The 111,431-nt window shown below is 63.2% G+C and carries 114 protein-coding genes, 2 tRNA genes, 1 pseudogene and 1 riboswitch (1 of these 118 cut by a window edge); of the genes and pseudogenes, 34 read left to right on the top strand and 83 right to left on the bottom strand.

Going from position 1 to position 111,431, the window contains the following annotated elements:
- Nucleotides 1-3: 3 nt before the first annotated feature.
- Together LU688_RS02750 and LU688_RS02745 are read right to left on the bottom strand one after the other, a co-directional pair.
- Entirely contained in the window at nucleotides 4-720 is a 717-nt protein-coding gene (locus tag LU688_RS02750; protein WP_023631659.1) for an LrgB family protein, read from the bottom strand.
- Entirely contained in the window at nucleotides 717-1,079 is a 363-nt protein-coding gene (locus LU688_RS02745) for a CidA/LrgA family protein (RefSeq protein WP_023631660.1), read from the bottom strand. The genes LU688_RS02750 and LU688_RS02745 overlap by 4 nt, the downstream gene beginning before the upstream one ends.
- Nucleotides 1,080-1,230: 151 nt before the next feature.
- On the opposite strand from LU688_RS02745, the gene LU688_RS02740 reads away from it, so the two are divergent.
- The 3 genes from LU688_RS02740 (at nucleotide 1,231) to LU688_RS02730 (ending at nucleotide 4,198) form a co-directional block, all read left to right on the top strand.
- Nucleotides 1,231-1,686: a MaoC family dehydratase gene (locus LU688_RS02740; protein WP_023631661.1), complete on the top strand. Its 456-nt coding sequence runs from the start codon at nucleotides 1,231-1,233 to the stop codon at nucleotides 1,684-1,686.
- A gap of 106 nt (nucleotides 1,687-1,792) precedes the next feature.
- Entirely contained in the window at nucleotides 1,793-3,526 is a 1,734-nt protein-coding gene (locus LU688_RS02735) for a C13 family peptidase (RefSeq protein ID WP_094012293.1), read from the top strand.
- A gap of 27 nt (nucleotides 3,527-3,553) precedes the next feature.
- Nucleotides 3,554-4,198, top strand: coding sequence for an oxidoreductase (locus LU688_RS02730; protein ID WP_023631663.1), 645 nt, complete (start codon nucleotides 3,554-3,556; stop codon nucleotides 4,196-4,198).
- 102 nt (nucleotides 4,199-4,300) lie between these two features.
- Here the strand turns inward: LU688_RS02730 and LU688_RS02725 are convergent, their stop codons facing one another.
- The 4 genes from LU688_RS02725 to LU688_RS02710 form a co-directional block, all read right to left on the bottom strand.
- Nucleotides 4,301-4,588: a YceK/YidQ family lipoprotein gene (locus LU688_RS02725; protein ID WP_038707275.1), complete on the bottom strand. Its 288-nt coding sequence runs from the start codon at nucleotides 4,586-4,588 to the stop codon at nucleotides 4,301-4,303.
- A complete protein-coding gene (gene ubiX / locus LU688_RS02720) occupies nucleotides 4,585-5,214 on the bottom strand; it encodes a flavin prenyltransferase UbiX (protein ID WP_011532009.1) in 630 nt (209 codons plus the stop codon). The genes LU688_RS02725 and ubiX overlap by 4 nt, the downstream gene beginning before the upstream one ends.
- A complete protein-coding gene (mpl, locus tag LU688_RS02715; RefSeq protein ID WP_038707274.1) occupies nucleotides 5,211-6,560 on the bottom strand; it encodes a UDP-N-acetylmuramate:L-alanyl-gamma-D-glutamyl-meso-diaminopimelate ligase in 1,350 nt (449 codons plus the stop codon). The genes ubiX and mpl overlap by 4 nt, the downstream gene beginning before the upstream one ends.
- A gap of 66 nt (nucleotides 6,561-6,626) precedes the next feature.
- Nucleotides 6,627-8,546 (bottom strand): sigma-54-dependent Fis family transcriptional regulator, encoded by a 1,920-nt coding sequence (locus LU688_RS02710; RefSeq protein ID WP_094012294.1) that lies wholly within the window; start codon nucleotides 8,544-8,546, stop codon nucleotides 6,627-6,629.
- A 267-nt stretch (nucleotides 8,547-8,813) separates the two neighbouring features.
- Between LU688_RS02710 and exaC the strand changes: the two genes are divergently transcribed.
- The 9 genes from exaC (at nucleotide 8,814) to LU688_RS02665 (ending at nucleotide 18,077) form a co-directional block, all read left to right on the top strand.
- Complete coding sequence (exaC, locus tag LU688_RS02705; RefSeq protein WP_023631530.1) at nucleotides 8,814-10,334, top strand: acetaldehyde dehydrogenase ExaC; 1,521 nt, start codon at nucleotides 8,814-8,816, stop codon at nucleotides 10,332-10,334.
- A gap of 175 nt (nucleotides 10,335-10,509) precedes the next feature.
- Complete coding sequence (eat, locus tag LU688_RS02700; protein ID WP_023631529.1) at nucleotides 10,510-11,958, top strand: ethanolamine permease; 1,449 nt, start codon at nucleotides 10,510-10,512, stop codon at nucleotides 11,956-11,958.
- Nucleotides 11,959-12,007: 49 nt separating this feature from the next.
- The gene (locus LU688_RS02695; RefSeq protein WP_038707272.1) at nucleotides 12,008-13,402 is read left to right on the top strand and encodes an ethanolamine ammonia-lyase subunit EutB; all 1,395 of its coding nucleotides are present in this window, start codon (nucleotides 12,008-12,010) and stop codon (nucleotides 13,400-13,402) included.
- A gap of 8 nt (nucleotides 13,403-13,410) precedes the next feature.
- Nucleotides 13,411-14,229, top strand: a complete 819-nt coding sequence (gene eutC / locus LU688_RS02690) for an ethanolamine ammonia-lyase subunit EutC (protein ID WP_094012295.1) — start codon at nucleotides 13,411-13,413, stop codon at nucleotides 14,227-14,229.
- Nucleotides 14,230-14,336: 107 nt separating this feature from the next.
- Nucleotides 14,337-14,795 (top strand): GNAT family N-acetyltransferase, encoded by a 459-nt coding sequence (locus LU688_RS02685; protein ID WP_023629652.1) that lies wholly within the window; start codon nucleotides 14,337-14,339, stop codon nucleotides 14,793-14,795.
- A 309-nt stretch (nucleotides 14,796-15,104) separates the two neighbouring features.
- Complete coding sequence (locus LU688_RS02680; protein ID WP_094012296.1) at nucleotides 15,105-15,752, top strand: DedA family protein; 648 nt, start codon at nucleotides 15,105-15,107, stop codon at nucleotides 15,750-15,752.
- Nucleotides 15,753-15,759: 7 nt separating this feature from the next.
- Entirely contained in the window at nucleotides 15,760-16,575 is an 816-nt protein-coding gene (locus tag LU688_RS02675; RefSeq protein WP_094012297.1) for a M90 family metallopeptidase, read from the top strand.
- A 91-nt stretch (nucleotides 16,576-16,666) separates the two neighbouring features.
- A complete protein-coding gene (ppa, locus tag LU688_RS02670; RefSeq protein ID WP_003255365.1) occupies nucleotides 16,667-17,194 on the top strand; it encodes an inorganic diphosphatase in 528 nt (175 codons plus the stop codon).
- Between the two features lie 184 nt (nucleotides 17,195-17,378).
- Nucleotides 17,379-18,077: a LexA family transcriptional regulator gene (locus tag LU688_RS02665; RefSeq protein ID WP_023629649.1), complete on the top strand. Its 699-nt coding sequence runs from the start codon at nucleotides 17,379-17,381 to the stop codon at nucleotides 18,075-18,077.
- 253 nt (nucleotides 18,078-18,330) lie between these two features.
- Here the strand turns inward: LU688_RS02665 and LU688_RS02660 are convergent, their stop codons facing one another.
- On the bottom strand, nucleotides 18,331-21,270 hold the full coding sequence (locus LU688_RS02660; RefSeq protein WP_094012298.1) for a TonB-dependent receptor: 2,940 nt from the start codon (nucleotides 21,268-21,270) through the stop codon (nucleotides 18,331-18,333).
- Between the two features lie 170 nt (nucleotides 21,271-21,440).
- On the opposite strand from LU688_RS02660, the gene LU688_RS02655 reads away from it, so the two are divergent.
- Nucleotides 21,441-21,980 carry a sigma-70 family RNA polymerase sigma factor gene (locus tag LU688_RS02655; protein ID WP_023629462.1) on the top strand — a complete coding sequence of 180 codons (540 nt, stop codon included), beginning with the start codon at nucleotides 21,441-21,443 and terminating at the stop codon, nucleotides 21,978-21,980.
- Nucleotides 21,973-22,902: a FecR domain-containing protein gene (locus tag LU688_RS02650; protein WP_094012299.1), complete on the top strand. Its 930-nt coding sequence runs from the start codon at nucleotides 21,973-21,975 to the stop codon at nucleotides 22,900-22,902. Before LU688_RS02655 ends, LU688_RS02650 begins: the two co-directional genes overlap by 8 nt.
- A 321-nt stretch (nucleotides 22,903-23,223) precedes the next feature.
- Here LU688_RS02650 and LU688_RS02645 read toward each other — a convergent pair whose 3' ends face one another.
- The 3 genes and pseudogenes from LU688_RS02645 to LU688_RS02635 all read right to left on the bottom strand — a co-directional run.
- Nucleotides 23,224-24,678: a hypothetical protein gene (locus tag LU688_RS02645; RefSeq protein ID WP_094012300.1), complete on the bottom strand. Its 1,455-nt coding sequence runs from the start codon at nucleotides 24,676-24,678 to the stop codon at nucleotides 23,224-23,226.
- A gap of 216 nt (nucleotides 24,679-24,894) precedes the next feature.
- Nucleotides 24,895-26,100, bottom strand: coding sequence for an RtcB family protein (locus LU688_RS02640; protein WP_038707268.1), 1,206 nt, complete (start codon nucleotides 26,098-26,100; stop codon nucleotides 24,895-24,897).
- 39 nt (nucleotides 26,101-26,139) lie between these two features.
- Nucleotides 26,140-27,048, bottom strand: a pseudogene (locus LU688_RS02635) (slipin family protein); the annotation flags it as partial.
- 1,225 nt (nucleotides 27,049-28,273) lie between these two features.
- On the opposite strand from LU688_RS02635, the gene rtcR reads away from it, so the two are divergent.
- Both rtcR and ribB read left to right on the top strand, forming a co-directional pair.
- Nucleotides 28,274-29,857: an RNA repair transcriptional activator RtcR gene (gene rtcR, locus LU688_RS02630; RefSeq protein ID WP_094012301.1), complete on the top strand. Its 1,584-nt coding sequence runs from the start codon at nucleotides 28,274-28,276 to the stop codon at nucleotides 29,855-29,857.
- 36 nt (nucleotides 29,858-29,893) lie between these two features.
- Nucleotides 29,894-30,035, top strand: a riboswitch (FMN riboswitch).
- Nucleotides 30,036-30,115: 80 nt separating this feature from the next.
- Nucleotides 30,116-30,766 (top strand): 3,4-dihydroxy-2-butanone-4-phosphate synthase, encoded by a 651-nt coding sequence (ribB, locus tag LU688_RS02625; RefSeq protein WP_094012302.1) that lies wholly within the window; start codon nucleotides 30,116-30,118, stop codon nucleotides 30,764-30,766.
- A gap of 88 nt (nucleotides 30,767-30,854) precedes the next feature.
- Here ribB and LU688_RS02620 read toward each other — a convergent pair whose 3' ends face one another.
- The 3 genes from LU688_RS02620 to LU688_RS02610 are packed head-to-tail and all read right to left on the bottom strand — an operon-like array spanning nucleotide 30,855 to nucleotide 34,615.
- Nucleotides 30,855-32,048 (bottom strand): SGNH/GDSL hydrolase family protein, encoded by a 1,194-nt coding sequence (locus LU688_RS02620; RefSeq protein ID WP_094012303.1) that lies wholly within the window; start codon nucleotides 32,046-32,048, stop codon nucleotides 30,855-30,857.
- Nucleotide 32,049: 1 nt separating this feature from the next.
- Complete coding sequence (locus LU688_RS02615; protein ID WP_232888215.1) at nucleotides 32,050-33,213, bottom strand: SGNH/GDSL hydrolase family protein; 1,164 nt, start codon at nucleotides 33,211-33,213, stop codon at nucleotides 32,050-32,052.
- Nucleotides 33,200-34,615: an MBOAT family O-acyltransferase gene (locus tag LU688_RS02610; RefSeq protein WP_232888214.1), complete on the bottom strand. Its 1,416-nt coding sequence runs from the start codon at nucleotides 34,613-34,615 to the stop codon at nucleotides 33,200-33,202. The genes LU688_RS02615 and LU688_RS02610 overlap by 14 nt, the downstream gene beginning before the upstream one ends.
- A gap of 216 nt (nucleotides 34,616-34,831) precedes the next feature.
- Here LU688_RS02610 and LU688_RS02605 point away from each other — a divergent pair, with 216 nt between their 5' ends.
- The 4 genes from LU688_RS02605 (at nucleotide 34,832) to LU688_RS02590 (ending at nucleotide 39,956) form a co-directional block, all read left to right on the top strand.
- Nucleotides 34,832-35,074: an exodeoxyribonuclease VII small subunit gene (locus tag LU688_RS02605; RefSeq protein WP_011531978.1), complete on the top strand. Its 243-nt coding sequence runs from the start codon at nucleotides 34,832-34,834 to the stop codon at nucleotides 35,072-35,074.
- The gene (gene ispA / locus LU688_RS02600; RefSeq protein ID WP_094012304.1) at nucleotides 35,071-35,958 is read left to right on the top strand and encodes a (2E,6E)-farnesyl diphosphate synthase; all 888 of its coding nucleotides are present in this window, start codon (nucleotides 35,071-35,073) and stop codon (nucleotides 35,956-35,958) included. The genes LU688_RS02605 and ispA overlap by 4 nt, the downstream gene beginning before the upstream one ends.
- A gap of 134 nt (nucleotides 35,959-36,092) precedes the next feature.
- The gene (gene dxs / locus LU688_RS02595) at nucleotides 36,093-37,988 is read left to right on the top strand and encodes a 1-deoxy-D-xylulose-5-phosphate synthase (RefSeq protein WP_094012305.1); all 1,896 of its coding nucleotides are present in this window, start codon (nucleotides 36,093-36,095) and stop codon (nucleotides 37,986-37,988) included.
- 117 nt (nucleotides 37,989-38,105) lie between these two features.
- Nucleotides 38,106-39,956 (top strand): TonB-dependent receptor domain-containing protein, encoded by a 1,851-nt coding sequence (locus tag LU688_RS02590; RefSeq protein ID WP_094012306.1) that lies wholly within the window; start codon nucleotides 38,106-38,108, stop codon nucleotides 39,954-39,956.
- On the opposite strand, the gene LU688_RS02585 is transcribed toward LU688_RS02590, so the two are convergent.
- The 12 genes from LU688_RS02585 to nrdR all read right to left on the bottom strand — a co-directional run bounded on the left by LU688_RS02585 (nucleotide 39,934) and on the right by nrdR (nucleotide 48,644).
- Nucleotides 39,934-40,746, bottom strand: a complete 813-nt coding sequence (locus LU688_RS02585; protein WP_094012307.1) for a cobalamin-binding protein — start codon at nucleotides 40,744-40,746, stop codon at nucleotides 39,934-39,936. The two genes, LU688_RS02590 and LU688_RS02585, sit on opposite strands and share 23 nt — an antisense overlap.
- Nucleotides 40,746-41,165 carry a hypothetical protein gene (locus LU688_RS02580; RefSeq protein WP_023631164.1) on the bottom strand — a complete coding sequence of 140 codons (420 nt, stop codon included), beginning with the start codon at nucleotides 41,163-41,165 and terminating at the stop codon, nucleotides 40,746-40,748. The genes LU688_RS02585 and LU688_RS02580 overlap by 1 nt, the downstream gene beginning before the upstream one ends.
- Nucleotides 41,162-41,779, bottom strand: coding sequence for a GTP cyclohydrolase II (gene ribA, locus LU688_RS02575; protein ID WP_023631163.1), 618 nt, complete (start codon nucleotides 41,777-41,779; stop codon nucleotides 41,162-41,164). Before ribA ends, LU688_RS02580 begins: the two co-directional genes overlap by 4 nt.
- Nucleotides 41,780-41,928: 149 nt before the next feature.
- The gene (locus tag LU688_RS02570; protein WP_371041539.1) at nucleotides 41,929-42,645 is read right to left on the bottom strand and encodes a substrate-binding periplasmic protein; all 717 of its coding nucleotides are present in this window, start codon (nucleotides 42,643-42,645) and stop codon (nucleotides 41,929-41,931) included.
- A 46-nt stretch (nucleotides 42,646-42,691) separates the two neighbouring features.
- On the bottom strand, nucleotides 42,692-43,195 hold the full coding sequence (locus LU688_RS02565) for a phosphatidylglycerophosphatase A family protein (protein ID WP_023632630.1): 504 nt from the start codon (nucleotides 43,193-43,195) through the stop codon (nucleotides 42,692-42,694).
- Nucleotides 43,192-44,148: a thiamine-phosphate kinase gene (gene thiL / locus LU688_RS02560; protein WP_094012309.1), complete on the bottom strand. Its 957-nt coding sequence runs from the start codon at nucleotides 44,146-44,148 to the stop codon at nucleotides 43,192-43,194. The genes LU688_RS02565 and thiL overlap by 4 nt, the downstream gene beginning before the upstream one ends.
- 18 nt (nucleotides 44,149-44,166) lie before the next feature.
- Nucleotides 44,167-44,667, bottom strand: a complete 501-nt coding sequence (gene nusB, locus LU688_RS02555) for a transcription antitermination factor NusB (protein WP_023631200.1) — start codon at nucleotides 44,665-44,667, stop codon at nucleotides 44,167-44,169.
- Nucleotides 44,664-45,140, bottom strand: coding sequence for a 6,7-dimethyl-8-ribityllumazine synthase (gene ribH, locus LU688_RS02550; RefSeq protein ID WP_023631199.1), 477 nt, complete (start codon nucleotides 45,138-45,140; stop codon nucleotides 44,664-44,666). The genes nusB and ribH overlap by 4 nt, the downstream gene beginning before the upstream one ends.
- 91 nt (nucleotides 45,141-45,231) lie before the next feature.
- Nucleotides 45,232-46,323 (bottom strand): bifunctional 3,4-dihydroxy-2-butanone-4-phosphate synthase/GTP cyclohydrolase II, encoded by a 1,092-nt coding sequence (ribBA, locus tag LU688_RS02545; RefSeq protein ID WP_038707258.1) that lies wholly within the window; start codon nucleotides 46,321-46,323, stop codon nucleotides 45,232-45,234.
- Between the two features lie 18 nt (nucleotides 46,324-46,341).
- A complete protein-coding gene (locus tag LU688_RS02540; protein ID WP_023632720.1) occupies nucleotides 46,342-47,007 on the bottom strand; it encodes a riboflavin synthase in 666 nt (221 codons plus the stop codon).
- A gap of 42 nt (nucleotides 47,008-47,049) precedes the next feature.
- Complete coding sequence (gene ribD, locus LU688_RS02535) at nucleotides 47,050-48,177, bottom strand: bifunctional diaminohydroxyphosphoribosylaminopyrimidine deaminase/5-amino-6-(5-phosphoribosylamino)uracil reductase RibD (RefSeq protein ID WP_094012310.1); 1,128 nt, start codon at nucleotides 48,175-48,177, stop codon at nucleotides 47,050-47,052.
- A 2-nt stretch (nucleotides 48,178-48,179) separates the two neighbouring features.
- Nucleotides 48,180-48,644 carry a transcriptional regulator NrdR gene (gene nrdR / locus LU688_RS02530; RefSeq protein WP_009685710.1) on the bottom strand — a complete coding sequence of 155 codons (465 nt, stop codon included), beginning with the start codon at nucleotides 48,642-48,644 and terminating at the stop codon, nucleotides 48,180-48,182.
- A 105-nt stretch (nucleotides 48,645-48,749) separates the two neighbouring features.
- Between nrdR and LU688_RS02525 the strand changes: the two genes are divergently transcribed.
- Genes LU688_RS02525 through trxA form a run of 3 tightly spaced genes read left to right on the top strand, consistent with a single transcriptional unit; the run spans nucleotide 48,750 to nucleotide 50,766 of the window.
- Complete coding sequence (locus LU688_RS02525) at nucleotides 48,750-49,202, top strand: YbaY family lipoprotein (RefSeq protein ID WP_094012311.1); 453 nt, start codon at nucleotides 48,750-48,752, stop codon at nucleotides 49,200-49,202.
- Nucleotides 49,203-49,862 (top strand): class I SAM-dependent methyltransferase, encoded by a 660-nt coding sequence (locus tag LU688_RS02520; protein ID WP_094012312.1) that lies wholly within the window; start codon nucleotides 49,203-49,205, stop codon nucleotides 49,860-49,862.
- Nucleotides 49,863-49,893: 31 nt separating this feature from the next.
- Nucleotides 49,894-50,766, top strand: coding sequence for a thioredoxin (gene trxA / locus LU688_RS02515; RefSeq protein WP_038707255.1), 873 nt, complete (start codon nucleotides 49,894-49,896; stop codon nucleotides 50,764-50,766).
- 26 nt (nucleotides 50,767-50,792) lie between these two features.
- Here trxA and LU688_RS02510 read toward each other — a convergent pair whose 3' ends face one another.
- Nucleotides 50,793-51,137 (bottom strand): hypothetical protein, encoded by a 345-nt coding sequence (locus LU688_RS02510; RefSeq protein WP_023632921.1) that lies wholly within the window; start codon nucleotides 51,135-51,137, stop codon nucleotides 50,793-50,795.
- Nucleotides 51,138-51,271: 134 nt separating this feature from the next.
- On the opposite strand from LU688_RS02510, the gene LU688_RS02505 reads away from it, so the two are divergent.
- The 5 genes from LU688_RS02505 (at nucleotide 51,272) to LU688_RS02485 (ending at nucleotide 55,168) form a co-directional block, all read left to right on the top strand.
- A complete protein-coding gene (locus tag LU688_RS02505) occupies nucleotides 51,272-51,835 on the top strand; it encodes a DUF2796 domain-containing protein (protein WP_023632922.1) in 564 nt (187 codons plus the stop codon).
- The gene (locus LU688_RS02500) at nucleotides 51,836-52,546 is read left to right on the top strand and encodes an ABC transporter ATP-binding protein (protein ID WP_046857325.1); all 711 of its coding nucleotides are present in this window, start codon (nucleotides 51,836-51,838) and stop codon (nucleotides 52,544-52,546) included.
- On the top strand, nucleotides 52,546-53,811 hold the full coding sequence (locus LU688_RS02495) for an ABC transporter permease (protein ID WP_160291307.1): 1,266 nt from the start codon (nucleotides 52,546-52,548) through the stop codon (nucleotides 53,809-53,811). The genes LU688_RS02500 and LU688_RS02495 overlap by 1 nt, the downstream gene beginning before the upstream one ends.
- Nucleotides 53,812-53,819: 8 nt before the next feature.
- Nucleotides 53,820-54,374, top strand: coding sequence for a DUF3299 domain-containing protein (locus LU688_RS02490; protein ID WP_371041537.1), 555 nt, complete (start codon nucleotides 53,820-53,822; stop codon nucleotides 54,372-54,374).
- A gap of 110 nt (nucleotides 54,375-54,484) precedes the next feature.
- Nucleotides 54,485-55,168 (top strand): OmpW/AlkL family protein, encoded by a 684-nt coding sequence (locus LU688_RS02485; protein WP_023631912.1) that lies wholly within the window; start codon nucleotides 54,485-54,487, stop codon nucleotides 55,166-55,168.
- On the opposite strand, the gene LU688_RS02480 is transcribed toward LU688_RS02485, so the two are convergent.
- A complete protein-coding gene (locus tag LU688_RS02480) occupies nucleotides 55,156-56,379 on the bottom strand; it encodes an MFS transporter (RefSeq protein ID WP_104445314.1) in 1,224 nt (407 codons plus the stop codon). The genes LU688_RS02485 and LU688_RS02480 overlap by 13 nt on opposite strands.
- 98 nt (nucleotides 56,380-56,477) lie before the next feature.
- On the opposite strand from LU688_RS02480, the gene LU688_RS02475 reads away from it, so the two are divergent.
- A complete protein-coding gene (locus LU688_RS02475) occupies nucleotides 56,478-56,918 on the top strand; it encodes a winged helix-turn-helix transcriptional regulator (protein WP_094012316.1) in 441 nt (146 codons plus the stop codon).
- 30 nt (nucleotides 56,919-56,948) lie between these two features.
- Here the strand turns inward: LU688_RS02475 and LU688_RS02470 are convergent, their stop codons facing one another.
- Nucleotides 56,949-57,881 (bottom strand): NAD-dependent epimerase/dehydratase family protein, encoded by a 933-nt coding sequence (locus LU688_RS02470; RefSeq protein WP_094012317.1) that lies wholly within the window; start codon nucleotides 57,879-57,881, stop codon nucleotides 56,949-56,951.
- The gene (locus LU688_RS02465) at nucleotides 57,874-58,758 is read right to left on the bottom strand and encodes a sugar nucleotide-binding protein (protein WP_038707252.1); all 885 of its coding nucleotides are present in this window, start codon (nucleotides 58,756-58,758) and stop codon (nucleotides 57,874-57,876) included. The genes LU688_RS02470 and LU688_RS02465 overlap by 8 nt, the downstream gene beginning before the upstream one ends.
- Before the next feature lie 181 nt (nucleotides 58,759-58,939).
- Here LU688_RS02465 and LU688_RS02460 point away from each other — a divergent pair, with 181 nt between their 5' ends.
- Entirely contained in the window at nucleotides 58,940-59,779 is an 840-nt protein-coding gene (locus LU688_RS02460) for an alpha/beta hydrolase (RefSeq protein ID WP_094012318.1), read from the top strand.
- Between the two features lie 41 nt (nucleotides 59,780-59,820).
- Here the strand turns inward: LU688_RS02460 and LU688_RS02455 are convergent, their stop codons facing one another.
- Nucleotides 59,821-60,633: a helix-turn-helix domain-containing protein gene (locus tag LU688_RS02455; protein WP_023632678.1), complete on the bottom strand. Its 813-nt coding sequence runs from the start codon at nucleotides 60,631-60,633 to the stop codon at nucleotides 59,821-59,823.
- 181 nt (nucleotides 60,634-60,814) lie between these two features.
- On the opposite strand from LU688_RS02455, the gene LU688_RS02450 reads away from it, so the two are divergent.
- Both LU688_RS02450 and LU688_RS02445 read left to right on the top strand, forming a co-directional pair.
- Nucleotides 60,815-62,257, top strand: a complete 1,443-nt coding sequence (locus LU688_RS02450; RefSeq protein WP_094012319.1) for an alanine/glycine:cation symporter family protein — start codon at nucleotides 60,815-60,817, stop codon at nucleotides 62,255-62,257.
- Nucleotides 62,258-62,332: 75 nt separating this feature from the next.
- Nucleotides 62,333-63,322 carry an asparaginase gene (locus tag LU688_RS02445; protein WP_038707250.1) on the top strand — a complete coding sequence of 330 codons (990 nt, stop codon included), beginning with the start codon at nucleotides 62,333-62,335 and terminating at the stop codon, nucleotides 63,320-63,322.
- A gap of 95 nt (nucleotides 63,323-63,417) precedes the next feature.
- Here LU688_RS02445 and LU688_RS02440 read toward each other — a convergent pair.
- From LU688_RS02440 to fdnG, 7 genes are all read right to left on the bottom strand, one after another.
- Nucleotides 63,418-63,513: transfer RNA gene (locus tag LU688_RS02440), tRNA-Sec, on the bottom strand.
- A gap of 6 nt (nucleotides 63,514-63,519) precedes the next feature.
- Entirely contained in the window at nucleotides 63,520-65,442 is a 1,923-nt protein-coding gene (selB, locus tag LU688_RS02435) for a selenocysteine-specific translation elongation factor (RefSeq protein ID WP_232888213.1), read from the bottom strand.
- The gene (gene selA, locus LU688_RS02430) at nucleotides 65,439-66,866 is read right to left on the bottom strand and encodes an L-seryl-tRNA(Sec) selenium transferase (protein ID WP_104444566.1); all 1,428 of its coding nucleotides are present in this window, start codon (nucleotides 66,864-66,866) and stop codon (nucleotides 65,439-65,441) included. Before selA ends, selB begins: the two co-directional genes overlap by 4 nt.
- 153 nt (nucleotides 66,867-67,019) lie before the next feature.
- Nucleotides 67,020-67,946, bottom strand: coding sequence for a formate dehydrogenase accessory protein FdhE (gene fdhE, locus LU688_RS02425; RefSeq protein WP_038707247.1), 927 nt, complete (start codon nucleotides 67,944-67,946; stop codon nucleotides 67,020-67,022).
- A gap of 4 nt (nucleotides 67,947-67,950) precedes the next feature.
- Nucleotides 67,951-68,607, bottom strand: a complete 657-nt coding sequence (locus LU688_RS02420; RefSeq protein ID WP_094012322.1) for a formate dehydrogenase subunit gamma — start codon at nucleotides 68,605-68,607, stop codon at nucleotides 67,951-67,953.
- Nucleotides 68,604-69,554, bottom strand: a complete 951-nt coding sequence (gene fdxH, locus LU688_RS02415; RefSeq protein ID WP_038707246.1) for a formate dehydrogenase subunit beta — start codon at nucleotides 69,552-69,554, stop codon at nucleotides 68,604-68,606. The genes LU688_RS02420 and fdxH overlap by 4 nt, the downstream gene beginning before the upstream one ends.
- On the bottom strand, nucleotides 69,554-72,622 hold the full coding sequence (gene fdnG / locus LU688_RS02410) for a formate dehydrogenase-N subunit alpha (RefSeq protein ID WP_143067575.1): 3,069 nt from the start codon (nucleotides 72,620-72,622) through the stop codon (nucleotides 69,554-69,556). The genes fdxH and fdnG overlap by 1 nt, the downstream gene beginning before the upstream one ends.
- Nucleotides 72,623-72,857: 235 nt before the next feature.
- Here fdnG and LU688_RS02405 point away from each other — a divergent pair, with 235 nt between their 5' ends.
- Nucleotides 72,858-73,352 carry a GlcG/HbpS family heme-binding protein gene (locus LU688_RS02405; protein WP_232888212.1) on the top strand — a complete coding sequence of 165 codons (495 nt, stop codon included), beginning with the start codon at nucleotides 72,858-72,860 and terminating at the stop codon, nucleotides 73,350-73,352.
- A gap of 88 nt (nucleotides 73,353-73,440) precedes the next feature.
- Here LU688_RS02405 and LU688_RS02400 read toward each other — a convergent pair whose 3' ends face one another.
- Nucleotides 73,441-73,989, bottom strand: a complete 549-nt coding sequence (locus tag LU688_RS02400; RefSeq protein ID WP_023629920.1) for a single-stranded DNA-binding protein — start codon at nucleotides 73,987-73,989, stop codon at nucleotides 73,441-73,443.
- A 9-nt stretch (nucleotides 73,990-73,998) separates the two neighbouring features.
- A complete protein-coding gene (locus LU688_RS02395) occupies nucleotides 73,999-75,393 on the bottom strand; it encodes an MFS transporter (RefSeq protein ID WP_023629919.1) in 1,395 nt (464 codons plus the stop codon).
- Between the two features lie 129 nt (nucleotides 75,394-75,522).
- On the opposite strand from LU688_RS02395, the gene uvrA reads away from it, so the two are divergent.
- Complete coding sequence (uvrA, locus tag LU688_RS02390; RefSeq protein ID WP_177182944.1) at nucleotides 75,523-78,357, top strand: excinuclease ABC subunit UvrA; 2,835 nt, start codon at nucleotides 75,523-75,525, stop codon at nucleotides 78,355-78,357.
- A 72-nt stretch (nucleotides 78,358-78,429) separates the two neighbouring features.
- Here uvrA and bfr read toward each other — a convergent pair whose 3' ends face one another.
- The 44 genes from bfr to tuf (LU688_RS02170) form a co-directional block, all read right to left on the bottom strand.
- Entirely contained in the window at nucleotides 78,430-78,894 is a 465-nt protein-coding gene (gene bfr, locus LU688_RS02385) for a bacterioferritin (RefSeq protein ID WP_028690240.1), read from the bottom strand.
- A gap of 163 nt (nucleotides 78,895-79,057) precedes the next feature.
- Nucleotides 79,058-80,497, bottom strand: coding sequence for a catalase (locus LU688_RS02380; protein WP_160291306.1), 1,440 nt, complete (start codon nucleotides 80,495-80,497; stop codon nucleotides 79,058-79,060).
- A 170-nt stretch (nucleotides 80,498-80,667) separates the two neighbouring features.
- Nucleotides 80,668-81,054 carry a 50S ribosomal protein L17 gene (gene rplQ, locus LU688_RS02375; protein ID WP_003255451.1) on the bottom strand — a complete coding sequence of 129 codons (387 nt, stop codon included), beginning with the start codon at nucleotides 81,052-81,054 and terminating at the stop codon, nucleotides 80,668-80,670.
- A 42-nt stretch (nucleotides 81,055-81,096) separates the two neighbouring features.
- Nucleotides 81,097-82,098 carry a DNA-directed RNA polymerase subunit alpha gene (locus tag LU688_RS02370; RefSeq protein WP_003255452.1) on the bottom strand — a complete coding sequence of 334 codons (1,002 nt, stop codon included), beginning with the start codon at nucleotides 82,096-82,098 and terminating at the stop codon, nucleotides 81,097-81,099.
- A gap of 22 nt (nucleotides 82,099-82,120) precedes the next feature.
- Nucleotides 82,121-82,741, bottom strand: a complete 621-nt coding sequence (gene rpsD, locus LU688_RS02365) for a 30S ribosomal protein S4 (protein ID WP_023629185.1) — start codon at nucleotides 82,739-82,741, stop codon at nucleotides 82,121-82,123.
- A 15-nt stretch (nucleotides 82,742-82,756) separates the two neighbouring features.
- Nucleotides 82,757-83,146 (bottom strand): 30S ribosomal protein S11, encoded by a 390-nt coding sequence (gene rpsK / locus LU688_RS02360; protein WP_012270237.1) that lies wholly within the window; start codon nucleotides 83,144-83,146, stop codon nucleotides 82,757-82,759.
- Nucleotides 83,147-83,164: 18 nt separating this feature from the next.
- Nucleotides 83,165-83,521 (bottom strand): 30S ribosomal protein S13, encoded by a 357-nt coding sequence (rpsM, locus tag LU688_RS02355; protein WP_003255457.1) that lies wholly within the window; start codon nucleotides 83,519-83,521, stop codon nucleotides 83,165-83,167.
- A 131-nt stretch (nucleotides 83,522-83,652) separates the two neighbouring features.
- Nucleotides 83,653-83,769 carry a 50S ribosomal protein L36 gene (gene rpmJ / locus LU688_RS02350; protein WP_002555468.1) on the bottom strand — a complete coding sequence of 39 codons (117 nt, stop codon included), beginning with the start codon at nucleotides 83,767-83,769 and terminating at the stop codon, nucleotides 83,653-83,655.
- A 30-nt stretch (nucleotides 83,770-83,799) separates the two neighbouring features.
- On the bottom strand, nucleotides 83,800-85,131 hold the full coding sequence (secY, locus tag LU688_RS02345; RefSeq protein ID WP_003257108.1) for a preprotein translocase subunit SecY: 1,332 nt from the start codon (nucleotides 85,129-85,131) through the stop codon (nucleotides 83,800-83,802).
- Entirely contained in the window at nucleotides 85,132-85,566 is a 435-nt protein-coding gene (rplO, locus tag LU688_RS02340) for a 50S ribosomal protein L15 (RefSeq protein WP_011531896.1), read from the bottom strand.
- 3 nt (nucleotides 85,567-85,569) lie between these two features.
- The gene (gene rpmD, locus LU688_RS02335; RefSeq protein ID WP_011531895.1) at nucleotides 85,570-85,746 is read right to left on the bottom strand and encodes a 50S ribosomal protein L30; all 177 of its coding nucleotides are present in this window, start codon (nucleotides 85,744-85,746) and stop codon (nucleotides 85,570-85,572) included.
- A 2-nt stretch (nucleotides 85,747-85,748) separates the two neighbouring features.
- Complete coding sequence (gene rpsE, locus LU688_RS02330) at nucleotides 85,749-86,249, bottom strand: 30S ribosomal protein S5 (protein WP_023629184.1); 501 nt, start codon at nucleotides 86,247-86,249, stop codon at nucleotides 85,749-85,751.
- A 3-nt stretch (nucleotides 86,250-86,252) separates the two neighbouring features.
- The gene (gene rplR, locus LU688_RS02325) at nucleotides 86,253-86,603 is read right to left on the bottom strand and encodes a 50S ribosomal protein L18 (RefSeq protein WP_023629183.1); all 351 of its coding nucleotides are present in this window, start codon (nucleotides 86,601-86,603) and stop codon (nucleotides 86,253-86,255) included.
- Nucleotides 86,604-86,613: 10 nt separating this feature from the next.
- Nucleotides 86,614-87,147: a 50S ribosomal protein L6 gene (rplF, locus tag LU688_RS02320; protein ID WP_038707244.1), complete on the bottom strand. Its 534-nt coding sequence runs from the start codon at nucleotides 87,145-87,147 to the stop codon at nucleotides 86,614-86,616.
- A 12-nt stretch (nucleotides 87,148-87,159) separates the two neighbouring features.
- The gene (gene rpsH / locus LU688_RS02315) at nucleotides 87,160-87,552 is read right to left on the bottom strand and encodes a 30S ribosomal protein S8 (RefSeq protein ID WP_023629182.1); all 393 of its coding nucleotides are present in this window, start codon (nucleotides 87,550-87,552) and stop codon (nucleotides 87,160-87,162) included.
- 210 nt (nucleotides 87,553-87,762) lie between these two features.
- Nucleotides 87,763-88,068 (bottom strand): 30S ribosomal protein S14, encoded by a 306-nt coding sequence (gene rpsN, locus LU688_RS02310; protein ID WP_023629181.1) that lies wholly within the window; start codon nucleotides 88,066-88,068, stop codon nucleotides 87,763-87,765.
- 13 nt (nucleotides 88,069-88,081) lie between these two features.
- Nucleotides 88,082-88,621, bottom strand: a complete 540-nt coding sequence (rplE, locus tag LU688_RS02305) for a 50S ribosomal protein L5 (protein ID WP_003255474.1) — start codon at nucleotides 88,619-88,621, stop codon at nucleotides 88,082-88,084.
- Between the two features lie 20 nt (nucleotides 88,622-88,641).
- Entirely contained in the window at nucleotides 88,642-88,956 is a 315-nt protein-coding gene (rplX, locus tag LU688_RS02300) for a 50S ribosomal protein L24 (RefSeq protein ID WP_023629180.1), read from the bottom strand.
- An 11-nt stretch (nucleotides 88,957-88,967) separates the two neighbouring features.
- Nucleotides 88,968-89,336: a 50S ribosomal protein L14 gene (gene rplN, locus LU688_RS02295; RefSeq protein WP_008089810.1), complete on the bottom strand. Its 369-nt coding sequence runs from the start codon at nucleotides 89,334-89,336 to the stop codon at nucleotides 88,968-88,970.
- Nucleotides 89,337-89,359: 23 nt separating this feature from the next.
- Nucleotides 89,360-89,626, bottom strand: a complete 267-nt coding sequence (gene rpsQ, locus LU688_RS02290; RefSeq protein WP_003255478.1) for a 30S ribosomal protein S17 — start codon at nucleotides 89,624-89,626, stop codon at nucleotides 89,360-89,362.
- 2 nt (nucleotides 89,627-89,628) lie between these two features.
- Complete coding sequence (rpmC, locus tag LU688_RS02285; protein WP_002555481.1) at nucleotides 89,629-89,820, bottom strand: 50S ribosomal protein L29; 192 nt, start codon at nucleotides 89,818-89,820, stop codon at nucleotides 89,629-89,631.
- Complete coding sequence (gene rplP, locus LU688_RS02280) at nucleotides 89,820-90,233, bottom strand: 50S ribosomal protein L16 (RefSeq protein ID WP_009397508.1); 414 nt, start codon at nucleotides 90,231-90,233, stop codon at nucleotides 89,820-89,822. The genes rpmC and rplP overlap by 1 nt, the downstream gene beginning before the upstream one ends.
- Before the next feature lie 12 nt (nucleotides 90,234-90,245).
- Entirely contained in the window at nucleotides 90,246-90,932 is a 687-nt protein-coding gene (gene rpsC / locus LU688_RS02275) for a 30S ribosomal protein S3 (RefSeq protein ID WP_011531889.1), read from the bottom strand.
- A 13-nt stretch (nucleotides 90,933-90,945) separates the two neighbouring features.
- Nucleotides 90,946-91,278: a 50S ribosomal protein L22 gene (gene rplV, locus LU688_RS02270; RefSeq protein WP_003103908.1), complete on the bottom strand. Its 333-nt coding sequence runs from the start codon at nucleotides 91,276-91,278 to the stop codon at nucleotides 90,946-90,948.
- An 11-nt stretch (nucleotides 91,279-91,289) separates the two neighbouring features.
- Nucleotides 91,290-91,565, bottom strand: coding sequence for a 30S ribosomal protein S19 (gene rpsS, locus LU688_RS02265; protein ID WP_003255482.1), 276 nt, complete (start codon nucleotides 91,563-91,565; stop codon nucleotides 91,290-91,292).
- A 16-nt stretch (nucleotides 91,566-91,581) separates the two neighbouring features.
- Nucleotides 91,582-92,406, bottom strand: a complete 825-nt coding sequence (gene rplB, locus LU688_RS02260) for a 50S ribosomal protein L2 (RefSeq protein ID WP_003255483.1) — start codon at nucleotides 92,404-92,406, stop codon at nucleotides 91,582-91,584.
- A gap of 14 nt (nucleotides 92,407-92,420) precedes the next feature.
- Entirely contained in the window at nucleotides 92,421-92,720 is a 300-nt protein-coding gene (gene rplW / locus LU688_RS02255) for a 50S ribosomal protein L23 (RefSeq protein WP_003255484.1), read from the bottom strand.
- Nucleotides 92,717-93,319 carry a 50S ribosomal protein L4 gene (gene rplD / locus LU688_RS02250; RefSeq protein ID WP_003255485.1) on the bottom strand — a complete coding sequence of 201 codons (603 nt, stop codon included), beginning with the start codon at nucleotides 93,317-93,319 and terminating at the stop codon, nucleotides 92,717-92,719. The genes rplW and rplD overlap by 4 nt, the downstream gene beginning before the upstream one ends.
- A gap of 12 nt (nucleotides 93,320-93,331) precedes the next feature.
- Complete coding sequence (gene rplC, locus LU688_RS02245) at nucleotides 93,332-93,967, bottom strand: 50S ribosomal protein L3 (RefSeq protein ID WP_011531887.1); 636 nt, start codon at nucleotides 93,965-93,967, stop codon at nucleotides 93,332-93,334.
- A gap of 80 nt (nucleotides 93,968-94,047) precedes the next feature.
- A complete protein-coding gene (gene rpsJ / locus LU688_RS02240; protein WP_003186070.1) occupies nucleotides 94,048-94,359 on the bottom strand; it encodes a 30S ribosomal protein S10 in 312 nt (103 codons plus the stop codon).
- Between the two features lie 141 nt (nucleotides 94,360-94,500).
- Nucleotides 94,501-95,694 (bottom strand): elongation factor Tu, encoded by a 1,194-nt coding sequence (gene tuf, locus LU688_RS02235; protein WP_038707241.1) that lies wholly within the window; start codon nucleotides 95,692-95,694, stop codon nucleotides 94,501-94,503.
- Nucleotides 95,695-95,721: 27 nt separating this feature from the next.
- Nucleotides 95,722-97,869 carry an elongation factor G gene (fusA, locus tag LU688_RS02230; RefSeq protein ID WP_023628751.1) on the bottom strand — a complete coding sequence of 716 codons (2,148 nt, stop codon included), beginning with the start codon at nucleotides 97,867-97,869 and terminating at the stop codon, nucleotides 95,722-95,724.
- A 30-nt stretch (nucleotides 97,870-97,899) separates the two neighbouring features.
- The gene (gene rpsG, locus LU688_RS02225; protein WP_023628750.1) at nucleotides 97,900-98,370 is read right to left on the bottom strand and encodes a 30S ribosomal protein S7; all 471 of its coding nucleotides are present in this window, start codon (nucleotides 98,368-98,370) and stop codon (nucleotides 97,900-97,902) included.
- Nucleotides 98,371-98,476: 106 nt separating this feature from the next.
- The gene (gene rpsL, locus LU688_RS02220; protein WP_003255492.1) at nucleotides 98,477-98,848 is read right to left on the bottom strand and encodes a 30S ribosomal protein S12; all 372 of its coding nucleotides are present in this window, start codon (nucleotides 98,846-98,848) and stop codon (nucleotides 98,477-98,479) included.
- 211 nt (nucleotides 98,849-99,059) lie between these two features.
- A complete protein-coding gene (gene rpoC / locus LU688_RS02215) occupies nucleotides 99,060-103,259 on the bottom strand; it encodes a DNA-directed RNA polymerase subunit beta' (protein ID WP_038707242.1) in 4,200 nt (1,399 codons plus the stop codon).
- 62 nt (nucleotides 103,260-103,321) lie between these two features.
- The gene (rpoB, locus tag LU688_RS02210) at nucleotides 103,322-107,395 is read right to left on the bottom strand and encodes a DNA-directed RNA polymerase subunit beta (protein WP_031314438.1); all 4,074 of its coding nucleotides are present in this window, start codon (nucleotides 107,393-107,395) and stop codon (nucleotides 103,322-103,324) included.
- Between the two features lie 220 nt (nucleotides 107,396-107,615).
- Entirely contained in the window at nucleotides 107,616-107,981 is a 366-nt protein-coding gene (gene rplL / locus LU688_RS02205; RefSeq protein ID WP_003255496.1) for a 50S ribosomal protein L7/L12, read from the bottom strand.
- 77 nt (nucleotides 107,982-108,058) lie between these two features.
- The gene (gene rplJ, locus LU688_RS02200) at nucleotides 108,059-108,559 is read right to left on the bottom strand and encodes a 50S ribosomal protein L10 (RefSeq protein WP_023628748.1); all 501 of its coding nucleotides are present in this window, start codon (nucleotides 108,557-108,559) and stop codon (nucleotides 108,059-108,061) included.
- Between the two features lie 198 nt (nucleotides 108,560-108,757).
- Complete coding sequence (rplA, locus tag LU688_RS02195) at nucleotides 108,758-109,453, bottom strand: 50S ribosomal protein L1 (protein ID WP_023628747.1); 696 nt, start codon at nucleotides 109,451-109,453, stop codon at nucleotides 108,758-108,760.
- Nucleotides 109,453-109,884, bottom strand: coding sequence for a 50S ribosomal protein L11 (gene rplK / locus LU688_RS02190; RefSeq protein ID WP_011531881.1), 432 nt, complete (start codon nucleotides 109,882-109,884; stop codon nucleotides 109,453-109,455). The genes rplA and rplK overlap by 1 nt, the downstream gene beginning before the upstream one ends.
- Before the next feature lie 119 nt (nucleotides 109,885-110,003).
- A complete protein-coding gene (nusG, locus tag LU688_RS02185) occupies nucleotides 110,004-110,537 on the bottom strand; it encodes a transcription termination/antitermination protein NusG (RefSeq protein ID WP_023628746.1) in 534 nt (177 codons plus the stop codon).
- A gap of 9 nt (nucleotides 110,538-110,546) precedes the next feature.
- Nucleotides 110,547-110,915, bottom strand: a complete 369-nt coding sequence (secE, locus tag LU688_RS02180) for a preprotein translocase subunit SecE (protein WP_023628745.1) — start codon at nucleotides 110,913-110,915, stop codon at nucleotides 110,547-110,549.
- A gap of 44 nt (nucleotides 110,916-110,959) precedes the next feature.
- Nucleotides 110,960-111,035, bottom strand: a tRNA-Trp gene (locus LU688_RS02175).
- Between the two features lie 54 nt (nucleotides 111,036-111,089).
- Nucleotides 111,090-111,431, bottom strand: the end of a protein-coding gene (gene tuf, locus LU688_RS02170; RefSeq protein WP_038707241.1) for an elongation factor Tu. 852 nt of this gene lie beyond the right edge of the window; 342 of the gene's 1,194 nt are visible here — the last part of the coding sequence; its start codon lies beyond the right edge, outside the window; its stop codon occupies nucleotides 111,090-111,092.

Here is a 111,431-nt window from a genome sequence, read left to right as displayed (position 1 = left end):
TCCTCAAGCCACCAGGCTGACCGCCAACGGCAGGAACACCGCCGTGGCCACCCCCATAAGGCTCATCGCCAGCGCGGCGAAGGCGCCGCATTCGTCACTTTCCTGCAAGGCCACCGACGTGCCCACCGCGTGAGCGGTGACGCCCAGCGCCATGCCCCGGGCCTCGGGGCTGAGTACGCCGAAGCGGCTCAGCAGCGCCGGGCCGAAGATCGCGCCGATCACCCCGGTGATCAGCACGAACACCGCAGCGAGGGCCGCCACACCACCAATCTGCTCGGCCACCAGCATGGCGATCGGCGAGGTGACCGACTTCGGCGCCATGGTCATCAGGATCATGTGCTCGGCGCCAAACCACCAGCCCAGCGCCAGGCATGCCACGGTGGCGAACAGGCCTCCGACTACCAGCGTAGTAAATGTCGGCCAGAACAGCTGACGGATCCGCCGCAGGTTCAGGTAGAGCGGCACCGCCAGGGCCACGGTGGCGGGGCCCAGGAGGATGTTCATGATCTCGGTGCTCTTGCGGTACTCGGCGTAGTCGATGCCGCAGACAAGCAGGATGCCGATCACCACCAGCATCGACACCAGCACCGGTTGCAGGAAGATCCAGCGGGTTTTTTCATACCCTGCCAGCACCAGCTGGTAGGCGGCCAGCGTGATGCCGATACCGAACAGGGGATGGTGGATGACCGCGTCGAGCGCGCCGTGCCAATCGAGGGTCATGGCTGCTCCTCTTGCTTGCCCTGGCGGTGGATCAGTCTCTGCATCAGCACCCCCACGAACACCAGGGTCGCCAGGCAAGAGATCAACAGCGCCCCGACGATCGCCCAGAAGTCGGCGGCGATGTCCCTGGCATAGACCATCACCCCCACCGCCGGCGGCACCAGCAGCAGCGGCAGGTAGCGCAGCAGGCTGCCGGCGGCCTCGTTGAGCGGCTGGCCGACTTCGCCACGAACCATCAGGAACACCAGCAGCAGCAACAGGCCGATGATGGGCCCGGGCAGGATGTGCAGGAACAAATGGTTGATCGCCGTTCCCAGCAACTGGAACAGCACCAGCCAGGTCAGACCACGCAACAGCATAGGGACCTCCGTCAGAACATGGCGGTCATTATAAGCACGCTAAGCAATTGCCTATAAGGCGATATTCGGCGAAAAGCGGGCAACTTGACTGAAACGGTGCTGCGTGCTGATCTTGAACATTCGTACCAAATGACAATCTGGAGATGTCGCGATGCCCTATGTACCCGTTACAGAGCTTTCGCAGTACGTTGGCAAGGAGCTGGGCCGTTCCCAATGGCTGAAGATCGACCAAGAACGCATCAACCTGTTCGCCGAAGCCACCGGCGATTTCCAGTTCATCCATGTCGATCCTGTGAAAGCGGCCAAGACCCCGTTCGGCAGCACTATCGCCCATGGTTTCCTTACCCTGTCGCTGATCCCCAAGTTGATGGAGGACATCCTCGTGCTGCCCGAGGGGTTGAAGATGGTGGTCAACTATGGCCTGGACAGCGTGCGCTTCATCCAGCCGGTGAAGGTCGACAGCCAGGTACGACTCAAGGTCGACTTGACCGACGCCACCGAGAAAAAGCCCGGGCAATGGCTGCTCAAGGCCACGGTAACCCTTGAAATCGAAGGCGAAGAGAAACCGGCCTACATAGCCGAACCACTGTCACTCTGCTTCGTCTGACCACCACGCCGCGCCTGGAGCAGACGCACGGGGCGCGCAGCGCCCCAATTCACGGCCTGGCGTATTCTGCGGCATACTCGGCGCATCGTTTTCCGCGGAAGCCGCCATGCGCCCCCTGCTCCCCCTGACCCTGATCCTGCTGCTCGCCGCCTGTGGCGAAGGCGAATCCCTGTCTCCGCCGGACGCGCGCCTGCCCGATGGCGGCCGCTACCGTGGCCAGGTGGTGAATGGCCTGCTACAGGGCGAGGGGCGCATCGACTATCCCAACGGCAGCTGGTACGCCGGCAGCTTCAAGGATGGCCAATGGCACGGCCAGGGTGAGTGGCATGGCAGCAACGGCGAGGTCTACCGTGGCCAGTTCAGTGAAGGCCTGTTCCAGGGCCTGGGTGACCTGACCACGCCCGGCAGCCACTACGCCGGCACCTTCAAGCATGGCCGCCGCGATGGCGAAGGCACCCTCAAGCAAAACGACCAGACCTACCGCGGCCAGTTCAAGGACGACCAGTACGATGGCGCGGGGCAACTGGAACTGGCTGACGGCAGCCGTTACCAGGGCCTGTTCGCCAAGGGCAAACCGAACGGTGCCGGGGTGCGCAGCGATGCCAGCGGCAACCAGTTCAGCGGGCACTTCATCGATGGCCAGCTACAGGGAGCCGGCACCTACGACAGCGCCGACGGCGAACAGTACATCGGCGAGTTCAAGGACAATCGCCTCGAGGGCCGTGGCCGCTACGAGAGCGCCGACGGCGACGTCTGGATCGGCGACTTCAAGGACGGATCGCTGGCCGGCCAGGGCGAACTGCTGGGTAGCGATGGCAGCCGCTACAAGGGCGGTTTCCGTGACTGGCGCTTCGCTGGCACCGGCACCTTGCAACTGGCTGACGGTAGCCAGTATATCGGCGGTTTCGCCGACGATGCCTACCACGGGCGTGGCAAGCTGACCCACCCGGACGGTCGCAGCGAAGCCGGTACCTGGGTCAACGGCGTGCGCGTGCGCGACGCCCAGGGCAAGCTTTTGCCCGACCCGCTCGACCTGGCCCTGCTCAACCAGGGCAAACTGCTGGCCGATGCGCTGGCCAAGGTGCCTGCGTCGGTCCCACCCGTGCAGTTGTACAGCCTTGTGGTGGCCGGCGACGGCCAGCAAAGTGTGTTCCTGCGTGAGGCCGACTATGTCAGCAATATGCTCAAGGTGCGTTTCGGCGCCCTCGGCCAGATCACCTTGGTCAACCATCGCGATCATCTGGCCGACCGGCCCATGGCCACCCGTGAGAGCATCACCCGCGCTGCCCGCACCTTGGCCGAGCGCAGCGGCCCCGAGGACCTGGTGTTCATCTACCTGACCAGCCATGGCAGCCACGACCACCAACTGGTGCTCGACCAACCACGCCTGCAACTGGCCGACCTCTCCGCCGACGAGCTGGCCAGCGCCCTCGCCCCGCTGAAGGACCGCGACAAGGTGATCGTCATCTCCGCCTGCTATTCCGGTGGCTACATCGCCCCGCTCAAGGACGACCGCACCCTGGTCATGACCGCCGCCCGGCCAGACCGGGTGTCATTCGGCTGTTCGGAAGAAGCCGACTTCACCTACTTCGGCGACGCCCTTTTCGCCCAAGCGTTGAACCAGACCGACGATCTGAAACAGGCGTTTGAACTGGCGCGGCAAAGCGTTGCCGAACGAGAACGAAGGGAAGGTTTCGAAGCCTCTGAGCCGCAGCTCTGGGCGCCGCCGGCGGTAATCAGCCATTGGCAGCGCCTGCGCCGCCAACAAGCCGAGCAAGCCTTGCGCAATGAAGCCCAGCCAGCTTCGGAGGAACAGGCAAAAACACCTGGCGCCCACTAAGCTGTGTAGTAACGAGGGAGAAACACCATGTACCTGACGCCTCAGCATGTCCTGCTTGCCGGTGCCACGGGTCTGACAGGAGAACACCTGCTCGACCGCCTGCTCAACGAGCCCACTATCAGCCGCGTGCTGGCGCCAACGCGCCGCCCGCTGGCCGAGCATCCGCACCTGGAAAACCCAGTGGGTGACCCGGCCATGTTTCTCCCGCAACTGGCTGGCCGTGTCGACATAGCGTTCTGCTGCCTGGGTACCACCCTCAAGCAGGCCGGATCTGAAACGGCCTTCCGCGCCGTGGACCTGGATATGGTCGTGGCCTTCAGCAAGCGCGCCAGGGAGATGGGCGCCCGCCATCTACTGGTGATCAGCGCGCTCGGCGCCGATCCGAAGTCTTCGATCTTCTACAACCGGGTCAAGGGCGAGATGGAGGAAGCGCTAAAGCAGCAGGATTGGCCGCAATTGACCATCGTGCGGCCTTCGCTATTGCTGGGCGAGCGGATCCAGCCACGGCTGGGTGAGCGCATGGCCGCACCCTTCGCCCGCCTGATACCGGGCAAGTACCGCGGCATCGAGGCCTGCACCCTGGCCCGGGCGCTGTGGCGGCTGGCGTTGGAGGAGGAGGATGGAATTCGCGTGGTCGAGTCGGACGAGCTGCGCAAGCTAGGCAAGAAGTAAGGCATCAAGCCCATCGCGGGGCAAGCCCGCTCCCACGCTACGGGCTATCGCTCAAGGACGTGGGAGCGGCGGTTCGCCGCTGCGACTTGCCCCGCGATGCTGTTACAACCCACCGGTAGCGTTGAACCCCACCCCCGCCGCCGTCAATAACGACAACGGCAGCAGCAGCGTATCGAGCAACGCGCTCCCAGGAAGGTCCAGCCCCGGATAGGCCGGCGCCTCGGCCCCGAACCGATCTTCTGGACAGCACCCACCATTGATCACGTACAGGTCAAGCCGTGTCCCGGCATACACCACCGGTGCCCCGGGCTTGTTGGCATCCAACGTGCGGACCGTGGCGCAGCCACCGAGCTGGGCCAACACCAGCAGCCCCAGCACAAACCGCCTCAATCATCGACCCCATGATGATGCTCGCCCCAGCGCGGCAGCATGTCCTGCGGGATATTCAGCAGGTTCAGGATGCGTGCCACGACGAAGTCGACCAGGTCGTCGATGGTCTGCGGCTGGTGGTAAAAGCCCGGTGCCGCCGGCAGGATCACCGCGCCCATCTGCGACAGCTTGAGCATGTTCTCCAGGTGGATGGTCGAGAATGGCGCCTCCCGCGGAACCAGGATCAACTGACGACGCTCCTTGAGGGTCACGTCGGCCGCCCGCTCGATCAGGTTGTTGCAGGCACCGGTGGCAATCGCCGACAGGGTGCCGGTGGAACACGGCACCACCACCATCGCCGCCGGCGCGCCGGAGCCCGAGGCCACCGGCGACATCCAGTCCTCCTTGCCATACACGCGGATCTGCCCGTCGGCCGCGCCGGTGTACTCGGTCAGGAACGCCTGCATGGCCTGGGGCTTGGCTGGCAACACCACGTCGGTCTCTGTAGCCATTACCAGTTGCGCGGCCTTGGAGATGAGGAAATGCACCTCGCGGTCTTCGCGCACCAGGCAATCGAGCAGGCGCAGGCCATACTGCGCCCCGGAGGCGCCGGTCATGGCCAGGGTGATGCGTTCCGGCCCGCTCACTTCAGCGCCTCGGCCAGCTTGCCGTGCAGGCCGCCGAAGCCGCCGTTGCTCATGATCACCACATGGGTACCCGGGCGGGCCTGGCCCTTGATCCGTTCGATGATCGCCTCGAGGCTGTCGGCGACCACACTCGGTACCTTGCACTGCGCGGCGGTGCCGGCCAGATCCCAGCCCAGGTTGGGCGGCGCGTACCAGATGACCTGGTCGGCGTCGTTGACGCTTTCCGGCAGGCCGTCGCGGTGCGCGCCCAGCTTCATGGAGTTGGAGCGCGGCTCGATCACCGCGATCACCGGCGCCTCGCCTACGCGCTTGCGCAGGCCATCGAGGGTAGTGGCGATGGCGGTCGGGTGGTGGGCGAAGTCGTCATAGATGGTCACGCCCTGAACCTCGGCAACCAGTTCCATGCGGCGTTTGACGCTCTTGAAGGCGCTCAGGCCTTCGATACCCATGGCCGGCGCCACGCCGACATGGCGGGCGGCAGCCAGGGTGGCCAGGGCATTGGCGACGTTGTGTTGGCCGGTCAGCGCCCAATCCACCACTCCTTGCGCCTGACCTTCGAACAGCACTTCGAAGCGCGAGCCATCGGCGCTGAGCAGGCGCGCCTGCCACTGGCCACCCTCGCCCGTGGTCTGCACCGGGGTCCAGCAGCCCATGCCGATGACGCGCTCCAGCGCCTGCTCGGTGGTCGGGTGAATGACCAGGCCCTCACTGGGAATGGTGCGAACCAAGTGGTGGAACTGCCGCTCGATGGACGCAAGGTCGGGGAAGATGTCCGCGTGATCGAACTCGAGATTGTTGAGGATCGCAGTACGCGGATGGTAGTGCACGAACTTGGAGCGCTTGTCGAAGAAAGCGCTGTCGTATTCGTCGGCTTCTACCACGAAGAACGGCGTATCGCCCAGGCGCGCCGACACCGAGAAGTTCTGCGGCACGCCGCCGATCAGGAAGCCCGGGCTCATGCCGGCGTGTTCCAGCACCCAGGCCAGCATGCTGCTGGTAGTGGTCTTGCCATGGGTACCGGCCACGGCCAGTACCCAGCGGCCCTGCAGCACATGGTCGGCCAGCCACTGCGGGCCCGATACGTACGCCAGGCCCTTGTTCAGCACATACTCCACCGCCGGGTTGCCCCGCGACATGGCGTTGCCGATCACCACCAGATCCGGTGCCGGCTCCAGCTGGGCCGGGTCGTAGCCTTGGGTCAGCTCGATGCCCTGGGCTTCGAGCTGGGTGCTCATCGGCGGATACACGTTGGCGTCGGAGCCGGTGACACGGTGGCCAAGGTCCTTGGCCAGCACCGCCAGCGAACCCATGAAAGTGCCGCAAATACCGAGAATATGAATGTGCATGATCGACCTCGCAAAACGTCGAGGCAGGGTAGCCCAGGGCGAGGGAAATCGCACCCGCTGTTTCGCTCAGCAGGCCCTGGCTATGCCATGTTTGCGCAGTTTTCGATACAAGGTATTGCGGCTGATGCTCAGGTGCTCGGCGACGCGGGTCATGTGCCAGTGGTTTGCCTCCAGGGCGCTGAGCAAGGCCTGGCGCTCGGCATCGCCAAGACACACACGACCATCGTGGGAGCGAGCCTGCCCCGCGATGGCGTTGGCAGGACCCACTCCCACATTGCGCACCATTTGCGGGAGGTCCGGATACTCGATCCGCCCCTCCTCGCACAACGCCACCAACGTGCGCAGCACATTGCGCAACTGCCGCACGTTCCCTGGCCAGGCAAAGTCCAGCAACGCTTGTCGTGCTTTCGGTTCGATTTCGATGACCTGTCCTTCGGCCTCCTGCGCCAGCAGGAAGTCCAGCAGCGGCGCCTTGTCGCTGCGTTCGCGCAACGCCGGCAGGGCCACCTCCAGGCCATTGAGGCGGTAATAGAGGTCTTCACGGAACCCGCCGTGCGCCACCCGCTCCAGCAGGTCACGGTGGGTGGCGCTGATGATCCGCACATCCACCGCCTGCGGCTCACCACCGATCGGCACCACCTGGCGCTCTTCCAGTACCCGCAGCAAGCGAGTCTGCAGCGCCAACGGCATGTCGCCGATCTCGTCCAGCAGCAAGGTGCCGCCATCGGCCTGCAGCAGCTTGCCGCGCATGCCTTCCTTGCGCGCACCGGTGAAGCTGCCACCGCGATAGCCGAACAGCTCGCTCTCGATCAGGCTCTCCGGGATCGATGCGCAGTTGATCGCCACGAACGGCTTGTCACGGCGTGCGCTGGCTTGGTGCACCGCCTGGGCAAAAGCCTCCTTGCCGCAACCGGTTTCGCCGCGCAACAGCAGCGGCACGTCACGCTCGAACACCCGCACGGCGCGACGGAAGTCCTCGCGCAAGGCCGGATCGAGCAGGCAGATGCCCGGCGCAGCGGTCTGGGGCAAGGCCACCGGCACCGACCACACCGGCGCCCGTGCCTGGCCGCGCAGGCTGGCGAATACCTGGCGACCGTCGCGGGTGTGCAGCGGCCAGGCAGTACTGCCCTGGAGAGTGGCGCGGCTGAACATTTCATCGTGGCTGCAGGCGAAGAACCTGTCCAATGGCTTGCCCAGCACTCCGCCGCGGATGGTCCCCAACAGGTTCAAAGCACTCTGGTTGGCGGCGCAGATCCGCCCGTCGCCATCGAAGGCCAGCAGGCCCTCGCTGAACAACCCGACCGACTCGGCCTGCAAGTGAAAACGCAGTAGCCATTGCTGCTCGAAGTGGCGCAGGAAGTAGCAGCTCTCGATCATCTTCGCCGACAGGTTGACCAGCGCCATGGTGTGGAACTGGCTCTGGCGCGAGACATCGGGCCGCGCCGACGACACATCGAGTACCGCCAGCAACTCGCCGTGTGGGTCGAATACCGGGCTGGCCGAGCAGGTCAGCCCGGTATGGCGACCACGGAAGTGCTCGTCCTGGTGAATGGTCAGGGCTTGGCGCTCGACCAGGCAGGTACCGATACCGTTGGTGCCCTCGCGGGCCTCGCTCCAGTCGGCGCCGAGCCACAGCCCGGCACGCTCGAAGATGCGCCGCTCGCTGGGCGCGGTGACGCAGTTGAGGATCACCCCGCGAGCATCGGTCAGCAGCACCGCGTGCCCGGCACCGGACAACTGCTGGTGCAGGCTGTTCATCTCGTTGTCGGCGATCTGCAGCACCTGGCGCAGGCGCTCGCGGCTCTCCAGCAGGCGGCCGTGTTCGAGCACCACCGGTGCCTGGACCCGCGCGGGGTCGAGGTGGTAGTCCTCCAGGCAACGCAGCCAGGAGCGGGCGATGGACGGGTCGCTGCCCGGCCCGCTGGTCTGGCCCTGGGCGACCGTGAGCACTTGCTGGGCATGGCGGCTGAACGGATTGCTCTGCATTTCTTGTTGTTCTCCGCAGATAGAGCGTGCCGTCAGCATCCTCCAGACGTGAACGCTTTGCAACGTTGCACCGACCCTGCGGTCACGGCCTGTGTCGCAACGGGTACAAAATGTCACCCTGGCCGTGCCGAGGCTGGCACAGGTCATTTCAATCGCGGCGCCGCACTTGACCCAAGTCATTGATAAACAAGGGCCTCCAGGCGCTGGCCCGACCTTTGCTCTACGCTTGGTAACTCCGCAACAATCACAACGACCAGGAGACACATCATGCGTTATGCACATCCCGGCACCGAAGGCGCGAAGGTCAACTTCAAGAGCCGCTACGGCAACTACATCGGTGGTGAGTTCGTGGCGCCGGTGAAGGGGCAGTATTTCGAGAACACCTCCCCGGTCAACGGCAAGCTGATCGCCGAGTTCCCCCGCTCCACCGCCGAAGACATTGAAAAGGCCCTCGACGCGGCCCACGCGGCCGCCGATGCCTGGGGCCGCACTTCGGTGCAGGACCGATCCAACGTCCTGCTGCGCATCGCCGACCGCATCGAGCAGAACCTCGAGCTGCTGGCCATCACCGAAACCTGGGACAACGGCAAGCCGATCCGCGAAACCCTCAACGCCGACATCCCGCTGGCGGTCGATCACTTCCGCTACTTCGCCGGCTGCATCCGGGCCCAGGAAGGCGGCGCCGCCGAGATCAACGAAACCACCGTGGCCTACCACATCCACGAGCCGCTGGGCGTGGTCGGGCAGATCATCCCGTGGAACTTCCCACTGCTGATGGCCGCCTGGAAGCTCGCCCCGGCCCTGGCCGCCGGCAACTGCGTGGTACTCAAGCCCGCCGAACAGACTCCACTGGGCATCACCGTGCTGATGGAACTGATCGGCGACCTGCTGCCCAAGGGCGTGCTCAACGTGGTGCAAGGCTACGGCCGTGAAGCGGGCGAGGCCCTGGCCACCAGCAAGCGCATTGCCAAGATCGCCTTTACCGGCTCTACGCCGGTCGGCGCGCACATCATGAAATGCGCCGCCGAGAACATCATCCCCTCCACCGTCGAACTGGGCGGCAAGTCGCCGAACGTGTACTTCGAGGACATCATGCAGGCCGAGCCGAGCTTCATCGACAAGGCGGCCGAAGGCATGGTGCTGGCCTTCTTCAACCAGGGCGAAGTGTGCACCTGCCCGTCGCGTGCCCTGGTGCAGGAATCGATCTACCCGCAGTTCATGGAAGTGGTGATGAAGAAGGTGCTGCAGATCAAGCGCGGCGATCCACTGGACACCGACACCATGGTCGGCGCCCAGGCCTCGCAGCAGCAGTTCGAGAAGATCCAGTCCTACCTCAAGATCGCCCAGGAAGAGGGCGCCGAGTTGCTTACCGGCGGCAAGGTGGAGCAGCTCGAAGGCGCGCTGGCCAGCGGTTACTACATCCAGCCGACCCTGCTCAAGGGCAACAACAAGATGCGCGTGTTCCAGGAGGAGATCTTCGGCCCGGTGGTCAGCGTCACCACCTTCAAGGACGAAGCCGAGGCCCTGGCGATTGCCAACGACACCGAATTCGGCCTGGGCGCCGGCGTGTGGACCCGCGACATCAACCGCGCCTATCGCATGGGCCGCGGAATCAAGGCCGGCCGCGTGTGGACCAACTGCTACCACCTGTACCCGGCGCATGCCGCGTTCGGTGGCTACAAGAAGTCCGGCGTCGGCCGTGAAACCCACAAGATGATGCTCGACCACTACCAGCAGACCAAGAACCTGCTGGTGAGCTACGACATCAACCCGCTGGGCTTCTTCTAAGCACGAATCATCGCGGGGCAAGCCCGCTCCCACGTGGGAGCGGGCTTGCCCCGCGATGAGGCCGATCAACCAAGCGCGGTTGCCGTGCAGCAACCGCTCTGGCTCGCTTCCTGCAGTACCTATCACCATCGGCCCGGAACCCTTCCGGCCACCAAGAAGAAAAACAGGTGAATCCATGCCAAGCGATCATTCCGCCGGCGCGCCGGCAAGCTCCTCCGTCGACTTCGAAAAGGTCAATTCCGAGTATTTCCAGCAACGTGAACTGAAAAAAGGTGCCGCCGGCTGGGTGCTGCTGGTGGGCCTGGGCGTGGCCTACGTGATCTCCGGCGACTACGCCGGCTGGAACTTCGGCCTGGCCCAGGGCGGCTGGGGCGGCATGTTCCTCGCCACCCTGCTGATGGCCACCATGTACCTGTGCATGTGCTTCTCCCTGGCGGAACTGTCGTCGATGATCCCCACGGCCGGCGGCGGCTACGGCTTCGCCCGCAGCGCCTTCGGCCCCTGGGGCGGCTTCCTCACCGGCACGGCGATCCTCATCGAGTACGCCATCGCGCCCGCAGCCATCGCCGTGTTCATCGGTGCCTACTGCCAGTCGCTGTTCGGCATCGGCGGCTGGATGATCTACCTGGCCTTCTACATCGTGTTCATCGGCATCCACATCTTCGGCGTCGGCGAGGCGCTGAAGCTGATGTTCATCATCACCGCGGTTGCCGCCATCGCCCTGGCCGTGTTCCTGATCGGCATGGTGCCGCATTTCGATGCAGCGAACCTGTTCGACATCGCCAAGACCGACGCCGTCGGCGCCAGCAGCTTCCTGCCTTTCGGCTATGTCGGTGTCTGGGCGGCGATCCCCTACGCGATCTGGTTCTTCCTCGCGGTCGAAGGCGTACCACTGGCCGCCGAAGAGACCAAGAACCCGAAGCGTGACCTGCCCCGTGGCCTGATCGGCGCGATGTTGGTGCTGCTGGCCTTCGCCTTGTTGATCCTGGTGGTCGGCCCCGGTGGCGCCGGTTCCGAAGCCCTCAAGGCCTCAGGCAACCCGCTGGTCGAGGCGCTGTCGAAGGCCTACGGCGGTTCGACCTGGATGGGCGGCTTCGTCAACCTGGTGGGCCTGGCCGGCCTGATCGCCAGCTTCTTCTCGATCATCTATGCCTATTCGCGGCAGATCTTCGCGCTTTCCCGCGCCGGCTACCTGCCACGCAAACTGTCCGAGACCAACAAGAGCAAGGCCCCGGTACTGGCCCTGGTGATCCCCGGGATCATCGGCTTCGCCCTGTCGCTGACCGGCCAGGGCGACCTGCTGATCCTGGTGGCGGTGTTCGGCGCCACGCTGTCCTACGTGCTGATGATGGCCGCGCACATCACCCTGCGTATCCGCCGCCCGAAAATGGAGCGTCCGTACCGCACCCCCGGCGGCATCTTTACCTCGAGCGTGGCCCTGGTACTGGCCTGTATCGCCGTGGTCGCCGGCTTCCTGGTCGATCCGCGGGTGGTGATTGGCGCCGCGGTGATCTATGCAGTATTAATTGCCTACTTTGCGTTCTACAGCCGCCACCACCTGGTGGCCGGTACACCGGAAGAGGAATTCGCCGCGATCCAGAAGGCCGAAGAGGCCCTGCACTGATTGCCGACTTGCGCCGCAGGCCAGCCCTGCGGCGCCCTGGAGATTCTGTATGGCAAGTTTCACGCATACCGTGGGCCACCAGGTCTACCGCTTCGACAGCCTCAAGGAGGTGATGGCCAAGGCCAGCCCGGCACGCTCGGGGGACTACCTGGCCGGCGTCGCCGCCAGCAACGACGGCGAGCGGGTGGCCGCGCAGATGGCCTTGGCCAACATCCCGCTCAAGCACTTTCTCAGCGAAGCGCTGATCCCCTACGAACAGGACGAAGTCACCCGCCTGATCATCGACACCCACGATGCCGCGGCCTTCGCCGCGGTCAGCCACCTGACCGTCGGCGGCTTGCGCGACTGGCTGCTCAGCGACCAGGCCGACGAACACAGCCTCAGGGCCCTGGCCCCCGGCTTGACGCCGGAAATGGCCGCCGCAGTGTCGAAGATCATGCGCGTGCAGGATCTGGTGCTGGTGGCGCAGAAGATCCGCGTGGTCACCGCGTTCCGCGGCACCATGGGGCTGCGCGGGCGGCTATCGACGCGCCTGCAGCCCAACCACCCCACCGACGAGCCGGCCGGTATCGCCGCGAGCATTCTCGACGGCCTGCTGTACGGCAACGGTGATGCGATGATCGGCATCAACCCGGCCACCGACAGCATCGCCTCGATCTGCGCGCTGCTGGAAATGCTCGATGCGATCATCCAGCGTTACGACATCCCCACCCAGTCCTGCGTGCTGACCCACGTCACCACCTCGATCGAGGCGATCAACCGCGGCGTGCCGCTGGACCTGGTGTTCCAGTCCATTGCCGGCACCGAAGCGGCCAACGCCGGCTTCGGCATCAACCTTAACGTGTTGCAGGAGGGCTACGAGGCCGGCCTGTCACTCAAGCGCGGCACGGTCGGGCAGAACCTGATGTACTTCGAGACCGGCCAGGGCAGCGCCCTGTCGGCCAACGCCCACCACGGCGTCGACCAGCAGACCTGCGAAACCCGCGCCTATGCGGTGGCCCGGCACTTCAAGCCGTTCCTGGTCAACACCGTGGTCGGTTTCATCGGCCCGGAGTACCTGTACAACGGCAAGCAGATCATCCGCGCCGGCCTCGAGGACCACTTCTGCGGCAAGCTGCTGGGCGTGCCGATGGGCTGCGACATCTGCTACACCAACCACGCCGAAGCCGACCAGGACGACATGGACACCCTGCTGACCCTGCTGGGCGTGGCCGGGATCAACTTCATCATGGGCATCCCCGGCTCCGACGACATCATGCTCAACTACCAGACCACCTCGTTCCACGACGCGCTCTATGCCCGCCAGACCCTGGGCCTCAAGCCCGGGCCGGAATTCGAGGCGTGGCTGGAACGTACCGGTATCTTCACCCAGGCCGATGGCCGTATCCGCTTCGGCGACAACCTGCCGGCGGCCTTCCGCCAGGCCCTGGCACAGCTGGCCTAGAGGTGAGCATGGAACGACACACCCCCACCCCCGACAACCCCTGGCTGGCCCTGCGCAACCTGACGCCGGCACGCATCGCCCTGGGCCGCACCGGCATCAGCCTGCCGACCGGCGCCCAACTGGACTTCCAGTTCGCCCATGCCCAGGCCCGCGACGCCGTGCACCTGCCCTTCGACCACGTCGGCCTGCGCCAGCAACTCAGCGAGCGCGGGCGCGACAGCATGCTGCTGCACAGCGCCGCCAGCGACCGCCACCAGTATCTGCAACGCCCGGACCTGGGCCGACGCCTGCACGAGGGCTCGGCCCAGTGTCTGCGCGAGCACGCCCAGGCCAACCCTGGCGGCGTCGACCTGGCCATCGTTGTTGCCGATGGCCTGTCGGCGCTGGCCGTGCACCGCCACACCCTGCCCTTCCTGAGCCGCTTCGAGGAACAGGCCGCCGCCGATGGCTGGAGCAGCGCCCCGGTAATCCTGGTGGAGCAAGGCCGGGTCGCGGTGGCCGACGAAGTGGGTGAGCTGCTCGGCGCACGCATGACGGTGATGCTGATCGGCGAACGCCCAGGCCTGAGTTCACCCGACAGCCTGGGCCTGTACTTCACCTACGCGCCGAAGGTCGGCCTGACCGACGCCTACCGCAACTGCATCTCCAATGTGCGCCTCGAAGGCCTGAGCTACGGCATGGCCGCTCATCGCCTGCTGTACCTGATGCGCGAGGCCTGCAGGCGCCAGCTGTCGGGGGTGAATCTGAAGGACGAAGCCGAGGTCCCTAGTATCGACAGCGAAGATTCTGCCGGGAAAAACGGAAACTTCCTGCTCGGTGAAGGGTAAAAAACATGTCACCGAAGGCGGATTGCGCTTCTAGCCTGCTTTAGGCAGCATGCCAGTGGACGCTGCTGGCAATCCGCCGTATTCCCAATGGACTCAGAGGCCCGCCCATGCGCATCATCCAGGCAACCTTGGAACACCTTGACCTGCTCACCCCATTGTTCGTGAAATACCGCGAGTTCTATGGGCAACTGCCTTACCCGGACAGTTCGCGGGCCTTTCTCGAAAAACGCCTCAAGCGCAAGGAATCGATCATCTACCTGGCCCTGCCGGATGATGGCGATGACCGCCTGATGGGCTTCTGCCAGCTCTACCCGAGCTTCTCATCGCTGTCGCTCAAGCGCGTGTGGATCCTCAACGATATCTATGTGGCCGAAGACTCGCGGCGCATGCTGGTGGCCGACAACCTGATGCGCGAGGCCAAGAAGATGGCCAAGAAATCCAACGCCGTGCGCATGCGCGTGTCCACCAGCAGCGACAACGAGGTGGCGCGCAAGACCTATGAATCCATGGGCTTTCGCAAGGACACCGAGTTCGAGAACTACATCCTGCCGATCAGCCAGGATTGAAGTCCGTACGGAAAATTTCGCACAGAGCCTGATCGATACGTCGGCATATCGTGCAGTGTGGGAGCGGGTTTGCCCCGCGATTGCCAGGACGCCCCTATCGCAGGGCAAGCCCGCTCCCACGAAACCGTATGCCCCCATATTGTCGTAACCCCCCGCTACAAACTCTCCGGGCACAATCCGGACTTCGCCGTATAATCCCCCTCCTGTCATGTGCGAAAAGTTACCGGCACAACCGGTAAACCTCCCCAACCATGGCACTGTCCGTCATCGCGTGCCCGTAGAAGCGGGTCAAGAACACAGGTGCTGTACATGGATTTCAACCCGCTGGACCTCATCCTGCATCTCGATGCCTACCTCGATCTGCTGGTCAACAACTACGGTCCCTGGATCTACGCCATACTCTTCGCCGTGATCTTCTGCGAGACCGGCCTGGTGATCATGCCGTTCCTGCCGGGTGACTCGCTGCTGTTCATCGCCGGCGCCGTGGCCGCCGGTGGCGGGATGGACCCGGTACTGCTGGCCGGCCTGCTGATGGCCGCGGCAATCCTCGGCGACAGCACCAACTACGTGATCGGGCGCACGGCGGGCGAACGCCTGTTCCGCAACCCCAACTCGAAGATCTTCCGCAAGGACTACCTGCAGCGCACCCACGAGTTCTACGAGCGCCATGGCGGCAAGACCGTCACCCTGGCGCGCTTCCTGCCGATCCTGCGTACCTTCGCGCCGTTCGTCGCCGGTATCGCCCACATGCACTACCCGCGCTTCCTGGCCTTCAGCGTAGCCGGCTCGCTGCTGTGGGTGGGCGGCCTGGTGACCCTGGGCTACTTCTTCGGCAACGTGCCGTTCATCAAGCAGCACCTGTCGCTGATGGTGGTGGCGATCATCCTGCTGTCGCTGATACCGATGATCCTTGGACTGCTGCGCGGCCGTTTCGGTCGCACGGCCAAGGCCCACTGACCTGGGCATGTGGTCGTTCAGCGCCTGGCGGCGCCGGCGCACCCTGGCCCGCTATCCGGTCGATCCACAGCTGTGGCAGGTGATCCGTGATCGCCTGCCGCTGCTCGACGGCATCAGCGACGAAGAAGACCGCTGGTTGCGTGACGCCTGCGTGCTGTTCCTGCACGACAAGCACCTGACCACCCTGCCCGGCGTCGAGCTGGACGACGAGCAGCGCCTGTTCCTCGCCGCCCAGGCCCAGTTGCCGCTGCTGCACCTGGGCGAGCTGAACTGGTACCAGGGCTTCCACGAGATCATCCTCTACCCCGACGACTTCAAGAGCCCTCAGCGCCACCGCGACAGCAGCGGGGTCGAGCATGCCTGGGACGCCGAGCACAGCGGCGAAGCCTGGCAGCAGGGACCGGTGATCCTCGCCTGGCCCGGCGTCCTGAGCAGCGGCGGCTGGGAAGCCTACAACCTGGTCATCCACGAACTGGCGCACAAGCTGGACATGCTCAACGGCGATGCCAACGGCCTGCCGCCCTTGCACAGCGGCATGCGCGTGGAGGACTGGGCCCAGGCCATGCAGCAGGCCTACGACGACCTGAACCGCCAGCTCGACGCCAACCCCGACGCCGAGACGGCCATCGACCCCTATGCCGCGGAAAACCCGGCCGAGTTCTTCGCCGTCACCAGCGAATACTTCTTCAGCGCACCCGACCTGCTGCATGAGGCCTACCCGAAGGTCTACCAGCAGCTGTCGCTGTTCTACCGCCAGGATCCGCTGGGCCGCCTGGCACGTCTGCAGGCCGAGCACCCGGACTACCGCGCCAGCCACGGCTGAAAGCCGCACATCAGGCCGGGCGTGGCACCCACTGTGGGAATGTGCCTATAATCGCCGCCACTTTTTTGATCAAACACGGGGGCATTGCCCAATGAGCTACAGCAAGATTCCAGCCGGCAAAGACCTGCCGAACGACATCTACGTCGCCATCGAGATCCCGGCCAACCACGCGCCGATCAAATACGAGATCGACAAGGACAGCGACACCCTGTTCGTCGACCGTTTCATGGCCACCCCTATGTTCTACCCGGCCAACTACGGCTTCATCCCCAACACCCTGGCCGACGACGGTGATCCGCTGGACGTGCTGGTCGTGACCCCGTACCCGGTCGCCCCAGGCTCGGTGATCCGCGCCCGTCCCGTTGGCGTGCTGAACATGACCGACGACGGTGGCGGCGACGCCAAGGTCATCGCCGTTCCTCACGACAAGCTGTCGCAGCTGTATGTCGACGTGAAGGAATACACCGACCTGCCTGCCCTGCTGATCCAGCAGATCGAGCACTTCTTCGCGAACTACAAGGATCTCGAGAAGGGCAAGTGGGTCAAGATCGAAGGCTGGGAAGGCGCAGACGCCGCCCGCGCCGCGATCACCAAATCGGTCGCAGCCTACAAGGGCTGAACCTGACACGAAGAAAACCCTGCTCCGGCAGGGTTTTTTTTATGGACATTCGCCGCAGCCTGGCGGCCTATCGACTTATCCTACGCAATCCTAAGGCGCACCCTACAATTCAACACGTTTCCTACAGATCACTTCGACATCGGGTTGATTTCCACGCACTTCAAGGAACTATAGACTCGCTGTCATGAAAACATCCGGCGACCGTCTCAAAGCCCTCCTTTTGGAGTGCAACCTGACCCCTTCAGACTTTGCCGCCCAGCGCAAGATCACGCCGCAGCACGTCAACAACTGGTTCAAACGCGGCGTGCCCCAAGCCCGACTCGAGGAGATAGCCGATCTGTTCTGCGTCCGCATGCGCTGGCTGCGCAGTGGAGAAGGCCCGAAGCATCCGACCCCGCTTCGCCCCGTCCGATCCACCTGTTCTGCCAGTCCCTTGCCGCCGCCACTGCTGGCCTTGGACACGGACATGGCGCATTTGCCCCTGCATCACCTGGAGCAGGGCCGTCTGCAAGTTCTGCCCGGGCACTACCAGCCGGTCCCCCGCCGGGCCCTGGAGGCCCTGGAGGTCACAACGGCAAACGCCATCTGCCTCGGCATGCCATGCAACAGCATGGCCCCCCTGCTGCCCGAAGGCGCCCTGCTTGCTATCGACTGCGGCTTTACCCGGGTCGTGGAGGGCGAGTGCTATGCGCTGCTGCACAATGGCCGTCTGCGAGTGCAGCGTCTCTCCGTTGGCCACAACGGCACGCTGTGCCTGCACAGCCATGACCGCCTCAACCACCCCAGCGAACGCTACACAGCCTATCAACGTCGCGTGCAGAAGCTGGAAATCCTCGGCTGGGTGTTCTGGTGGTCATGCCTGCGCCCTGTGCGTCCGGGCTGAAACACCTCGCACCACTTTTTGCTGGGCAGGGACCCCGCACACGGGTATGCTACGCGGCACATCATGCCCCCTGATGGTGCAAGCCGCATTCCAGAGGGCCTGGCGACGCCTCACACAGCCGTCCGCCATCTTTTTCCGGCCATGTTGCCAACCGTTTAAGGCGGTTGCGGCTTATCAAAAATGAGCCAAGACCGTCCCCGAGAAGCCGGCCACAAGCCGGCTTTTTAATGCCTGTCGACAAGCAAGGCACCCCTCAGAATCGCGCCACCATCCCCACCCGCCAAGTCCGTCCAGGTGCCGGCATGAAGCTCTGCGCCAGCGGATCCAGGTAGTAGCGGTCCGTCAGGTTCTGCACCGACACGTTCAGTTCGGTGTGCTCCAGCACCTTGTACTTGAGGAACAGGTCGAACAGCGCCACCGAGCGATAGTCGATCTGCGGTGTGGTGGCGCCGGTCTGCCAGGGCTTGTCCATCTGCGCGGTGGGCCCCGAGGTATAGGTCATGCGCCCGCCCACGGTCAGCGCCTCGTCGAAGAAGCGCAAGCCGGTGAGCAGATTGGCCGAGAAGCGTGGCGGGTTCTGCGTGTTGGTGTATGAGCCCATGTAGCTGCCCGGCGTGCAGTCCGGGGTGTCGTGGGTACGTTGGTACTGATTGGCGCTGGCGCGCAGCTTGCCGGCAAAGGCCGCGTCGCAGGTCTCGGTCATCAGGTAGTAGGTGGCCGACAGGTCGGCGAACACCCGTCCGGCATCGTAGTGCGACTGCAACTCCAGGCCGCGGGTGTGGAAGCTGTCGGTGTTGCTGAAGGTCATTTGCCCCCACAGCCCCGGGCTTGGGTCATAGTAGCGGGTGATGTAGTTCTTGATGTCGTTGTCGAACCAGGCCAGCTTGGCCGACGCCTCGTCACCCGCGGTCAGCAGGTCGCTGCGCAAGGCACTCACGCCCACTTCCCAGCTGCGTGAGCGCTCGGGCTTGAGGTGCTTGCCCGGGGAGACCTGCTGGGTACCCTGGCTGGTCTCGAACAGCGAAGGCAGGCGCAGGCCCTGGGTGTAGGACGCGTACACGAAAGTGTCGGGGAGGAACTCGACATTGATGCCGAAGGCCGGCGAGAAACCACCGCCGCTGCTCTTGCCCTGTGGGGTGTAGTCATAGCCGGTGACCACTCGGTTTACACCTTCAGGATGGACAACCACATTGGTCGCGCCGGACTCATTGAACGGCACGCCATTGAACGGCTCGTTGCTGTTTTCGAAGACAATGCCGTTGTTCAGGCGCGGGTCGGTGGCGTCGGTGTACTGGCCGTTCTGGTCCGGGAACCATATCATGCTGCCCCAGTGCCCCGGGCTGCTGGCGGTGATCCAGCGCATTTCGCGCTCCTCGCGGCGCGCCTCGGCCAGCACCGTGTTGTCCTTGGTTCGGTAGTGGGCATAGCGGCCGCCGCCCCACAGCGTCACCGTCTCGACAGGCTTGTACTCCAGGTTGCCGTTGAAGCTGAACTCCTGACGCGAGGCATCGCGCAACATGCGGTTGGCGTTGATGTCGTGCTGGGTGGCCACGACGCTTTTCTGCGGCTGCAGGTCCTCGAGCTGGAAGGCACCGCCCAGGTCGAGCTTGAAATCGCCATGGGCGGTGGTGAAGCGCGACACGTTGCTCAGGTCGCCGCCGATGCGGCGGTTGTCCTGGCGCGACCAGGCGCGGTCGGTGCGGAACAGCTGCGACTTGGGAGCCATCCAGGCCGCGCTCAAGGTGCTGGTCTTCGAGTCGGTCATCCACAGGTTGCTGGTGAGGTCCACCCACGGATTGCCCTCGGGCAGGTAGTGATAGCGCGCGGTGTACGTGTCGATCTCGATTTCGCTGGTGGGGTACTGGTAGATGCCGGCGGTGCCGTAGCGGAAGATGTCCGACGGCATGATCTCGCCCATGTGCCCGTCGAAGCGCCGGTAGCCGAGGTCCAGGGTGTGGTCGTCGGCCAGCCGCCAGGTGGTCTTGAGCAGGTAGGAGTCGGTCTCGAACGACGAGTTGAGCACTTCCTCGCCGGCATTGTAGGTGTTGGCGACACTGGCCTGCTCCTCGCCCCAGCGATCATAGAGGCGGTAGCGGTCCTGGCCCTTCTTGCCGGAGAAGTAGTTGCCCTGGTTGCGGTGCGCATAGGCCGCCACCAGGTCGAAGCGCTCGTGGGAATAGGCGAAGGCGGCGCTGCCGGACTCGGCCTTGGAGCCGAACAGGCTGCCGCGCTCATCACGCGGCGCCGCACTCAGGTCCTCGTCGCGGGAATGGCGGTTGCGGTGCTCGGGTTCGACGCCGTTGTTCCACAGGTTGCCGGTCAGGCGCACGCCGACGTCCTTGCCATCGACCAGGATGTCATCCACGCCGATGGTCTTCATCTCCACCGAGCCGCCAATAGCCCCCGATCGGGTACTGGGGCCCTTGTTCACGGTGACGCTGCTGATCAGGTCGGGGTCGATGTAGCTGCGCTGCTGGGTGCCGCCGTAGCCCCGGTAGACATCCACCGCCTGCTCCGAGCCATCGACCCTGACCGCCACCCGGCTCTGCCCCTGGATGCCGCGAATGTTGACGTCCAGCGCGCCGCCGTTGCGGCTGTCGCCCACCTGCACGCCGGCCACGCCCTTGAGCATGTCGCCCACCGACACGGTGCTGAAGCGGTCGAGGTCTTCACGCGACAGGTGCACCGTCGAACGCGGCGCGCGGTAGGTGTCACGCTGCGGGTCGACCATTTCGCTGGAGGCGACCACGGTCGGTGTCAGCTCGGTTGCCGTCGCCGATGCCTGGGCCTGGGCCTGGGCCTGCGGGATGAGGATGTATGCCCCCCGTGAGGTGGGCAGCAGTTGCAGGCCGGTATTGGCCAGCAGGCGGCGGGCGCCCTCCTGCACGGTGTAGCGGCCCTTGAGCGCTGGCGCGGCGCGGCCGCGGGTCAGGTCGGGATCGTAGGACAGCAACAGCCCCGATTGCTTGGCGAACACGCCCAGCGAAGTGCCCAGCGGCCCCTGGGCGATATCGTAGTCGCGGCGCGTGGCGTCGTCGGGTCGGCTGTTCTCGGTTGCCGCCGGGGCGGCCTGGGCCAGGCTTGCGCCAGAGCCCAGCAAACAGCCGAGCACCGCGCAGCGCACGGCGAAGCTGATCGGGGACAAGCGTTGCGATGGGCGCGAAACAGGGGGAAGCCGATAGCTGGCGGGCATGTTTTTCTCGCTCGTGAGGTCAGTGCCCGGCACTCGATGCGGGCTTGCACCTCTTCTGTCGCACGACAGCGAAAAAGGTATATGCGTGCGATTCGCATTTTCACTTGATCTTGTGATTTAGCCAAATCTAGTGATAATTGTTTGCATTTACGCCCTTGACCCCGCTGCCCATGACCCTCTTCAAGAACCCACCACGGCACATCCAGCACTGCGCCGTGACCGCGCTGTACGTCGAGCACCACGCCTGGTTGCGCGGCTGGCTGGCGTATCGCTTGCGCTCCTGGGGGCGTGGCGTGGCCGATGACCTGGCCCAGGACATTTTCGTGCGCGTGCTGGCCAGCCGGGACACCACCCAGCCCGATACCCTGCGCCAGCCACGTGCCTACCTGGCCCGTATCGCCAATTGCGTCCTGGTCAGCTGGCGTCGGCGGCATTCCCTTGAGCAGGCCTGGCTCGAGGCCCTGGCGTTGGTGCCCGAAGTCGAACATCCGGCGCCCGAGCAGCAGAGCGTGATTCTCGAGACCCTGCACGAGATCGATGCCGTGCTCGACAGCCTGCGGCCACGGGTCAGGCAAGCCTTCCTGATGGCAACACTGGACGGCATGAAGCAGAAAGACATCGCCCAGGCACTGAACATCGCCTTGCCGACGGTGAAGAAATATATTCACGAGGGCTACGTCGCCTGCCTGAGCCAGATGCCCGATGAGTGACCAGCCCCCCATCGCCCAGGCCATTCTCGCCCAGGCCGCCGCCTGGCTGCTGTTGATGCAGGAAGGGCCGCTGACGCCGGCACAACAGCTCGAACTGGAGCACTGGCGATACCGCGACGCCGAGCACGAACGTGCCTGGAACCGGGCACAGCGCCTGCTCACCCGCCTCGGCACCCTGCCTCCCACCCTGGCCCGACAGACGCTGGTGCGCCCCGACAGCAGCCGGCGCACCGTGCTGCGCAGCCTGCTGGTGTTGCTGGGCGCGGCACCACTGGGCTGGTGGGCATGGCGGCGCAATGAAGGTGGCACCGAGTACTTGACCGCCTTGGGCGAACGCCGGGATGTGCTGCTGGCCGACGGCACCCAGGTTTCCCTCAACAGCCACAGCGAGCTGAGGGTGCGCTTCACGGCCGAGCAGCGCCTGCTGCACTTGCGCCGGGGCGAGATATACATCGTCACTGCGGCGGACCCGTCGCGGCCTTTGCGGGTGCGGACCGGGCAAGGCCTCATGCAGGCGTTGGGCACCCGCTTCAGCGTGCGCCAGTTTCCCCAGGAGACCCTGCTCGCGGTGTACGAAGGCGCCGTACAGGTCCAGCCCGAAGCCGCCGGCGGTGTCATCGTCCAGGCAGGCTCGCAGCTGCGCTTCAGCCGTGATCGATTCGATCCACTGGAGGATGCACGCGACGCCCAGCTGGCCTGGCGCAATGGCCTGCTGATAATCGACGAGATGCCGTTGTTGCAATGGACCCAGGAACTGATGCGCTACAGCGACCAGCGCCTGGTCTGCGACCCGGCGTTGGCCAAGTTGCGGGTTTCGGGCAGTTTCCCGATCGATGACCTGCCCCTGGCCCTGGCCATGTTGGCCCAGAGCCATAAGCTGCGTACCCGCAGCGAGGCCGGCGGGATATTCATCAGCCGCTGACATCCCGCAAGCCCCCCAGCAGATACCGTGTAACGCGAAGAAATGCCAGCACCTGGCTATTGCCCCGGCACCGCCGCCAATCGGAGTGTTCGTATTGCAATGAATTCTCATCAAGGCAATCCCATGCCCCCAAGCTTTTCCTCACCGGCCGACGATAGTGGCAGAGCCTCGCCGGCACACTGGCGCAGGCTCGCTATGAACGCTTCCCGAGGCTGGGACACGGCCCGATGCTGGCAGCCTCGCTGCATAGGGTGGTGGAAGGGATGTACAGCAAGGGCCGCCCGCAGGCGCCGGCCAATCACTTGGCCCGCGCCTCACGCATCAGGCCTGGCGAGCGGGCTCGGACGCTGGCCGGACCGGCGTCTCGATGAGGCTTCTCCAATGCTCGATGATGGTTTCCGGCACACCCAACGACTTGCGCAGCGCCTCTACACGCTCCACCGGGTAATTCGCGAAACGCTCGTTCATGAAGTCGAGGTTGGGATTCTTGCCACTCTTGTCACCATCGCAGACGCGGTACAGCGTAACCTTGGTTTTCCGGGTGCACGGCAGCAGCACGTTACGCTCGAGTTCATCGTCGAGCCACCCATAGCGGTGGCAGCTGGTACCCCCGGTATCCCCCGGGGCGCACATATCGCGCACATCATGGCTGATCTTCGCTTCACGGTCCTTGATGATCCGCTGCCACAGCTCGGCGGCGAAATCGGCGTACATCTTCGCGGCCCTGGCAACTGTGCCGGTCCCAGGCTGGCCATAACTGGACTGCAGCGGGCTGCGTAGCGTGCCATCGCGTCCCAGGCCCTTCGGATCGACAAAAGCCATCTCCTGGAACAACGCAAGTTGTACACCGGCAGCAATCAGGAACACGCCGAAACCGAGCTTGGCGTACTTCTCGTTCATCAGCGTGCCCAGCATTCCCCCCGGGCCCGAGAGGTAAGTGGTCTCGTACTTCTGCAAAAGCGCGTACAATTGCTGGCGATCTTCCGGCAGCGTGAGATCGAGTGATTCCTTGGCCGGCAGGTATTCGGTCTCCAGGTGCTGCTGGATGCTCTTGATCGAGCCGTCGATGCTATCGATCAGGCTTTGCTGCAATTCACCACCGACAATCCTTTTGAGCTCAACATAGACCTGGTCGAAGTAGCTCGGCACGCCTGGCGGAAAGGCCTGTTCGAACAGTGCCTTGCCAATTGCACCACCAACAGCGGAGGCCAGTGACGAGGCAAGCTTGCCACCGAGCTCACCGAATGCCGCTGCAACGACATCCGTCGAGCTCAGTTCCAGATCCGCTGCTGGAGAGTTCACCTGGCCAACTGCCTCGATGAACAGCAGCTGGCCATCCTGCCCCACCACCACATCCTTGAACAGGTACACCAGCTGCCCGTAGTTGGTAGTGCGCAACAGTGCCACCGAACGGACACGACAGCCGTTGTACGGTTTGCCGAGAAACGCAAAGCTCTCCTCCTGCAAGGTTTCGCCTTCCAGCAATGGCGTTTGACGCTCCACAGCCTGGCGGATACAGGCAGTACGCGCGGCATGCTGCCTGAGCACCGAATCGCGCAACGTCGGCAAGGTATCGGCCGAGGTGAGCGGGATAGCGGACATCAGCCTGGTCATCTGCTGCAGACGCTCTTCATCCACGTCCTGCTCGCCATACTGTGCGAGGTAACGCAGCAGGTGTTGACGGGCATAGTCCGGGGGCGCCTCGGCCTGCACTTTGGCAATGCCAAAGAGGAAACTCACGTTGGTGACCTGATCGAGCTCTTTCGCTGCCTGCATGACGACTCCTGTGTCACTTCAATCAACCGGGTGGGTGCGGAAAATCGTGAACTGCTGGGGTTCGAGTGGCACGGTCGGGCCGTGAACGGCTGACCGGAAAGCAAATAGATATCAAAGCGCCATCATGAATACCGCAATCCGTTTGAGTCGGCAATACGCCTGTGACACTCGGTCGAGCACTCGAACAGCTGCTCCAGAGCAGCCCAGTCGCCCGCTTCAACCTTTCACACACACCACCTGCCGCAGGGTGTGCACCACTTCGACCAACTCACGCTGGGCCTGCATCACTGCATCGATATCCTTGTAGGCCATCGGGATCTCGTCGATCACATCCTTGTCCTTGCGGCACTCCACGTGGGCAGTGGCGCGCTGCTGGTCTTCGACCGTAAAACGGCTCTTGGCCTTGGTGCGGCTCATCACCCGCCCCGCACCATGGCTGCACGAGCAGAACGATTCCTCGTTGCCCAACCCACGCACAATGAAACTCTTCGCGCCCATGGAGCCAGGGATGATGCCCAGCTGGCCCTTCTGCGCCGACACCGCGCCCTTGCGGGTCACCAGTACCTCGCGGCCGAAGTGCTGCTCTTTCTGCACATAGTTGTGGTGGCAGTTGACCGCCTCGAGGCTGGCCTCGAACGCTTTGCCCAGCACCTTGCGGGTGGCGGCGACCACCGCCTGCATCATCAGTTCGCGGTTGTGCCGGGCGAAGTCCTGCGCCCACTCCACCGCCTCGACATAGTCGGCGAAGTGCCGGCTGCCTTCCTCGAAATACGCCAGGTCACGGTCCGGCAGGTTGACCATGTGCTGACGCATGTCGGCCTGCGCCAGTTCGATGAACAGGTTGCCGATTGCGTTGCCGACGCCACGCGAGCCGCTGTGCAGCATGAACCAGACGCGGTCGGCCTCGTCCAGGCAGACCTCGATGAAGTGGTTGCCGCCGCCCAGTGTCCCCAGGTGTTGGCGGTTGTTGGTCTTCTCCAGGCGCGGATGCTTGTCGGTGATTGCCTTGAAGCGCCCGGCCAGGCCGCTCCAGACCTGGTCGGCCTGGTTCGGCACGTTGTCCCAGGCCCCCTGGTCGCGACGGCCGAAGGTCTTGCCATGGGGCACGGCCTTCTCGATGGCTGTACGAAGGCCATGCAAGTTGTCCGGCAGGTCACGGGCATGCAGCGAGGTACGCGCGGCGATCATGCCGCAGCCGATGTCCACGCCCACCGCCGCCGGGATGATCGCGCCCACGGTGGGGATCACGCTGCCGATGGTCGAGCCCTTGCCCAGGTGCACGTCCGGCATCACCGCCAGGTGCTTGAAGATGAACGGCATCTTCGCCGTGTTCATCAGTTGCTTGCGGGCGTCGTCCTCGACCGGCACACCGTCGGTCCACAGCTTGATCGGCTTGCCGCCCGCCACTTCGAGTATGTTCATTACCTTGTTCCTTGTTGCGTTACGTCGTGTCGCACAGGGTCAACCCGCCTTGAGGCTGACCATGCCATTCAATACCTGATCCAGGCCACCGAACACCGAAATCCGGTCGATGCGCTCGGCCACCCGCTCCAGGGTTTCCAGCTCTTTCAGGCGCAGGGCCGTCGGGTTGCCTTCCATCACCTTGGCAGTGTTGAGCAGCGAGCGGGTCGCCTGGGTTTCCTCACGCCGCCGGATCACGTTGGCCTGGGCTGCCTTCTCTGCCTCCACCACCTGCGCCAGCAGGGTTTTCATTTCGCCCGGCAGGATGATGTCGCGCAGCCCGAGGCTACCTACTTCCAAGCCACTGCCCGGCAACTGCGCCTGCAGGTGCTCGGTAACGCTGTCGTCGATCAGTTGTTTGTTCTCCAACAGCTCATCGAGGGTCCGGGTGCCCACCGCCGCACGCAGGCCGAACTGCAGCTCGCGGTACAGGTGCTCAACCGGCTTGCTCATCTGCCCATGGGCACCGAGCACGTCGGTATAACGCCAGTTGGCCACCAGACTCAGGCGCAGGTTGACCTTGTCGCGGGTGAGAATCTCCTGGCCGCTCACCTCCAGTGCCTGCAGGCGGGTGTCGACCTTCTCCACCGCTACCTGGCTGCCGCAACGCCAGTAGCCATGCTGTCCGGGCTCGAGCACCCCGGCCACCACGCCGTCGATCTTCAGCACGCCGACATGGAAGGCCGGCACCAGCGCCAGCAGCACATGGTCCATGCCGGCGATACCCGGGCGATTCAGGCGGGTCACCAACTCGGCGTCCAGGCACTGGCCATGGGTCAGGTCGAGACGTTGCAGCTCGTGCCTGGCCTGGTCTTTCCAGTAGGCACGGCGGCTGTCCGGCGGCAGCACTTCGACCAGCTTGCCGTCCTCGAAGCGCAGCCCGACCTCATGCTCGCTCAGGTCCATGCACACCAGGTGCTGGTCCATGCCACGGGCGAGCAACTCCCGGACGTTGACGTCCGAAACAGGGCGACGCGTATCCACCGTGTCCACCACTACCTGGGCGCCGCAGCGCCAGAATCCATGCTGCCCGGCCAGCAGCAGGTCGACCACGACACCATCGATGCGCAGCACACCGACGCTGAAGGTCGGCACCGTCACCAGCAGCACGTTGTCCATGCCGGCGATTCCCGGCTTGTTCAGGCGTGCCAGCAGCTCGGCGTCCAGGCGCCGCCCCTGGGCCAGATCGATCCGCGTCAGGCTCTGCCGGGTCTGACCTTTCCATTGCAGGCGGCGGCTGTCAGTTGCCAACAGTTCCTTCAACTGACCATCCTCGAAACGCAGGCCCACTTCGTTTTCGGCCATGTCCAGGGTAAGGAAATACTGCTCGACCAACGCCGGCTCATGTTGGCGCAGATAGCGCTCGAGGGGATAGTCGTGCAGCGGGGAATCCTGGGGGCAGGTCTTCAGCGTCAGCCGCCCCTGCCAATCGAAACGCTTGTACTGGCCCGGCTCGAGGATCGCCTCGAAATCGCCATCGTTCAGCAACAGGCCGTGTTCGTTCTTCTTCACTACAAAGCGCTTCAACATGTTCATCTTGCTCATCCTTTGTTCAATGTCCTTGGTTGCCGGGGTCGCCAACCCATCGGGCGTCGCGAGCGAAGCCTGGCGGAGTCCGGGGCCGGGAGCATTGCTCCAGCGGCCACCATCGTTGCGCCAGGCCCGGCCGGCGAGCCGGGTGGGCCAGCGGCGGGCCAGGCGTCCTTCGCAGTGACGGGCCGTCCTGGCCCTGCTTGCGTTGCCTGTGCCCACCCGGCGGGTGTTGCGGTTACAGCTACCTTAGGAGGGTAGTGCCGGGGCTTTGCCCGGCGAGCGTCTGCGCCGGCCTTTCCAGGGGCCCAGCGCAGCAATGACCGGTCGTTGCGGCGGCGGCATGCACGACACCGACACCTGAAGGTGGGTACGTGCACCGGCGGGGGGTTCCCCTGTCCCGAGGGCCTGCCTGGCGATGCGGTCGAGAGGGATATAGCGAGCGGCGTGCCAGGTTTTCATTCGTTCTTGAAAAATCTTTTAATTATCTGATTTATAAGCATTTATTTTTTATTGCGCGTTAAGCTGCACATTGCAACGTGTCATACCTATTTCACTTTTCGTATATCCTGAGATACATATTTATCTTTTTGGATAATCACGGATGACCAAGCCCCTCGTTGCCATCGGTTTTCTCGGCACCACCCTCGACCGCAACGGCAAGGGTGCGGCGCGCTGGAACAGGTGGCGGCCAACCATCGGCCTGTGCCAGCAATCCGACCTGCCCCTGGACCGCCTGGAACTTATCCACGGCCCCGACGCACGCGACCTCGGCCTGGCCGAGCGCATCCGCGCCGACATCCAGCAGGTCTCGCCCGGCACCGAGGTGCGCCTGCACCCGCTGGCGCTGCGCAACCCGTGGGATTTCGAGGAGGTCTACGGCGCCCTGCACGACTTCGCCAGCGGCTACAGCTTCGACACCGAGCACGAGGACTACCTGGTGCATATCACCACCGGTACCCACGTCGCGCAGATTTGCTGGTTCCTGCTCACCGAGGCGCGCTACCTGCCGGCGCGCCTGGTGCAGACCTCGCCCTCGCGCAAGCACGACGAAAACAGCGACCCGGCCGGCATCGCCACGCTGATCGACCTCGACCTGTCGCGCTACGACCCGATCGCCTCGCGCTTTCGCCGCGAACAGGTCGAGGGGCAGTCGCTGCTCAAGTCAGGCATCGCCACGCGCAACCCGGATTTCAACCGCACCATCGAGCAGATCGAACGGGTCGCCCTGCGCTCGAAGGCGCCGATGCTGCTGGTCGGCCCGACCGGCGCCGGCAAGTCGTTCCTGGCCCGGCGCGTCCATGAGCTCAAGCGCGGTCGTCACCAGTTGGGCGGTCGCTTCATCGAGGTGAACTGCGCCACCCTGCGCGGTGACGGCGCCATGTCGACCCTGTTCGGCCACGCCAAAGGCGCCTTCACCGGCGCGCAGAACGCCCGCGACGGCCTGCTGCGCGCCGCCGACGGCGGCATGCTGTTCCTCGACGAAATAGGTGAGCTGGGCGCCGACGAACAGGCCATGCTGCTCAAGGCCATCGAAGAAAAGCGCTTCTTCCCGCTGGGCGCCGACCGTGAGGTGGAAAGCGACTTCCAACTGATCGCCGGCACCCACCGCGACCTGCGCGCCAAGGTCGCCGACGGCTCGTTCCGCGAAGATCTGTTCGCCCGCATCAACCTGTGGACCTTCGCCCTGCCGGGCCTGGCCCAGCGGCGCGAAGACATCGAGCCGAACCTGGATTTCGAGCTGCAGCGCCACGCCCGTGAGCAAGGCCGCCAGGTGCGCTTCAACCTCGAAGCCAAGCGCCGCTACCTGGCCTTTGCCCACGCCAGCGAAGCACGCTGGGCCGGCAACTTCCGCGAGCTGTCGGCATCGATCACGCGCATGGCGACCCTGGCCGACAGCGGGCGCATCGACGAGGCACTGGTCGAGGAAGAGATCGAACGGCTGCGCTATGCCTGGGGCCTGGAATCGGCAACCGAGCCGCTGCTGGACGGCCGCGAACTGGACCTGTTCGACCAGGTGCAACTGCAGGCGGTGATCGATGTGTGCCGCCGCACCCCTAGCCTGTCCGAGGCCGGGCGCCAGCTGTTCGCGGTGTCGCGGCAGGAGAAGGCCAACCCCAACGACGCCGACCGCCTGCGCAAGTACCTGGCGCGGTTCGGACTCGACTGGCAGCAACTAAAGTCGTAGGGCTTGCCAGCAGTCCGCCACCGTGGGGTATGCTTGCCCGGTCTTCAGGGCGGGGTGAAAGTCCCCACCGGCGGTAAATCGAAAGATGAGCCCGCGAGCGCCCCGGCCATGCCGGGGGTCAGCAGATCTGGTGAGATTCCAGGGCCGACGGTCATAGTCCGGATGAAAGAAGGCGTTTGGCAGGGGCCGCCCAGGCGCCCTTGCGCGCGCATTTTGTTCGCCCCGAGACGTTCATCGATCATTCACGAGGAGCGTTTCATGTCCACCCCGCTTAACAAGCAATTCCCCAACGTCAGTGCCGCCATCGCCGCCTTCCAGGCCGGGCGCCCGGTGCTGCTGCTCGACGACGACGACCGCGAGGACGAAGCCGACATCGTCGCTGCCGCCGAGAACCTGTCGCTGCAGACCATGGCCATGATGATCCGCGATTGCAGCGGCATCGTCTGCCTGTGCCTGGACGAAGCCACCGTCGACGCCCTGCAGCTGGCGCCGATGGTGCAGAACAACCAGGCCCGCCACGGCACCGGCTTCACCGTCACCATCGAAGCCGCCGAGGGCGTCAGCACCGGCGTGTCGGCGCAGGACCGCATCACCACGATCGAAGCCGCGCTGCGCTCCACCGCGCAACAGCGCCACATCGTCAGCCCCGGCCATGTATTCCCGCTGCGCGCCCGTGACGGCGGCGTGCTGATCCGTCGCGGCCACACCGAAGGCTCGGTGGACCTGGCCCGCCTGGCCGGCCTGCGCCCGGCGGCGGTGCTGTGCGAGTTGATGAACCCCGATGGCAGCATGGCCCGCGGCGAACAGGTGGCGGTGTATGCGCGGCAGTACAACCTGCCGGTGCTAACCATCGAGGAGCTGGCGCGCTATCGCGAGGCGATGGTTGAGCTGGAGGCCGAGCCGGCCTGATCCAAAGGCATCGCGGGGCAAGCCCGCTCCCACGCCAAGTACCAAGGTGCTTCGTGGGAGCGGGCTTGCCCCGCGATCAGGCCAGGCCTCAACGCAACCCCAACGGTCCCTTCAGAAACTCATACAAGCCCGCCGCACTCTTGCGATAGCCATCGGCTGTCAGATGGACAAGATCAGGCCGCGCCAGCCCCTGCGCCTGCCAGCCGGCGATCGAGCACGGCCCGCCCATGAACCCCTGCCAATCCCAGAACAGCGCCTTGTGCTTGCGCGCCATCTGCTTCTGGATACGGATCACCGAGGCCAGCGGTTGCGGCTGGCGCGCCGCGCAACTGCGCGCCTTGCGCTGCTTGATCGAGTCCGGTGGGCCGACCAGCAGGATCGCCGTCTGCGGCAGGTCCTTGCGCAAGCCCGTGAGGGTCGCCTCCAACTGCGTCTGGTACAGCGCCAGGTCGAGCTTGTCGTCGAACGCCTCATTGGTGCCGTAGGCCAGGATCACCAGGTCCGGCCGCACGGCCTTGAGGCTGTCGCGCCAACCCGCCTGCCACTTGTCCACCACCTCCAGGCGCGCGCCGTTGATGCCCAGCGTCGAATAGGTCACACCGGCATTCTTCTGCCCCTGCAGGTACCAGCCACCCAAGGCGACGCCACGGCCACCCTCCATCGTCAGGTGCACCGGCAGGCCGACATTGGCGAACGCCGGGCTGAAGCGCCACTGGCCATTGCTGGCCGGCAGCACCCGACGCTGGCCGCCATTGACCAGCAGGCTGGCAGTCCCGCTGGACTGGTACAGCGCCGAGACCTTGTAGCGCTGGCGGTCCTCGTCACGCGCCTGCAGCATCACGCTGGAGCGGTTGGCCTGCGGCAGCGACAGGTAGCCACCCAGGGGAAACTGCTGGCTCTGCTGGTTGCGCGCCGACACCAGCTCCCACTGGCGCTTCTCGCTCTTGATGATCACCCGGTCGTTGCGAATCCCCGGCACCGGCGAGGCTGGCACCAGGCCGATGCCGCCATCGCCGTAGCGCGCCTGTAACAGCTTGCGCAGTTCGCCGCTAAACAGGTCGGCGGCGGTATGCGAGTCACCCAGCTGGACGATGCCGACCGGGGCACGCCTGGCATTGCGCAGCTTGCTCGCGAGCAGGGCGACGTTGCCGTCCTGGCGAGTGACGGGCGTGGCGGTGGGCCGCGCCGCGGGCTGGGCGCTCACGCTGTTGGCGCCGGTGCTGCAACCCGGCGCGGCGCTGATCAGCAGGGCCAGGCCCAGCAGGTGATGCCATTGGCGCATCTCAATGTCCTGTTACGGTCAGGCCAGGGAAGCTGATCAGCGACAGTACCTGTTCGGCGATCATCTTCTGGCCTGTGATGGTGAAATGAATGCCGTCGTCGACCCGCACCTTCACCCGCTTGCCCTGCGCGGTCTGCACCGTGTACGAGAAGCTGGCGTCGGCGTAGCCGAGGATCGGGTTGGCCGACACGTAGTGCTGGCCGTACAGCGCGGTCTGCTCCTGATAGAGCCCGCTGAGGTAGCCCATGGCGGTGGACAGCCGCGCCTTCTCCATGTTCGGCGGCCCGACCCAGATAACCTGCACGTTATGCGAGCGGGCCTGTTCGAGGATCGAATCGATCCGCGCGCGATAGGCCACCTCCCATTCCGGCGACTTGAAGCGCAGGAACGGCTTGCCCTTGCCCTGAGGCATGTCCCACGGGTCGTTGGGGCCGAGGAACACCACCATCAGGCGCACGTTCGGTTCGTGGTCGAGGGTCTCGGCCACGGTCTTCGGCCAGTTGAAGAAGCCCGGGTAGGCAAGGCCGGTGCTCTGCTTGCTGAGGTTGACGGTGCGGATCTGGTAGCGCTTGCGCAAGCTGTTGGCCAGGTGCGGGGCAACGCCCTGCATCAGCGAATCGCCGACCAGGAACACCTCGTCACCGGCGGCCAGGGAGGCCACGGTGCCGGGTTGCAGCAATGCCGGCGCCGGGACTGGTGCCGGAGTTGCCGCTGGCATTGGCGCTGACGCCGGCACTGCCGCGACGGGCTGGGCGACAGCGACGGGCGCGGGCACAGTAGCCGGCGCCGGCGTGTGTGCCGCACCGTGCGGCAGCGGCTTGGCCAGTGCCGCCGGGGTCTGCAGGTCGACCGTGACCACCGGTATCGGTGCGGGCAGCACCTCGGGCAGCGGCGCTTCGACCACCTGCGGCGCTGGCTGCAGGCGCTCGAGCAGGTCGTCGCGGCGCGCCTCGAGCAGTGCCGTCAGTTGCGCGCCCGTGCGCCAGGCCGGCATCTGGCCCAGCAGCGGGATTTCGCAGCTCTGGTGGTACTTCTGCTGGCAGTAGAGCTTGATCGAATCCTGGTTCAGCCAGAACAACAGCGCGGTTGTGACCACGATCGCGTACAGGCCACGGGCGGCGCCCATCTGCACCTGGAACAGCTGTTTGCTATCAGAAGCTTGCATAGATGAACCCCGGCACGCCCGACTGCGAAGCGAAAATCACCAGCGACACGCCGACCCCGAGCGGGATCGGGTACAGCTGCCACGGCAGGCGCTGGAAGGCCGCGCCGCTCTGGCGCAGCAGCACCAGCCATTGTGGATAACTGGCCACGAACAGCACGCAGGCCAGCAGTATCAGGCCCGTGGCACTGTTCAGGCCCGCCAGGCTCAGTTGGGCGATGTCACCGAGCATCTCCAGCGCGCCCTCCAGCGTCGGGCTGCGGAAGAAGATCCAGGCGAACGCCACGTAGTGGAAGGTCATCAACCGCGCCAGCAAGCCCGATCCCGGCAGGCGGGCAAACCCCGGGCACCACTGGCTGAACAGCTTGGAGATGGCCAGGCCCACGCCGTGCAGCGCGCCCCAGATGATGAAATTCACGCTCGCCCCGTGCCACAGCCCGGACACCAGCATCGCCAGCAGCATGTTCAGGTTGCCGCGCCATACCCCCTGGCGGTTACCGCCCAGCGGGATATAGACGTAGTCGCGGATGAAGCGTGACAGGCTGATATGCCAGCGCCCCCAGAATTCCTTGAGGTTGTGCGCGGCATATGGCGCGTCGAAGTTGTCCGGCAGACGGAACCCCAGCAACAGGGCGATGCCGGTGACCAGGTTGGTGTAGCCGCTGAAGTTGAAGTAGATCAGCAGGCTGTAGCCGTACACGCTCAGCAGCACCTGCTCGGGGGTGGCGCTGCCCGGGGTGTCGAACACCGGGTCCACCCACTCGCTGCCCAGCCAGGCACTGAGGAAGAACAGCTTGACCACCGCCATCGCGATCAACCCCAGTGCCCGCTGCGGCTCCAGCACCTGGCGCATGGCTGGCGGGCGGATCTGCGGCAGCATGTGCAGGGCGCGGTTGACCGGCCCGGCCACCAGGCTGGGGAAGAACGCCAGGTATAAGGCCAGGTCCAGCGGCGCCGACGGCGCCAGCTCGCGCCGGTTGATCGACACCAGGTAGCTGACCGAATGGAAGGTATAGAACGACAGCCCGATCGGCACCAGCACTTCCAGCAGCGGCAGCGCCACGTCGAACCCGGCGGTGGCCAGCGCGGCCTGCGCGCCTTCGACGAAGAACGCCTGGTACTTGAACAGGTAGAAACAGCCCAGCACCAGCGTCAACAGCAGCACGCGGCTGAACCAGCGCCCGGGGTAGCGCCCCGCCAGCAGGCCGAGCAAGTACACCAACACGCTGTAGCCCAGCAGGATGTAGAGCGACTGCAGACTGAAACTGGCTACCAGGCCATAGCTGGCCGTCAGCAGCAGCAGGTTCTGCAGCCGGACACTCCAGCACAGGCTCCAATAAAGCAGGAAGAACAGCGTGAAACAGAGGCCGAATTCGATCGAGAGGAAGCTCACAACGTAGTCCATTACATGACGTCGGGGAGGGAAGCCGCTGGCCCGCGGGCCAGAGCGCGCGGATTATGGCAGAGGGCCGCCACCCCCACAATTCGATTGCTCCGCAGATTGCAAGACGGGCCGCTGGGGACAAGTGCAACAAAATGCGACGAACTCCCCCTGCAATTTGCTCCCCCTGCCCCGCTCTGCTAGTGTCGCGCCGTTCTGGACACCACCGAGACTGTCGCCATGGCCCGCAAAAAAGCCTCCATCGATTTCGAACAATCCCTCGCCGACCTGCAAGCCCTGGTCGAGCGCTTGGAGAACGGCGAACTGTCGCTGGAAGAGTCGCTGGCCGCCTTCGAGCAAGGCATTGCCCTGACCCGCGATTGCCAGGGCGCCCTGGCCCAGGCCGAGCAGAAGGTGCAGATCCTCCTGGAGCGTGACGGCGAGCTGGCCGCGCAGCCGTTCGACGCGGAGCCCGAGGCATGATCGCCCAGTACCAGGCAAGTGCCCAGGCTCGGGTCGACGCGGCCCTGGAACCCTTGTTCCAAGCCCCCTCCAAGGAGCTCGAGCGCCTCTACGCGGCCATGCGCTACAGCGTGATGAACGGCGGCAAGCGCGTGCGCCCGCTGCTGGCCTACGCCGCCTGCGAGGCCTTCGGCGTGCCGGCGGAGCAGGCCAACGGCGCTGCCTGCGCAGTGGAGCTGATCCACGCCTACTCGCTGGTACACGACGACCTGCCGGCCATGGACGACGACGACCTGCGCCGCGGCCAGCCCACCACTCACAAGGCCTTCGACGAAGCCTGCGCAATCCTCGCCGGCGACGGTTTGCAAAGCCTGGCCTTCAACGCCTTGCTCGACCCGCGCCTGAGCCCGCAGCCAGACGCCATCCGCCTGCAGATGGTCCAGGCCCTGGCCAAGGCGGCCGGCCCCGCGGGCATGGTCGGCGGCCAGGCCATCGACCTCGGCTCGGTGGGCCTGAAGCTCGACCAAAAAGCCCTGGAGTACATGCACCGGCACAAGACCGGCGCGCTGATCGAAGCCAGCGTGCGCCTCGGCGCCCTGGCCAGCGCCCGCGCCGGGCAGGTCCAACTCGATTTGCTGCAGACTTATGCACAGGCCATTGGTCTGGCGTTCCAGGTGCAGGACGATATCCTCGACGTGGAGAGCGACACCGCCACCCTGGGCAAGCGCCAGGGGGCCGATATCGCCCGCGACAAGCCAACCTACCCAGCGCTGCTCGGGATGGAGGCGGCCAAAGCCTATGCCTTGGAGCTGCGCGACCAGGCGCTGGCCGCGCTGGCAGGCTTTGGCGACAATGCCGAGCCACTGCGGGCGCTGGCTCGCTACATCGTCGAGCGCCGCCACTGAGGCACCCGTGGGAGCATTGGCGCACCGCCGCTCCCACGTTGATCAACGACACCTTCACCACACCCGACTGAATGGGCAGCTTTTCCTACAATGGGGTAAACTGCCGCGTCTTCACACCTATAACGACTCGCCTGATGCCCACGACGTTTCAAGAGATCCCCCGCGAACGCCCGGTCACGCCGTTGCTGGACCGCGCCGACACGCCCGCCGGCCTGCGCCGGCTGGCCGAAGCCGACCTGGAGACCCTGGCCGACGAGCTGCGCCAGGACCTGCTCTATACCGTTGGGCAGACCGGTGGGCATTTTGGTGCGGGCCTGGGCGTCATCGAGCTGACGATCGCCCTGCACTACGTCTTCGACACCCCGGATGACCGGCTGGTGTGGGACGTCGGCCACCAGGCCTACCCGCACAAGATCCTCACCGGCCGGCGCGAGCGAATGCTCAGCCTGCGCCAGAAAGACGGCATCGCCGCCTTCCCGCGCCGCAGCGAGAGCGAGTACGACACCTTCGGCGTCGGCCACTCCAGCACCTCGATCAGCGCCGCGCTGGGCATGGCCATCGCCGCCCGCCTGCAGAACGACCCGCGCAAGTCGATCGCGGTGATCGGCGACGGCGCGCTGACCGCCGGCATGGCCTTCGAGGCGCTGAACCACGCCCAGGAAGTCAACGCCGACATGCTGGTGATCCTCAACGACAACGACATGTCGATTTCGCGCAATGTCGGCGGCCTGTCCAACTACCTGGCCAAGATCCTTTCCAGCCGCACCTACGCGAGCATGCGCGAAGGCAGCAAGAAAGTGCTGTCGCGCCTGCCCGGTGCCTGGGAAATCGCCCGCCGCACCGAAGAGTACGCCAAGGGCATGCTGGTGCCGGGCACGCTGTTCGAGGAGCTGGGCTGGAACTACATCGGCCCGATCGACGGCCACGACCTGCCGACCCTGATCGCCACCCTGCGCAACATGCGCGACCTCAAGGGCCCGCAGTTCCTTCACGTGGTGACCAAGAAGGGCAAGGGCTTCGCCCCGGCCGAGGTCGACCCGATCGGCTACCACGCCATCACCAAGCTGGAGCCGGCCGACAAGCCGGTCGCGCCGAAGAAGGCCAGCGGCCCGAAATACGCCTCGGTGTTCGGCCAGTGGCTGTGCGACATGGCCGCCGCCGACAATCGCCTGGTGGGCATCACCCCGGCGATGAAGGAAGGCTCGGACCTGATCGACTTCAGCGAACGCTACCCGGAGCGCTACTTCGACGTCGCCATCGCCGAGCAGCACGCGGTCACCCTGGCCGCGGGCATGGCCTGCGAGGGTGCCAAGCCGGTGGTGGCGATCTACTCGACCTTCCTGCAGCGCGCCTATGACCAGCTGATCCATGACGTGGCGGTGCAGGACCTCGATGTGCTGTTTGCCATCGACCGCGCCGGCCTGGTCGGCGAGGACGGCCCGACCCACGCCGGTGCCTACGACCTGTCCTATCTGCGCTGCATCCCCGGCATGCTGGTGATGACCCCTAGCGACGAGAACGAGCTGCGCAAGATGCTCAGCACCGGCCACCACTACAAGGGCCCGGCCGCCGTGCGTTATCCACGCGGCACCGGCCCCAACGCGCCGATCAGCGGCGACCTGGAGCCACTGGAGATCGGCAAGGGCGTGGTCCGCCGCCAGGGTGGCAAGGTCGCCCTGCTGGTGTTCGGCGTACAGCTGGCCGAAGCCCTGCAGGTAGCCGAGCAGATCGATGCCACCGTGGTCGACATGCGTTTCGTCAAGCCTCTGGACGAGGCGCTGGTGCTGGAAATGGCCGCCAACCATGAGTTGCTGGTGACCATCGAAGAGAATGCCATCATGGGTGGCGCCGGCGCAGCGGTGGGCGAGTTCCTCGCCCGCGAAGCGGTGGTCAAGCCGCTGCTGCACCTGGGCCTGCCGGATATCTATGTCGAGCATGCCAAGCCTGCGCAGATGCTGGCCGAGTGCGGGCTCGATGTGGCAGGGATCGAAGCCTCCGTCAAAGCCCGAATGGCCAAGCTCGGCCTGTAATCCCTGGGACCGCTTTGCGGCCCATCGCCGCGGTTCGTCGCCACGACAAGCCGGCTCCCACAGGGATCGCAGTCCCTTGTGGGAGCCGGCTTGCCGGCGATTGCGCTGGAACTAGCCATGAAACTCCCAAGCCTCACCACCCTGCTCTGCCTGCCCCTCCCGCTAATGGCCGCTGAACGCGACAACGCCCTGAAGCTTCCCGACGTGCTGATCAGCGCCAATCGCCAGGTCGAGTCGCGTACCGCCACCAGTGCGGCCAATACGGTGTTCACCCGTGCCGACATCGACCGCCTGCAACCCAGCAGCGTCACCGATCTGCTCGCCCGCGTGCCCGGCGTGCAGGTCGCGCCCACCGGCGGTCGCGGCAGTCTGCCGGGCATCTTCGTGCGCGGCACCAAGGCCGCCCAGACCCTGGTGCTGGTTGATGGCGTGCGCATCGCCAACGCCACATCCGGCGACAGCGGCCTGCAGTTTCTCGGCATCGACCAGATCGAACGGGTGGAAGTGCTGCGCGGTTCGCGCTCGGCGATTTACGGCAGCGACGCCATCGGCGGGGTGATCCAGATCTTCACCCGGCGTGGCGAGGGCCAGGGCCTGCAACCGCGCCTGCGCCTGGCGGCCGGCAGCAACCAGACCTGGCAGCGCAGCCTGGGCCTGTCCGGTGGCGATGGCGCGACCCGCTTCAACCTCGGCGCCAGCCTGGACGAGACGGCCGGCATCGATTCGACCGGGCCGTCGTATGCCAGCGATGGCGACCATGACGCCTATCGCAACCGCTCGCTGAACCTGAGCTTGAGCCACAGCTTCAACGAGCGCTTCGAAGCGGGCCTGAACCTGCTCGACAGCCGTGGGCGTCGTGAGTTCGACGAACCTCGTGGTAGCAGCCCGCAAGTGCCCTACTCGAACTTCGCCGTCAGCAGCCTGGGCAGTTACTTCGATGCCCAACTTACCGATCTGTGGCATTCCCGACTGGAGATGGCCCACAGCGAGAACCGCGACGACAGCCGCGACAAGCTCACGCACCAAAGCTCGCCATTCAACACCTACCGCGACCAAGTCACCTGGCAGAACGATCTGACCATCGATGACGACAACAGCGTGCTACTGGGTGGCGAGTGGTACGAGGACCGGGTGCATTCGAGTACCGATTTCAATGAGGACAGCCGCTGGAACCGCGCAGTGTTCGCCCAGCATCGCTTCCACAACGAGCACTTCTCGACCGAACTGGGCGTACGCCACGACGAGAACCAGCAGTTCGGCGGCCAGACCACCTGGAGCGGCAGCCTGACCCTGCCATTGAACGCCCGTAATGACTTGCTGTTTTCCTACAGCGAGGGGTTCCGCGCCCCCACGTTCAACGACCTGTACTACCCCGGCTTCAGCAACCCCGATCTCAAGCCGGAACACTCGAAATCCTATGAGGTGCAATGGCGCAGTCAACTGACCGACAGCAGCCGCCTGGAGACCTCGCTCTATCGCACCGACTTGCGAGACGCCATCAGCTACGACGCAGATGCCAATACCATGGGCAACGTTGCCCAGGCCCGTATCAACGGCTTCGAGATGGCGCTGGACCAGCAATGGGGGGCCTGGACATCGACGTTGGGCCTGGCATTGATCGACCCGCGTGACCGGAAGAGTGGCCACACGTTGTCCCGGCGCGCGCGGCGTACGCTGAGCCTGGATATCGACCGTCAATACGACCGCTTCAATGTTGGCGCCAGCTGGCAGGCCGTGAGCAGCAGCTACAACGACGAAACCAACAACGCCCCCATCGGCGGCTACGGGCTGCTGGGCGTTCGCGGTGGCTGGGCTGCCACTCGCGAGCTGAGGCTCGACTTGAAGCTCGACAACCTGCTGGACAAGCGTTACAGCCGCAACCTCTACAACTACCAGGGCAATGACTACGGCTACCGCGAAGAAGGACGCACCTGGCTGTTGAGCCTTACCTGGACACCGGCGCTTTAGCATCGAGCAACGCGCACAGCCGAGCAGTCGCCTCGATCATCTGCCCGCTGGGCCGCTCCAGGCCTTTGTCCGGCACCACCAGTAAGCGCTCGCCCTTCACCGCGCTCAGCCGCGGCCAGTTGCGCCAACTCGCCAGTTGCGCCTCATCGCCCGCCAGGATCACCTCGGGGTCGCGCAGCAGCACCGACTCCACGCTGACCTGCGGGGCGGGCTGGGCCAGGTCGTCGAACACATTGCGTGCCCCACACACACGCAAGGCGTCGCTGACCACCTGGCGGCCACCCAAGGTGTACAGCGGCTTGTCCCAGACCTGGTAAAACACCCGTAGCGGCGCCTCCCGCCGGTAGCGGTCACGCAGCCCCTGCAACCGCTCACGCAGGCTGGCGGCATAGGCGCGGCCTTGCTGGTCACGGCCAATACGTTGGGCGATGGCTTCGATCTGGTCGATCAACTGGTCGAGGTTGCCGGGCTCGCCGCTGAACGTGGCGATGCCCAGGCGCCTGAGCTGGTCGCGCTGGGCCGGAGGCACGCTGCCGGGCCACAGCAGCAAGAGGTCGGGCTCGAGGCTTAACAGACGCTCCATGTCGAGCTGGCCATGACGGCCGACGGAAGGCAACCGGGCCAGCGCCGGCGGACGCTCGCCGCCATCGAGCACACCGACCAGCAACTCGCCGGCGTCCAGTTCCAGAACGATCTCGGTCATCGATGGCGCCAGGCTGACTACCCGCGGCGCAGCCTCGGCCAAAGCACCGAGGCACAACAGCGAAAAACCGGCGAGCAGCGCCCGCATCAACCGAGCTGGCGCGGGATGCGATAGAGGTACAGCAGCACCACGGTGGACAGGGCGAGGAGAATCTGCGGCACTGCCTCCAGCCCGACCAGCACCGACAGCGCGGCAACCCAGGCCGGGAAGCAGGCGAACAGCATGGCCAGGCGGCGCACCCGCGCCAGCTCGATCCAGGCGGCCGGCTCTTCGGCGCTGCCCAGCGCCTTGTCGGTGGCGATCAACGCCCGCTTGTACGCGCTGAAGCGCGGCAGGCTGAGGAACATGCTGGCGGCACCGGCGATGAACAGCGGCATGGCCAACACCGGGATCAGCGCCTCGCCGCCACCGAAGGCCCAGGCCATCACCGGCAGCGGCAGCAATCCCACGGCCAGGTACTGCCACCAGGCCAGCGCCAGCCGCCGCTTCACCTCTGTGCGCGTCACGCCTGGGGCACCTCGCCCTGGTGCTTGTTGCCCATCATGTGGCCGAGCTTGTCGGCCTTGGTGGCCAGGTACAGGCGGTTGTGCGGGTTGTGGCCAGTGTGCAGCGGCACGCGCTCGGCGACCTTGATGCTCATGTCGGTCAGGGCCTTTACCTTGCGCGGGTTGTTGGTCATCAGACGCAGCGACTTCACGCCCAGGTGCTCGAGCATCGGCAGGCACATGGCGTAGTCACGCTGATCAGCGGCGAAGCCCAGGCGCTCGTTGGCCTCGACGGTATCGGCACCGCCGTCCTGCAGCTCGTAGGCGCGGATCTTGTTCAGCAGGCCGATGCCACGGCCTTCCTGGCGCAGGTACAGCAGTACGCCACGGCCTTCACGGGCGATGGCCTGCAATGCAGCCTCCAGCTGCGAGCCGCAGTCGCAACGCTGGCTGAACAGCGCATCGCCGGTCAGGCATTCGGAGTGCAGACGCCCCAGCACCGGCTCGCCGTCGGCGATATCACCCAGGCTGAGCACCACGTGCTCGCGGCCAGTGGCTTCGTCGAGGAAGCCATGCATGGTGAAGGTCGCAAAGGGAGTCGGGAGTTTCGAGGCGGCAACAAAGACGACGGGCACGTTGTGCTCCTGGGCAGTAGGTTTTTTCAGATCGGCCGATTGTATCAGCAGCCCGGCGCAGGTGCGCAGGAGGAATATCGTGGCTTAAGATCGAAAAGTTAGATGCATATGGCCCCACACCGGCCCCTGCGGGAGCAGACTGCGGGTACTTACTGATGAGGCAGGTGATCAACCGTAAACGGGTAAGGCTGCTTCCAGCGCTCGAAGATCGGCTTCAGCTCGCCGCTGCGCACCAGTTGCTCCATGCGCCGGTCGAACAGGTCGCGCAGGACCTTGCCCTGTTCACTGTGGGTGAAGGCCAGGTACAACGGCAGCTCGGCGACGTGGGTGCGGCGAAAGCGCGTGGCATCGGGCGCCTGGCCAAGCACATAGTCGACCTCGGCGAGCGCATCGATGTAGAAGTCGACCCGGTCATGCTCGAGCATCGGCAGGATGCCCTCGCGACGCTGGATCTCGCGGAAGTTGTGGACCTCGGGCAGATAGCTGGCATAGTCGTACCCGCGCACCCAGGCCAGCCGGTACTGGCCGATGGTCTCGAGCGTTGGCACCGGCTTGTCGACCAGGCCCAGGGCATAGATATGGTCCTGGTCGAAGTACCACTGCGGATACAGGTTGTCGGCGTTCTCTTCCTTGTAGGAGCCGACCCAGGCATCCGCCTCGCCGCGCTTCACCAGCCCGACGGCGCGGCTGTAGGGCGCGCTCTTGACCACGACCTTGACCCCGGCCGGCTCGAACACCTTGCGCAACACGTCCCAGGCCAGCCCGGTGCCATCGGCATTGGTGTAGTCGACCCACGCCTCGCTGACCAGACGCACCTGCGCCGGCGCCTCCTGGGCCATCGCACCCGGCCCCGTGACCAACAGCATCGATGCCAGCACCACAGCCTTCAGGCCCATCGCAACGCTCCCTGTATCAGGCCACCGCCCACACCAGAACCTGCATGCCCAGCCAGGCGAACACGCCGGCCAGGATATCGTCGAGCATTATCCCGAACCCCCCATGCACATGGCGGTCGACCCAGCGGATCGGCCACGGCTTGAGGATGTCGAAGAAGCGGAACATCAGGAACCCCGCCAGCAGCCACTGCCAACCTTCCGGCACCAGCCACAGGGTGATCCACATGCCGACGATCTCGTCCCAGACAATGCCCTCATGGTCGTGCACGCGCAAGTCGTTGGCCACCTTGCCGCACAACCACACGCCGAACAGCATGCTGATGCCCAGCAACAGCCAATAGCCCCAGTCGGGCAGCATCTGCCACAGCGGGATGAACGGCAGCGCCACCAGCGAACCCCAGGTCCCCGGTGCCTTGGGCAGGGTGCCCGAGCCGAAGCCGAAGGCGATGAAGTGCCACGGGTTGCGCCAGACCGAAGGCGGAACGAACTCCGCAGGCACCTGGTTGGGGTGGTCGGTCACGGTGTCTCCCTGAAATGTTGATAGCCCCGTTGCACGGGGGTGATGTCCTGGCCTTGCGGGTCACGCAAGGTCACGCCCTGGCCTTCCAATACACGACCGATGACGTGCACCTCGCGGGCCAGGGTCGTCAGTGCACTTTCCGGCACGGTGAACGCCAGCACGTAGTCGTCACCACCAGTGAGCGCTGCATGCAAGGCCGCTTCTCGACCGAGGAAAGCCTGTAAAGGAGCAGACACGGGGACCTGCGCCAGGTTCACCTGCAGCGCCACGCCGGACGCCTTGGCGATATGCCCGCAGTCCGCCAGCAGGCCATCGGAAATATCCAGCGCCGCCGTGGCCAGGCCGCGCAAGCGCTCGCCCAGTTGCAGTTGCGGCACGGGCGACCAGTAATGCTCGAGCAATGGCCCGGCCACATCGGCTGCCGCCTCGCGTTCGCCCAGCACCAACGGCAAGGCCCCTGCCGCATTACCAAGGAAACCACCAACACACAGCAGGTCGCCCGGCTGCGCGCCGCTACGGCGCAGCGCCTGGCCGGTCGGCACCCGGCCGAACACGGTCACGGTAATGCTCAACGGGCCGCGTGTAGTATCGCCACCAATCAGGCTGATAGCGCAGCGCGCGGCCATGCGGCCGAGCCCGTCGGCAAAGCCGGCAAGCCATTGCGCGCCGACCTGGGGCAAGGTGAGGGCAAGGGTGAAGCCGATGGCCGTGGCGCCCATGGCCGCCAGGTCACTGACCGCCACGGCCAGCGCGCGCTGGCCGAGCAGCAACGGGTCGCAGACTGCGGGGAAATGCACACCGGCCACGAGCGTGTCGGTGGAGATCGCCAGCTGCTCGCCGGCAGGCAGGTCCAGCAGGGCACAGTCGTCGCCGATCCCCAGGGCCACACCCACGCCGCCCTGCGCACAGGGCGCGGCGGCGAAGTAGTGACGGATCAGCTCGAACTCACCCATGGCTGGTCAGCGCCGCGATCAGCGCTTGTTCGCCTTGACTTCCGCCTCACGCAGACGCGGAGCCAGCTTGTCGAGCACGCCGTTGACGAACTTGTGCCCGTCGGTGGCACCGAAGACTTTCGCCAGTTCCACACCTTCGTTGATGACCACGCGGTACGGTACGTCGACGCGCATCATGAACTCCCAGGTGGACAGGCGCAGCACGGCCAGTTCGACCGGGTCGAGCTCTTCCAGTGGCGTGTCCAGGCAAGGCTTGAGCGCCTCGTCGATCTCGGCCTTCTTCGCTGGGACCCCGTGCAGGATCTCGCGGAAGTAGGCGCCGTCGATATCGGTGAAATCGTTGTCGACCCGGAACTGCGCTTCGACCTCGTTCAGCGAATGCTTGGCCATGTGCCACTGGTAGAGCGCTTGCGTGGCGAGCTTGCGGGCTTCGCGACGCTTGGCGCTCTTCGAGGGCTTGCCGGCATCCGCGGGTTTTGGATCGCGCGGGTTGAAACGATCGCTTTCGTCGCTAATCACTTGGCCTCCAACTGCGCCAGCAGGCTGACCATTTCCAGAGCGGACAGGGCAGCTTCGGCACCTTTGTTGCCGGCCTTGGTGCCGGAACGCTCGATGGCCTGTTCGATGGAGTCGACGGTCAGTACGCCGAAGGCCACCGGAACACCGAACTCCATGGACACCTGGGCCAGGCCCTTGGTGCACTCGCCCGCCACGTATTCGAAGTGCGGGGTACCGCCACGGATCACCGCGCCCAGGGCGACGATCGCGTCATAAGCGCCCTGCTGGGCGACTTTCTGTGCCACCAGCGGGATTTCGAACGCGCCCGGGGCACGGATGATGGTGATGTCGCTTTCGCTGACGCCGTGGCGTACCAGGGCATCGACTGCACCGCTTACCAGGCTTTCGACGACGAAGCTGTTGAAGCGGCCAACCACCAAAGCATAGCGACCTTTGGGGGCGATGAAGGTACCTTCGATGGTCTTCAGGGTCATTCCGGAGTTCTCATCTTCAAGAGCGAGGCCGCGCTGTGGCGGCCTCGGGAGGGTTTTGACTCGAGCTTAGGGGCGATCAGGCCGCCTCAAGTCACTCGGAGGGCACGTATTCTACAACTTCCAGATCGAATCCGGATATCGCATTGAACTTCATCGGCGAACTCATCAGGCGCATCTTGCGCACACCGAGGTCGCGCAGGATCTGCGAACCGGCACCGACGGTGCTGTAGGTGGTGGGTGCCTTGGGCTGCGCATCGCCCGCGCTTTCGCGGATGTGCGCCAGCAGCACGTCGCCGTCCAGCGGGTGGCCCAGCAGCAGGACCACGCCGCTGCCGGCCTCGGCCACCGCGGCCATGGCCGCGCGCAGGCTCCAGCGCCCCGGCTGCTTGACCAGCAGGAGGTCGCGCAGCGGGTCCATGTTGTGCACCCGCACCAGCGTCGGCTCTTCGGCGCAGATCTTGCCCAGTGTCAGGGCCATGTGCACGTCGCCTTCCACCGCGTCACGGTAGGTGACCAGGTTGAATTCGCCCAGCTCGCTCTCGATCGGCTGCTCGGAAACGCGCTGCACGGTGCGCTCGTGGATCATGCGGTAGTGGATCAGGTCGGCGATGGTGCCGATCTTCAAGCCATGCTCGGCAGCGAACACTTCCAGCTCGGCGCGGCGCGACATGGTGCCGTCGTCGTTCATCACCTCGCAGATCACTCCGCTCGGCTCGAAACCGGCCATGCGCGCCAGGTCGCAGGCGGCCTCGGTATGGCCGGCGCGGGCCAGTGTGCCGCCGGGCTGGGCCATCAGCGGGAAGATATGCCCAGGGCTGACGATGTCTTCGGCCTTGGCGTCCTTGGCCGCGGCGGCCTGCACGGTGCGGGCGCGGTCGGCGGCGGAGATGCCGGTGGTGACGCCTTCGGCGGCTTCGATCGACACGGTGAACTTGGTGCCGAAGCCCGAACCGTTGCGCGGCGCCATCAGCGGCAGCTTCAGGGTTTCGCAGCGCTCGCGGGTCATCGGCATGCAGATCAGGCCGCGGGCGTGCTTGGCCATGAAATTGATGTGCTCGGGCAGGCAGCACTCGGCCGCCATGATGATGTCGCCTTCGTTCTCGCGGTCTTCGTCATCCATGAGGATGACCATTTTGCCCTGGCGGATGTCTTCGACCAGTTCTTCGATGCTGTTGAGCGCCACGCGGCACCCCCTTCTCAATCAGGATTTCAAGAAGCCGTTGGCGGCCAGGAAGCTTTCGGTGATGCCACTGCCTTTGCTCGGCTCGGCGGCCTTGTCGCCCAGCAGCAGACGCTCCAGGTAACGGGCCAGCAGGTCGACCTCAAGGTTCACCCGACGCCCTGCGCGGTAGTCGGCCATGATGGTTTCAGACAGGGTGTGCGGGACGATGGTCAGCTCGAACTCGGCGCCATCGACTTCGTTGACCGTCAGGCTGGTGCCGTCGACGGTGATCGAGCCCTTGTGGGCGATGTACTTGGCCAGCTCCTTGGGCGCACGCACGCGGAACTGGATGGCGCGGGCGTTATCAGCGCGCGAAACGATTTCGCCGACACCGTCGACGTGGCCGCTGACCAGGTGTCCGCCCAGGCGAGTGGTCGGGGTCAGGGCCTTTTCCAGGTTGACCCGGCTGCCGCTCTTGAGGTCGACCATGGCGGTACGCTTGAGGGTCTCGACGCTGACGTCGGCCCAGAAGCCGTCGCCAGGCAGCTCGACGGCGGTCAGGCACACGCCGTTGACCGCGATGCTGTCGCCAAGCTTGACGTCGGCCAGGTCGAGCTTGCCGGTTTCAACGTAGACGCGCACATCACCGCCCTTGGGGGTGAGGCTGCGGATGGTGCCGATGGATTCGATGATGCCGGTGAACATACTGTTCTCCTCAAGTACGGGCTGCGCGAAGCAAGCCAGGCATTATACGCCGGGGGCCGGCAGGGGGATGGCAGTGACTCGCCAGTCATCGCCGACCGCGCGCATGTCGGTGATCTTCAGCCGCGGTGCCTCGCTCATTTTCGACAGCGGCCAGTCCAGCAGCGGACGGGCGTCGGAACCGAGGAAGGTGCCGGCGACGAACAACTGGTACTCGTCGACCAGGCCCTGGCGGGCGAAGGCGCCGACCAGACCGGCGCCGGCTTCCAGGAGAATTTCGTTGACGCCCCGCCCGGCCAGCACCCGCAGCAGGGCCGGCAAGTCGACGCGGCCGTCGCTGCCGGGCAGGTCAAGCAACTCATGGCCGGCGGCGGCATAACGAGGGTCCTCGCCGGTGGCGGTCACCACCAGCGCCGGGCCGGCCTGGAAGAACGGCGCGTCCAGTGGCAGGCGCAGGCGCCCGTCGATCAGCACGCGCAGCGGCGGGCGCGACACGGCCAGGGCGGTGAGCGCCTCATCCAGGCCAAGTTCCTCGCCACGCACGGTCATGCGGGCGTTGTCGAACAGCACGCTCTCGGCGCTGGTCAGCACCACGCTGGACCGGGCGCGCAAGCGCTGGACCGCGGCACGAGCGGCGGGGCCGGTGATCCACTGGCTCTCGCCGCTGGCCATGGCGGTGCGACCGTCCAGGCTCATCGCCAGCTTGGCGCGCACGAATGGCAGGCCGTGCTCCATACGCTTGAAGAAGCCTGTGTTGAGGGCGCGAGCCTCGGCTTCGAGCACCCCGCTGGCGACCTCGATGCCGGCCTCGCGCAGACGGCGCAGGCCATTGCCGGCCACTTGCGGGTTGGGGTCCTGCATGGCCGCGACCACCCGCGCCACCCCGGCGTTGACCAGGGCTTCGGCGCACGGCGGCGTGCGGCCATGGTGGCTGCAGGGTTCGAGGGTGACGTAGGCACAGGCGCCTCGGGCGCGCTCGCCGGCCTGGCGCAGGGCATGGACCTCGGCGTGCGGCTCGCCGGCACGCACATGCCAGCCCTCGCCGACCACCTCGCCATCGCGCACGATCACGCAGCCCACGCGGGGGTTTGGGTGGGTGCTGTACAGGCCCTTGCGGGCCAGTTCCACGGCCCGGGCCATGTAGTGGGCATCGAGAATGGCTTGGCTGGACATGCTTACTCTTTGGCTGGCTCGCGGGCCAGGCGGTCGATTTCTTCGCGGAATTCGTCGAGGTCTTGGAAACGTCGGTAGACCGAGGCGAATCGGATGTAGGCCACTTCGTCGAGCTTGCGCAGCTCGGCCATCACCATCTCGCCGACCACCAGCGATTTCACTTCGCGCTCGCCGGTGGCACGCAGGCGGCTCTTGATGTGCGCCAACGCCGCTTCCAGGCGCTCGACGCTGACCGGGCGCTTTTCCAGCGCGCGCTGCATGCCGGCGCGCAGCTTGTCTTCATCGAAGGGCTGGCGCGTGCCGTCCTGCTTGATCAGCCGCGGCAGCACCAGCTCGGCGGTTTCGAAGGTGGTGAAACGTTCGCCGCAGGCGACGCACTCGCGACGGCGACGCACCTGTTCGCCCTCGGCGACCAGGCGCGAGTCGATGACCTTGGTGTCGTTGGCCCCGCAAAACGGACAGTGCATGGTGACAGGCAACAAAAAAAGGGAGGGCCATGGTAGCGCATTGCACTGGCAAGACAAGCCAAAGGGGTTACCATCCATGCAAATCTGCCCGTGAAGGACGACCCCATGTACCCTCGAGCGCTCGTCGTGCTGTGTTGCGCCGCCCTGCTCGCCGCCTGCGGCAGCGACCGCCCAAATCCGGAGCAAGCCCCGGCCCCGGTGCCGGCCAAGGTGGCAAAGAAGACCGAACCCCTGGGCCCGCTGCCGGCCTACCAGCGCGAGCTGAGCGGTACCCTGATGGAAATCCCGGCAGGTGCCGATGTGGAGCTGGCCCTGCTGGTAATCGACGAGCGTGGCCGCCCGCAGCAACTGCTGGCCAGCAGCACCCTGAGCGGCACCGGCCAGGCCTTGCCCTACCGACTGCGCTTCAACCCCGAAGCCTTCCCGGCCGGCGCGCGGGTCGAACTGCGCGGCCGCGCCAGCCGCTCCGGCCAGTTGATCCTGCACCTGCCTCCGGTACCCATCGCCCAGGCCCAGACCCAGGCCACCGGCCCGCTGCGTTTCGAAAAGGCACCATAGATGGCCCCGCTGGCCCTGCAACAGGCCTTGAGCGGCCTGATCGGCGAAGCACGCCTGATCGTCAGTGAACTGCCCGAGTGCGACCTGAAACTCTGGTTGATCGACGACCAGAACATGGATCGCGCATTCAGCAGCGAGGAAACCCGGCGCATTCTCGAAGAGCCTCCCTACTGGAGCTTCTGCTGGGCCAGCGGCCTGGCCATGGCGCGCTACCTGGCCGAGCAACCGCACTGGGTGCGTGGCAAGCGCGTGCTGGACTTCGGCGCCGGCTCCGGCATCGCCGGGATCGCCGCCGCCCGGGCCGGCGCGCTGGAGGTGGTGGCCTGCGACCTCGACCCGCTGGCCCTGGACGCCTGCCGCGCCAACGCCGCACTGAACAACGTGACACTGGGCTACAGCAGCGACTTCTTCGCCGAGGCCGACCGCTTCGACCTGATCCTGGTCGCCGATGTGCTCTACGACCGCGCCAACCTGCCGTTGCTGGACGCATTCCTCGGCCGTGGCCGCCAGGCGCTGGTGGCCGACTCGCGGGTGCGCGATTTCAGCCACCCGCTGTACCGTCCGCTCGGCGTGCTGGAGGCGCTGACCCTGCCGGATCTGGCCGAGCCGCACGAATTCCGCCGGGTCAGCCTGTACCACGCCAGCCGCGAGCCCTTATAGTGGGGGCATTCACGGATTTGCGAGAGTCACGATGAGCCAGGAAACACCATTTATCTTCGATGCCACCGATGCCACCTTCCAGCAGTTGGTCATCGAGAACTCCTTCCACAAGCCGGTACTGGTCGACTTCTGGGCCGAATGGTGCGCGCCGTGCAAGGCGCTGATGCCGCTGTTGGCGAAGATCGCCGAGGGCTACCAGGGCGAGCTGCTGCTGGCCAAGATCAACTGCGACGTCGAGCAGCAGGTCGTCGCCCAGTTCGGCATCCGCAGCCTGCCGACCGTGGTGTTGTTCAAGGATGGCCAACCGGTCGACGGCTTTGCCGGCGCGCAGCCCGAGTCGGCCATCCGCGCCATGCTCGAACCCCATGTGCAGATGCCCGCGCCGCCCGCCGCCGCGCCGCTGGAGCAGGCCAAGGCGCTGTTCGCCGAAAGTCGCTTCAGCGAGGCCGAGGCCCTGCTGCAGGTGCTGCTGGGTGAAGACAACAGCAATGCCGAGGCGCTGATCCTCTACGCCCGCTGCCTGGCCGAGCGTGGCGAGCTGGGCGAGGCCCAGGTGGTGCTCGACGCGGTCAAGACCGACGAGCACAAGGCCGCACTGGCCGGCGCCAAGGCCCAGCTGACCTTCCTGCGCCAGGCCGCCAGCCTGCCGGAAGCCGCGGAGCTGAAGAGCCGCCTGGCGCAGAATCCGCAGGATGACGAAGCAACCTACCAGCTGTGCATCCAACAGTTGGCACGCCAGCAGTACGAGGCCGCAATGGATGGATTGCTGAAGCTGTTTCAGCGCAACCGCGCCTACGAGAACGGCCTGCCGCAGAAGGCGCTGCTACAGGTGTTCGAGCTGCTGGGCAACGAGCATCCGCTGGTCAGTGTGTACCGCCGCAAGCTGTCCTCAGCGTTGTTCTGAGGCTGCTGGGGCTGCTATGCAGCCCCTCATCCCACCCAGCGATACACCGGCGCATCCACGCCACTTTCCACCTTCACCTCACTGCTATGGCGCAACCGCACCAGCAGCCGCTTGCCTGCCGCCACGCTTCCGGCCAAACCTTCCAGACGCTCCAGCAGTTCCGGACCACCCATCTGCCCCGCCTGACGCAGCACTTCACGCGCCGCCACCCACTGTCCGTCATCCTGTCGGGGTACGGGGCTGGCGCTGACCGGCGCAGCTTCCACCGGGGCCTGGACATCCATCCTACGCCCCAGCTGCGCCCACTCATGCGGCTCCAGCTCGACAGTCAGGTCCACCGGCCACGCGCCGATCTGCCCACGAATTCTCACGATTATTTCCTTGTTTCCAGGCTCGATTACGCCATGCTCCCACGAACATGAAACCTGTGCCAGGCAGGCTGGCGGGGCAAATGCAAATTGTTATAACATCACAAATTCATCCTAAGCCGCCTGTGGAGCCGTCCATGCGTCGTCTGTTGCTCGCCCTGCCCTTTGCCCTGCTTCCCCTGGCCGTGGCCCATGCCCACGACGATCACGACCATGATCACGATCACGCCCATGGCACCCTCGGCGCCCATGAGCACGGCGTGGCCAAGCTCAACGCGGTACTCGACGGCAACGTCCTCGAGCTGGCGCTGGACAGCCCGGCAATGAACCTGGTGGGCTTCGAACACGCCGCCAGCAGCGACGCCGACAAAGCCAAGGTCGCCGCCGCCCGCCAGCAGCTCGAACAACCCCTGAAGTTGTTCGCCATCGCCCAGGCCGCCGGTTGCAAGGAGGAGGCCCAGGACCTGGAAAGCCCGCTGTTCGGTAATGCCCCCGAGGCTGGCGGCGACGCGCACCAGCACGCCGACATCAATGCCCGTTACCAACTGACCTGCGCCACCCCGGGCAAACTCACCCAGATCGACCTCGGCCGCCTGTTCAAAACCTTCCCGCAAACCCAGAAGATCAACGTGCAACTGATCGGCCCGAATGGCCAGAAAGGCGTGGAAGCCACCCCCGCCAAGGCCGTGGTCGAGTTCTGAATGAGCCAGCCGCTGATCGAACTGCATGACCTGGTGTTCGCCTGGCCTGGCCAGGCGCCGCTGCTGGAGATCCCGGCGTTTCGCCTGGAGCCCGGCGAGGCGTTGTTCCTCAAGGGCCCCAGCGGCAGTGGCAAGACCACCCTGCTCGGCCTGCTGGGCGGGGTCAACCGCCCAGGCCAGGGCAGCATCCGCCTGCTCGGCCAGGACTTGGCGACCTTGGGCCAGGGCGCGCGCGACCGCTTCCGGGTCGATCACACCGGCTACATCTTCCAGCAGTTCAACCTGCTGCCGTTCCTCTCGGTGCGCGAAAACGTCGAGCTGCCCTGCCGCTTCTCGAAAAGCCGTGCCGCTCGCGCCGCCCAGCGCCACGGCAGCATCGACCAGGCCGCTGCCCAGTTGCTCGCCCACCTGGGTCTGGACGACCCGGCCCTGCTCGCCCGCCGCGCCGACAGCCTGTCGATCGGGCAGCAGCAGCGAGTCGCCGCGGCCAGGGCGCTGATCGGCCAGCCCGAGCTGGTGATCGCCGACGAGCCGACCTCGGCCCTCGACGCCGACACCCGCGAGGCGTTCATCCGCCTGTTGTTCGACGAATGCCGCGACGCCGGCGCCAGCCTGCTGTTCGTCAGTCATGACCAGAGCCTGGCGCCGCTGTTCGACCGCCATCTGTCCCTGGCCGAGCTCAATCGCGCCGCCAAGCCCCGGGAGGCCTGATGTACCTGCTTCGCCTTGCCCTGGCCAGCCTGGCCAACCGCCGTTTCACCGCCCTGCTCACCGCGTTCGCCATCGCCCTGTCGGTGTGCTTGCTGCTGGCCGTCGAGCGGGTACGCACCGAAGCCCGCGCCAGTTTCGCCAGCACCATCAGCGGCACCGACCTGATCGTCGGCGCCCGTTCGGGGTCGGTGAATCTGCTGCTGTACTCGGTGTTCCGCATCGGCAATGCCACCAACAATATCCGCTGGGACAGCTACGAGCATTACGCCAAGGATCCACGGGTGAAGTGGGCGATCCCGATTTCCCTGGGCGATTCGCACCGCGGCTACCGGGTGATGGGCACCAGCGCCGACTACTTCAGCCATTACCAGTTCGGTCGCCGCCAGCACCTGGCACTCGACCAGGGCCGGGCGTTCGCCGACGATCCGTTCGAAGTGGTGCTGGGTGCCGAAGTCGCCGAGGCGCTGCACTACAAACTGGGTGACAAGCTGGTGCTGGCGCACGGCGTGGCCGCCATCAGCCTGGTCAAGCATGACGACAAGCCATTCACCGTGGTCGGCGTGCTCGAGCGCACCGGCACCCCGGTGGACCGCACCCTGCACATCAGCCTGGCAGGGATGGAGGCGATTCACATCGACTGGCACAACGGCGTCCCGGCCCGTGGCGCCGGACGCATCAGTGCCGAGCAGGCCCGCGCCATGGACCTGCAACCCACCGCCATCACCGCCTTCATGCTCGGGCTCAACAGCAAGATCGCCACTTTCAGCCTGCAGCGCGAGATCAACGAGTACCGTGCCGAGCCCCTGCTTGCGATCCTGCCCGGTGTGGCCCTGCAGGAGCTGTGGAGCCTGATGGGCACGGCCGAGCAGGCACTGTTCGTGGTGTCGTTGTTCGTCGTGCTCACCGGCCTGATCGGCATGCTCACCGCGATTTTCACCAGCCTCAACGAACGCCGCCGGGAAATGGCCATCCTGCGCTCGGTGGGGGCCCGTCCCTGGCACATCGCCGGGCTGCTGGTGCTCGAGGCACTGGCCCTGGCATTGTCGGGCATCGCCGCCGGGCTTGGCTTGCTGTATGCCTGCATAGCCCTGGCACAGGGCTATGTGCAGGCCAATTACGGGCTGTACCTGCCATTGGCCTGGCCAAGCGCCCATGAGTGGACGCTGCTGGCTATCATCCTTGGCGCGGCGCTGCTGATGGGCAGCGTGCCGGCCTGGCGCGCCTACCGACAGTCGCTGGCCGATGGCCTGTCGATTCATCTTTGAGAACCTTCATGAGCGCGACGTCCATGGACAAAAGGCAGGCTTCCACCGCTTGGCATTACCTGTTACTGGCAGTGGTGTTGCTGGCATCCACGGTGTGCGCCGCCGAACCTCGTGAACTGGACTGGCCCGCCCTGATCCCCGAAGGCGCGCCGATCATCCCGCCGCAACTGACGCCACTGCACGACCTGTCGCAGATCAGCGACGCGCTGGCCGCCGAGGCCGCCCCCGCCGCGCGCCAGCAGGCGCCCAACGCGCCGGTGGTGAAGGCACTGGACGGCCAGCCGGTGAAGATCCCCGGCTACATCGTGCCACTGGAGGTCAGCGACGAAGGCCGCACCACCGAATTCCTTCTGGTGCCCTACTACGGCGCCTGCATCCACGTGCCACCGCCACCCTCGAACCAGATCGTGCACATCTTCAGCGAGATGGGCGTGCGCATCGAAGACCTCTATCAACCCTACTGGATCGAAGGCACGATGCAGGTCAAGGCGTCCAGCAGCGAGCTGGCGGATGCGGGCTACCAGATGGAAGCCGAGAAAATCTACGCTTATGAGCTGAAGTGAGAACTGTGCACGCCCGTTTGAAGAGGCTTCGTTGAGCTGGGTCAAACTTTCTGTTTAGTCAGCTTCGTACCATTGGACTACTCGATTACTCACGTCCTCTGGGAGCTTCCATGAACAAGTCCTTGCTCAGTGCCTCGCTCGTCGCGTTGGCGCTCGCAGCCCCTGTTGCCCACGCCCACCAGGCGGGGGATTTCATCCTCCGTGCTGGCGCCATCACCACTGCGCCGAACGAAAGCAGCGGTGACATCAAGCTCGATGGCGCCAAGGTGTCGGGCACCAAGGCGACCCTGGACAGCGACACCCAGCTGGGCCTGGCCTTCGCCTACATGCTCACCGACCACATCGGCCTTGAGCTGCTGGCTGCCACGCCGTTCCAGCACACCGTCGGCGTCAAGGGCCTCGGCCCAGGCCTGGACGGCAAGCTGGCCGACATCAAGCAACTGCCACCGACCCTGTCGCTGCAGTACTACCCGATGGAGCCAAGCTCCAAATTCCAGCCCTACGCCGGCGTGGGCATCAACTACACGATGTTCTTCGATGAAGACCTGAAGAGCAATCGTAAGGCCCAGGGCTTCAGCAACATGAAGCTGAAGGACTCGGTGGGTATCGCCGGCCAGCTGGGCATGGACTACATGCTTACCGACAACCTGCTGCTCAACGCCGCGGTCTGGTACGTCGACATCGACACCAAGGCCAGCATCGATGGCCCGAGCGCCCTGGGCGTCGGCAAGACCAAGGTCGACGTGGACGTCGATCCATGGGTCTACATGGTCGGCATCGGCTACAAGTTCTGATCCGCAGGCAAGCCCGTTCCTTCTGGAGCGGGCTTGCCCCGCGCCGTCTCGCCCCACCACAGGTACCCCCAGTAGCCCCAGGCAGCAGCGCTTATCCCCGCCCCCAACCCGCACACCGCCACCCAGCCCCACTGCCCATACACCCAGGTCGCCACGACCGCTCCCACCCCGCTGCCCACCGAATAGCAGCACATGTAGGCACCGATCAGCCGGCTGGCCATCTCGCCGCGCCCCGCCAGCAACAAGCTCTGGTTGGTCACATGCACGGCCTGCACGGCCAGGTCCAGCATCAGCACCCCGATCACCAGCGCCAGCAATGACTGCTCCAGGTAGGCGCTGGGCAGCCATGACAGCGTCAACAGCCCGAGCGCCCAACCGCTCACCCGCCGGCCATGCCCCTGATCCGCCAGGCGCCCGGCACGCGATGCCGCCAGCGCGCCAGCCACGCCGGCCAGGCCGAACAACCCGACCTGGGTGTGATCGAGCGCCAGCGGCGGGGCGCTCAGGGGCAACACCATCGCGCTCCACAGCACGCTGAACGCCGCGAAGATCAGCACCGCAAACACACCGCGCTGACGTAGCAGACGGTCATGCCGGTACAAGCGCAGCACTGAAACCAGCAGTACCCGATAGCGCTGCCTCGGCCCCTGCGGTTTGACAGCAGGCAAGCGCCAGGCCAGCAACAACGCCATGGCCAACGCCAGCCCCGCAGCCACGACGTATACGCCGTGCCAGCCCAGCAGGTCAGCCAGTGCACCCGAGACCAAGCGCGCTGACAGGATGCCCAGCACCACGCCACTGGTGACAGTCCCCACCGCCTGCCCCTGCTGAGCTGGCGTGGCCAGTGTGGCGGCATGCGCGACCATCACCTGCACCACCACCGCAGCCAGGCCGACCATGGCCATCACCGCCAGCAACATGGCCCAGTCCACGGCAAACGCCACGGCCAACAACGCGCCGGCCGATGCCAGCAACTGACCAACGATCAGCCGGCGGCGATCGACCAGGTCGCCCAGCGGCACGATCAGCAACAGACCCAAGGCATAGCCGGCCTGGGTCATGCCCACCACCAGGCCGGCGTGCGCAGCGCTTACGCCGAGGCTTGCGGCCATGGCCTCCAGCAGCGGCTGGGCGAGGTACACCGTGGCCACGGCCAGGGCGCAGGCGGCAGCCAGCAACAGCGTCAATCCGCGGGTGAGCGGTGGCATCAGCAATCCCTCCAAATCTGGTTTCAATTTAAAACCATGAAACTGGATTTCTAGCAAACATGGTTTTATTCTGCAACTAGATCACCCCCAAGGAACGCCTCATGCTCGACGAGAACAACCAGCAATGCCCAGTGGCCCGCGCCCTGGAGGTGCTCGGCGACCGCTGGGCGCTGATGATTCTGCGCGATGCCTTCGATGGCCCGTGCCGTTTCAGCGAATTGCAGAAAAACCTCGGGCTGGCGAAGAACATCCTCGCTGCGCGCCTGAAACTGCTGGTGGAGGCCGGGCTACTGGCACAGCAGCCTGCATCCGATGGCAGTGCCTACAAGGAATATGTGCTGACGGAGAAGGGCCGTTCGGTGTTTCCGATCGTGATCGGCTTGCGCCAATGGGGGGAGCGGTACCTGTTCACGTCAGGAGAGTCACGCTCGCAGTTGGTCGATGATCGCGGCCAGGGGCTGGAGACGTTGCAGGTGCGGGCCCGGGACGGGCGAGTGCTGGGGCCGGAGGATTGCCGGCGACAGCTGATCCGGCATTCGTGACATCATCGCGGGGCAAGCCCCGCGAGAGGCTCAAGCTTTGCCGAGCAAGCGGGCGAGGCCTTCGACAAACGGCGTCGGCTCAGGGAAGTCGAAACGTGCCAGCAAACGCGAGTTGTCCGCTCGCGAATGGCGGATGTCCCCCGACCGTGCCTGGCCGTAGCTGATTGCAGGCAAACCGCCCACCACCTGTTCCAGCGCCTTGAGCAACTGGTTCAGCGAGGTCGCCTGGTTCAGGCCGATGTTGACCGCGCCCTCTTCCACCGCCTGCTGCTCGAGCGCCTGCACCATTACCTGGACCAGGTCACCGACAAACAGGAAGTCGCGGGTCTGCTCGCCATCACCGAACACCGTGATCGGTTTGCCACTGGTGGCGCGCTCGCAGAAGATGCTGATCACCCCGGAATACGGCGATGAAGGGTCCTGGCGTGGCCCGAAGATGTTGAAGAAGCGGAACACCACCGGCTCCAACCCGTGTTGGCGGCGGTAGAAGTCCAGGTACTGCTCGCTGGCCAGCTTGTCCACCGCGTAGGGGGTCAGCGGCGCCTTGGGGGTATCTTCGGCAATCGACTGGCCTTCGCCGTTGTTGCCGTACACCGCCGCGCTGGAGGCGAACAGCACGCGGCGGATGCCGTTCAGGCGCATCGCCTCGCACACGTTCAGCGTGCCGATGAAGTTGCTCTGGTGAGTCTTCACCGGGTCTTCCACCGAGGCCTGCACCGAGGCCACCGCTGCCAGGTGCACCACCGCCTGGCAGCCAGCGGCGGCACGGGCCACCAGCGCGGCATCGGCGACATCGCCCTCGAGCAGTTCCAGGCGCGGGTGGCCAAGCTGCAGGTTGTCGCGCTTGCCGGTCGACAGGTCGTCGAGGATACGCACCGCGTAGCCTTTCTCCAGCAACGCATCGCACAGGTGCGAGCCAATGAAGCCGGCACCGCCGGTGATCAGGATGGGGGCGTCAGCCATGTCGGTAGAATCGGTCCAGTAGGGGCGGCAAGCCGGCGCGCCAGGCGCGTGGCTTGATGCCGAAGGTATGAAGGATCTTCTTGCAGGCCAGGACCGCGTGCTGCGGCTCCTCGCTGGCATCCGGGCGGGCGGCGTGGGCCTGGGCGGTAGGCGCCTGCACGGCCAGCTTGCGCCACTGGGTGGCCTCGGTGAGGATCGCCTGGCCGAGCACCAACGGCGTGGTGGCCTCGTTGCCGGCGTAGTGGTAGGTACCCCACAGCGGCGCCTGGCAATCGAGTTGCTTGAGCACTGAGAGAATCACCCGCGCGGCGTCGTCCACCGGCGTCGGGTTGCCGCGGCGATCATCGGCCAGCAGCAGTTCCTGGGGCTGCTCGGCACGGGTCAGGAAACGCCCGAGCGCGCCATCGAGGCTTTCATCAAGCAGCCAGCCGAAACGCAGCAGCACATGCTGCGGGCAGGTGGCGCGCACACTCTGCTCGATGCGCCACAGCGCCTGGCCACGCAGGCCGAGCGGCACCGGCTCGTCCTTCTCGCTGTAGGCCGTGGCGCGCGAACCATCGAACACCCGATAGCTGGACGGCTGCACGAGGATCATCTCGTGGTGCTGGCACAGTTCGGCGAGCCGCTCCACCGCCCGCTCCTGCTGGGCCAGGCGTTGCTCGCTGACCGACTCGGCCTGGAACCAGTCGAAGTAGTAGGCCAGGTTGATCACGGTGTGCGGGCGCTGCTCGTCGAGCAGCAGGGTCAGGCTGGCCGGATCCCAGCCGTTTTCCGGAGGGCGAGGCGCCAGGAAAGCGATATCTTCCTCGGCCCCGAGACGAATCAGCGCTTGCCCGAGGGCATTGCCACCACCCAACAGCATCAGGCGCATACGCATAGAGTCAACAGGTCCGGTCTGGTCGATGGAGGAAAGGGTTCATTTTGCTGTTTCCGACAGGGGAAGTCCAACCCAGGCAAGGCCTGGCGCGCACCGCGTGCCGATTGGCGCCGATCGGACGGGTGTTCCGCCTTTGCCGACAGCTACTTATACTGCGCATGGCCTGTTCAAGGAGATCAACATGGATGCCGAGTCGAACACCGCGCTGCGCGCCAGATGGCAATACGACGAACCCGCTCCCGGCCCGGAACGCTTTATCGACGAGGCTTTCGACGGTTATCGGCAACAGGCCCGCCTGCTGCTCCCGGTACATGAGTGCGCCCCTACTGTCTTTGTGGTCGGCGGCGCCCGCTCCGATTTCACCCGCCTGAACCCTTTGCTCTATCGCCTGCAACAGCAGGGGATCGGCTCGCTGACCGGCAACCTCTCCGGCCACAGCCTGGCCAGCGAGCCTGGTGCAAAGGACGCGTCGTTGGCCAGCAACCTGGAGGAAGCCCTGCGCTTCCACCAGCATCTGGATGCGCGCAGCGACACCCTGGTCGGTCACAGCCTGGGCGCCGCCATCGCCCTCAAGCTGGCCGCCCAGCGCCCCAACGTGCGCAAGCTGGTGCTGATCTGCCCGGCGGTCTATCCCGATGCGGCCCATGTCGCCCCCTTCGGCCCAGCCTTCAGCGAAGCGATTCGCAAGCCTTATGCGTTCCTCGACTGCGACAGCTATGCCTTCCTGCGCCAGTTCCAGGGCCGGGTACTGTTGGTGATCGGCGAATATGACGGGCTCAACTCCAAGGTGCACGGCCAGGGCCCCGGGACCTCTGCCGGCACCCGGCGCCTGGCGGGTGTCGAGCGCTACAGCCCGATCCCCGAGGAAGTCACCCACGCCTTGTTGCGTTCGGTGCCGGCGCCCCATGTGGAATGCCTGATGCTCACCGACTGCGACCACGGCATCGCCGCGCACCTGCGTGACCGGCCACAGGTGGCGGATCAGGTGGCCGACGCGGTGGCGGCGTTCATTCTCGACTAGCTCTGCGGGCGCCCACGAGTCAATGCGCCATCAACGTTGATTCACTCGATCTCGAACAACCCGTTGCTGATCATCCCCGCACTGAGGCGGTCGCGGATATCGTCGTCGATGCGCGGATCGTCCGGGCGGTAAAGCTTGATCTGGCGGAAGGCGTTGATGCGGTTGATCTCCTCGCCCAGGTATTCCCACACCACGCGGGTGCAGGCCGGGTTGCGCCGGTCACCGCTGGAAACCCCGGTCTTGAGGCCGTTCAGGCGGCTGATACGGCTCTTGAAGCTGGGGATGAGCACGGTCTGGCTCATCTCGTTGAGGGTCAGCGACTCGTAGTCGATCAGGAACATCCGGTCCTGCAGCTGGAACGCCGCACCCAGGTAGCGGCAGCGCACCTCGGCATGCCGGTCGAGGCCGCTGCTGCGCTCCTGGCGTTCCTGGCGCTCGAACAGGAAACTGCCGCGCTCCTCCCACAGGTGCACCAGCGACACCAGGATCGAACCGGGCACCGACATGCAGTTGGAGTATTCGAAGTAGTAGCCGCAATAGCGCGAGAGGTTGCCGGCTTCTTTATGCAGTGGCTTGAACAGCTCGCTGATGGGGTCGTCCTGGGGGCCGACAGGCTGCTGCTGGTTGCGTGCGCCGATCAGGCGGGCGAACTGCTCGGGCGGCAGGCCCAGCTCGTAGTCCTCCACACCGAAGAAGTCGCCGATGCGCTTTAGGTTGTAGGCCGTCGGACGGCTCTGGCCGCTCAGGTACTTGTTGAACTGCGCCCGGTTGATCGACAGCTGCCGGCAAACCTCGGAGATAGAGCGGTAATGGCTGCAGGCCAATTTGAGGTTGATAGCGAAATGATCGCCCATGATACGCGGGTCCAGGTGATGCGAGTGGCGTCATTCTAGCATCAACTCGCACCAAAATGGAGCAACCCGCGAAATTGTAACCATAGTTGTCATGGCCAACCATGCGCCCCCAATGAATAGCGGTGCGCCTGCCGTCCGCTGGTCTTTCCACGCGAAGAATAAGAATCGAGGTCATTTTCCAATGCTCGAAGCACTCAACGATTTCCTTTCGGGGAAACTCCTCATCGTGCTGATCGTCGGACTCGGCGGTTACTTCACCATCCGCTCGCGGTTCGTCCAGTTCCGTCACTTCGGCCACATGTTCGGCGTCTTCAAGGAATCCCTTCGCGGCCAGGCAGGCCAACTGAGCTCGTTCCAGGCCCTGATGCTGAGCCTCGCCGGCCGCGTCGGCGCCGGTAACATCGCCGGTGTCGGTATCGCCGTGACCCTCGGCGGCCCAGGCGCCGTGTTCTGGATGTGGGTCACCGCACTGGTGGGCATGTCCAGCAGCTTCTTCGAATGCACCCTGGCCCAGGTCTACAAGCGCGCCGACGGCGACGGCCTGTACCGCGGCGGCCCGGCGTACTACATCCAGCACGGCCTGAAGCTGAAAAGCATGGCCATCGTGTTCTCGATCCTGCTGCTGGTCACCTACGGCTTCGCCTTCATCGGCCTGCAGTCGTACACCGTGACCCACTCGCTGCAGAACGCCTTCGCCTTCGATCCCAAGCAGACCGGCATCGTCCTCGCCGTGCTGCTGGCCATCACCTTCATCGGCGGCATCAAGCGCATCGCCGCAGTGTCCGACCTGCTGGTACCGGTCAAGACCCTGGCCTACATCGGCGTGACCCTGTACGTGATCGGCACCCAGATCGAACACGTGCCAGCCATGCTGGAAACCATCTTCAAGAGCGCCTTCGGCCTCGACCCGGCGTTCGGCGGCCTGCTCGGCAGCGCCATCGTCATGGGCGTGAAGCGTGGCGTGTTCGCCAACGAAGCGGGCCTGGGCAGCGCACCGAACGTGGCCGCCGTGGCTGCCGTGAAGCACCCGGGCGCCCAGGGCGTGGTCCAGGCCTTCAGCGTGTTCCTCGACACCTTCGTGATCTGCACCTGCACCGCGCTGCTGATCCTGCTGTCGGGCTTCTACACCCCGGGCTTCGAAGGTGACGGCATCGTCCTGACCCAGAACTCGCTGGCCGCCGTGGTCGGTGACTGGGGCCGCATCTTCGTCAGCGTCGCGCTGTCGCTGTTCGTCTTCACCTGCATTCTCTACAACTACTACCTGGGCGAGAACAGCCTGCAGTTCCTCAGCCGCAACCGTGCCGTGCTGATGACCTTCCGTGGCCTGGTGCTGGCGCTGGTGGTGTGGGGTTCGACCCAGGACCTGTCGACCGTGTTCGCCTTCGCCGACATCACCATGACCTGCCTGGCCTTCGTCAACCTGATCGCCCTGGCCATGCTGTTCAAGGTCGGCCTGCGCGTGATGCGCGACTACGACGCACAACGCAAGGCGGGCATCAAGCAGCCGGTGTTCGACTCCAGCAAGTTCGCCGACCTGGACCTGGACCGCGCCGCCTGGCCGGCCAACCCGCAGGCTGAAACAGCCGCTGACAAAGCCGCCGCCCCGGCGTCAGCGCAGCACTGATACCCTGCCCTGCCACAACCGCCCCGCCCGGGGCGGTTGTCTCTTTCTTTCGCTACATCGCTACGGAATACTTCCATGCGTGCAGTCAAGAATCTGCTTGTCCTATACACCGGTGGCACCATCGGCATGCTGCAGACCGCCGAAGGCCTCGCGCCGGCCGGTGGCTTCGAAGCGCGCATGCGCGAACACTTTGCCGCCTGCGGCGATGCGCCCAAGGTGCAATGGGCGCTGCGTGAACTCAATCCGCTGATCGACAGCGCCAACATGCAACAGGCCAACTGGCTGGCGATGCGCGATGCCATCGTCGAGGCGGTCGAACGCGACGGGCATGACGGCGTGCTGGTGCTGCATGGCACCGACACCCTGGCGTACAGCGCCGCTGCCCTGTCGTTCCTGCTGCTGGGCCTGCCGGTGCCGGTGCTGCTTACCGGCTCGATGCTGCCGGCCGGCGCGCCGGACAGCGATGCCTGGGCCAACCTGGTCGGCGCGCTCAATCTGTTCGAAAACGGGCTGGAAGACGGCGTGCAGCTGTATTTCCATGGCCAGTTGCTGCACGGCTGCCGCGCCTCGAAACTGCGCAGCGAGGCGTTCGACGCCTTCACCGTGCTGCCGCGCCATCGTGATGGCGAGCGTGCCGCGGAACTGCCAACCCGCCTGGACTACCGCCAGCCACGCCAGCCGGTCAAGCTGGCGGTCATGCCGGTGTTCCCGGGCCTTGCGGCCGAACACCTGCGCGGCCTGTTCGACAGCGGCATCCAGGGCCTGGTGCTGGAGTGCTACGGCAGCGGCACCGGCCCGTCGGATGACCAGGCGCTGCTCGACGCGCTGCACGACGCCCGCCAGGGTGGCGTGATGATCGTTGCCATCAGCCAGTGCCCGGAAGGCTCGGTGGTGTTCGACACCTACGCCGCCGGCAGCCGCCTGCGCGACACCGGGCTGGTCAGTGGCGGCGGCATGACCCGCGAGGCGGCGCTGGGCAAGCTGTTCGCGTTGCTGGGCTCGGGGCTGGATGTACAGGCGGCGGAGCACTGGTTCGCGCTGGACCTGTGCGGCGAGCGCGCCTGACTCGCAGATCTTCCGTTCGCCATCGCGGGGCAAGCCCGCTCCCACAAATCCGTGGGAGCGGGCTTGCCCCGCGATGGTTTCAGCATCTGGAAAAGTGGCGGAAGGCAGCGGGAGTCGAACCTGCCCGGGAACGGCTGCCGTCCCCAACCGGGTTTGAAGCCCGGCCGCGCCACCGGGCGCGATTGCCTTCCTTGAAATCAGGGCCCGTGTTGCGGTTGGGCCAGGGCGCTGTCGACGCGAATATGACGCAGGTCGCCAACTCGTCGGGTCAAGCCAACGCGGTCGAAATACTCGAGAATCTGCACACTGCGCTTGCGACCGATGGCCAAACCATCGCGAAACGCCGCGACCTGCACTATCGTCGATGTCGCGGCCTGGCGCAACAGCAGCTCTGCCATGCGCCTGAGCGTCGTCTCCGGGTAGAACAGGTCACGCACCACCTGATGCACAACGCCCAATCGGGCCAGCTTGCGCAACAACAGCCGGACATCAGCCTCTTCGCAGCCCTCCTCGCCGGCCAGGGTCCTTACCCAGGGCGGGTCGAACTCACCTGCCAACAGGCGCGGCAACAGCCGCTCCCACAACGCGTTGTCCGCGTCGCTCAACTGGACCCGGTGGTCCGGCAGGTGCAGCCATGGGCCACTGCTGCTGATCGCACCTGCGCCCAGCAACTCATCCAGCAAGCTGACAAACGCGGGGCGCTCCAATGGCAAGGCGGTAAAGCGGCGCAAGCGATCCCGGTCCGGGCCAAGCTGGTCAGGTTCCTGCTCATGGAACTGCGCCAGACGCTCCAGCACCTGTCGCTTGAGTGCCTGCCACTGTAAGCGATCGAACAACAGCTGACCTTGACGGGTGGCAATCACCAGCACCGAATCCGGCAACTGCCAGGTCTCGCGCAGGCGGTTGAACTGGCGCTCCAGACGCCGGGGCTCGAGACCGCCGGGGGCCGCCTCGAGCAGGGCCGACAGCGCTTGCTCGAGATTGTCGGCTTCGCGCAGCACCTGCAACTGACGCAAGCGCGCCTCGCTGCGCCGTTGCCGACTCGGGGCGAACGGGTCGAGCACACGCCCACCACCCAGCGTGCACTGGGCGCGTTGGTCACGCAGTACCAGGCGATCCCCATGCACCGCCTGCAGCGGGGCATTGAGCAGCAACTGGGCGAACATGCGCTGGCCGGCGGCGAGCCGTTCACCTTCGAGCAAGGCAACCCGGGCGGTGACATCCTGGGTGCCCAGGTGCACGTGCACCGCGCTGAAATGCTCGAAGGTGCGGGTTTCGCCCGGCAGCAGGGTGAAGTCGATATCGACCCGCACGCTGGGCGCATGCAGCCACTGCGGCACAAGCCAGTCGCCACGATGCACCTGCTCGGCCGAAAGCTTTTCCGCGCTGATGTTCAAGGCCACCCGCTGCCCGGCTGCGGCGACCAGGGCCGCCTGGTTCTGGGCATGCAGGCCACGCACCCGCACCGCTTTGCCGGCCTTGCCCAGCAGCAAGGTATCACCGACGCTGACCTGCCCGGCCAGCGCCGTGCCGGTGACCACAACTCCCGCTCCGGAAACCGCGAAAGCCCGGTCTACCGCCAGGCGGAAACCGCCACGCACGCTGCGCTGGCGAACATGCGCTTCAGCCGCCAGCAAAGCCTCGCGCAGGGCGTCGATCCCCTCGCCGGACAGGCTCGAAACCGCAAACTGCCTAGCCCCGGCGAAGGGGCCGGGCGCGAGCAGTTCGGTGACCTGGGCCCGGACTTCGCTCAACCGCGACGGCTCGACCCGGTCGCACTTGCTGATCACCACCAACGCCTGGGGAATGCCCAGCAACTCGATGATCGAGAGGTGCTCACGGGTCTGTGGCATCACCCCATCGTCAGCAGCTACCACCAGCAGTACCAGGTCGATGCCATGGGCACCGGCCAGCATGTTGTGGATAAACCGCTCGTGGCCCGGCACATCGATGAAACCGGTCAGCGGCGCTCCTTCCGTCAGCGCCGCGTAGCGATAACCGAGGTCGATGGTCATGCCCCGGTCGCGCTCCTCCCGGCGGGTGTCGCCGGCCTGGCCGGTCAGGGCCTGGAGCAGCGCGGTCTTGCCATGGTCGATGTGGCCGGCAGTCCCGACAATCACTGCACCGGCCCCAGTTGCAACGCCGGCAGTTGCGCCAGCCACTGGGCCTCGTCGTCCAGCTGGCGCAGGTCGAGCCACAGGGCATCGTCGTCGATACGCCCGAGCACCGGCACCGGCAGGTCGCGCAACGCGCGCTCCAGCACATGCAAGCTACGCCCGCGCAGTTTCTTCGACACCTGCGGGCGCAGGCACAGCGCCGCGCTGGGCAGCCGCGCCACCGGCTGGCTGCCGCTGCCGATCATGCCCAGGGCCGGCTCGACGCTCACCACCCATTGCGCGCCGAGACGAGCAGCCAACTCAGGCGCCAGACGCTCGGCCTGGGCGGCGATCTCGGCTTGCGCACGGGTCAGCAGGCGCAGGCTGGGCAGGCGGTCAGCCAGGCGATCGGGGTTGCGATAGAGCTGCAGCACCGCCTCCAACGCGGCAAGGGTAATCTTGTCGACCCGCAGGGCACGCTTGAGCGGGTTCTTCTTGATCTTCGCGATCAGTTCCTTGCGCCCGACGATGATCCCCGCCTGCGGCCCCCCCAGCAGCTTGTCGCCGCTGAAGGTGACGATGTCGGCGCCGTCGGCCAGCGCCTGGCGCACCGTCGGCTCGGCCGGCAGGCCCCAGCGGGTCAGGTCGAGCAGGCTGCCGCTGCCCAGGTCTTCGAGCAGCGGCAACTGATGGTCGTGGGCGATGCGCGCCAGCTCGGCGGTGGGTACCTGGGTGGTGAAGCCCTGGATGCTGTAGTTGCTGCAATGCACACGCATCAGCAGGCCGGTACGCGGGTTGATCGCGCCTTCGTAGTCGCGGGCGTGGGTGCGGTTGGTGGTGCCGATCTCGTGCAGCTTGACCCCGGCGCGGGCCATGATGTCGGGGATGCGGAACGCACCGCCGATCTCGATCAGCTCGCCGCGGGAGATGATGCCCTCCTTGCGTGCGCCCAGGCTGTTGAGCGCCAGCAGCACGGCGGCGGCATTGTTGTTGACCACGGTGACGGCTTCGGCGCCGGTCAGCTCGCGGATCAGGCCTTCGATCAGGTCGTCGCGGTCACCCCGCTTGCCGGTGGCCAGGTCGAACTCTAGGTTCAGCGGATAGCGGGCAGCGACCTGCATCGCCTCCACCGCCTCCTCCGGCAGCAAGGCGCGGCCGAGGTTGGTGTGCAGTACCGTGCCGGTGAGGTTGAAGACCCGGCGCACCTGGCTGCGTTGCTGGATGGCCAGGCGCTCGCCCGTGCGGCCGAGCAGGACGTCGGCGCTCAGTTCCACGGCACCAAGCTGACCCAGACGAGCCGGTTCGCGCAAGTCGTCGAGGAGCTGGCGCAGGGTGGCCAGGGTAGCGTCGCGGCCATGACGGTCGAGCAGCGGCTGGCAGGCCGGATGGCGCAGCAGGGTGTCGATGGAGGGCAAGCGTGGGGTGTCGCTGGCGGGGCTTGGAGACATGCGGTACTACCTGTGACTGATCCGTTGTCTGTTCGGGCCCTATCGCTGGCAAGCCAGCTCCCACAGCTCCAGCGCCAGACTCGAGGCTTGCGCTGTACCTGTGGGAGCCGGCTTGCCGGCGATGGGGGCAACTCGATAGCGAAGTGTAGACACTCACCCACCACCCGGTGCCAACATAAGGTTCGGCGCCAGCCGATGGAAGCCCTCCTCGTCCAGCCGCATGTCCAGCGCCAGGCTCGCCAGGTCATCGGCCAACGGCTCGGCCGCCGCGTCGTTCTCCAGGTAGCTCTGCTTCAGGTAGCCCTGGCACCCCGGACAGCACTCGGCGCGTAGCGGTGCCTTTCCCGGTGCATGGCGGTCATCCTCGAGGCTGCTGTAGCGCAGGTCCTTGCTCGACTCGCAGTACACGCACTTGACCCGCACCACATGCCATTCGCAGGCACACAGCGAACAGGCCAGGTAGCGCAGGCCGTTGTGCTTGCCACGATTGCGCACCACACCGGCCATGGCCGGCGAGCCGCAGGCCGGGCACTGGGCCAGGCTGCCACCAGGCTTGAGCTCAGGCTCTGGCAGCGCCAGCAACCAGCTCGACCAGGCGGCCTGCAACGCCGCGCCCAAGAAGGGCACCAAGGCCGCCGGTACGGCGTCGTACTGGCCACCGAGCAGCGCGACGGCCCAGCCCTTGCGCTGCTCGTCACCACTCTCGCGCAGGCTGCCCAGCGCCGCTGCCAGTGGCCCTTCGGGCGCCGGCTCGCAGCGATCGAGCAGCGCTTGCAGCCACACCAGCCACTGCCTTTCGCGCACCAGGCCGTCCGCTGCCAGGGGTGGCAGGCCATGACTTACGCAAAGGCGCTGACGCTCCTCGGCCACCGGCAAGCCACCGGGCGGGTTATCCACAAGCTGCTGCTGGATCCGGCACAGCCGCGCGACCAGACGCAGGTACTCACCAAGGGCATTGCCCTCGGCCAGGTGCTCCAGGCGCTCGGCCCGCACTGCGAACAAGTTGGTGGGCGGCAGATGCAAGAACGGCGGCATTACCGCCGACGCTTCGATCTGCCCTGGTTCAAGAATCGTGCTCAAACGCTCATCCTTCTTTTCTACCGTGGTTGTGCGGCGTCTTTTCGCCGGTGACTTCCCGGTACCAAAGTTCATGGTGCTTGCGTGCCCAGGCGCGGCTGACCCAGCCATGCAGCATGGCGCCGATCGAGCCCTTGATCCAGATCCCGGCGTAGATGTGCACGATGATGCTGAGGATCAGCACGAACGCCGCCAGGGCATGCAGCAGCGCCGACAGGCGAATGACGTCGATGCCGAACCAATGGCTGAAATACGCGCGCCAGATCACCACGCCACTGACCAGCAGTACCAGCATGCACGCCAGCAACGTCCAGAACAGCAGCTTCTGCCCGGCGTTGTACTTGCCGATCGGCGGCACGCCCTCTTCCTTGTTGAGCATCACCCGGTCGATGCGGCGCAGCCACAGGCGGTCGTTGGCGGTGATGAAGTTGGCGCGCCAGAAGCGCAATACCAGGCCAAGGAAGAACACGAACATCGCCACGCCGATGAACGGGTGGAGGATCCGTGTCCACGGCCCGCCGCCGAACAGGTGGCTGAGCCAGAACAGCGCCGGGTGGAACAGCGCCAGCCCCGACAGGCCGGCCAGCACGAACAGGATCGCGACGATCCAGTGGTTGCTCCGCTCGTTGGCGTTGTAGCGCAGGATAGGCTTGTTGTCGTTCATGGCCGCTGCTCCCCCTGCCCGCCCGGGCGGTTCGGATCATAGACATGCACCGCCGGGTCCACCTGGTGGACATCGTTATCCACAGGTGCCGGATGCTCGTCTTCCTCGACCCGCTGCGGGCCGACACGTACGTAGTGGAAGAACCCAGCCAGCACCGCCGCGCCCATGGCCAGCAGCGCCAACGGCTTGCTGAAGCCCTTCCACAACCCGACCAGCGGGCTGATCACCGGTTGGTCCGGCAGGCCGGCGTAGATCCGCGGTGTGTCGGCATGGTGCAGCACGTACATCACGTGGGTGCCGCCGACACCGTCCGGGTCATACAGCCCGGCGTTGTCGTAGCCCCGCGACTTCAGGTCGACGATGCGCTCGTCGGCGTGCACCTTCATCTCCTCCTTGCTGCCGAAGACGATCGCCCCGGTCGGGCAGGTCTTCACGCAGGCCGGCTCCAGGCCCACGCTCACGCGGTCGGAACACAGGGTGCACTTGTACGCCTTGTGATCCTTCTGCGAAATGCGCGGGATGTTGAACGGGCAGCCGGTGATGCAGTAGCCGCAACCGATGCAGTGGTCCTGGTTGAAGTCGACGATACCGTTGGCATGCTTGATGATCGCCCCCGGGCTCGGGCACGCTTTCAGACAACCCGGATCGGCGCAGTGCATGCAGCCATCCTTGCGGATCAGCCACTCCAGGTTGCCGTCGTCGCGCTCATGCTCGGTGAAACGCATCAAGGTCCAGGTTTCGGCACTGAGGTCCTGAGGGTTGTCGTAGGTGCCATGGTTGTGGCCGACCTCGTCACGCAGTTCGTTCCACTCCGAGCACGCCACCTGGCAGGCCTTGCAGCCGATGCACTTGGTGGTGTCGATCAGCTTGGCGACTTCCTGCTGCTGGCGTACCGAAGGCGGCACGGTGGTGGTGGCCGAGCGGGCAATGATGTCTTGGCTGGCCATCAGAGTTTCTCCACTTTGACGAGGAACGACTTGGACTCCGGCGTCTGCGTGTTGCCATCACCGAGGAACGGCACCAGGGTGTTGGTCAGGTAACCGTGTCGCGTGGCGCCGGTGAACCCCCAATGCAACGGGATGCCGATCTGGTGCACGGTCTGGTTGTTGACCTGCAGCGGACGGATCCGCTTGGTCACCACCGCCACCGCGTCAATATGCCCGCGCTTGCTCGACACCCGCACCCGGTCGCCGGCCTTGATGCCCTTCTCGTTCGCCAGCACCTCGCCGATCTCGACGAACTGCTCGGGCTGGGCGATGGCGTTGAGCCGGCAATGCTTGCTCCAGAAGTGGAAGTGCTCGGTCAGCCGGTAGGTGGTCGCCGCATGGGGGAACTCGTCGTGGGTGCCCAAGGTGTCCCACACCGAATCGAAGATGCGCCCGGCCGGGTTGCTGGTGGCCTTCTTGTTCTGCGGGTGCAGCGGGTTGATGCCGATCGGCGTCTCGAACGGTTCGTAATGCTCGGGGAACGGCCCTTCGGCCATCTTGTCGATGGCGAAGAAACGCGCCACGCCCTCAGGGTTCATGATGAATGGGTTCATCCCCGCTTCCGGCGGCGAGTCGACCTTGAAGTCGGGCACGTCGGTGCCGGTCCAGGCCTTGCCGTTCCACCACACCAGGCGCTTCTTCTCCGGATCCCACGGTTTGCCCTGCGGGTCGCTGGAGGCGCGGTTGTAGAGGATGCGGCGGTTGGCCGGCCAGGCCCAGGCCCAGTTCTGCACCTGGTGCATGCCATAGGGGTCGCTGTTGTCGCGACGGGCCATCTGGTTGCCCTGCTCGGTCCAGCTGCCGGCAAAGATCCAGCAACCGGAGGCGGTGCTGCCATCGTCCTTCAGCTGGGCGAATCCGGCGAGCTGTTGCCCGGCCTTGAGCGTGGCGCCGGTGGCGTCGGTGAGATCGCTGACCGCCCAGCCGTTCATCTCCTTGGCCAGTTCTTCCGGCGAAGGCTCCTCAGGGACCTTGTACGGCCAGCTGATGTTGAGCAGCGGGTCCGGATAGGCGCCGCCCTCGGCCTGGTAGCGCTTGCGCAGGCGCAGGAACAGCTCGCTCATGATGTGCACGTCGGTACGGGTCTGGCCCGGCCCATCGGCGCCCTTCCAGTGCCACTGCAGCCAGCGGCTGCTGTTGACCAGCGAACCGTCCTCTTCGGCGAAGCAGGTGGTGGGCAGGCGGATCACCTCGGTCTGGATGTTGGCCGTGTCGACGTCGTTGAACGGGCCGGCGTTGCGCCAGAACTCGGAGGTTTCGGTGGCCAGCGGGTCCATGATCACCAGCCACTTGAGCTTGGCCAGCGCGGCGGTGACGCGGTTCTTGTCCGGCAACGCGGCGATCGGGTTGAAGCCCTGGCACATGTAGCCGTTGACCTTGCCCTGGCCCATCATCTCGAACATGCGCAGCACGTCGTAGGCCGGCACGTCGAGCTTGGGCAGCCAGTCATAGCCCCAGTTGTTCTCCGCCGTGGCATTGGCGCCGTACCAGGCCTTCATCAGGCTGACGTGGAACTTGCCGTAGTTCTGCCAGTACGACAGCTGCCCCGGGCGCAACGGCTTGGAGGCGCGCTTGTCGATGTAGGTGGCGTAATCCTGCTCGGCGTCGCCGGCCAGCGTGAGGTAGCCCGGCAGCGAGTTCGACAGCAGGCCCAGGTCGGTCAGGCCCTGGATGTTGGAGTGCCCGCGCAGGGCGTTGACCCCGCCGCCGGGCATGCCGACGTTGCCCAGCAGCAACTGCACCATCGCCGCGCTGCGGATGATCTGCGCGCCGATCGAGTGCTGGGTCCAGCCCAGGGCATAGAGGATCGTCATGGTCTTGCCCGGCACCGAGCAGGTGGCGATCTCTTCCCAGACTTTCATCATCTGGTCCTGGGGCATGCCGCAGGTCATGCTCGCCAGCTCCGGCGTGTAGCGGCTGTAGTGCTGCTTCATCAACTGGTACACGCAACGCGGGTGCTGCAGGGTCGGGTCGACCTTGGCAAAACCGTCCTCGCCCAGCTCATAGCCCCAGCCGGACTTGTCGGCATACACGCGCTTGGCCGCGTCGTAGCCGCTGAACAGCCCGTCCTCGAAGCCATAGCTCTCTTTGACGATGAACGACACATCGGTGTAGTTGCGCACGTACTCGTGCTGGATCTTGTCGTTGCTCAGCAGGTAGTTGATCAGCCCGCCCATGAAGGCGATGTCGCTGCCGGTACGGATCGGCGCGTAGTAATCGGCCACCGAGGCAGTACGGGTGAACCGCGGATCGACCACGATCAGCCGCGCCTTGTTGTGCGCCTTGGCTTCGGTCACCCACTTGAAGCCGCACGGGTGCGCTTCAGCGGCGTTGCCGCCCATCACCAGGACCAGATTTGCGTTGGCGATATCAGACCAGTGATTGGTCATCGCGCCACGGCCATACGTCGGGGCAAGACTTGCCACCGTCGGGCCGTGTCAGACACGCGCCTGGTTATCGAACCCCAGCATGCCGGTTGCACGGACCACCTTGTGCGTCAGGTAGCCCGCTTCGCTGGAAGCGGCGGACGCAGCAAGGAACCCGGTGGTGAGCCAGCGGTTGACCGTCTGGCCTTGGGCGTTCTTCTCGATGAAGTTGGCGTCGCGGTCCTGTTTCATCAGGTCGGCGATGCGGTCGAGGGCTTCGTCCCACTCGATGCGGGTCCACTCGTTGCTGCCCGGCTTGCGCACCTCGGGGTACTGCAGGCGGCTCGGGCTGTGGATAAAGTCCAGCAGGCCCGCGCCTTTCGGGCATAGGGTGCCGCGGTTGACCGGATGGTCCGCGTCGCCCTCGATATGGATGATGTTCTGTTTGACGTTCTTGCCCGCGTCACCCTGGCTGTACATGATCAGGCCGCAGCCGACCGAGCAGTAGGGGCAGGTGTTACGGGTTTCTTTGGTGTGCGCCAGCTTGAAGTGGCGCACCTGCTCGGCGAACGCGGGGGTCGGGGCCATGCCCAACGCCGCGAGGCTCGAGCCTCCAAGGCCGACGGCGGCGACCTTGAAGAATTGCCGACGGTTGAGGTCCATCGTGCACTCCTGATCAGGTTCTTGGGCGCACAGGACTTGGCCGGCGCCTCAGGGACTTCACGGTGGCGGTGGACAGAGACCGCCAACTGTTAAGCCTAGTCAAGAATCTGGGAAGTGGGGTGACATGGATCATGGAAAGGTAATGCAATCCCACATTGCGATCAGAAACGGACTACATCTCAAGCCAGCTTTTGCTTGCTAGGTTGCTGAATCCACATGGACGAGGCACGTATGAATGAACACGAAACACTTCATGGTCGGGCTCTTGCTCGCCCTCCCGATGCACGTAACGCCCACACTGGCGGCCCCACCCAACCGGCCCGACACCCCTGCCATTTCGCCCATTAGCGCCGAGAAGGCTCGAAGCCTGGCCGCCGCCGCCGAGCGCGCCGCCCGTGCCCAGGGCTTCGCCATCGTCATCAGCATCGTCGACAACCACGGCAATCTGAAGCATTTCCACCGCATGGACGGCACCAGCAGCGGTAGTGTCCAGGTAGCGCAGCTCAAAGCCGCTACATCTGCACGCTTTCCACTTTCATCCCGCTCACTGGGTGAACGCAGCGCCGGATTGCCAGCCAATCCCTACGCTTCGCTGCCCGGTTTCACTTTGCTGGAAGGCGGGTTGCCAATCATGGATGCGAACGGCAGGCATATCGGCGGTATAGGCATCAGCGGAGCAACACCAGAGCTTGATGCACAGTTTGCCCAGGCGGCGCTCGAAGAAAGCTGACAGGCAAAAAGAAACCCGCTTCATGCCTGAAGCGGGTTTCTTGTCACAGCTCCGTTCACCTGTGGCACCTAGTGCCCACAGGCAAGGATCAGAACGGAATATCGTCGTCGAAGCTGTCGAAGTCAGCGGCAGGCTGCGGAGCCGGCTGTTGCGGCGCTGGGCGCTGCGGCGCTTGTTGCGGGCGCTGGGCCTGCTGACGCGGAGCCTGGTTGTACTGTTGCTGCTGACCGCCCTGGTTGTAGTTGTTGCCACCACCCTGGTTGTACTGGTCGCCACCGCCCTGCTGGCCCTGCGGACGACCGCCGAGCAGCTGCATGGTGCCGTTGATGTCGACGATGATCTCGGTGGTGTAGCGCTTGATGCCGTCCTTTTCCCACTCGCGGGTCTGCAGCTTGCCCTCGATGTAGCACTGCGAACCCTTGCGCAGGTATTCGCCGGCGATTTCGGCGACCTTGCCGAACAGCGAGACACGGTGCCACTCGGTGCGCTCGACCTTCTGGCCCGACTGCTTGTCGGTCCACTGCTCGCTGGTGGCCAGGCTCAGGTTGGTCACGGCGTTACCGTTGGGCAGGTAGCGGACTTCGGGATCCTGACCGCAGGTACCGACCAGAATGACTTTGTTAACCCCACGGGCCATAACGTTCTCCTAGGCTTCGCACGCCGCAGAGGCTGGGTTCACCAGACGCTCGAGGGTCGCACGGTCCAAAATTTTCGTATCCAGTTTGATATAGATGGCGGCTTCTTCTGCCACCACCACAGCGTCGGTCACACCCGGCACGGCCATCAGGCGCTCGGTCAGCCCGGCTTCCCGGACCGCTTCCGGCGTCAGCGGCATGCGCAGGCTGGTCACGTACGGCGGCTCGTTCATGCGCAACGCCGTCAGCAGCCAGAAGGCGCACAAGCCAGCGCAGCCGAGGAACACCATGCTCAAGCCACCGTGCTGGAACAACCAGCCACCGAGGATGCCACCCAGTGCCGCGCCAAGGAACTGGCTGGTGGAGTACACCCCCATCGCCGTGCCCTTGCCGCCGGCAGGCGACACCTTGCTGACCAGCGAAGGCAAGGATGCCTCCAGCAGGTTGAATGCAGTAAAGAATACCACGGTGCCGATCACCAGTCCGCGCAAGTTGTCAGCCCACTGCCAGAAGAACACCTCCACCAGCAGCAGGACACTGACCGCGCCGAGCAACACGCGTTTCATCTTGCGCTTCTTTTCCCCGTAGATGATGAAGGGGATCATTGCAAAAAATGAAACCAGCAGCGCGGTCAGGTACACCCACCAGTGCTGCTCCTTGGGCAGCCCGCCTCGCTCGACGAAGGCCAGGGGCAGCGCCACGAAGCTGGCCATCAGGATGGCGTGCAGCACGAAAATACTGATGTCCAGGCGCAGAAGGTCCGGATTGCGCAGGGTCGGGCCGAGGGCCTGGCGGGCGACACCGGACTCGCGATGGCTCAGCACACTGTGCGAGCTGGGCACGACGAAGGCGATCAGCGCGATGCCGACCAGGGCAAGTCCTGCAGTGGCCAGGAATAATCCTGACAAACCAAAGGCGCGGGTCAACAGCGGGCCGACCACCATCGCCACGGCGAACGACAAGCCGATGCTCATGCCGATCATGGCCATGGCCTTGGTCCGGTGCTGTTCGCGGGTCAGGTCGGACAACAGCGCCATGACCGCCGCGGAAATCGCCCCCGCGCCCTGCAGGATGCGCCCGGCGATAACGCCCCAGATCGAGTCGGCCTGGGCCGCCAGCACACTGCCCAGGGCGAAGATCACCAGCCCCACATAGATCACCGGTCGGCGACCGATGCGGTCGGAAACCACCCCGAACGGAATCTGCAGCACCGCTTGCGTCAGACCATAGGCGCCGATGGCCAGGCCGATCAGGGCCGGTGTGGCGCCGGCCAGGTCCATGCCGTAGGTGGCCAGCACCGGCAGCACCATGAACATGCCCAGCATACGAAAGGCAAAGACCAGGGCCAGGCCGCTCGCGGCGCGGGTTTCGCTGCCACTCATGCGCTCGTTGTGGGTGTCGTGCATGGATTAACCTCGTGTGAACCGGCGGCGATTCTAACAGTCCGACGCCTTGACGGCATATACGCGACGCTTTGCCGCGTACTGGCAGCGCGCCGTATACTGCTTTGTTTATGCCCGCCGAGCGAGGCCGTAGTGGACAAGATCCTGATCCGTGGGGCGCGTACCCACAACCTGAAGAACATCGACCTGACCCTGCCCCGGGACAAACTGATCGTGATCACCGGCCTGTCCGGGTCCGGCAAGTCCTCGCTGGCGTTCGACACGCTTTACGCCGAAGGCCAGCGACGCTATGTCGAGTCGCTGTCGGCCTATGCCCGGCAGTTCCTGTCGATGATGGAAAAGCCCGACGTCGACACCATCGAAGGATTGTCGCCGGCCATCTCCATCGAGCAGAAGTCGACCTCGCACAACCCGCGCTCGACCGTCGGCACCATTACCGAGATCTACGACTACCTGCGCCTGCTCTATGCCCGCGTCGGCACCCCGCGCTGCCCGGACCATGACATCCCGCTTGAGGCGCAAACGATCAGCCAGATGGTCGACCTGGTGCTGGAAAAGCCCGAAGGCAGCAAGCTGATGCTGTTGGCGCCGGTGATCCGCGAGCGCAAGGGTGAGCACTTGGCGGTGTTCGACGAGCTGCGCGCCCAGGGTTTCGTACGCGCCCGGGTCAACGGCAAGCTCTACGAGCTCGACGAGTTGCCCAAGCTCGACAAACAAAAGAAACACAGCATCGATGTGGTGGTAGACCGCTTCAAGGTCCGCGCCGACCTGCAGCAGCGCCTGGCCGAGTCCTTCGAGACCGCGCTCAAGCTGGCCGACGGCATCGCCCTGGTGGCGCCGATGGACGACGAGGAAGGCGAAGAAGTGATCTTCTCGGCGCGCTTCGCCTGCCCGGTGTGCGGCCATGCAATCAGCGAGCTGGAGCCGAAGCTGTTCTCCTTCAATAACCCGGCTGGCGCCTGCCCGACCTGCGATGGCCTGGGGGTCAAGCAGTTCTTCGACACCAAGCGCCTGGTCAACGCCGAGCTGACCTTGGCCGAAGGCGCGATTCGCGGTTGGGACCGGCGCAACGTCTATTACTTCCAGATGCTCGGCTCGCTGGCCGCGCATTACGGCTTCAGCCTGGAAGAACCATTCGGCGAGCTGTCCGCCGAGCACCAGAAGGTCATCCTGAACGGCAGTGGCAAGCAAAGTGTCGACTTCAAGTACCTCAACGACCGTGGCGACATCGTCAAGCGCTCGCACCCGTTCGAAGGCATCGTGCCGAACCTTGAGCGTCGCTATCGCGAGACCGAGTCGGCCACCGTGCGTGAAGAGCTGGCCAAGTTCCTCGGCACCCAGCCCTGCCCTGATTGCCGCGGCACCCGCCTGCGCCGCGAAGCGCGCCATGTCTGGGTGGGCGAGAAGACCCTGCCGGCAGTGACCAACCTGCCGATCGGCGAAGCCAGCAACTACTTCGGCGCGCTGACCCTCACCGGTCGGCGTGGCGAGATCGCGGCGAAGATTCTCAAGGAGATCTGCGAGCGCCTGCAGTTCCTGGTCAACGTAGGCCTCGACTACCTCACCCTCGACCGCAGCGCCGATACCCTGTCTGGAGGCGAGGCCCAGCGCATCCGCCTGGCCAGCCAGATCGGCGCAGGCCTGGTGGGCGTGATGTACATCCTCGACGAGCCCTCGATCGGCCTGCACCAGCGCGATAACGACCGCTTGCTGGCGACGCTCAACCACCTGCGCGACCTCGGTAACACGGTGATCGTGGTCGAGCACGACGAGGACGCCATCCGCCTGGCCGACTACGTGGTGGACATCGGCCCGGGCGCTGGTGTGCATGGCGGGCAGATCGTCGCCGAGGGCTCGCCCGAGGAGGTGATGGCGCATCCCGACTCGCTGACCGGCAAATACCTGTCCGGGCGCAAGAAGATCGTCGTGCCGGCCAAGCGCACCCCGCGCAACAAGAAACTGTCGCTCAAACTCAAGGGCGCGCGCGGCAACAACCTGCAGAACGTCGACCTGGAAGTGCCGATCGGCCTGCTGACCTGCGTGACCGGTGTGTCCGGCTCGGGCAAATCGACGCTGATCAACAACACCTTGTTCCCCCTGGCCGCCACCGCCCTCAACGGCGCGAGCAGCCTGGAAGCGGCGCCGCACGCCAGCGTCGATGGCCTACAGCACCTGGACAAGGTGGTCGATATCGACCAAAGCCCGATCGGCCGTACGCCACGGTCGAACCCCGCGACATACACCGGCATCTTCACGCCGATCCGCGAGCTGTTCGCCGGCGTGCCGGAATCGCGCTCGCGCGGATACGGTCCGGGGCGCTTCTCGTTCAACGTCAAGGGTGGTCGCTGCGAGGCCTGCCAGGGCGACGGCCTGATCAAGGTCGAGATGCACTTCCTGCCTGACATCTACGTGCCGTGCGACGTGTGCAAGAGCAAGCGTTACAACCGCGAGACCCTGGAGATCAAGTACAAGGGCAAGAACATCCACGAAGTGCTGGAAATGACCATCGAGGATGCCCGCGAGTTCTTCGACGCAGTACCTGCCCTGGCGCGCAAGCTGCAGACCCTGATGGATGTGGGCCTGTCGTATATCAAGCTGGGGCAATCGGCGACCACGCTGTCGGGCGGCGAAGCGCAGCGGGTCAAGCTGTCTCGCGAGCTGTCCAAGCGCGACACTGGCAAGACCCTGTACATCCTCGACGAACCCACCACTGGCCTGCACTTCGCCGACATCCAGCAACTGCTGGATGTACTGCACCGCCTGCGTGACCACGGCAATACCGTGGTGGTGATCGAGCACAATCTGGATGTGATCAAGACCGCCGACTGGCTGGTGGACCTGGGGCCGGAAGGCGGGTCCAAAGGCGGCCATATCATTGCCTGTGGCACCCCAGAGGAGCTGAGCAAGATGAAGCAGTCGTACACTGGCCACTACCTCAAGCCGCTGCTTGAGCGTGACCGGGCCTGAGTGCCGCCGGCGACATGAAAAAGCCCCTGGTACCATCGGTGCCAGGGGCTTTTTCGTAGGGCTGTGGATAACTTACATCTGCGACTGCAGATAGTTCTCCAGGCCGATGGCCTTGATCAGACCCTGCTGCTTCTCCAGCCAGTAGGTATGATCTTCTTCGGTGTCGGCCAGCTGCGCGCGCAGGATGTCGCGGCTGATGTAGTCCTTGTGCAGTTCGCACAGCTCGATGCCCTTGCACAGCGCGGCACGTACCTTGTACTCGAGCTTGAGGTCGGCCTCGATCATTTCCGGCACGGTGCTGCCCACTTCCAGGTCGTCGGCGCGCATGTCCGGAGTACCTTCGAGCATGAGGATACGGCGCATCAGGGCATCGGCGTGCTGCGTCTCTTCTTCCATCTCGTGGTTGATACGCTCGTAGAGCTTGGTCAAGCCCCAGTCTTCGTACATGCGCGAGTGGATGAAATACTGATCGCGTGCTGCCAGTTCGCCCTTCAGCAACGTGACGAGATAGTTGATTACGTCCGGGTGACCTTGCATCGCCCTGCTTCTCCGTGTGAATACATCAATAGGGCCTAGTGTGAACCAGGTTTTGCTCGCGGTCACTGAAAAACGCGCAATTAGAAGCAAAAAATCGGCTAAACAGTAGTGATATTCATTGAAAAACCGCCCAAATGAGGGCGGTTCTTCTTATCACTTCGACTTAGGCGAGATTCACACCCAACGCCTTCGCGATCCCTTCTCCATAGGCCGGATCAGCCTTGAAGAAGTACTGCAGCTGACGCTGGATGACATCGTCGCTGACACCGGCCATGGTCCCGGCGATGTTGTTGATCAACAGCGCCTTTTGTTCATCGCTCATCAGGCGGAACAGTGCCCCGGCATGGCTGTAGTAATCGTTGTCCTCACGGTGATCGTAACGATCCGCCGAGCCGTTCAGCGCCAGAGCGGGCTCGGCATGCCGCGGAGATTGCTTCGGCGCGCTCGCATGGCTGTTGGGCTCGTAGTTGGGAGCGCCGCCGTATGCGCCGATGGCCATGGAGCCGTCGCGCTGATAGCTGTTCACCGGGCAGCGCGGCGCATTGACCGGCAGTTGCTGGTGGTTGGTGCCTACGCGGTAGCGATGCGCATCGGCATAGGCGAACACACGGCCCTGCAGCATGCGGTCTGGCGACAGGCCAACCCCGGGGATCATGTTGCTGGGCCCGAACGCCGCCTGCTCGACCTCGGCGAAGTAGTTGAGCGGGTTGCGGTTGAGCTCCAGCACACCGACTTCGATCAACGGGTAGTCCTTCTGCGACCAGGTCTTGGTCACATCGAACGGGTTTTCGTCGCGGCTGGCCGCCTCGGCCTCGCTCATCACCTGGATGCACACGGTCCAACGCGGGAAATCGCCGCGCTCGATGGCCTCGAACAGGTCACGCTGGGCGTAGTCCGGGTCGCTCCCGGCCAGGCGTGCGGCATCGGCCGGCGCCAGGTTCTTGATGCCTTGCTGGGTCTTGAAGTGCCATTTGACCCAGCTCCGCTCGCCCTGGGCGTTGATCAGGCTGTAGGTGTGGCTGCCGAAGCCGTGCATGTGGCGGTAGCCATCGGGAATGCCGCGATCGGAGAACAGGATGGTGACCTGGTGCAGTGCCTCGGGCGAATGCGACCAGAAGTCCCACATCATTTGCGCGTTCTTCAGGTTGGTCTGTGGGTGGCGCTTCTGGGTGTGGATGAAGTCGGGGAACTTCAGCGGATCACGAATGAAAAACACCGGGGTATTGTTGCCGACGATGTCCCAGTTACCTTCCTCGGTGTAGAACTTCACCGCGAAACCACGTGGGTCTCGCTCGGTGTCCGCGGAGCCGCGCTCACCACCCACGGTGGAGAATCGCAGGAACGTCTCGGTCTGCTTGCCGATAGCCTCGAACAGCCTGGCACTGGTGAGCTCGGTGATATCACGAGTGACGGTGAAGGTACCGTAGGCGCCGGAGCCTTTGGCGTGAACGCGACGCTCCGGGATGTTCTCGCGGTTGAAGTGGGCAAGCTTCTCGAGCAGGTGGAAATCGTCGAGCAGCAGCGGGCCACGGGGGCCTGCGGAACGGGAGTTCTGGTTGTCGGCTACGGGTGCACCGCTGGCGGTAGTGAGAATCTTGCTCATGGGCTCTCCTGATCGGTCTTGAATTGCCGGCTAATCGGCTTGAGGAGAGTATTGTCGAGCGAAGTTACAAGAACAAATTCATTAGATGACTTACATCAATAGAAAATAACAATTCACCAGACAACAAAAAACCGGGCCTAGGCCCGGTTTCTTGTAGCAGACAGAACGTCTTACTCGGCAGCTTCTACAGCACCACCGACCGGACGATCAACCAGCTCGACGTACGCCATAGGCGCGTTGTCGCCAGCGCGGAAACCGCACTTCAGGATACGCAGGTAGCCGCCCTGACGGGTGGCGTAGCGCTTGCCCAGGTCGTTGAACAGTTTGCCAACGGCGGACTTCGAACGGGTACGGTCGAAGGCCAGACGACGGTTGGCAACGCTGTCTTCCTTGGCCAGGGTGATCAGCGGCTCGGCAACGCGGCGCAGTTCCTTGGCTTTCGGCAGGGTGGTTTTGATCAGCTCGTGCTCGATCAGCGACACAGCCATGTTCTGGAACATAGCTTTGCGGTGAGAGCTGGTACGGCTCAGGTGACGTCCACTTTTACGATGACGCATGATTCATTCCTTACCAAACACAACGTTCGGTGATTACGACGATCAGGCAGTCGCCTTGTCGTCTTTCTTAAGGCTTGCAGGCGGCCAGTTGTCGAGGCGCATGCCGAGAGACAGACCACGGGAGGCCAGGACGTCCTTGATTTCAGTCAGGGACTTCTTGCCCAGGTTAGGAGTCTTCAACAGCTCTACTTCGGTACGCTGAATCAGGTCGCCGATGTAGTAGATGTTCTCCGCCTTGAGGCAGTTGGCCGAACGTACGGTCAGTTCCAGGTCGTCAACCGGGCGCAGCAGGATCGGATCGATCTCGTCTTCCTGCTCGACCACAACCGGCTCGCTGTCACCTTTGAGGTCGACGAACGCGGCCAGCTGCTGTTGCAGGATGGTCGCGGCACGACGGATGGCCTCTTCAGGATCCAGGGTACCGTTGGTTTCCAGATCGATGACCAGCTTGTCCAGGTTGGTACGCTGCTCAACACGGGCGTTCTCGACCACGTAGGCGATACGACGCACCGGGCTGAACGAAGCGTCCAGCTGGAGACGGCCAATGCTGCGGCTTTCGTCTTCGTCGGTCTGACGGGAGTCGGCCGGCTCGTAACCGCGACCACGAGCTACAGTGAGCTTCATGTTCAGGGCGCCGTTGGACGCCAGGTTCGCGATTACGTGATCGGGGTTGACGATCTCGACATCGTGATCCAGCTGAATATCGGCAGCGGTAACCACCCCCGAACCCTTTTTCGACAAGGTCAGCGTAACTTCGTCACGACCGTGCAGTTTGATAGCCAGGCCTTTCAGGTTCAACAGGATTTCAATGACGTCTTCCTGTACACCTTCGATCGCGGAGTACTCGTGGAGTACGCCATCGATCTCGGCCTCGACTACTGCACAGCCAGGCATGGAGGACAACAGGATGCGGCGCAGCGCGTTGCCCAGGGTATGGCCGAAGCCACGCTCGAGAGGCTCGAGCGTGATCTTGGCGCGGGTTGGACTGACAACCTGCACGTCGATGTGACGGGGTGTCAGAAACTCATTTACCGAAATCTGCATGGATGCACCTATTTTCTAGCCCTTACTTGGAGTAGAGCTCGACAATCAGGTTTTCGTTGATGTCGGCGGACAGGTCGCTGCGAGCAGGAACGTTCTTGAAAACGCCCGACTTTTTAGCAGCATCCACATCAACCCACTCAACGCGGCCACGCTGGGCGCACAGTTCAAGGGCTTGAACAATGCGCAGCTGGTTCAGCGACTTCTCGCGAACCGAGACCACGTCACCCGGACGAACTTGGTAGGATGGAATGTTTACGGTTTTACCGTTGACGCTGATAGCTTTGTGCGAAACCAGCTGACGGGACTCGGAACGAGTCGAGCCGAAGCCCATACGGTAAACGACGTTATCCAGACGGCACTCGAGCAGTTGCAGCAGGTTCTCACCAGTTGCGCCTTTTTTCGAGGCAGCAGCTTGGTAGTAACCGCGGAACTGACGCTCCAGAACACCGTAGATACGACGAACTTTTTGTTTCTCGCGCAGCTGGGTACCGTAGTCGGACTGACGGCCACGGCGCTGGCCGTGGATACCTGGGGCTGCTTCGATGTTGCACTTCGATTCCAGAGCGCGAACGCCGCTCTTCAGGAACAGGTCAGTGCCTTCACGGCGAGACAGTTTGCATTTTGGACCAATGTAACGTGCCATTTATCTGTCTCCTGATTACACGCGACGCTTCTTCGGCGGACGGCACCCGTTATGCGGGATTGGCGTCACGTCGGTGATGCTGGCGATCTTGTAGCCGCAGCTGTTCAGTGCACGAACGGCGGACTCACGACCTGGACCTGGACCCTTGACGTTCACGTCGAGGTTCTTCAGACCGTATTCCAGCGCAGCTTGACCAGCACGCTCAGCAGCGATCTGTGCTGCGAACGGGGTGGATTTGCGCGAACCACGGAAACCCGAACCACCGGAAGTAGCCCAGGACAGCGCGTTGCCCTGACGGTCGGTGATGGTCACGATGGTGTTGTTGAAAGACGCATGGATGTGGGCGATGCCATCAACCACTGTCTTTTTGATTTTTTTACGAGGACGAGCAGCAGGTTTTGCCATGTCTATATTCCTGGGCGATTACTTGCGGATCGGCTTACGCGGGCCCTTACGGGTGCGTGCGTTGGTCTTGGTGCGCTGACCGCGAACCGGCAGACCTTTACGATGACGCAGGCCGCGGTAGCAACCCAGGTCCATCAAGCGCTTGATCTTCATGTTGATGTCACGGCGCAGGTCACCTTCGGTGGTGAACTTCGCGACTTCGCCACGCAGGGTTTCGATTTGCTCGTCGCTCAGATCCTTGATCTTAGCGGCTGGGTTTACACCAGCATCTGCACAGATTTTCTGTGCAGTTGTGCGACCGACACCATAGATGTAGGTCAGCGAGATAACAGTATGCTTGTTATCTGGAATGTTGACGCCTGCAATACGGGCCATTCAGTGGGACTCCAATTGACAGCTACCTACGCCCCGGAAGCCAAGAAATAGGGCGCGAGATAATATCGCTGTAGAAACGAATAATCAACCCAGCAGCACACTAGCTGCTGGGTTTGAAGCGCGGATCACACTCAGCCTTGGCGCTGCTTGTGACGCGGTTCCGCGCTGCAGATCACGCGCACGACACCTTCGCGACGAATGATCTTGCAGTTGCGGCACAGCTTTTTCACCGATGCACGAACTTTCATTACCGACTCCTCGAACCTTAAGGGGCTAAATCAGCGCAGCAGACCGCTGCCGCCGTAGCCTTTCAGGTTGGCTTTCTTCATCAGGGATTCGTACTGGTGCGAAACGAGGTGCGATTGTACTTGGGACATGAAGTCCATCACAACCACTACCACAATCAGCAACGAGGTCCCGCCAAGGTAGAACGGCACGTTTGCTGCTACCACCAGGAACTGGGGCAGAAGGCACACGGCCATCATGTAAAGAGCACCGAACATGGTCAAACGGGTCAGAACGCCATCAATGTAGCGCGCCGACTGCTCACCAGGACGGATGCCCGGAATAAAGGCACCGGACTTCTTCAGGTTTTCCGCTACGTCTTTCGGGTTGAACATCAACGCTGTGTAGAAGAAGCAGAAGAAAATGATCCCTGCACTAAACAGCAGAATGTTCAACGGCTGACCAGGAGCGATCGACTGCGAGATGTCCTGCAGCCAGCCCATACCTTCAGACTGACCGAACCAGGCACCCAGCGAAGCCGGGAACAGCAAGATGCTGCTCGCGAAAATGGCCGGGATTACCCCCGCCATGTTCACTTTCAGCGGCAGGTGGCTGGTCTGCGCAGCGAAGACCTTGCGGCCCTGCTGACGCTTGGCGTAGTGAACGGCGATACGACGCTGACCACGCTCGATGAACACCACGAAGCCGATAATCGCTACTGCCAGCAAACCGATTGCGACCAGGGCGAAGATGTTGATATCGCCTGTGCGTGCAGACTCGAAAGACTGCCCGATTGCTCTCGGAAGACCGGCAACGATACCTGCGAAGATCAACATCGAGATACCGTTGCCCACACCGCGCTCGGTGATCTGCTCGCCCAGCCACATCATGAACATCGCGCCCGCCACGAAGGTGGAGACGGCGACGACATGGAAGCCGAGGCCAACAGAAAACGCCACGCCCTGGTTGGCCAGGCCAATGGACATGCCAATGGCTTGGACCAGCGCCAGGATAACGGTGCCGTAGCGGGTGTACTGGCTGATCTTGCGACGGCCAGCTTCACCTTCCTTCTTCAACTGCTCCAGCTGCGGGCTGACAGCGGTCATGAGCTGCATGATGATCGATGCCGAGATGTACGGCATGATCCCCAGTGCAAAGATGCTCATGCGCTCCAGCGCGCCGCCGGAAAACATGTTGAACAAGCTAAGAATGGTCCCCTCATTCTGCCGGAACAGATCCGCGAGACGGTCCGGGTTAATGCCTGGTACCGGGATGTGCGCGCCAATCCGATAGACGATGATCGCCATGAACAGAAAACGCAGACGAGCCCAGAGTTCCGACATCCCGCCCTTACCGAGCGAAGAGAGAGCACCTTGCTTAGCCATTTATTCCTCGAACTTGCCGCCAGCTGCTTCGATAGCCGCACGTGCACCTTTGGTGACGGCGATACCCTTGAGGGTGACTGCGCGAGTGACTTCGCCCGACAGCATGATTTTCACACGCTGTACGTGCTGGCCGATCACGTTTGCGTCCTTCAGGGACTGAACGGTGATCAGATCGCCTTCCACCTTGGCCAGCTCGGACAGACGCACTTCAGCGCGGTCCATGGCTTTCAGGGAAACGAAGCCGAACTTCGGCAGGCGACGGTGCAGCGGCTGTTGACCGCCTTCGAAGCCTGGAGCGATGGAACCACCAGAACGGGAGGTCTGACCTTTGTGACCACGGCCACCGGTCTTACCCAGACCGCTACCGATACCACGGCCCGGACGGTGCTTCTCGCGACGGGAACCCGGCGCTGGACTCAGATCATTGAGTTTCATCGATTAACCCTCGACCTTCAGCATGTAGTAAGCCTTGTTGATCATCCCGCGGTTCTCGGGAGTATCCTGGACTTCTACAGTGTGACCGATACGACGCAGACCCAGACCCTTCACGCACAGTTTGTGGTTAGGGATACGGCCCGAGACGCTCTTGATCAGCGTAACTTTTACGGTTGCCATGATCAGATGATCTCCTCAACAGTCTTGCCGCGCTTGGCAGCAATGGACTCAGGGGATTGCATGGCTTTCAGACCCTTGAAGGTGGCGTGAACCACGTTCACCGGGTTGGTCGAACCGTAGCACTTGGCCAGGACGTTCTGAACGCCAGCAACTTCCAGGACGGCACGCATTGCGCCACCGGCGATGATACCGGTACCTTCCGAGGCAGGCTGCATGTAGACCTTCGAGGCGCCGTGGGCGGCCTTGGTGGCGTACTGCAGGGTGGTGCCCTTCAGGTCAACCTGAATCATGTTGCGACGAGCAGCTTCCATGGCTTTCTGGATCGCGGCAGGTACTTCGCGCGATTTGCCACGGCCAAAGCCAACACGACCCTTGCCATCACCTACCACGGTCAGCGCGGTGAAGGTGAAGATACGGCCGCCTTTAACGGTTTTGGCTACGCGGTTAACTTGAACCAGCTTCTCGATGTAGCCTTCGTCGCGCTTTTGATCGTTATTTGCCATAACTTAGAACTCCAGCCCGCCTTCACGAGCAGCATCAGCCAGCGCCTTGACGCGGCCATGGTACTTGAAGCCGGAACGGTCAAAGGCAACTTGAGATACACCGGCGGCTTTCGCGCGCTCAGCTACCAGCTTGCCAACCTTAGTGGCCGCGTCGATGTTGCCAGTGGCGCCATCACGCAGTTCTTTGTCCAAGGTCGAGGCGCTTGCCAGAACCTTGCTGCCGTCGGCCGAAATGACCTGGGCATAGATGTGCTGCGAGGAGCGGAACACGCACAGACGCACGGCTTCGAGCTCGTGCATTTTCAGGCGTGCTTTGCGAGCGCGACGCAGTCGAATAACTTTTTTGTCGGTCATTTGCTAGGCCCTACTTCTTCTTGGCTTCTTTACGACGGACTACTTCGTCCGCGTAACGCACACCCTTGCCCTTGTAAGGCTCTGGCGGACGGAAACCGCGGACTTCAGCGGCCACCTGACCCACCAGCTGCTTGTCGATACCCTTGATCAGGATGTCGGTCTGGCTTGGGGTTTCAGCGGTGATACCGGCTGGCAGTTCGTAATCCACTGGGTGCGAGAAGCCCAGAGCCAGGTTCAGGACGGTGCCTTTGGCCTGAGCTTTGTAACCAACACCGACCAGCTGGAGCTTGCGCTCGAAGCCTTGGCTTACGCCGTGGACCATGTTGTTCACCAGGGCGCGGGTGGTACCGGCCATGGCGCGAGCTTGCTGGTCACCGTTGCGAGCGACGAAACGCAGCTCACCAGCTTCTTCGGTAACTTCAACAGACGAGTGAACGTTCAGTTCGAGAGTGCCCTTGGCACCCTTTACCGAAAGCTGCTGACCGGCGAATTTGACTTCGACGCCTGCTGGCAGCTTAACGGGGTTCTTAGCGACGCGAGACATGCCTATCTCCCCTTAGAACACTGTGCACAGAACTTCGCCGCCGACACCGGCAGCGCGCGCAGCGCGGTCAGTCATCACACCTTTGTTGGTGGAGACGATAGACACGCCCAGGCCGCCACGTACTTTCGGCAGCTCAGAGACGGCCTTGTACTGGCGCAGGCCAGGACGGCTGGTACGCTTCAGTTCCTCGATGACCGGACGGCCTTCGAAGTACTTGAGTTCGATCGACAGGGAAGGCTTGGCTTCGCCGTTGACTTCGTAGCCGGCGATGTAACCTTCGTCTTTCAGTACTTTGGCAACCGCGACCTTCAGGGTAGAAGAAGGCATGCTTACGACAGACTTTTCAGCCATCTGGGCATTACGGATGCGAGTTAGCATGTCCGCTAACGGGTCCTGCATACTCATGGGCTAGATGCTCCTGATACAAGAATTATTAGCCTTGCGGCTATCACAACCACCCGAGCAGGCAGGGCAAAAAACCCGGGCTCAGGTGAGCCGGTCATTCTAGACACAAGGCAGAAACGAAACAAGCCCCATATAGGGGCTTGTTTCAATGCGAGGTCACCGGCGGTCGGAAGATCACTCCCCTTCCACCGGTGGTCACGCCAACCGGGATTACCAGCTGGCCTTGACCAGACCTGGCACGTCACCACGCATGGCGGCTTCGCGCAGCTTGTTACGGCCGAGGCCGAACTTGCGGTACACGCCGTGCGGACGACCGGTGATGCGGCAACGGTTACGCATGCGCGAAGCGCTGGCGTCACGTGGTTGCTTCTGCAGGGCGACAACGGCAGCGAAACGCTCTTCTGGAGAGGCGTTCAGGTTGACGATGGTCGCTTTCAGCTCGGCACGCTTTTTGGCGTACTTGGCTACCGTGAGCTGACGCTTCAGCTCGCGGTTTTTCATGCTCTTCTTGGCCATTTTCCTACTCCAATCAGTTGCGGAACGGGAACTTGAAAGCACGCAGCAGAGCGCGGCCTTCGTCGTCCGAACGAGCAGTGGTGGTCAGGGTGATGTCCAAACCGCGCAGAGCATCGATCTTGTCGTAGTCGATTTCCGGGAAGATGATCTGCTCTTTCACGCCCATGCTGTAGTTGCCACGACCATCGAAGGACTTGGCATTCAGGCCGCGGAAGTCGCGAACCCGAGGCAGGGAGATCGCCAGCAGGCGGTCCAGGAATTCGTACATCTTGTCGCTACGCAGGGTCACCTTGACGCCGATCGGCCAGCCTTCACGGACTTTGAAGCCCGCGATGGATTTACGAGCGAAAGTCACGACCGGCTTTTGACCGGTGATCTTTTCCAGGTCGGCAACAGCGTGCTCGATGACTTTCTTGTCGCCGATCGCTTCGCCCAGACCCATGTTCAGGGTGATTTTGGTAACGCGCGGAACTTCCATCACGTTCGACAGCTTAAGTTCTTCCTTAAGCTTGGGAGCGATTTCGTTCCGGTAAATCTCTTTCAGTCGTGCCATGGTCTTCTACCTAGCAGTGTTCAAGCATCAACCGCTTTTTGGGTCGACTTGAAGACACGAATTTTCTTGCCTTCTTCTACTTTGAAGCCAACGCGGTCAGCCTTGTTGGTTTCGCTGTTGAAGATGGCAACGTTGGAAGCGTGCAGTGGCGCTTCTTTTTCGACGATACCGCCCTGAACGCCCGCCATCGGGTTAGGCTTGGTATGACGCTTGACCAGGTTCACACCACCGATGACCAGACGGTCATCAGCCAGAACCTTCAGCACCTTACCGCGCTTACCCTTGTCTTTGCCGGCGATCACGATGATCTCGTCGTCACGACGAATCTTTTGCATGTCGGATCTCCTTAGAGCACTTCAGGGGCGAGCGAAACGATCTTCATGAACTTCTCGGTACGAAGTTCACGGGTCACTGGCCCGAAGATGCGAGTACCGATCGGCTCTTGCTTGGTGTTCAGCAGAACAGCAGCGTTGCCGTCGAAACGAATGATGGAACCGTCAGCGCGACGTACACCGTGACGGGTACGGACGACAACAGCGGTCATCACCTGGCCTTTTTTGACCTTACCGCGAGGAATTGCTTCCTTGACGGTAACTTTGATGATGTCACCGATACCGGCGTAACGACGGTGGGAACCGCCGAGCACCTTGATGCACATGACGCGACGAGCGCCGCTGTTATCGGCCACATCGAGCATGGATTGAGTCTGAATCATAAAATTTCTCCGACCCCTAGCCCTTAGACTTCAACAGCGCGTTCGAGGACTTCAACCAGTGCCCAGGACTTGGTCTTGGCCAGCGGACGGGTTTCACGGATGGAAACCTTGTCGCCGATCTTGCACTGGTTGGCTTCGTCGTGCGCGTGCAGCTTAGTCGAACGCTTAACGTATTTACCGTAGATCGGGTGCTTTACGCGACGCTCGATCAGAACGGTGATGGTCTTGTCCATTTTGTCGCTGACGACACGGCCAGTCAGCGTACGGACGGTTTTTTCAGCTTCAGCCATGATCACTTACCTGCCTGCTGGTTGAGCACAGTTTTCACGCGAGCGATGTCACGCTTAACTTGCGAGAGCAGGTGCGACTGCCCCAACTGGCCAGTTGCTTTCTGCATGCGCAGATTGAACTGGTCGCGCAGCAAGCCGAGCAGTTGCTCATTCAGTTGCTGTGCGGATTTTTCACGAAGTTCATTCGCTTTCATCACATCACCGTCCGCTTAACAAAGGAGGTGGCGAGTGGCAGCTTTGCAGCAGCCAGGGCGAAAGCTTCGCGCGCCAGCTCTTCAGAAACACCCTCGATCTCGTACAGGACTTTGCCTGGCTGAATCTGGGCAACCCAGTATTCCACGGAACCCTTACCTTTACCCATCCGCACTTCGAGAGGCTTCTTGGTAACCGGCTTGTCCGGGAACACACGGATCCAGATCTTGCCGCCACGCTTAACGTGACGGGTCAGGGCACGACGTGCCGACTCGATCTGGCGAGCGGTGAGACGACCGCGGGCGACAGCTTTCAGAGCGAACTCGCCGAAGCTGACCTTGCTACCGCGCAGTGCCAGACCACGGTTGTGGCCGGTCATCTGCTTGCGGAATTTTGTACGCTTTGGTTGCAACATTTGGCGTACCCCTTACTTAGCAGCTTTTTTACGAGGCGCTGGTGCTTGCGGCTTCAGCTCTTCCTGGCGACCACCAATAACTTCGCCTTTGAAGATCCAAACCTTCACACCGATCACACCGTAAGTGGTGTGAGCTTCGTAGGTGTTGTAGTCGATATCGGCACGCAGGGTGTGCAGGGGCACACGACCTTCGCGATACCACTCGGTACGTGCGATCTCGGCACCGCCGAGACGACCGCTCACCTGGATCTTGATGCCCTTGGCACCAATACGCATGGCGTTCTGCACGGCGCGCTTCATGGCGCGACGGAACATTACGCGGCGCTCCAGCTGCTGGGCTACGCTCTGAGCAACCAGCATGGCGTCGAGTTCCGGCTTGCGGATCTCTTCGATGTTGATGTGCACAGGCACACCCATCTGCTTGGTCAGGTCCTGACGCAGCTTCTCAACATCTTCACCTTTCTTGCCGATAACGATACCGGGACGGGCGGTGTGGATGGTGATGCGTGCAGTTTGAGCCGGGCGATGGATATCGATACGGCTAACGGACGCGCTTTTTAGTTTGTCTTGGAGGTACTCGCGAGTTTGCAGATCCTTCAGCAGGTAATCTGCGTAAGTCGCGCCGTCTGCGTACCAGACGGAGGTGTGCTCCTTGACGATTCCCAGGCGAATGCCAGTGGGATGTACTTTCTGACCCATCTGATCGACTCCGTTACTTGTCCGCAACCTTGACAGTGATATGGCAAGACCGCTTGACGATGCGATCAGCACGGCCTTTGGCACGTGGCATGATGCGCTTCAGCGAACGCCCTTCGTTGACGAAGACGGTGGAGACCTTCAGGTCATCAACGTCTGCGCCTTCGTTGTGTTCGGCGTTGGCAACGGCCGACTCGAGGACTTTCTTCATGATTTCAGCGGCTTTTTTGCTGCTGAAGGCCAACAGGTTGAGCGCTTCGCCCACCTTCTTCCCGCGGATCTGGTCGGCGACCAAGCGGGCTTTCTGGGCGGAGATGCGAGCGCCCGACAACTTAGCGGCTACTTCCATTTCCTTACCCCTTAACGCTTGGCTTTCTTGTCAGCCACGTGCCCGCGGTAGGTGCGGGTACCGGCGAACTCGCCCAGTTTGTGGCCGACCATGTCTTCGTTCACGAGAACTGGGACGTGTTGGCGACCGTTGTGTACCGCGATGGTCAGACCGACCATTTGTGGCAGGATCATCGAACGGCGCGACCAGGTTTTAACTGGCTTGCGATCGTTCTTCTCCACCGCCACTTCGACCTTCTTCAACAGGTGAAGATCGATAAAAGGACCTTTTTTCAGAGAACGTGGCACTGTCGTATCCCTCTAGTTACTTGCGACGACGGACGATCATGTTGTCGGTACGCTTATTACCACGGGTTTTAGCACCCTTGGTTGGGAAGCCCCATGGCGATACCGGATGACGACCACCGGAGGTACGACCTTCACCACCACCATGCGGGTGGTCAACCGGGTTCATGGCAACACCACGAACGGTTGGGCGAACGCCGCGCCAGCGTTTGGCACCAGCTTTACCCAGCGAACGCAGGCTGTGCTCGGAGTTCGAGACTTCGCCCAGGGTCGCACGGCACTCAGCCAGGACTTTACGCATTTCACCAGAGCGCAGACGCAGGGTCACGTAGACACCTTCACGAGCGATCAGCTGAGCCGAAGCACCAGCGGAACGAGCGATCTGAGCACCTTTACCCGGCTTCAGTTCGATGCCGTGAATGGTGCTACCTACTGGAATGTTGCGCAGTTGCAGGGAGTTACCGGCCTTGATTGGGGCCAGGGCACCTGCGATCAGCTGGTCGCCAGCGCTCACGCCTTTAGGGGCGATGATGTAGCGACGCTCACCGTCTGCGTAGCACAGCAGGGCGATGTGAGCAGTACGGTTTGGATCGTATTCGATACGCTCGACAGTGGCTGGGATGCCATCTTTGTCGTTGCGACGGAAGTCGACCAGACGGTAGTGCTGCTTATGACCACCACCCACGTGACGCGTGGTGATGCGGCCATTGTTGTTACGACCACCAGACTTCGATTTCTTCTCGATCAGCGGTGCGTGAGGAGCGCCTTTGTGCAGCTCCTTGTTGACCACCTTGACCACGAAACGGCGGCCAGGGGAAGTCGGTTTGCATTTAACGATTGCCATGATGCACCCCTTCCTTACTCAGCACTGCTGCTGAAATCGAGATCTTGGCCTGGCTGAAGGGAGACGATCGCCTTCTTCCAGTCATTACGCTTGCCCAGACCACGTGCGGTACGCTTGGTTTTACCCAGAACGTTAACGGTCGACACGTTTTCAACTTTTACGTTGAACAGGCCTTCGACAGCTTTCTTGATTTCCAGCTTGGTTGCATCGGTAGCAACCTTGAATACGAACTGGCCTTTTTTCTCAGCCAGAACGGTAGCCTTCTCGGAAACGTGCGGGCCAAGGAGGACTTTGAATACGCGTTCCTGGTTCATCCCAGCAGCTCCTCGAATTTCTTCACGGCCGAGACAGTGATCAACACTTTCTCGTATGCGATCAGACTGACCGGGTCGGAACCTTGAACGTCACGTACGTCGACGTGCGGCAGGTTGCGAGCAGCCAGGTACAGGTTCTGATCAACAGCGTCCGAAACGATCAGTACGTCGCTCAGACCCATGCCGTTCAGCTTGTTCAGCAGGTCTTTGGTTTTCGGTGCTTCAACAGCGAAGTCCTGAACCACGACCAGACGGTCGCTACGCACCAGCTCGGCGAGGATGGAGCGCAGGGCTGCGCGGTACATCTTCTTGTTGAGCTTCTGCGAGTGATCTTGAGGACGAGCTGCGAAGGTTACACCACCGCCACGCCAGATCGGACCACGGGTAGTACCGGCACGAGCACGGCCAGTACCTTTCTGACGCCATGGGCGCTTACCGCCACCGGCTACGTCAGAACGGGTCTTCTGCTGCTTGGTGCCCTGACGGCCGCCGGCCATGTAGGCCACGACTGCTTGGTGTACCAGCGTCTCGTTGAATTCGCCACCGAAAGTCAGTTCGGAAACTTCGATCGCCTGAGCGTCATTTACATTAAGTTGCATGTCAGTTTCCCCTTACCCGCGAGCCTTGACAGCTGGACGCACAACCACGTCGCCGCCAGTAGCGCCTGGAACGGCACCCTTGATCAGCAGCAGGTTGCGTTCAGCGTCTACGCGTACTACTTCCAGGGACTGCACAGTCACGCGCTCAGCGCCCATGTGACCGGACATTTTCTTGCCCTTGAATACACGACCAGGAGTCTGGCACTGGCCGATGGAGCCAGGGACACGGTGCGATACGGAGTTACCGTGGGTGTTATCTTGACCACGGAAGTTCCAGCGCTTGATGGTACCGGCGAAGCCTTTACCTTTGGACTGACCGGTTACGTCTACCAGCTGGCCTGCAGTGAAGAGTTCAGCTTTGATCAGATCGCCAGCCTGGAAATCGCCTTCTTCAAGACGGAACTCCCAGACACCGCGACCAGCGGCAACGTTGGCCTTGGCAAAGTGGCCTGCCTGAGCGGCGGTCACACGCGAAGCACGACGCTCGCCGACAGTGACTTGCACTGCACGGTAGCCATCAGTTTCTTCGGTTTTGAACTGGGTGACGCGATTCGGCTCGATCTCGATGACCGTGACCGGAATGGAGACACCTTCTTCGGTGAAAATACGGGTCATGCCCGCTTTCCGACCGACTACACCAATAGTCATGTTGTAAACCTCATGAGTGTACGGGGCTTTCACCCGCTATGGCCGCCCATTTCAGAGCGTTACACGACCAGACCGAAGTCTTAGCCGAGGCTGATCTGTACTTCCACGCCGGCCGCCAGATCGAGCTTCATCAGCGCGTCAACGGTTTTATCCGTTGGCTGGACGATGTCCAGAACACGCTTATGAGTGCGGATCTCGTACTGGTCACGCGCGTCTTTGTTGACGTGCGGGGAGACCAGAACGGTGAAACGCTCTTTGCGGGTAGGCAGTGGAATTGGACCACGCACTTGTGCACCAGTACGTTTCGCGGTTTCCACGATTTCCTGGGTGGATTGGTCGATCAGGCGATGGTCGAAAGCCTTCAACCTGATACGGATTTGCTGATTTTGCATTGGATTTCAGACTCCAGGCTGTTCCCAACGGACGCACTACGCCCGCTAAAAGGAGGCGTGATTCTATAGACGCCCCAATTTAGTGTCAACCCAATAAAAAAAGCCCCCGCTGAGCGGGGGCTTTTTCAATCGGTCGAGTGATTACTCGATGATTTTGGCTACGACGCCGGCGCCGACGGTACGACCGCCTTCACGGATGGCGAAACGCAGACCGTCTTCCATTGCGATGGTCTTGATCAGGGTGACAGTCATCTGGATGTTGTCACCTGGCATTACCATTTCAACGCCTTCCGGCAGTTCGCAGTTACCGGTCACGTCAGTGGTACGGAAGTAGAACTGAGGACGGTAGCCTTTGAAGAACGGAGTGTGACGGCCGCCTTCTTCCTTCGACAGGACGTAGACTTCTGCGGTGAACTTGGTGTGCGGCTTGACCGAACCTGGCTTGACCAGAACCTGGCCACGCTCAACGTCGTCACGCTTGGTACCACGCAGCAGAACGCCGCAGTTCTCGCCAGCACGACCTTCGTCCAGCAGCTTGCGGAACATCTCAACACCGGTGCAGGTGGTGGTGGTGGTGTCACGCAGACCAACGATTTCCAGGGCGTCTTGAACGCGGACGATACCACGCTCGATACGACCGGTAACAACGGTACCACGACCCGAGATCGAGAATACGTCTTCGATTGGCATCAGGAACGGCTGGTCGATGGCACGAACTGGCTCAGGGATGTAGGCATCCAGAGTTTCTACCAGCTTCTTGACAGCGGTAGTGCCCATTTCGTTGTCGTCTTTGCCTTCCAGCGCCATACGAGCCGAACCGATGATGATCGGGGTGTCGTCGCCTGGGAAGTCGTAGGTGGACAGCAGGTCGCGAACTTCCATCTCGACCAGTTCCAGCAGCTCAGCGTCGTCTACCAGGTCAGCCTTGTTCAGGAAGACCACGATGTACGGAACGCCAACCTGACGGGACAGCAGGATGTGCTCACGGGTTTGTGGCATCGGACCATCGGCGGCCGAGCAAACCAGGATCGCGCCGTCCATCTGGGCAGCACCGGTGATCATGTTCTTCACGTAGTCAGCGTGACCTGGGCAGTCAACGTGAGCGTAGTGACGAATGTTCGAGTTGTACTCGACGTGCGCGGTGTTGATGGTGATACCGCGAGCTTTTTCTTCCGGAGCCGAGTCGATCTTGTCGAACTCAACGACGGCCGAACCGAAAACTTCGGAGCAGACGCGGGTCAGAGCTGCGGTCAGAGTGGTCTTACCGTGGTCAACGTGGCCGATGGTGCCGACGTTAACGTGGGGAAGGGAACGATCAAATTTTTCTTTAGCCACGACAGTGAACCTCTTGCCTAAAGGGGATTAGCCTTGTTTTTTAACGAGTGCTTCGACGATGTTCGACGGAGCTTCGGCGTATTTGGAGAATTCCATGGAGTAGCTTGCGCGACCCTGAGACATGGAACGAACGTCGGTTGCGTAACCGAACATCTCTCCGAGCGGTACCTCAGCAGTGATTACCTTGCCGGACACCGAGTCTTCATTACCCTGGATCATCCCGCGACGACGGCTCAGGTCACCCATCACGTCACCCAGGTAGTCTTCCGGGGTTACAACTTCGACCTTCATGATCGGCTCAAGGACCACGCCACCACCCTTCTGGGCCAGTTGCTTGGTCGCCATCGAAGCGGCGATCTTGAACGCCATTTCGTTGGAGTCGACATCGTGGTACGAACCGTCGAATACCGTAGCCTTCAGGCCGAGCAGCGGATAGCCGGCAACAACGCCGTTTTTCATCTGCTCTTCGATACCCTTCTGGATCGGGGCGATGAATTCCTTAGGAATCACACCACCAACGACTTCGTTGGTGAACACCAGACCTTCGGTGATGTTGCCCTTGTCGTCGACGTCCGGCTCCGAGAAACGGATCCAGCAGTGACCGAACTGACCACGACCACCCGACTGACGAACGAACTTGCCTTCGATCTCGACGTTGGACTTGGTGATCTTCTCGCGGTACGAAACCTGCGGCTTGCCGACGTTGCACTCGACGTTGAACTCGCGCTTCATGCGGTCAACGAGGATGTCCAGGTGCAGCTCACCCATACCGGAGATGATGGTCTGGCCGGTTTCTTCGTCGGTCTTGACGCGGAACGACGGGTCTTCCTGGGCCAGCTTGCCCAGCGCGATACCCATCTTCTCCTGGTCAGCCTTGGTTTTCGGCTCTACGGAGAGCGAAATTACAGGCTCAGGGAAGTCCATACGCTCGAGGATGATCGGCTTGTCGGCGTTGCACAGGGTGTCACCGGTAGTGACGTCCTTCATGCCGATCAGAGCAGCGATGTCGCCAGCGCGCACTTCCTTGATCTCTTCACGCTGGTTAGCGTGCATCTGCACCATACGACCAACGCGCTCTTTCTTGCCCTTGACCGAGTTGATGACGGAGTCACCGGAGGTCAGGAAGCCCGAGTAAACGCGGACGAAGGTCAGAGTACCAACGAACGGGTCGGTAGCGATCTTGAACGCCAGAGCCGAGAACGGCTCGTTGTCGTCAGCAGGACGCTCGTCGTACTGTTCTGCAGTGACTTCGTCCTTCGGCACGTCGATCAGATCAGGGTGGATACCCTTGATCGCAGGGATCTCGGTTGGCGCAGGCAGGAAGTCGATAACGGCGTCGAGAACCAGGGGAACGCCCTTGTTCTTGAACGAGGAACCGCAGACAGCAGGAACGATCTCGCTCGCCAGGGTACGGGCGCGCAGACCAGCCTTGATGTCTTCGACGGACAGGTCACCTTCTTCAAGGTACTTGTTCATCAGCTCTTCGTTGGCCTCGGCAGCAGCCTCGACCATGTTGCTGCGCCATTCGTTGGCCAGGTCCACCAGCTCGGCAGGAATTTCTTCCTCGCGGTAGGTAGTACCTTTGTCGTCGTCGTTCCAGTAGATGGCTTTCATCTTGATCAGGTCAACCTGACCCTGGAAGTCGTCTTCCGCACCGATAGCCAGCTGGACCGGAACCGGGGTGTGACCCAGACGGTTCTTGATCTGACCGACAACGCGCAGGAAGTTGGCACCAGCACGGTCCATCTTGTTCACGTAGACAACACGTGGAACGCCGTACTTGTTGGCCTGACGCCATACGGTTTCGGACTGCGGCTCAACGCCGGAGGTACCGCAGAACACAACGACCGCGCCGTCGAGTACGCGCAGCGAACGCTCAACTTCAATGGTGAAGTCAACGTGGCCGGGGGTATCGATGACGTTTACGCGGTAGTTGTCGTACTGACCACGGGAACCCTTCCAGAAGGTGGTAACGGCAGCGGAGGTAATGGTGATACCGCGCTCCTGCTCCTGCACCATCCAGTCGGTGGTCGCGGCGCCGTCATGCACCTCGCCCATCTTGTGGCTCAGACCTGTGTAGAACAGGATCCGCTCGGTAGTGGTGGTCTTGCCCGCGTCAACGTGGGCACAGATACCAATGTTACGGTAGCGGTTAATTGCTGTAGTACGAGCCATAAAGCCCTCGCAAAATGATTGATGCTTGAATTAGAAGCGGTAGTGCGAGAACGCTTTGTTGGCTTCAGCCATACGGTGAACGTCTTCACGCTTCTTGACTGCAGCACCTTTGCCTTCGGCAGCATCCAGCAGTTCACCGGCCAGGCGCAGAGCCATCGACTTCTCGCCGCGCTTGCGGGCGTAGTCTACGAGCCAGCGCATTGCCAGAGCGTTACGACGGGACGGACGAACTTCAACCGGGACCTGGTAAGTGGCACCGCCGACACGGCGGGACTTTACTTCGACCAGCGGAGCGATGGCGTCGAGAGCTTTCTCGAAGATTTCCAGGGGGTCGCTGTTCTTGCGTGCTTTGACTGCGTCCAGGGCACCGTAAACGATGCGCTCGGCCACGGCCTTCTTGCCGCTTTCCATCACGTGGTTCATGAACTTGGCGAGGATCTGGGATCCGTACTTCGGATCGTCCAGGATCTCACGTTTTGCTGCTACACGACGTCTTGGCATGATAAGCCCTCAAACGGTCTTCAGGTTAGCCCGGGACGTGGGTCTTCGACCCCTGCCCGACCTTACTCTTATCGACTCAAAAAATTGGATATGTGCAAACGGCCGATTACTTCGGACGCTTGGTACCGTACTTCGAACGACCCTGGTTACGGCCTTTGACGCCCGAAGTATCCAGAGAGCCGCGAACGGTGTGGTAACGAACACCTGGCAAGTCTTTTACACGGCCGCCACGAATCAGGACGACGCTGTGCTCTTGCAGGTTGTGGCCTTCACCACCGATGTACGAGGAAACCTCGAAACCGTTGGTCAGACGCACACGGCATACTTTACGCAGTGCCGAGTTAGGTTTTTTCGGCGTGGTGGTGTACACGCGGGTGCACACGCCACGACGCTGCGGGCAGTTCTGCAGCGCAGGAACGTCGGACTTCTCGACCGAACGCTTACGCGGCTGACGTACCAGCTGGTTGATAGTTGCCATCTACTAGCTCCACTGATTGTCTTGCGACTCTATTGTCTTGCAAGAAAGCCAAAAATTGGCGAGACGGAGCCTCACCAAATTTAAGGGTACAAAAGTCTAAAGAGGATCTTGCACCCAGTCAAGACGAGGCCCCGGCCCTCCTCGCCCGGTCATCGGCAACAAATCATGTCGCCGATGCCCGCCCGAGGCTTGCCGGGGCCCTGCCCTGTACTTAGTTACCGCTGGAATTCAGTGCTTCGGTCAGTGCGGCTTCCACCTCACTGGCGCTCACACGCAGCGGTTTGTCGGCATCACGGCGACGCTTGCGCTCGCTGTGGTAGGCCAGACCGGTACCGGCCGGGATCAGACGACCCACGACCACGTTCTCTTTCAGGCCGCGCAGGTAGTCACGCTTGCCGGTTACCGCCGCCTCGGTCAGTACACGGGTGGTTTCCTGGAAGGAAGCCGCCGAGATGAACGATTCGGTGGACAGCGAAGCCTTGGTGATACCCAGCAAAACACGGGTGAACTTGGAGATGAACTTGTCTTCGCCGGCGAGACGCTCGTTCTCTACCAGGACCTGAGTCAGTTCCATCTGGTCGCCCTTGATGAAGCTGGAATCGCCCGACTCGGAGATCTCGACCTTGCGCAGCATCTGACGCAGGATGGTCTCGATATGCTTGTCGTTGATCTTCACGCCTTGCAGACGGTAAACGTCTTGGATCTCGTTGACGATGTACTTCGCCAGCGCGCTCACACCCAGCAGACGCAGGATGTCGTGCGGATCGCTCGGACCGTCGGAGATAACTTCGCCGCGGTTGACCTGTTCGCCTTCGAAGACGTTCAGATGGCGCCACTTCGGAATCAGCTCTTCATACGGATCGCTACCGTCGGTCGGAGTGATGACCAGGCGACGCTTGCCCTTGGTCTCTTTACCGAACGCGATGGTGCCGCTGACTTCAGCCAGGATCGAGGCTTCTTTCGGACGGCGCGCTTCGAACAAGTCGGCAACGCGTGGCAGACCACCGGTGATGTCACGGGTCTTCGACGTTTCTTGCGGGATACGCGCGATAACGTCACCGACGCCGATCTGGGCACCGTCAGCCACGCCGACGAGGGCGTTGGCCGGCAGGAAGTACTGGGCAGGTACGTCGGTACCTGGCAGGTACAGGTCCTTGCCATTGGCGTCGACCATCTTGATTGCCGGACGGATTTCCTTGCCTGCGGCAGGGCGATCCTTGACGTCCAGAACTTCAATGTTGGTCAAACCGGTCAGTTCGTCGGTCTGACGCTTGATGGTGATGTTTTCTTCCATGCCCACGAAGGTCACGGTACCTTTCAGCTCGGTAACGATCGGGTGGGTGTGCGGGTCCCACTTGGCGACGATGGCGCCAGCTTCGACCTTGTCACCTTCCTTGACCGAAATCACGGCACCGTAAGGCAGCTTGTAACGCTCACGCTCACGACCGAACTCGTCGGCAATCGCCAGCTCGCCGGAACGCGATACGGCAACCAGGTTACCGTCGGCACGCTCAACCTGTTTCAGGTTGTGCAGGCGCACCATACCGCCGTTCTTCACCTGGACGCTGTCAGCAGCCGAAGTACGGCTTGCAGCACCACCGATGTGGAACGTACGCATGGTCAGCTGGGTACCCGGCTCACCGATCGACTGCGCAGCGATAACGCCGACAGCTTCACCGATGTTCACCTGGTGACCACGAGCCAGGTCACGACCGTAGCACTTGGCGCAGATGCCGTAGCGGGTTTCGCAGCTGATCGGCGAACGCACGACGACTTCGTCGATGCTGTTCAGCTCGATGAACTCGACCCACTGCTCGTCGACCAGGGTACCGGCCGGAACGATGACGTCCTCGGTGCCTGGCTTGAATACGTCACGGGCGATGACACGACCCAGTACGCGCTCACCCAGCGGCTCGACAACGTCGCCGCCTTCGATGTGCGGGGTCATCAGAAGGCCCTGGTCGGTGCCGCAGTCGATCTCGGTCACGACCAGGTCCTGGGCAACGTCTACCAGACGGCGAGTCAGGTAACCGGAGTTCGCGGTTTTCAACGCGGTATCCGCCAGACCTTTACGAGCACCGTGAGTCGAGATGAAGTACTGCAGTACGCTCAGACCTTCACGGAAGTTCGCGGTGATCGGCGTCTCGATGATCGAGCCGTCCGGCTTGGCCATCAGGCCACGCATACCGGCCAGCTGACGGATCTGAGCGGCGGAACCACGCGCACCGGAGTCGGCCATCATGTACATCGAGTTGAAGGACTCTTGCTCGACTTCCTTGCCCTCGCGGTCGACGACCTTCTCTTTCGAGAGGTTGGCCATCATCGCCTTGGACACTTCGTCGTTCGCCTTGGACCACAAGTCGATGACCTTGTTGTACTTCTCGCCCTGGGTGACCAGGCCGGAGGCGTACTGGCTCTCGATTTCCTTCACTTCGTCGGTAGCGGTACCGATGATGCGGGCTTTCTCGTCCGGGATAACGAAGTCGTTAACGCCGATCGAAACGCCGGAAATGGTCGAGTAGGCAAAACCGGTGTACATCAGCTGGTCAGCGAAGATCACGGTCTCTTTCAGACCCACCACGCGGTAGCACTGGTTGATCAGCTTGGAGATCGCCTTCTTCTTCATCGACTGGTTGACGACGTCGAACGGCAGGCCGGCCGGTACTACCTGGAACAGCAGCGCACGGCCGACAGTGGTGTCGACGATACGGGTGTTCTTGGTGATGCTGCCATCACGGTCTTTCACGGTTTCGTTGATACGAACCTTGATTTTCGCGTGCAGGGCGGCTTCGCCGGCGCGGAAAACGCGGTCGACTTCCTGCAGGTCGGCGAATACGCGACCTTCGCCCTTGGCATTGATGGCTTCACGGGTCATGTAGTACAGACCCAGTACCACGTCCTGCGACGGAACGATGATTGGCTCACCGTTGGCTGGGGACAGGATGTTGTTGGTCGACATCATCAGCGCGCGCGCTTCGAGCTGGGCTTCCAGGGTCAGCGGCACGTGAACGGCCATCTGGTCACCGTCGAAGTCGGCGTTGTACGCGGCGCAGACCAGCGGGTGCAGCTGGATAGCCTTACCTTCGATCAGTACCGGTTCAAAGGCCTGGATACCCAGACGGTGCAGGGTCGGCGCACGGTTGAGCAGTACGGGGTGTTCGCGGATCACCTCGGCGAGAACGTCCCACACCTCCGGCAGCTCGCGCTCGACCATCTTCTTGGCAGCCTTGATGGTGGTCGCCAGACCACGCATTTCCAGCTTGCCGAAAATGAACGGCTTGAACAGCTCGAGGGCCATCTTCTTCGGCAGACCGCACTGGTGCAGACGCAGGGTCGGGCCTACGGTAATTACCGAACGACCGGAGTAGTCCACGCGCTTACCGAGCAAGTTCTGACGGAAGCGACCTTGCTTACCTTTGATCATGTCGGCCAGGGACTTCAGCGGACGCTTGTTCGAGCCAGTGATGGCGCGACCGCGACGGCCGTTGTCGAGCAGGGCGTCGACCGCTTCCTGCAGCATGCGCTTTTCGTTGCGCACGATGATGTCCGGCGCCGACAGATCGAGCAGGCGCTTCAGACGGTTGTTACGGTTGATCACCCGACGATACAGGTCGTTCAGGTCGGAGGTCGCGAAGCGGCCGCCATCCAGCGGAACCAGCGGACGCAGGTCCGGCGGCAGTACTGGCAGGACGGTCAGGACCATCCACTCAGGCAGGTTGCCCGACCCCTGGAAAGCTTCCATCAGCTTCAGGCGCTTGGACAGCTTCTTGATCTTGGTTTCCGAGTTGGTCTGCGGAATTTCTTCGCGCAGGCGGCCGATCTCGTGCTCCAGGTCGATAGCGTGCAGCAGCTCGCGGACAGCCTCGGCACCCATGCGGGCGTCGAAGTCGTCACCGAACTCTTCCAGCGCTTCGAAGTACTGCTCGTCGTTCAGCAGCTGGCCCTTCTCGAGGGTGGTCATGCCCGGATCGATCACCACGTAGCTCTCGAAGTAGAGCACGCGCTCGATGTCACGCAGGGTCATGTCCATCAGCAGGCCGATACGGGACGGCAGCGACTTCAGGAACCAGATGTGGGCAACCGGCGAGGCCAGTTCGATGTGCGCCATGCGCTCACGACGAACCTTGGCCAGGGCAACTTCAACGCCGCACTTCTCGCAGATCACGCCGCGGTGCTTGAGGCGCTTGTACTTGCCGCACAGGCACTCGTAGTCCTTGACTGGGCCAAAGATCTTGGCGCAGAACAGGCCGTCACGCTCAGGCTTGAACGTACGGTAGTTGATGGTTTCCGGCTTCTTGACTTCACCGAACGACCACGAACGGATCATTTCAGGCGACGCCAGACCGATGCGGATGGCGTCGAACTCTTCGACTTGACCCTGGTTTTTCAGCAAATTCAGTAGGTCTTTCAAGGCCTTTCCTCCTGGCGGAGCAGGGAGCGGGCATTACCTGCCCACTCCCCTCGCGTCACGTGTTATTCGGTTTCCAGATCGATATCGATACCGAGGGAACGGATCTCTTTGATCAACACGTTGAAGGACTCGGGCATGCCCGGCTCCATACGGTGATCGCCATCCACGATGTTCTTGTACATCTTGGTACGGCCGTTCACGTCGTCCGACTTCACTGTGAGCATTTCTTGCAGGGTGTATGCCGCGCCATATGCCTCCAGCGCCCACACTTCCATCTCCCCGAAACGCTGACCACCGAACTGCGCCTTACCACCCAGCGGCTGCTGGGTAACCAGGCTGTACGAACCAGTGGAACGCGCGTGCATCTTGTCGTCCACCAAGTGGTTCAGCTTGAGCATGTACATGTAACCAACGGTCACCGGACGCTCGAACTTGTTGCCGGTACGGCCATCGAACAGCACCATCTGGCCGCTCTCTGGCAGATCAGCCAGTTTCAGCATGGCCTTGATCTCACGCTCCTTGGCACCGTCGAAGACTGGAGTGGCCATTGGCACGCCTTTCTTCAGGTTGTTCGCCAGGGCGATGATCTCTTCGTCGGTGAACTCTTCCAGGTTCTCCTGACGACCACCGATCTCGTTGTAGATCTCGGTGAGGAAGGTGCGCAGTTCAGCGGCTTTGCGCTGCTCTTCGATCATGCGGTCGATCTTCTCGCCCAGACCCTTGGCCGCGAGGCCCAGGTGGGTTTCAAGGATCTGACCGACGTTCATACGCGAAGGTACGCCCAGCGGGTTCAGTACGACGTCGACCGGAGTACCGTTGGCGTCGTGCGGCATGTCTTCGACCGGCATGATTACCGAGACGACACCCTTGTTACCGTGACGACCGGCCATCTTGTCACCCGGCTGGATGCGACGGCGAATTGCCAGGTAGACCTTGACGATCTTCAGTACGCCCGGAGCCAGGTCATCGCCCTGCTGCAGCTTGCGCTTCTTGTCTTCGAACTTGTCGTCCAGCAGGCGACGGCGATCGACGATGTACTGCTGAGCCTTTTCCAGCTGCTCGTTCAGTGCATCTTCGGCCATGCGCAGTTTGAACCACTGGCCGTGCTCCAGACCGTTCAGCACGTCGTCGCTGATCACGGTGCCTTTCTTCAGGCCCGCGCCACCGTCGACCACCTGGCCGTTCAGAGCCGAACGCAGACGCTCGAAGGTCGCGCCTTCGACGATGCGGAACTCTTCGTTGAGGTCCTTGCGGATCTCGTCCAGCTGCATCTTCTCGATGGCCAGGGCGCGACTGTCGCGCTCGACGCCATCACGGGTGAAGACCTGTACGTCGATGACGGTACCCTTGGTGCCGGTCGGCACACGCAGGGAGGTGTCTTTGACGTCGCTGGCCTTCTCACCGAAGATCGCACGCAGCAGTTTTTCTTCCGGAGTCAGCTGGGTCTCGCCTTTCGGAGTGACCTTGCCGACCAGGATGTCGCCAGCGCCGACTTCGGCACCCACGTAGACGATACCGGCTTCGTCCAGCTTGTTCAGCGCAGCTTCACCGACGTTCGGGATGTCCGCGGTGATTTCCTCTGGGCCAAGCTTGGTGTCACGGGCCACACAGGTCAGTTCCTGGATGTGGATCGTGGTGAAGCGGTCTTCCTGAACCACACGCTCGGACAGGCAGATGGAGTCTTCGAAGTTGAAGCCGTTCCACGCCATGAACGCGATGCGCATGTTCTGACCCAGTGCCAGTTCACCCATGTCGGTGGACGGGCCGTCGGCCATGATGTCGCCACGCGCAACCTTGTCACCCTTGCTCACCAGCGGACGCTGGTTGATGCAGGTGTTCTGGTTGGAGCGGGTGTATTTGGTCAGGTTGTAGATATCCACACCTGCTTCACCGGTCTCGACTTCGTCGTCGGCAACGCGCACGACGATACGGCTGGCGTCGACCGAGTCGATCACACCACCGCGACGAGCAACCACGCAGACACCGGAGTCACGGGCAACGTTGCGCTCCATGCCGGTACCTACCAGCGGCTTGTCGGCGCGCAGGGTCGGTACAGCCTGACGCTGCATGTTGGAACCCATCAATGCACGGTTGGCGTCGTCGTGCTCGAGGAACGGAATCAGCGACGCGGCAACCGACACTACCTGCTTCGGCGAAACGTCCATCAGGGTGACGTCTTCCGGCGCCTTGACGGTGAATTCGTTCAGGTGACGAACAGCTACCAGCTCATCGATCAACTGCTTCTTGTCGTTCATCGCGGCCGAAGCCTGGGCGATCACGTGATCGGCTTCTTCGATGGCGGACAGGAACACGATGTCGTCGCTGACCACGCCTTCCTTCACCACGCGGTACGGGCTTTCCAGGAAGCCGTACTGGTTGGTGCGGGCATAGGCCGCCAGGGAGTTGATCAGACCGATGTTCGGACCTTCAGGGGTCTCGATCGGGCACACGCGGCCGTAGTGAGTCGGGTGTACGTCACGGACTTCGAAGCCAGCACGCTCACGGGTCAGACCACCAGGGCCGAGTGCGGAAACGCGGCGCTTGTGGGTGATCTCGGAAAGCGGGTTGTTCTGATCCATGAACTGCGAGAGCTGGCTGGAACCGAAGAACTCTTTCACCGCCGCCGCAACCGGCTTGGCATTGATCAGGTCCTGCGGCATCAGGCCTTCGCTTTCAGCCATCGACAGACGCTCTTTGACCGCGCGCTCAACACGCACCAGGCCAACGCGGAACTGGTTCTCGGCCATCTCGCCGACGCAACGGACGCGACGGTTACCCAGGTGGTCGATGTCGTCGACGATGCCTTTGCCGTTACGGATATCGACCAGGGTCTTGAGGACCTCGACGATGTCTTCCTTGCTCAGCACGCCCGAACCTTCGATCTCGGTGCGACCGATACGACGGTTGAACTTCATGCGGCCAACGGCGGACAGGTCGTAACGCTCGGCGCTGAAGAACAGGTTGTTGAACAGGGTCTCGGCGGCGTCCTTGGTTGGTGGCTCGCCTGGACGCATCATGCGGTAGATCTCGACCAGCGCTTCCAGTTGGTTGCTGGTGGTGTCGATCTTCAGGGTGTCGGAGATGAACGGACCGCAGTCGATGTCGTTGGTGTACAGCGTCTCGACGCGAACGACCTGGGCCTTGGCGATCTTCACCAGCAGGTCGGTGGTCAGCTCGGTGTTGCACTCGGCAATGATCTCGCCGGTAGCCGGATGCACGATCGCCTTGGCGGTGGTGCGACCCAGTACGTACTCCAGCGGAACGTCCAGCTCTTTCACGCCAGCTTTTTCCAGCTGGTTGATGTGGCGCGCGGTAATACGGCGGCCTTGCTCGACGATGACCTTGCCGCTGTCGTCATGGATATCCATGACCGCAACTTCACCCCGCAGACGCTGAGGCACCAGCTCCAGGCTGAGCTTCTCGCCGGAAAGGTGGAATACGTTGGTGGTGTAGAAGGTGTTCAGAACCTCTTCGGTGCTGTAACCCAGGGCACGCAGCAGTACCGAGGCCGGCAGTTTGCGGCGACGGTCGATACGTACGAACACGCAGTCTTTCGGGTCGAACTCGAAGTCCAGCCACGAACCGCGGTAAGGGATGATGCGCGCGGAGTACAGCAGCTTACCGGAGCTGTGCGTCTTGCCACGGTCGTGGTCGAAGAACACACCAGGCGAACGGTGCAGCTGGGATACGATCACACGCTCGGTACCGTTGATAACGAAGGTACCGTTTTCAGTCATCAGGGGGATTTCACCCATGTAGACTTCTTGCTCTTTGATGTCCTTGATCGCTTTATTCGACGATTCCTTGTCGAAGATGATCAGGCGCACCTTCACCCGCAGCGGGACCGCGAAGGTCACACCGCGCAGGACACATTCCTTCACATCGAAAGCCGGCTCGCCCAGGCGATAGCCGACGTACTCCAGGGCAGCATTGCCGGAGTAGCTGATGATCGGGAATACCGATTTGAAGGCCGCATGCAGACCGACGTCGCGGAACTGATCCTTGGATGCTCCCGCCTGCAGGAATTCGCGATACGAATCCAGCTGGATGGCCAGGAGGTACGGCACATCCATGACGTCCGGCAACTTGCTAAAGTCCTTGCGGATACGTTTTTTCTCAGTGTATGAGTAAGCCATCAGCATTCCCCAGCTTGGTCACCTGCTTGTTTGGCATCTCCCGGCGGGAGCAGCCAGAAAATCGTGCAAACCCTTTGGTTTGCGCCACCCTCTTGGGTGTCTTGCAGCTCGTTATCGGGGCCGACCTGATCGGCCACCAATAACGGAAAAAGGCCGGTGGCATAAGCCACCAGCCATCAGCCCTTCGCTTGACGCTCGGGCTGGCATCGCAAAGTCGAAATTACTTCAGCTCGACTTTAGCGCCTGCTTCTTCCAGCTTCTTCTTAGCGTCTTCAGCGGCTTCTTTCGAAACGCCTTCAGCTACAACCTGAGGAGCGCCATCGACTTTCTCTTTGGCTTCTTTCAGGCCCAGACCAGTCAGCTCGCGAACGGCCTTGATCACGTTTACTTTCTTGTCGCCGGCTTCAACCAGAACAACGTTGAACTCGGTTTGCTCTTCAACAACGGCAGCGGCAGCAGCTGGGCCGGCAGCGGCAACAGCAGCGGTAACGCCGAAGGTTTCTTCCATTGCTTTGATCAGCTCAACAACTTCCAGAACGGTTTTCTGGCCGATTGCTTCGATGATTTGCTCGTTAGTCAGAGACATGACTTAAATCCTGTATTGGGGTGACAGCCTACGCAGCTATCAAATTAAACGTATGATTTGAAAGAGTTTCCGGTGCCTTAGGCAGCGGTGGCTTCTTTCTGGTCGCGAATGGCTGCCAGGGTACGGGCCAGCTTGCTGGTAGCGCCTTGGATCACGCTCATCAGCTTCGCGATGGCTTCGTCGCGGGTCGGCAGGGTAGCCAACACGTCGATCTGGTTCGCTGCAATGAACTTACCGTCAAACGCAGCTGCCTTGATCTCGAACTTGTCCTGACCCTTGGCGAACTCTTTGAACAGACGAGCAGCGGCGCCCGGGTGTTCGTTGGAGAAAGCGATCAGGGTCGGGCCAGTGAAGGCGTCGTTGAGGACACTGAATTCAGTGTCGGCAACAGCGCGCTTGAGCAGGGTGTTACGTACGACACGTACGTATACGCCAGCTTCACGAGCCTCTTTACGGAGTCCGGTCATTGCGCCTACAGTCACACCACGGGCATCAGCCACGACAGCGGACAGAGCGACTTTGGCAGCCTCGTTGACTTCAGCGACGATGGCCTTCTTGTCTTCGAGTTTAATTGCCACGGGTAAAACTCCTGCTTGTTACCGTTTCATCTGGCCGAAGCCGGATGTCGTTTTGGTGTCTGATTCGGTAAGGAACCGGGAGCACCATCTGCGTAGGCTGGTTGTTTAAGGCTTGCGCCGCCTACGGTCTTGGATAGCCCCCGCCAGGCAGGGACCCCAATTTTTGCTGCCGGCGAGCTTACACCCGCCGGCATGGTCTTACACGTCCAGCGAGCTCTGATCGATGATCAGACCTGGGCCCATGGTGGTGCTCAGGGTAACGCGCTTGACGTAGATACCTTTCGAGGAAGCCGGCTTGATACGCTTCAGATCAGCGATCAGGGCTTCAACGTTTTCCTTCAGCTTGCCAGCTTCAAAGCCGATCTTGCCAACGGAGGTGTGGATGATACCGTTCTTGTCGGTACGGTAGCGAACCTGACCAGCCTTGGCGTTTTTCACGGCAGTGGCTACGTCTGGGGTAACGGTACCGACTTTCGGGTTAGGCATCAGGCCGCGAGGACCCAGAACCTGACCCAGCTGACCTACAACACGCATGGCATCAGGCGATGCGATGACGACGTCATAGTTCAGGTCGCCGCCTTTCATTTCGGCAGCCAGATCGTCCATACCTACGCGGTCAGCGCCGGCAGCCAGAGCGGCTTCAGCAGCCGGGCCCTGGGTGAAGACGGCAACACGTACGGTCTTGCCAGTGCCGTGCGGCAGCACGGTAGCGCTACGTACGACCTGGTCGGATTTACGCGGGTCAACACCGAGGTTGACGGCGATGTCGTAGGACTCGACGAACTTGGCAGCAGGCAGCGAGGCCAGCAGAGTTGCCGCTTCTTCGAAGTTGTAGGCCTTGCCTGCTTCGATTTTCTCGGCGATTGCCTTTTGGCGCTTGGTCAGCTTAGCCATTACACACCCTCCACGTTCAGGCCCATGCTGCGGGCAGAGCCAGCGATGGTGCGTACAGCAGCGTCCAGGTCAGCGGCAGTCAGGTCAGCCTGTTTGGCTTTCGCGATGTCTTCCAGCTGAGCGCGGGTAACGGTACCGACTTTAACGGTGTTCGGACGAGCCGAACCACTGGTCAGGCCAGCAGCTTTCTTCAGCAGAACCGAGGCAGGGGTGCTCTTGGTTTCGAAGGTGAAGCTACGGTCACTGTAGACAGTGATGATCACTGGAGTCGGCAGACCTGGCTCTTGACCCTGAGTACGGGCGTTGAAGGCCTTGCAGAATTCCATGATGTTAACACCGTGTTGACCCAGTGCTGGACCAACGGGTGGGCTTGGGTTGGCCTGGCCGGCCTTTACTTGCAGCTTGATGTAAGCCTGAATCTTCTTAGCCATGAGCTACTCCAAAATCGGGTACAAACGCCAGATGGCTCCCCGGATGACTTGCGTTTTATCCCAGTGACGACAAAACCCCGCAGCACATAGGGCTGCGGGGTATGGGATGCTTCGTCCTGCTAGACCTTCTCGACCTGGCCGAACTCGAGCTCCACCGGAGTAGAGCGACCGAAAATGAGCACTGCAACCTGCAGGCGGCTCTTTTCGTAGTTAACCTCTTCGACGGTGCCGTTGAAGTCAGCAAACGGACCATCAACGACTCGAACCACTTCACCCGGCTCGAACAACGTCTTCGGCTTCGGCTTGTCACTACCATCGGCAACGCGACGGAGGATGGCCTCGGCCTCTTTATCAGTGATCGGCGCAGGCTTGTCTGCGGTACCACCAATGAAACCCATGACTCGAGGGGTATCCTTGACAAGGTGCCAAGTCCCTTCGTTCATTTCCATCTGGACCAATACATAGCCAGGGAAGAATTTGCGCTCGCTCTTGCGCTTCTGGCCGTTGCGCATTTCAACGACTTCTTCGGTCGGGACCAGGATCTCGCCGAATTCGTCTTCCATGCCAGCCAGCTTGACGCGCTCGATCAGGGAGCGCATCACATGCTTCTCGTAACCCGAGTAAGCATGCACTACGTACCAACGCTTAGCCACGGGACACCCTTAGCCAACAATCAAGGAGACCGCCCAGCCGAGCAGGGAGTCGAGACCCCACAGCAGCAGCGCCATAACCAGAACAACAGCCACGACAATCAGCGTGGTCTGAGTGGTTTCTTGGCGGGTCGGCCACACGACTTTACGGATCTCGGTCCGCGCTTCCTTCGCCAGCGTGAAGAACGACTTACCCTTCGCAGTCTGCAAGGCAACGAAGCCAGCAACCGCAGCCAGGGCGAGAAGTGCAAGAACGCGGTACAGGATCGGCGACGCGGAGTAATACTGATTACCCACAACGGCGACAACCACCAAAGCCACTACAGCCAGCCACTTGAACAAGTCGAAACGCGATTCTTGGGCTTCAGTTTTGGGAGTCATCGGGGAGGATCCTGTAAGAAGAAAGCCAATCACACCGAGGTGAATGGCAGGTCAGGAGGGAATCGAACCCCCAACCTACGGTTTTGGAGACCGTCGCTCTGCCAATTGAGCTACTGACCTGTAACGCTGTATCAGGCCGGCCATTATACCGACCTGATCAAGTAAATCAACTACTTATTCGATAATTTTTGCTACGACACCAGCGCCGACGGTACGACCGCCTTCACGGATGGCGAAACGCAGACCGTCTTCCATTGCGATGGTCTTGATCAGGGTGACAGTCATCTGGATGTTGTCACCTGGCATTACCATTTCAACGCCTTCCGGCAGTTCGCAGTTACCGGTCACGTCAGTGGTACGGAAGTAGAACTGAGGACGGTAGCCTTTGAAGAACGGAGTGTGACGGCCGCCTTCTTCCTTCGACAGGACGTAGACTTCTGCGGTGAACTTGGTGTGCGGCTTGACCGAACCTGGCTTGACCAGAACCTGGCCACGCTCAACGTCGTCACGCTTGGT

The organism is Pseudomonas soli, from assembly GCF_021283165.2.
GTDB lineage: Bacteria > Pseudomonadota > Gammaproteobacteria > Pseudomonadales > Pseudomonadaceae > Aquipseudomonas > Aquipseudomonas soli.
The sequence above is the reverse complement of the archived record's forward strand: the minus strand, read 5'-3'. Positions and strand labels throughout refer to the sequence as shown.

Excerpts from the sequence above, each read along its gene's own strand:
- LU688_RS02750 (WP_023631659.1), bottom strand. The coding sequence starts at position 720 with ATGACCCTCGATTGGCACGGCGCGCTCGACGCGGTCATCCACCATCCC.
- LU688_RS02745 (WP_023631660.1), bottom strand. The coding sequence starts at position 1,079 with ATGCTGTTGCGTGGTCTGACCTGGCTGGTGCTGTTCCAGTTGCTGGGA.
- LU688_RS02740 (WP_023631661.1), top strand. The coding sequence starts at position 1,231 with ATGCCCTATGTACCCGTTACAGAGCTTTCGCAGTACGTTGGCAAGGAG.
- LU688_RS02735 (WP_094012293.1), top strand. The coding sequence starts at position 1,793 with ATGCGCCCCCTGCTCCCCCTGACCCTGATCCTGCTGCTCGCCGCCTGT.
- LU688_RS02730 (WP_023631663.1), top strand. The coding sequence starts at position 3,554 with ATGTACCTGACGCCTCAGCATGTCCTGCTTGCCGGTGCCACGGGTCTG.
- mpl (WP_038707274.1), bottom strand. The coding sequence starts at position 6,560 with ATGCACATTCATATTCTCGGTATTTGCGGCACTTTCATGGGTTCGCTG.
- LU688_RS02710 (WP_094012294.1), bottom strand. The coding sequence starts at position 8,546 with ATGCAGAGCAATCCGTTCAGCCGCCATGCCCAGCAAGTGCTCACGGTC.
- exaC (WP_023631530.1), top strand. The coding sequence starts at position 8,814 with ATGCGTTATGCACATCCCGGCACCGAAGGCGCGAAGGTCAACTTCAAG.
- eat (WP_023631529.1), top strand. The coding sequence starts at position 10,510 with ATGCCAAGCGATCATTCCGCCGGCGCGCCGGCAAGCTCCTCCGTCGAC.
- LU688_RS02695 (WP_038707272.1), top strand. The coding sequence starts at position 12,008 with ATGGCAAGTTTCACGCATACCGTGGGCCACCAGGTCTACCGCTTCGAC.
- eutC (WP_094012295.1), top strand. The coding sequence starts at position 13,411 with ATGGAACGACACACCCCCACCCCCGACAACCCCTGGCTGGCCCTGCGC.
- LU688_RS02685 (WP_023629652.1), top strand. The coding sequence starts at position 14,337 with ATGCGCATCATCCAGGCAACCTTGGAACACCTTGACCTGCTCACCCCA.
- LU688_RS02680 (WP_094012296.1), top strand. The coding sequence starts at position 15,105 with ATGGATTTCAACCCGCTGGACCTCATCCTGCATCTCGATGCCTACCTC.
- LU688_RS02675 (WP_094012297.1), top strand. The coding sequence starts at position 15,760 with ATGTGGTCGTTCAGCGCCTGGCGGCGCCGGCGCACCCTGGCCCGCTAT.
- ppa (WP_003255365.1), top strand. The coding sequence starts at position 16,667 with ATGAGCTACAGCAAGATTCCAGCCGGCAAAGACCTGCCGAACGACATC.
- LU688_RS02665 (WP_023629649.1), top strand. The coding sequence starts at position 17,379 with ATGAAAACATCCGGCGACCGTCTCAAAGCCCTCCTTTTGGAGTGCAAC.
- LU688_RS02660 (WP_094012298.1), bottom strand. The coding sequence starts at position 21,270 with ATGCCCGCCAGCTATCGGCTTCCCCCTGTTTCGCGCCCATCGCAACGC.
- LU688_RS02655 (WP_023629462.1), top strand. The coding sequence starts at position 21,441 with ATGACCCTCTTCAAGAACCCACCACGGCACATCCAGCACTGCGCCGTG.
- LU688_RS02650 (WP_094012299.1), top strand. The coding sequence starts at position 21,973 with ATGAGTGACCAGCCCCCCATCGCCCAGGCCATTCTCGCCCAGGCCGCC.
- LU688_RS02645 (WP_094012300.1), bottom strand. The coding sequence starts at position 24,678 with ATGCAGGCAGCGAAAGAGCTCGATCAGGTCACCAACGTGAGTTTCCTC.
- LU688_RS02640 (WP_038707268.1), bottom strand. The coding sequence starts at position 26,100 with ATGAACATACTCGAAGTGGCGGGCGGCAAGCCGATCAAGCTGTGGACC.
- rtcR (WP_094012301.1), top strand. The coding sequence starts at position 28,274 with ATGACCAAGCCCCTCGTTGCCATCGGTTTTCTCGGCACCACCCTCGAC.
- ribB (WP_094012302.1), top strand. The coding sequence starts at position 30,116 with ATGTCCACCCCGCTTAACAAGCAATTCCCCAACGTCAGTGCCGCCATC.
- LU688_RS02620 (WP_094012303.1), bottom strand. The coding sequence starts at position 32,048 with ATGCGCCAATGGCATCACCTGCTGGGCCTGGCCCTGCTGATCAGCGCC.
- LU688_RS02615 (WP_232888215.1), bottom strand. The coding sequence starts at position 33,213 with ATGCAAGCTTCTGATAGCAAACAGCTGTTCCAGGTGCAGATGGGCGCC.
- LU688_RS02610 (WP_232888214.1), bottom strand. The coding sequence starts at position 34,615 with ATGGACTACGTTGTGAGCTTCCTCTCGATCGAATTCGGCCTCTGTTTC.
- LU688_RS02605 (WP_011531978.1), top strand. The coding sequence starts at position 34,832 with ATGGCCCGCAAAAAAGCCTCCATCGATTTCGAACAATCCCTCGCCGAC.
- ispA (WP_094012304.1), top strand. The coding sequence starts at position 35,071 with ATGATCGCCCAGTACCAGGCAAGTGCCCAGGCTCGGGTCGACGCGGCC.
- dxs (WP_094012305.1), top strand. The coding sequence starts at position 36,093 with ATGCCCACGACGTTTCAAGAGATCCCCCGCGAACGCCCGGTCACGCCG.
- LU688_RS02590 (WP_094012306.1), top strand. The coding sequence starts at position 38,106 with ATGAAACTCCCAAGCCTCACCACCCTGCTCTGCCTGCCCCTCCCGCTA.
- LU688_RS02585 (WP_094012307.1), bottom strand. The coding sequence starts at position 40,746 with ATGCGGGCGCTGCTCGCCGGTTTTTCGCTGTTGTGCCTCGGTGCTTTG.
- LU688_RS02570 (WP_371041539.1), bottom strand. The coding sequence starts at position 42,645 with ATGCTGTTGGTCACGGGGCCGGGTGCGATGGCCCAGGAGGCGCCGGCG.
- thiL (WP_094012309.1), bottom strand. The coding sequence starts at position 44,148 with ATGGGTGAGTTCGAGCTGATCCGTCACTACTTCGCCGCCGCGCCCTGT.
- ribH (WP_023631199.1), bottom strand. The coding sequence starts at position 45,140 with ATGACCCTGAAGACCATCGAAGGTACCTTCATCGCCCCCAAAGGTCGC.
- LU688_RS02540 (WP_023632720.1), bottom strand. The coding sequence starts at position 47,007 with ATGTTCACCGGCATCATCGAATCCATCGGCACCATCCGCAGCCTCACC.
- ribD (WP_094012310.1), bottom strand. The coding sequence starts at position 48,177 with ATGTCCAGCCAAGCCATTCTCGATGCCCACTACATGGCCCGGGCCGTG.
- nrdR (WP_009685710.1), bottom strand. The coding sequence starts at position 48,644 with ATGCACTGTCCGTTTTGCGGGGCCAACGACACCAAGGTCATCGACTCG.
- LU688_RS02525 (WP_094012311.1), top strand. The coding sequence starts at position 48,750 with ATGTACCCTCGAGCGCTCGTCGTGCTGTGTTGCGCCGCCCTGCTCGCC.
- LU688_RS02520 (WP_094012312.1), top strand. The coding sequence starts at position 49,203 with ATGGCCCCGCTGGCCCTGCAACAGGCCTTGAGCGGCCTGATCGGCGAA.
- trxA (WP_038707255.1), top strand. The coding sequence starts at position 49,894 with ATGAGCCAGGAAACACCATTTATCTTCGATGCCACCGATGCCACCTTC.
- LU688_RS02505 (WP_023632922.1), top strand. The coding sequence starts at position 51,272 with ATGCGTCGTCTGTTGCTCGCCCTGCCCTTTGCCCTGCTTCCCCTGGCC.
- LU688_RS02500 (WP_046857325.1), top strand. The coding sequence starts at position 51,836 with ATGAGCCAGCCGCTGATCGAACTGCATGACCTGGTGTTCGCCTGGCCT.
- LU688_RS02495 (WP_160291307.1), top strand. The coding sequence starts at position 52,546 with ATGTACCTGCTTCGCCTTGCCCTGGCCAGCCTGGCCAACCGCCGTTTC.
- LU688_RS02490 (WP_371041537.1), top strand. The coding sequence starts at position 53,820 with ATGAGCGCGACGTCCATGGACAAAAGGCAGGCTTCCACCGCTTGGCAT.
- LU688_RS02485 (WP_023631912.1), top strand. The coding sequence starts at position 54,485 with ATGAACAAGTCCTTGCTCAGTGCCTCGCTCGTCGCGTTGGCGCTCGCA.
- LU688_RS02475 (WP_094012316.1), top strand. The coding sequence starts at position 56,478 with ATGCTCGACGAGAACAACCAGCAATGCCCAGTGGCCCGCGCCCTGGAG.
- LU688_RS02470 (WP_094012317.1), bottom strand. The coding sequence starts at position 57,881 with ATGGCTGACGCCCCCATCCTGATCACCGGCGGTGCCGGCTTCATTGGC.
- LU688_RS02465 (WP_038707252.1), bottom strand. The coding sequence starts at position 58,758 with ATGCGTATGCGCCTGATGCTGTTGGGTGGTGGCAATGCCCTCGGGCAA.
- LU688_RS02460 (WP_094012318.1), top strand. The coding sequence starts at position 58,940 with ATGGATGCCGAGTCGAACACCGCGCTGCGCGCCAGATGGCAATACGAC.
- LU688_RS02455 (WP_023632678.1), bottom strand. The coding sequence starts at position 60,633 with ATGGGCGATCATTTCGCTATCAACCTCAAATTGGCCTGCAGCCATTAC.
- LU688_RS02450 (WP_094012319.1), top strand. The coding sequence starts at position 60,815 with ATGCTCGAAGCACTCAACGATTTCCTTTCGGGGAAACTCCTCATCGTG.
- LU688_RS02445 (WP_038707250.1), top strand. The coding sequence starts at position 62,333 with ATGCGTGCAGTCAAGAATCTGCTTGTCCTATACACCGGTGGCACCATC.
- selA (WP_104444566.1), bottom strand. The coding sequence starts at position 66,866 with ATGTCTCCAAGCCCCGCCAGCGACACCCCACGCTTGCCCTCCATCGAC.
- LU688_RS02420 (WP_094012322.1), bottom strand. The coding sequence starts at position 68,607 with ATGAACGACAACAAGCCTATCCTGCGCTACAACGCCAACGAGCGGAGC.
- fdxH (WP_038707246.1), bottom strand. The coding sequence starts at position 69,554 with ATGGCCAGCCAAGACATCATTGCCCGCTCGGCCACCACCACCGTGCCG.
- LU688_RS02405 (WP_232888212.1), top strand. The coding sequence starts at position 72,858 with ATGAACACGAAACACTTCATGGTCGGGCTCTTGCTCGCCCTCCCGATG.
- LU688_RS02400 (WP_023629920.1), bottom strand. The coding sequence starts at position 73,989 with ATGGCCCGTGGGGTTAACAAAGTCATTCTGGTCGGTACCTGCGGTCAG.
- LU688_RS02395 (WP_023629919.1), bottom strand. The coding sequence starts at position 75,393 with ATGCACGACACCCACAACGAGCGCATGAGTGGCAGCGAAACCCGCGCC.
- bfr (WP_028690240.1), bottom strand. The coding sequence starts at position 78,894 with ATGCAAGGTCACCCGGACGTAATCAACTATCTCGTCACGTTGCTGAAG.
- LU688_RS02380 (WP_160291306.1), bottom strand. The coding sequence starts at position 80,497 with ATGAGCAAGATTCTCACTACCGCCAGCGGTGCACCCGTAGCCGACAAC.
- rplQ (WP_003255451.1), bottom strand. The coding sequence starts at position 81,054 with ATGCGTCATCGTAAAAGTGGACGTCACCTGAGCCGTACCAGCTCTCAC.
- LU688_RS02370 (WP_003255452.1), bottom strand. The coding sequence starts at position 82,098 with ATGCAGATTTCGGTAAATGAGTTTCTGACACCCCGTCACATCGACGTG.
- rpsD (WP_023629185.1), bottom strand. The coding sequence starts at position 82,741 with ATGGCACGTTACATTGGTCCAAAATGCAAACTGTCTCGCCGTGAAGGC.
- rpsK (WP_012270237.1), bottom strand. The coding sequence starts at position 83,146 with ATGGCAAAACCTGCTGCTCGTCCTCGTAAAAAAATCAAAAAGACAGTG.
- rpsM (WP_003255457.1), bottom strand. The coding sequence starts at position 83,521 with ATGGCCCGTATTGCAGGCGTCAACATTCCAGATAACAAGCATACTGTT.
- rpmJ (WP_002555468.1), bottom strand. The coding sequence starts at position 83,769 with ATGAAAGTTCGTGCATCGGTGAAAAAGCTGTGCCGCAACTGCAAGATC.
- secY (WP_003257108.1), bottom strand. The coding sequence starts at position 85,131 with ATGGCTAAGCAAGGTGCTCTCTCTTCGCTCGGTAAGGGCGGGATGTCG.
- rplO (WP_011531896.1), bottom strand. The coding sequence starts at position 85,566 with ATGAAACTCAATGATCTGAGTCCAGCGCCGGGTTCCCGTCGCGAGAAG.
- rpmD (WP_011531895.1), bottom strand. The coding sequence starts at position 85,746 with ATGGCAACCGTAAAAGTTACGCTGATCAAGAGCGTCTCGGGCCGTATC.
- rpsE (WP_023629184.1), bottom strand. The coding sequence starts at position 86,249 with ATGGCAAATAACGATCAAAAGCGCGACGAAGGCTACATCGAGAAGCTG.
- rplR (WP_023629183.1), bottom strand. The coding sequence starts at position 86,603 with ATGACCGACAAAAAAGTTATTCGACTGCGTCGCGCTCGCAAAGCACGC.
- rplF (WP_038707244.1), bottom strand. The coding sequence starts at position 87,147 with ATGTCTCGCGTCGCTAAGAACCCCGTTAAGCTGCCAGCAGGCGTCGAA.
- rpsH (WP_023629182.1), bottom strand. The coding sequence starts at position 87,552 with ATGAGTATGCAGGACCCGTTAGCGGACATGCTAACTCGCATCCGTAAT.
- rpsN (WP_023629181.1), bottom strand. The coding sequence starts at position 88,068 with ATGGCCAAGAAGAGCATGAAAAACCGCGAGCTGAAGCGTCAGCTCACG.
- rplE (WP_003255474.1), bottom strand. The coding sequence starts at position 88,621 with ATGGCACGACTGAAAGAGATTTACCGGAACGAAATCGCTCCCAAGCTT.
- rplX (WP_023629180.1), bottom strand. The coding sequence starts at position 88,956 with ATGCAAAAGATTCGTCGTGACGACGAGATCATCGTGATCGCCGGCAAA.
- rplN (WP_008089810.1), bottom strand. The coding sequence starts at position 89,336 with ATGATTCAGACTCAATCCATGCTCGATGTGGCCGATAACAGCGGCGCT.
- rpsQ (WP_003255478.1), bottom strand. The coding sequence starts at position 89,626 with ATGGCTGAAGCTGAAAAAACCGTCCGTACGCTGACTGGCCGTGTCGTC.
- rpmC (WP_002555481.1), bottom strand. The coding sequence starts at position 89,820 with ATGAAAGCGAATGAACTTCGTGAAAAATCCGCACAGCAACTGAATGAG.
- rplP (WP_009397508.1), bottom strand. The coding sequence starts at position 90,233 with ATGTTGCAACCAAAGCGTACAAAATTCCGCAAGCAGATGACCGGCCAC.
- rpsC (WP_011531889.1), bottom strand. The coding sequence starts at position 90,932 with ATGGGTCAGAAAGTACATCCCACTGGCATTCGCCTGGGAATCGTCAAG.
- rplV (WP_003103908.1), bottom strand. The coding sequence starts at position 91,278 with ATGGAAGTAGCCGCTAAGTTGTCGGGCGCTCGCATCTCCGCCCAGAAA.
- rplB (WP_003255483.1), bottom strand. The coding sequence starts at position 92,406 with ATGGCAATCGTTAAATGCAAACCGACTTCCCCTGGCCGCCGTTTCGTG.
- rplW (WP_003255484.1), bottom strand. The coding sequence starts at position 92,720 with ATGAACCAGGAACGCGTATTCAAAGTCCTCCTTGGCCCGCACGTTTCC.
- rplD (WP_003255485.1), bottom strand. The coding sequence starts at position 93,319 with ATGCAACTTAATGTAAATGACGCTCAGGCGATCGAAGTTTCCGAACTG.
- rplC (WP_011531887.1), bottom strand. The coding sequence starts at position 93,967 with ATGACTATTGGTGTAGTCGGTCGGAAAGCGGGCATGACCCGTATTTTC.
- rpsJ (WP_003186070.1), bottom strand. The coding sequence starts at position 94,359 with ATGCAAAATCAGCAAATCCGTATCAGGTTGAAGGCTTTCGACCATCGC.
- fusA (WP_023628751.1), bottom strand. The coding sequence starts at position 97,869 with ATGGCTCGTACTACAGCAATTAACCGCTACCGTAACATTGGTATCTGT.
- rpsG (WP_023628750.1), bottom strand. The coding sequence starts at position 98,370 with ATGCCAAGACGTCGTGTAGCAGCAAAACGTGAGATCCTGGACGATCCG.
- rpsL (WP_003255492.1), bottom strand. The coding sequence starts at position 98,848 with ATGGCAACTATCAACCAGCTGGTACGTCAGCCGCGTAAGCGTTCGGTC.
- rpoB (WP_031314438.1), bottom strand. The coding sequence starts at position 107,395 with ATGGCTTACTCATACACTGAGAAAAAACGTATCCGCAAGGACTTTAGC.
- rplL (WP_003255496.1), bottom strand. The coding sequence starts at position 107,981 with ATGTCTCTGACTAACGAGCAAATCATCGAAGCAATCGGCCAGAAAACC.
- rplA (WP_023628747.1), bottom strand. The coding sequence starts at position 109,453 with ATGGCTAAGCTGACCAAGCGCCAAAAGGCAATCGCCGAGAAAATCGAA.
- rplK (WP_011531881.1), bottom strand. The coding sequence starts at position 109,884 with ATGGCTAAGAAGATTCAGGCTTACATCAAGCTGCAAGTAAAGGCCGGC.
- secE (WP_023628745.1), bottom strand. The coding sequence starts at position 110,915 with ATGACTCCCAAAACTGAAGCCCAAGAATCGCGTTTCGACTTGTTCAAG.